Origin of the sequence: Halomonas sp. SCS19, from assembly GCF_040147015.1 — a bacterium.
Classification (GTDB): Bacteria; Pseudomonadota; Gammaproteobacteria; order Pseudomonadales; family Halomonadaceae; genus Halomonas; species Halomonas litopenaei.
Map to the genome: position 1 here is coordinate 344825 of NZ_JAMSHN010000001.1, position 115343 is coordinate 460167.

A 115343-nucleotide genomic window follows, 5' to 3' on the forward strand; every position below is an offset into this window, starting at 1 on the left:
AACAGCGGGAACAGCGACGGTGTACCCGCGGGTACATCACTGTTGAAGCCCGGCGCCACGATGTCCGGGTTCAACAGCGCCAGGGCGCCATAGAGGATGATCAGGCCGATGAACAGCTGCAGGCCGTTGATATAGTCGCGCGGCTGCAGCAGCATCCACACCGGTAGCAGCGAAGCGATGGCGGCGTAGCCGAACAGCAAGAGGATCCACACCGCCTGACCGGACAGCGCGCCGACCTCGGTGGGCATCTGGATCGGCACCGCCGGCCCGATGCCGATCAGGGCGTAGAGCGCCACCACACCGATCACCGATACCAGGCCAAGGCCGATGATCCGGCGATAGATCAACTGGCCGATGACCAGCGCCACCAGGATGGCGCCCCACACCGGGATAACCGCCGAGGGGAACTTCATCATCAGGCCGGCGATGACCACGGCAAAAACCGCGTTGACCATCAGTAGCAGCAGGAAGATCACGATCATGAAGATGCTGCGGGCGCGGGTGCCTACCACTTCTCCGGTGAGCGCGCCCACCGACTTGGCCTTGTTGCGCACACTGGCCCAGATCGCGCCGGCGTCATGCACCCCGGCGAAGAAGATAGTACCGAAGATGACCCACAAAAAGGCCGGTACCCAACCCCAGATGACCGCGATGGCCGGGCCGACGATGGGAGCCGCTCCGGCCACCGAGGTAAAGTGGTGGCCCCACAGCACATAGCGGTTGGTCGGCACGAAGTCGACGCCATCTTCGAACTCGTGGGCGGGGGTGACGAAATCCCTGGACAGCTTCAACACCTTATCGGCGATGAACTTCGAGTAGATGAAGTACCCGAGGGCCATGGCGGCCAACCCCAGGACCAACACGATGACTGCACTCATGAGCGACTCCCTTGCGGCAGGTTATTGGTAACGGCCTTGCGTCGAGGGTCCCTTCCTGAAAGCACAGCACCCGTAGCCACCAGGCTCTCCTCGACGTCCTACCCCCTGCTTAACAGCATTGTTTTTATTGGAAAAACAGCATCCTGGATATCCGCCAGAACGTGGACCGAGATCAACTATCGTTGCTGGATCTGGCCTGGGGTTCGCCCGGTCCAGGCCAGAAGAAGGGATTGTGGGCCACCTCCCAGAGGTGCCCGTCAGGGTCGGCAAAGTAGCCGGAGTAGCCGCCCCAGAAGGCCTTCTGCCCAGGCTTGAGCAGGTTCCCGCCCGCTCGTCTGGCCTGGATCAGCACCGCGTCCACTTCTTCGGGGTCCTCGGCCATGTAGGCCAGGGTCACGCCGCGAAAGCCCTCGCCACCGGCGTTGACCATCAGGTCATCGGCCAGATCGTGCCAGCCGTACAAGGCAAGCCAGGTACCCTGCAGCGAAAAGAAGGCGATCCAGGGGGCGCTGTCCTCCAGGCGTGGCCAGCCAAGCCCCTGTTGATAGAAGTCGATGGCCCGTTCGAGCGAGTGAACACCGAGGGTGATCATTCCGATACGCGGCTTGGGCGCGCGGGGTTCGACCTTTGCCATCTGGCCCTCCTGACGCTTTGGCGTACGACAGCTATTGCTGAGAGCCTAGACGGGAAAACTCTGATGCTGGAGATACAAAAAACCCGCCGTGTCGAAACGACACAGCGGGTATCAAGGTGGTTAAGCTTTTTCGTCGGCGGCGTAGGCGATCGTCAGGTGTCGCGATCCTGTGGGTCTGAGGCACGCGCGCACTGACCGGGGTCTAGTCTAGCCTGGCTAGAATTGACCTGGCCTCGCCTCGCACCCGCCGTCGACAATCGCAGGCACCTTTCAGACAAGCCTCGGGCTTTCTTCGGAAGGTCGGCGAGCACCGGCACTTTTCGCGCAAGCCTTCCGCTTTATCCTTGGCCTTCGACAACCAGCTTATAGTCCAGGGTCGGATTCAGCGGGCAGGAGTAGACGTATTCACCGGGTTCCAGGCTGACGGCGAAATCCCCGGTCTGACCGGTGCCGAGGCCACCGCCGGACACGCTGGGTAGCCGAGCGCGGTTGAGCAGGCCGTCGCCACGCAGCCAGAAACCCAGGTCATAGGGCACGCCCTCGTTCTTGACCCGGAACACATAGTCTCCGGCGGGCACTCGCAGCACCCTGGCCTCTGCCAGCCGCGCCTCACCGGTGTCGTCGTTGAAGGCCTCGCAGTCGGCCTTGCTCTGGGGGTGAATGCCGTGATCGGTGCCGTTCTCGCTTCCCAGGAACTGACAGCCGACCTGGGTCAACTCGATGACGGTTGCCTGACCGGAGGGCGTGTCGGCTGCCTGGGCTTGCTGTGAATGGGCCGGCGCGACCCAGCCCAGTGCCCCCACCAGGCCGAAGGCCAGGGCCCAGCTCGCCCACCCCACCGTCTGGCCTTTCTCTCCATCCGCTTGCATGTTCGCCACCCTCCTTTGCATGATGATGCCTGGTCTGGTCGTGGCGCCGACATTGCTGTGTTCACACCTGTATCTATCGCTACGTTCGAAGCAAGGTCGGGGCCTACCTGTCGTTGTCGCTATCGTTACGTCAGGCCTTACGACCGAGTGCAAGGACGGCAAAGCGTTGGCGTCGAACACGGAAGATCGGCCGCCATGGATGCCACAGCGACTATGCTGAGAAAATCCCGTCACGCTGCATCGCGACGTGAGTCCCGCCGTCCCCGACAAGGAGATTCAAGATGCTCGAGCAGATTCCCCACCCGGCCGAACACGTGGTCGCCATCCGCGCCGGCGGTACCGTGACCGCGCAGGAACTCCAGCAAGCCATCGACCTGATCGAAATGACCAAGAAGCGCTGCCCCAAGGTCAGCCTGGTGGCGGAACTCGACAACCTGCGCTGGATGACCCTGACCGCGCTGCTGCGTGACCTGGGCTATGGACTAACCCAGATCGGCGAGCTTGACCACTACCATCGCGCCGCGGTGATCACCGACAAGGAGTGGATCAAGCACATCGCCCATCTCGAGGACAAGCTGGTCAGGAAGATCGAGATCCGCACCTTCTCCCACAAGGAGCACAGCGCGGCCATGGAGTGGGTGGCCGAACTGCCCGAAGCAGCCACCGATGACGCCGATGAAGAGCCCGAGCAAAAGGGCTACCACGGGGCCTGACGCACATCAGGCGCGAGCGGCTCAGTCGGATGCCTTGTCGCCGGTCTCGACGCCTGCCCCGACACCCGTATCGGCGGCTGTCGTGGCACCCGCCGTGCCACCTTCCCTGCGGCGCAGCAGGTGGGGGCCGAGCTGGTCGATGGCGGTTACCCCGAGCAGCGCCATGTTGCGCTCGATCTCCTCGCTCATCAGACGAATGGCGTGGGCGACCCCTGCCCCTCCGGCGACGCTCGCCGCATAGTTGAAGGGCCGGCCGACGAACACGAAGTCGGCCCCCAGCGCCAGCGCCTTGAGCACCTGGCCGCCGCGGCGAAAGCCGCCATCGATCATCACCGGAACCTTGCCCTCCACCGCCTTCACCACCTCGGGCAGCATAGTCATAGGCGCCACCGTAGCGTCGAGCTGGCGGCCGCCGTGGTTGGACACGATAAGACCGTCGGCGCCCGCCTGGCAGGCCCGGCGTGCGTCGTCGGGATGCAGGATCCCCTTGACCACCAGCTGGCCGGGAAAGCGCGAGCGCACGTGCTCGAGGGTCGACCAGTCAAGGTGACGCCGGCCGGCGAAGTCGCGCGCGGCGTGCTTCGCCAGCACCGGCACCCCGCGCGTCGCCGCGTTGTTCTCGAAGTGGGGAACACCATGACGCAGCAGGGTGCGCAGGAAGGTACCGGTGAGCCAGCGCGGACGTGTCAGTCCATCCCAGGCCAGCCGCGCGCTCGGCTTCAAGGGGCTCGAAAAGCCCGAGCGACGATGGTTTTCCGGGTTGGGCGGCACCGGGTAGTCGACGGTGATGACCAGACGCTTGTAGCCGGCCTGGATGACCCGCTCAAGCAGGGCGTCGATGCCCTCCAGGGTGCCGGGCAGGTAGGCCTGGAACCAGTCCGCGCCGGTGGCCTCGGCGAGTTCTTCCATGGGTATCAACGAGGAGGCGCTGACGATCATCGGGATCTCGGCACGTTGGGCCTGTTCTGCCAGCACCATGTCGCCCCGGTAGGCGGTCAGCGCGCTGATACCCATGGGGGCGATACCGAAGGGCTGCGAGAACCGTTGCCCCAACAGCTCCACCTCGGTGGAAATCGACGACACATTGACCAGCGCCCTGGGCAGCCAGTGCACCTCGTTGAAGGCCTCGCGACCGGCCCTTGCCGTCTCGCCCTCCTCGGCCACGCTGGCGACATAGCCGAACAGGGGCCGCGGCAGGTGGCGACGCGCCGCCCGCTCGAAGTCGTCCAGGCTCAGGATGCGCTCGAGACGTCGCTTCATGATGCCCTCCCTGCTCGCCAGGACGCCTGGTTGACGGCGTTGACCGGGCCTTCGCCGACCAGCGCACCGATCAGGTTGTCCACCGCGCGCCGCGCCATGGCAGCACGGGTCTCGTGGGTGGCCGAACCGATATGCGGCAGCACCACTACATTGTCCATGCGCGCGAGCGGCGAGCCGGCGTCCAGCGGCTCCCGGGTAAAGACGTCGAGCCCGGCGGCGCGGATGGTGCCCTGTTCCAGCGCCTCGATCAGTGCCGTCTCGTCGACGACCTTGCCCCGAGCGATATTGATCAGCGCGGCGGAGGGCTTCATCCGGGCAAGGGCGTCGGCGTCGATCAGGCGATGGGTGTCATCGCTGTAGGGCACCGCCAGACAGACGATGTCGGCACGCGCGAGCAGCTCGTCCAGGGTGCAGTGTTCAGCGCCGAGGTGTTGCTCGAGCTCAGGCTTCGGTGCCCGCGCGGTGTGCAGCACCGACATGCCGAAGCCCAGCGCGCCGCGCCTGGCGATCGCCGCGCCGATACGCCCCGCGCCGACGATGCCCAGTGTCTTGCCGTGCACGTCGTGACCAAACTGGTCGGGCCCGACATGGGACGTCCAGCGTCCTTCCCGCACCATGCAGGACAGCTCCACCAACCGCCGCTGAGTCGCCATGATCAGGGCAAAGGCGGTATCTGCGGTGGTCTCGGTAAGCACGTCCGGGGTATTGCACAGCAGGATGCCCCGACGATTCATCGCCTCGAGCGGCAGCTGGTCGTAGCCTACCGAGATGGTCGACACCACCTCGAGATGGGGCGAGCGCTCGAGCATCGCCTCATCGAGTTCGAGCTTGCCGCCGATCAGACCGTGGGCGCTGGCCATCGCTGCCTCGAAGGCCTCGCGATTGCCCTCGTTCAGATCCTCGAAATAGTCCACCTGGCCCACCTCGTTCAAGGCCGCGAGTTCCTCCTCGCCCAGCCGCCTCAGGGCGACGATACGAGGCGCCTGCCCACGATCGCGGGCAGCGGGTGCTTTATCCATGTTGTTCCTCCTTGAGTCCCGGCATGGCGAAGTCTCGCTCTTCCAGCGCCGCGATCAGCTCCTGGCGGCGCCCTGACTCCAGTTCAATCAAGGGCGGGCGTAGCGTCGCCCAGGACGGCTGTCCCGAAAAGTGTGCGGTAGCCGCCTTCATCGCCGGTATCAGCGGATAGCGCTCGAACAGATCACGCATGGCGTTCAACCCTGCCTGGCGTTCATCGGCCTCGGCTGTCTGCCAGTCGGCGGCGAGCCCGGCGATGGCCGCCGGATTGACGTTGGCGGTGGCACTGATGCAGCCCGCTCCCCCGCCGCGCAGCGTATCCAGCAGAAAACGCTCGCTGCCGGCGTACACCGCAAAGCCGTCGGCGCCGAAGGCGTCGATCAGTGCCTGGGTGTTGGCGAAGTCGCCACCGCTGTCCTTGATCCCCGCGACCATCTCGGGGAAGGCCTCGCGCAGCCGTGCGATCAGCTCGATCGACAGCGGCACCTGGGCCACCGGCGGAATATGGTAGAGATACAGCCGCAGGCGCGCATCGCCTACCCGCTCGATGACCTCGGAATAGTAGCGATAGAGGCCCTCGTCGCTGACGCCCTTGTAGTAGAACGGCGGCAGCATCAGCACTCCGGCCGCGCCCATGTCTACCGCGTCGCGGGTCAGCGTGACCGTATCGTCGATGGCGCAGTGGCCGGTGCCCGGCATCAGCCGTGAGGGATCGATGCCCGCCTGCCCAAGCTGTGAGAGCAGCTCGCGCTTCTCGCCAAGGGTCAGCGAGTTGGCCTCGGAGTTGGTGCCGAACACCGCGAGTCCGACCCCGTGGGAGTCAAGCCAGCGGCAGTGGGCAACGAAGCGCTCGGTATCGACGGCGAGATCCGACGTGAAGGGGGTGATCACCGGCGACCAGGCGTCGCTGGCATGTGCCAGGTTGGTGGCTGTCATGATGCGATTTCCTTAAATGGAGTGGAGCGCTCGATCGAGGTCGGGCCCCGCCCGACCAGCGTCCGATGACGACGGGTCACGACCAGGGCTCGCTGGCGTAGCGCTCCAGCGCCTCGCTGTCGAAGTTGAAGCCAAGGCCCGGGGCGCTTGGCAGCAGCAGGTTGCCGTCGGAGAACTGAAGCTGGGTGTCGATCAGCCGGCGGAAGTTGAGGACCTGGTCATCGGCGAAGAACTCCACCATGCGCGCGTTGGGCGCCGAGGCCACCAGGTGCACGTGCAGGTCATGGAACCAGTGGGGATAGACCTCGACCCCGTAGCTCGCCGCCGTGGCGGTGATACGGCGAAACTCGGTGATGCCGCCGCACACGGCGGCGTCGGTCTGCAGGATCATCGCCGCCTCCTTGTCCAGCAGCTCCTTGAAGCGCCAGCGTCCGGCCTCGATCTCGCCGGTGGCGACCGGCACCGGGGTGCGCTCGGCCAGACGGCGGTGGTTGTCGATGTCGTCGGGGCTGAACGGCTCCTCGATCCAGAACGGCGAGTACGCTTCGGCCATGCGCATGAACGCGAGCGCCGAAGGCAGGTCGCGCCAGGCGTTGTTGGCATCCATCATCACCGCCACATGGGGGCCGACGGCTTCGCGCACCGCCGCCAGTCGCGCCTCCTCCCCGGCCAGGTCCTCGCGTCCCACCTTCAGCTTCACCGCCTTGAAGCCCTGCGCCACGTAGCCGGCCATTTCCTCGCCCAGCATCTCCGGCGTCTTGCCGTCGAGGTAGTAGCCGCCGCTGGCGTAGGCCGGGACGCTGTCGCTGTCACTCGCCCCCAGGTACTTGTACAGCGGCAGCCCCGCCGCCCGGGCGTTGCGATCCCACAGGGCGGTGTCGAGAATGCTGATGGCCCGCATCACCGAGCCGCAGCGACCATGCAGCAGAGACTCCTGATACATGGCCTGCCACAGGCCTTCGGTGGCGTGGGCGTCGGCCCCCAGCAGTACAGGCCTCAGCAGTTCGCGAACCGTTTGTGATACCAGCAGACCGGCATTGTTGCCGCCGTAGCAGAAGCCGATCCCGACCACGCCGTCGTCGCCTTCGACCTCCACCAGGGCGTAGTCGCGCTTGAACACCTGACGATTGGAGAAGCTGGTGGGATGGTCCAGCGGAACACTGATGGTGCGGGCACGGACGTCGCTGATACGCGTCATGGTGGGCTCCTTTCAAGACATTGTTGTGGTTGTCGCTAGCGTGGTTGCTGGCGTTGATGAAGCGCTGTCACCGCTATTCAGCCGGTGCGTGCCCCGCGCCGCAACGAGCTTCTCAGCCAGCGGAAGACCGGCGTGGCCTGGAGGATCGACAGCACCGCGATGCCGAGCAGCACCATGGCGATGGGGCTTTCGACGAAGATCATCGGGCTGTTCTGGCCGATCAGCATCGACTGCTGGAAGCTGGTTTCCATCACCGGCCCCAGGATTAGACCGATGACCATCGGCGCCGGTGAGATGCCGGCCTTGTTCATCCAGTAGCCGAACAGGCCGAAGCCGAGCATCAGCCCCACCTCGAACAGACTGTTGTTGATGGCGAAGGCGCCGATCACGCACAGGGTGATGATGGCGCAGGCGACGAAGCTGTCCGGCACCTTGGTCACCCCGACGCACAGCCGGGTGAACATCAGCCCCACCGCCAGCAGGCCGACATTGGCGAAGATCACCGCCCAGATCAGGGTGTAGGTGACATCTCCATAGTCGGTGAGCAGGTTGGGGCCTGGCAGGATGCCCTGGACCATCAGCGCCCCCAGCAGGATGGCGGTGGACGAACTGCCGGGGATACCGAGGGCGATGGTCGGAATCAGCGCGCCGCCGACCACCGCGTTGTTGGCGGCCTCGGGGGCGGCGACGCCGGCGATGTCGCCCTTGCCGAAGCGGCTCTTGTCCTTGGCAAAGCGTTTGGCCTCGTTGTAGGCAAACCAGCTTGCGGTGTCGCCGCCGGTGCCGGGGATCAGGCCGGTAACGATACCGATGCCGCCGGAGCGCAGGATGTTGGGCATCAGCGTGCGCAGCTCTTTCAGCCGCGGCACCAGCCGATCGGTGATCTTGCTGGCCACCTTGTCGCTGTCGTGGGCGTTTTCGATCAGGATCAACGCCTGGGGAATCGAGAACAGCCCGATCAGCGCCACCGTGAATTCGATGCCGGAAAACAGGTTGATGTTGCCGAAGGTCATGCGCGGTGTGCCGGTGATCAGGTCCATGCCCACGGTGCTGAGCAGCAGCCCCATGATGCCGGACAGCAATCCGCTGACGATGGAGCCCTGGGACAGCGAGCCGATGATGGTGATGCCCAGCACGGCGATGGCGAACAGCTCCACCGGGCCGAACTTCAACACCAGCACCCCCAGCAACGGTGCGGCGGTCAGCAGGGCGATACCGCTCATCAGGCCGCCAAAGAAGGAGGCGAACAGCGACACCCCCAGCGCCTTGCCCGCCTGCCCCTGCTGGGACAGCGGAAAGCCGTCGAGCACCGTGGCCGCCGCCGAGGGCGTGCCTGGGGTCCGCAGCAGGATGGCGGCGATGGAGCCGCCGTAGGAGGCGCCGACGTACAGCGAGGCCAGCATGCTGAGCCCCGTCGCCGGGTCCATGGTAAAGGTCAGCGGCAACAGCAACGCCAGCGCCATGGTGGCGGACAGCCCCGGCATGGCGCCGACGAACAGCCCCAGCAGGGTGCCGCCGAGGATCAGCGCAATATTGGTGAAGGTGAGCACGTTGCTCAGCCCCACCATCACAAGCGAGTCGTTCATAGGGTCAGGCTCCAGGTTCGCGCGGGTGCAATGACGACCTCAGCGAAGCCGATCGGTGTGGCGAAGCGCACGACAGGACTTAAAACAGCGGTGGCAACAGCGGCACGGGCAGGCCCAGAAAGCCGATGAACACCAGGCAGACCACGGTGATCAGACCGGCGATGCCGATCAGACTGAAGCGCAGCGACACATGGCGCACCAGCCACAGCGACAGGCCCATGAAGGCCGCCGTGGCGACCACATAACCGAGCCAGGAGATGCTGTAGATGTAGACGGCGGCGAACACGAACACCGCCATCGCCTTGAGCGGCCTGGCGGGCGGCGCGGGCGCGCTATCGCCTTCGGTGAGTTCGCCCTCGGCCAGCTGACTGCCCTCGAGGGTGGGCGCGGCGCTCGATGAGGCCTGGGCCCGCGCGCGGGAATGCGCGGTCAACTCCTGCACGATCATGGCGATGGCAAATAGCCCCACCACCACCGCGTAGATCAGCGGCATCCGCGCCGCGGCGTCGGGATAGCCCAGCGAGGTGACCCCGAACAGCGTGGCCACCCCCAGGGCGAAAAGACCAAACAGCAGGCGACTGAGTTTCATCAGTATGACTCCCTCGGTCGCTTGCCGACGGGCCTGGCCCGTCGGCAAGCGCACCGATCAACCGTTGATCTCGTCCTTCACGCTGGCCCAGATCTCCTCGAACTGGCCTTCCATGTCCTCGATCATCTGGCGATAGTCGTCGCCGGTCTGGATATCGAGGTTCATGGCCCGCTCCTCGGCGACCTTCTTGAACTCCTCGTTGGTCTTGAGTGCCTCGAAGGCGTCGATCAGCTGCTGGCGCGCCTCATCGGGGATGCCGGCCGGTGCGCTGTAGCCACGTGAGGAGCCGGCCACCACCTCGATGCCCTTCTCGCTCAGGGTCGGCACGTCGGGCAGCATCGACAGGCGCTCGCGGGCAAACACCGCCAGCGGCCTCAGGCTACCGGACTGAATGTGCCCGTAGACGTTGCCCAGGTTGTTGAAGCTGGCGTCGATCTGCCCGCCCATGGCGGCGGTGGCCGAAGGTCCGTCACCCTGGAACGGCACCTTCTGGAAGCTGATCCCGGAGGCCTGCTCGATCAGGATGGTGGAGAAGAAGTCATCACCGCCCACGCCGGAGTTGCCCACGGTGATGGTGCCCGGGTTCTCTTCGGCGGCGGCCAGGAACTCCTCCACCGTCTCGTAGGGGCTCTCCGCCGGGACCACGATGATGCCCGGGTCGGTCACCACATTGGCGATCGGGGTCAGCTCGTCCACCGAGTAGGTGATGGTGTCGTTCATGATGTAGTTGGTCATCAGCATCGGCGTATTGGTGATGCTGATGGTGGTGCCGTCGGCCTCGGTCTGCTTGGCCAGACGGGTCCAGGCGATGGCGCCGGTAGCCCCCGGCAGGTACTCGTTGACGAAGTCCACTCCCAGCGACTCGCGCAGGAACGGCTGGGTCAGCTGGGCCAGGGCGTCACTGCCCCCGCCGGCCTTGAATCCCTGCAGCACCTTGATCTCGTCGCCGGCGGAGTACTCCGCCATGGCGGCGCCGGGCAGAAGCAGGGTCGACAGAAGGATGGCGGCGTAAGCTCCACGATGTTTCATGGCTGCACCTCTTGTGCGGTTGTCGTTGTCTTTATCGTTGTCTTGCACTGGTACGTGCGACGGGCGCGGTCATCGCGCACCTGCTCAGGCGCTGTCTTCGAGCGCTGGGCCCTGTCTCAGGACGCTGGGGCGCTGTCTTGGGGCGCTGAGTCGGGGCGAAGGCGCCGGGCACGTCGTGACTGCCAGATTCAACGTAGACGGTCGCCAATAAAATTGTCAATAATCTTGTTAACCATCTTTTCTCGTCCTAACCTAGCTAGCGAACCACGACGCAACGCCCTCCTGCGAAGGGGCTGTTCGGCGCCAGCGATAAAGATACGAGGACCGATCGATGAGCCAGGACTCAGACAACAACCACAACAACGCCACCCGGGGCATGTCCAACCGCCTGACCAACTACGGTGACGCCGACTTTTCGCTGTTTCTGCGCAAGGCGTTCATCAAGGGCATGGGCTATACCGACGATGCGCTGTCGCGGCCGGTGATCGGCATCGCCAACACCTACAGCGGCTACAACGCCTGTCACGGCAACGTGCCGGGGCTGGTCGAGAGCGTGAAGCGAGGGGTGATGCTGGCCGGCGGGCTGCCGGTGGAGTTCCCCACCATCACCCTGCATGAGTCCTTCGCCCACCCCACCAGCATGTACCTGAGAAACCTGATGGCGCTGGACACCGAGGAGATGATCCGTGCCCAGCCGATGGATGCGGTGGTGGTGATCGGCGGCTGTGACAAGACGGTGCCGGCCCAGCTGATGGCGGCGGCCAGCGCCGATATACCCACCGTCCAGCTGGTCACCGGGCCCATGCTGTCGGGCTCCCATCGCGGCACCCGGGTCGGCGCCTGTACCGACTGCCGTCGCTACTGGGCGGCCTACCGCGGCCAGGACATCGACGACGCCGAGATCAGCGAGGTCAACGACAAGCTGGTGCCTACCGTGGGTACCTGTTCGGTGATGGGCACCGCCAGCACCATGGCCTGCCTGGCCGAGACCCTGGGCATCATGCTGCCCAACAGCGCCACCGCGCCGGCGGTCTACGCCGACCGCCAGCGCATCGCCGAGCAGTCCGGGACCGAGGCGGTACGGCTGGCCCGTGATGGGGTCACTCCCTCCCAGATCCTGACCCCCAAGGCCTTTGAAAATGCCCTGCGGGTGCTGCTGTCACTGGGAGGGTCGACCAACGGTCTGATCCACCTGACCGCCATCGCCGGTCGGCTGGGCATCGACATCGACCTGGACGCCTTCGATCGCATGAGCCGCGAGACGCCGGTGCTGGTCGACCTCAAGCCCTCCGGCGAGGGCTATATGGAGGATCTGCATCGCGCCGGCGGCCTGCCGACGCTGCTGCGAGAGCTGAAGCCCCTGCTGCACCTGGACACCATGACGATCAATGGTCGCACCCTGGGCGAGAACATCGACGCGGCGGTGCATCTGGTCGAGCAGCCGGTGGTGCGCCCACGCTCCCGCCCTGTCTACGCACAAGGCGGTATCGCCGTGCTGCGCGGCAACCTGGCCCCGGCCGGCGCCATCATCAAGCAGTCGGCGGCGTCTGCGGAGCTGATGCAGCATCGCGGACGGGCGGTGGTCTTTCATTCGCTGGAGGATCTGGCGACGCGCATCGACGATCCGGACCTGGACGTCAACGCCGACGACGTCCTGGTGCTGGCCAACATCGGCCCCAAGGGTGCTCCGGGCATGCCCGAGGCCGGATACATTCCGATCCCGAAGAAGCTCGCCACCCAGGGCGTCAAGGACATGGTGCGCATCTCGGACGGACGCATGAGCGGCACCGCCGCCGGCACCATTGTGCTGCACGTATCGCCGGAGGCCGCCGAAGGAGGGACGCTGGGGCTAGTGCGCGACGGCGACATCATCGAACTCGACGTCTCTGCCAACCGTATTTCGCTGGAGGTGGACGAGCAGACCCTGGAGAGCCGCCGCCAGCAGACCACGGCCCCGCCGCGTGAGCAGCCACCGATGCTGGGCTATCGTCGGCTGTTCATGGAGCAGATCCTGCAGGCCGACCAGGGCTGTGACTTCAAGGTGTGCCGCCCCGAGTCCCACTGTCGCGTGCCGACCCAGGAGTGAGGAAAGTCATTCGAGCCGATGAAGGCGGTGAGCGCTATTGATAGACTTGAGTCGGCGACGGGACCGTCTCGTCGCCGCTTCACCATCGTGATCGCAGAGGATGCGAGATGAGCCAGGTCAGCGTGCAGGACCCTTCCAACAGCACCCGTCGTCCCAGCGCCACCAGCGTGGCGGAGGACATCGTCGGCAGTGTCGAGGAGGACATAGTGCTGGGGCGTCTGCACCCCAGGGAGCGGCTGGTCGAGGAGGACCTGATCGAGCGCTTCGACTGCAAGCGCCACGTGGTGCGTCAGGCGCTGTTCCAGCTCGAGAGCATCGGCCTGGTCGAACGCATCAGGAACCGCGGCGCCTTCGTCAAGGCCTACACGCCCGAAGAGGTCGAGCAGCTCTACGCCATGCGCGAGATCCTCGAACTTGCCGGTGTCGACGCCCTGCCACTACCGGCGCCGGAGCAGTGGCTGAGCGAGCTCGAGGACATCCATCAGCGCTACAGCGCTGCCGTGGACGCCCATGATCTGCGACGGGTATTCCACCTCAATATCGCCTTTCACCGCACCCTGTTCGCGGCGACCGGCAATCCCTACCTCTACGAAACCATCAACGAGTTCGCCCAGAAGGCCCACGGCATTCGTTTTATCGCCATCGCCGACAGCCACAGCCTGTCCCGGGCGCGCCATGAGCATCAGGCGATGATCGAGGCGATCCGACAGCAGGACCGCCACGCGCTGCGCGAGCTATGCCGTCAGCACCTGCTGCCCTCCAAGAATCGCTACCTCGAGCTGCATCCTTCCAATCGCTAGGCGCTGACATCCGTCGCAGGCATCCCTTGAAGGCGCCCCTTGCAGGCGCCCCTGGCGACCTCCGGGAACTGACGCGCCATTCGCCTCTTCCAGCGCGTCCTCCAGCGCATCTTCCAGCAGCCGACAGGACGAGCCTTCAGCCTTGCTCGCAGGCGCCCTTGGCGACCTCCCAGGACTGACGGATATGATCTTCGAGAAGGTAGCGGGCATCGTGGATACGCCGGTCCAGCGCCAGCTCGACCAGCTCGCCGTGCTGGGCATCGAGGCGGTCACGAATCTCCGGGTTGCCCGGGGCCAGACGACGATAGCGATCGAACTGATCGTGCAACTGCTCGATGAAGCGCAACAGCCAGTGCGAACCACAGGGCGCCAACAGGGTGCGGTGAAAACGCTGGTGGGCCTGCTCCCACTGTTCGATCTCGCCCTGGGCCTTGTTGGCCCGCGACAGACGATGGCTGGCGGCCAGCAACTGCGACTCCCACTCGGCGTCACCCTCCTGGAAGGCCTGGGTCAGCGCCATGCACTCCAGCTGCATACGTAGCCGAGAGATATCCTCGAGTTCTTCCGCCGACAGCGGCGGCACCCGGAAGCCGCGCTGATTGTGCTGCTCCAGCAGGCCGTAGGCGGCCAACCGGTTGAGCGCCTCCCGCAGCGGGCTCAGCCCCACCTCGTAGCGCTCTTTCAGCGCGCTGATGGCGAGCTTCTCCCCCGCCGCAAAACGCCCACGGATCAGGTCCTGCTTCAGCGCACTGAATACCTGGCTCGCCGCCGTCTCGCCGCTCGCCGCCACCTCGGCTGGTTGGGAATTGATCATGACAACACTCGCAAATAACAGGCTTGCAGAGTACGTCGGCAATTGACGTTCGCCAAGCGCTGGGCCATAGTTTTTAGAAAAAATCGATATTAACAACAGTAGACGATATTTCTTACAACGATCGAGATATTTCTTCCACAAGGGTCGATATCTCTGACAAAACAGGCCCTGGCACAGAATGCCCTGACACAGAAAGCCCTGACACAGAAAGCCCTGACACAGAAAGCCCTGACCCAACAGGGCGGAGCCTGTCCCCTTCACCACAACAACAGCTTCGGAACACGCCCATGTCCCAAGACGCTTCCCCTTCGACAGCGCCCGCTGTCTCGCTGTCTGGCCCTCGCCATCTGATTCTGCTCATCGCCGCCATCGGCAGTCTGCTGGTCGGCATCATGGGCCTTGGCATTCCCACCGCGGTGGCGCTGATCGTCGCCGGCGCCATCGCCATGACGCTATGCCTTGCCTGGGGTATCGCCTGGTCCCGTCTGGAAAGTGATCTGCTCAAGGGCATCCAGGCCATGCTGGTACCCATCCTGATCCTGATGAGTGTCGGCATGATGGTGGGGGTATGGATGCTCTCCGGCACCATTCCTGCCATGGTCACCCTGGGCCTCGAGTCGCTGACGCCGGGGCTCTTTCTGGTCGTGGCCTGCCTGTCATGCTCGCTGATGTCGGTCATGGCCGGGACCTCCTGGGGCACCCTCAGCACCATCGGCGTGGCGCTGATGGGGGTCGCGCTGGGACTCGGCATCCCCCCGGCCTACGCCGCCGGTGCCATCGTCACCGGCACCTTCTTCGGCGACAAGCTGTCGCCGCTGTCGGATACCACGGTGATGGCCTCGGCGGTATGCGAGGTCAATATCATCACCCACATCCGTCATATGCTGTATTCGACCCTGCCGGCCTACCTGATCGCCCTGGCGGTCTACGCCTGGCTCGGCAGTGACGTCGCCACCTCCGGGGCGACGCTCGCCGGTGACGGCATGTCGACCCAGACCCAGGCGATCATCGACACCCTGGCCGCCACTTTCAGCGACAATCTGCTGACCCTGTTGCCGCCCCTGGTGGTGTTCGGCTGCATCCTGGCCAAGAAGCCGGTGCTGCCCGCCTTCATGCTCGGCATCGTCAGCGCGGCGCTGATCGCGGTGGTGCTCCAGGGCGCGAGCCTTTCCGAGATCGGTTCCGCCATGAACGCAGGCTTCGTCGCCGATACCGGGGTCGCCATGGTCGACAAGATGCTGTCCCGGGGTGGCCTGCAGGGCATGATGTCCACCGTGGCGGTGCTGATTGCCGCCGCCGTATTGGGGGCCCCGTTCAAGAGTGCCGGCACCCTGGACGCCGCCATCGCCTCCCTGGCCCGACGCCACGCAGGGCGCCGCCAGGTGCTTGGTGGCTCCATGGCGCTGCATAGCCTCGCCTTTCTGCTGACCGGCAGCTACTACGTGACCTTCTCGCTGCTTGGCCCGCTGCTGCGCCCGCTGGTCGCCAGCAGTGGCAGCCCGACCAGGAACCTGTCACGTATCCTCGAGGACACCGGCACAACCCTGTCGCCGCTGGTGCCCTGGGGCGTCACCGGCGCCTTCACCGCCGCCACCCTGGGGGTCGCCACCGCCGACTTCTTCATCTACGCCATCCTCTGCTACGGCGCCATCGCCTTCTCGTTGCTCTATGTGCTCACCGGCCTGACCCTGGGTCATGGCAGCGACGAGCGCCAGCCGGCCGGCTCCGCCTCCGGGGCCTGATATTCCGCCAGGGCCTGCGTCACCGCTGGATCGCGGCCACGATGAACATCACACCCGCCATCATACTCGGGGCCCGCCTTGCCGGGCCCCGAACCGTTGGATCGCTCTTCAGGGGATTGACGGCCTTTCGAGGGCGCGGCATAGTCGGGTCATAAAATCGATTTTTAACACCAATAACGATTGACCCGATCCAGCTTGGATCAGCGACCTCGAGTCAGCCACCTTGAAGAGAGACGCCATGTCTTCCCAGCGCGCGAACCCCAGCTCCCTGTCCACTCCCTACCCCGATGCCACGCCCTACCCGTCCCGGCGCAGCCCGACCTATTCTCGCGATGGCATGGTGGCGGCGTCCCAGCCCCAGGCCGCGCAGATCGGCCGCGATATGCTCGCCCGCGGCGGCAACGCGGTGGACGCCGCCATCGCCACCGCCGCCGCGCTGACGGTGGTCGAGCCCACCGGCTGCGGCATCGGCGGCGATGCCTTCGCGCTGGTGTGGATCGCCAACGACGATCAGGGCAACGGCGTGCTGCACGGGCTCAACGCCAGCGGCGTGGCGCCCCAGGCGCTGAACCGGGAAGCGCTGGTCGAGGCCGGCCACGACAAGGTCCCGCTCTACGGCTGGACCCCGGTGACGGTGCCCGGTACGCCATCCGCCTGGGCCGAACTGTCGCGCCGCTTCGGCAAGCTGGACTTCAAGACCCTGCTCGAACCCGCCATTCGCCTGGCCCGCGACGGTTTTCCGGTGTCACCGGTCATCGCCAGCCTGTGGCAGCGCGACACCGCGACCTTCCACAAGCATCTCGAAGGCGAAGCCACCCAGCCCTGGTTCGACACCTTTACCTTCGATGGCCGCGCTCCCGACGCCGGTGAGTGGTTTCGCAACGAAGACCAGGCCAGGACCCTGGAGGCCATCGCCGAGAGTCAGGCGGAGAGCTTCTACCGGGGCGAGCTGGCCGAGGCCATCGACGCCTTCTCGCGTCGCACCGGCGGCTATCTGCGCAAGGACGACCTGGCGGCCTACCAGCCCGAGTGGGTCACCCCGATCTCGGCCCGCTACCGCGACGTCGACGTCTGGGAAATCCCGCCCAATGGCCAGGGCCTGGTGGCGCTGATGGCGCTGCGCCTGCTCGATGGCTATCCGGCGTCCCACCGCGACGACCCGGAACTGCTGCATCGTCAGCTCGAGGCGATGAAGCTCGCCTACACCGACGGCAAGACCCATATCAGCGAGCCAGAGGCCATGACCTACACGGTCGAGGAGCTGTTGTCCGACGCCTACACCGAGGCCCGTCGCGAGCTGATCCAGGACGCGGCCATCGACCCGCAGCCGGGCAAGCCCAGGGCCGGTGGCACCGTCTATCTGGCCACCGCCGACGCGGACGGCAACATGGTGTCCTTCATCCAGAGCAACTATCACGGCTTCGGTTCCGGCATCGTGGTGCCGGGAACCGGCATCGCCTTGCAGAACCGCGGCCACGACTTCAGCCTCGACGAGAGCCACGACAATGTGCTCAAGCCCGGCAAGAAGACCTTCCACACCATCATCCCGGGCTTCTTGACCCGAAACGGCAAGGCGTTGGGGCCCTTTGGCGTGATGGGCGGCTTCATGCAGCCCCAGGGCCACGTCCAGGTGGTGATGAACCTGGTCGACTTCGGCCTCAACCCCCAGTCGGCGCTGGACGCACCGCGCTGGCAATGGATGGGCGGTCGTACCATCGGTATCGAGCACGGCTATCCGGCACCGCTGGTACGTGCCATGGCGGCACGTGGTCATCGCATGCAGGTGGATACCGACAACCGCAGCTACGGCCGTGGCCAGGTGATCCTGCGTGACCCCGATACCGGCATCTACTGCGGCGGCACCGAGCCCCGCACCGACGCCACCATCGCGGTGCTCTGACCCATGAGCGTACAAGCTTCGCTATTTGCGGCCTTCTTTCGCATCGGCATCTTCGGCTTCGGCGGCGGTCCGTCGATGATTCCGCTGGTCCACCAGGAGGTGGTCAAGCGCCACGCCTGGATGGACGACGACGCCTTCGCCGATGTACTGGCCATCGGCAATACCCTGCCGGGGCCCATCGCCACCAAGATGGCCGGCTACATCGGCTATCGGGTCGGCGGGGTGTTCGGCGCCATCAATGCAGTGGTGGCGGTGATCGTGCCGGTGATCTTCGCCATGATCGCGCTGCTCGGCCTCTACAGCCGCTACGGCGACCAACGCTGGGTGCAGGGCATGGGGCTGGGCGTGGTGCCGGTGGTGATGGTGATGATGGCCCAGCTGACCTTCGACTTCTTCCAGAAGTCCCGGGCCGGGCTCGGCGTGGTCGCCACCCTGATCATGGGAGTGGCCGCCGGTGGCCTGATCTATGGTCTTGGCGTACACCCTGGGCTGATCATCGGCGCCATTCTGATCGCCGCTCTGCTCAGGCCCGAGAAGCCCCGCAACGCCCCTGAAGGAGGTCGCTCCTGATGATCTACTGGCAGCTGTTTCTGGCCTTTTTCATCCCCAATATCGTCGGCTACGGCGGTGGGCCCGCGATCATTCCGCTGATCGAGAACGAGGTGGTCGGCACCTACGGCTGGATGACCCATCAGGGCTTCGCCGAGACGCTGGCGCTGGGCAATGCCCTGCCGAGCCCCATCGCCACCAAGATGGCCGGCTATATCGGCTACGAAGTGGCCGGCGCCGGCGGTGCCATGGTGGCAGTGCTGGCCACCGTCGGTCCCTCGCTGCTGTTGATGCTGGCGGCCCTGGGCACCCTCTATCGCTACCGCGACTCGATCAAGGTCAAGTCCATGAGCCAGTGGGTCCGTCCTGTCGTCATGGTGCTGATGGCCTACCTGACCGTCAGCTTCCTCAAGGAGGGCATGGCGACCTCGGGCCTGGTGCACACCCTGATCATCGCCGCTGTGGCGGCACTGCTGCTGCTCAAGACCCGCGTACACCCGGCCCTGGTGGTGTGCTTCGGGCTCGGCTACGGCGCCCTGCTGCTGGGCTGAGAGACGACACGACACCACCGATCCATCCACAACAACCACGCGTGACCTTCGATCCACCCATAACAATCAACCCGACCACCCAATCCAACAATCACTGACAAAAGCCCTCAACGCACAGGACAATCCCATGACCCTGCACCGTACCCCGTCAAAGACCGTTCTTTCCCGCCGCTCTTGCACCCGGACCGCGCTGGCCCTGGTGGCCTCTGCCTCCGCCCTGGCCGCCGCCAGTGTGGCCGTGGCCCAGGATGCCTACCCTGACAAGCCGGTGGAATTCATCGTGCCCTGGTCGCCGGGCGGCGGCAGCGACACCCTGATGCGCCTGGTCGCCAACCACGCCGAATCCCAGCTTGGTCAGCCGATCCCGGTGATCAACATGCCCGGGGTCAGCGGCACCACGGGCCTCAAGGAACTGTCCCGGCGTGACGCCGACGGCTACACCATCGGTCAGGTCCACGAAGGCCTGATGGTGGCCCATCACACCGGCCTGACTCCGCTCAACTACGATGACTTCGAACCGGTGGCCGGCGTCACCCAGTCGCCCCAGTACCTGACGGTTCCTGCCGGCGCGCCCTACACCACCTTCGAGGAGTTCGTCGAGTACGCCAAGGCCAATCCGGGTGAGGTCCGCTTCGGCGTGACCCTGGGCGGCGTGCCGCATATCCACGCCGCCATGATGGAAGAAGCCGAAGACCTGCAATTCCGCTACGTCGGCTTCGAGGGCACCGGCTCGCGCATCCGCGCCCTGGTCGGCGGCCACATCGACGCCGCCATCGGCGACATCTCCTCAAGCGGCGAGTTCGTCAAGAACGGTGACCTGCGATTCCTGGCGGTGGGCAGCGAGGAGCGCCAGCCCGAAGCGCCGGACGTACCGACCTTCACCGAGCTCGGCCATCCTGAGCTCAAGCTGAACATCATTCGCGGCATTCTGGCACCCAAGGGCACCCCGGAAGAACGCATCGACACCCTGGCCGAGGCCTTCGAGGCCATGAGCCAGGACGAGGCCTTCGCCCAGTCGGTACACAACGCCGGCGCCAGTGTGGTGTTCGAAGGCCCCGAGGCGTTCGCCGAGTACCTCGAGACCAGCAACGCCACCATCGAGCGTCTGTCAGGGAAGCTTGCACGATGAGCCAGAGCACCACCGACCGCTCCCCTTCCGGGGAGCGGCACGCCCCGGGCCGGGGTGGTCCCCTGGCCCATGTGCTGTTGAACATCGCCCTGGCGGCGCTGTTCACCGCGCTCTTTGTCAGGGCCCAGGCGCTGCCATCGTCGATGTGGGAACCACTGGGTTCGGGCAGCTTCCCGCGGCTGGTACTGGCGGCGCTGGTGGCATTGAACCTGGCCATCGCCTTCAAGGAGGCGCGTGCCTTCCTGCGCCAGAGCGCCGGTGAGCGCGGCCAGGTCGGCGCCTGGATCTGGCGTCACCGGCTGGCCTTCGCTGTGCTGGCGCTGTTTGCGGTGTACATCATCGCCCTGCCCTGGCTGGGTTTCAGCCTGGCCTCGCTGGCCTTCCTGCTGGCGGGTCAATGGCTTCTGGGCGCGCGCTCGCTCAAGGCCCTGGCCATCGCTGTGGTGGTCGCCCTGGTGTTCTCGCTTGGGGTCGACACCCTGTTCCGCGACGTCTTCGTCATCAGCCTGCCCCGCGGCCTGTTCGGCTGAGGCGGCAACGACTCCTCGAGGAAATTGCTCATGATGGATGCGCTGCTGTCCGGCATGGACCAACTGTTTACGCTCTCGACCATGATCGCCATGCTGCTGGGTGTCATCGCCGGCGTCATCGCCTCGGCGATTCCTGGCTTCACCATCACCATGGCCATCGTGCTGACCCTGCCGCTGACCTTCACCATGGACCCGCTGCAGGGCGTGGCCACCATGCTGGCGGTCTACGTCGGCGGTTATACCGGCGGCCTGATCTCCGCCGCGCTGCTCGGCATCCCCGGCACGCCGTCGTCGGTGGCGACCACCTTCGACGCCTTCCCGATGGCGCGCAAGGGCGAGCCTGGCCGCGCCCTGGCGCTGGGTATCTGGGCCTCCTTCTTCGGCGCGCTGGTCAGCGTGGTGGTGTTGATCATCGCCGCCCCACCGCTGGCGCTGATCGCCGTCAAGCTGGGCGCCTGGGAGTACTTCTCGCTGATCATCTTCGCCATGACGGTGGTCGCAAGCCTGGTCGGCAAGTCCATGCTCAAGGGCCTGATGACCGGCCTGCTGGGACTGTTCATTGCCACCGTCGGCTCCGACCCGATGATGGGAGTGGCACGTTTCACCTTCGACTCGGACCTGCTCGCCAACGGCTTCCCCTTCCTGGTGGTGCTGATCGGTATCTTCGCCGTCAGCCAGCTGCTGTCCGAGGTGGAAGACGCCGAGGGTGTCAAGCACGGCAAGGCGCTGATGCCCGACGACGTCAACTTCAACCCCATGGCGGCGCTGAAGGAAACGCTCAGCTATCCGGTCAACCTGGTGCGCTCTTCCCTGGTCGGGGTGTTCATCGGTGCGGTGCCCGGCGCCGGCGGCAGCATCGCCAACCTGCTGGCCTATGACCAGGCCAAGCGCGCCTCGAAGACCCCGGAGGCATTCGGCACCGGGACGCCGGAAGGGGTGATCGCCTCGGAGTCCGGCAACTCGGCCACCTCCGGTGGCGGCCTGATTCCGATGATCGCCCTCGGTATCCCCGGCAGCGCGGTGGACGCGGTGTTGATGGCCTCGCTGATGGTCCATGGCATCGGCGTCGGTCCGCGCCTGATCATGGATCACGGTGATCTGGTCTACGGCATGTTCATGGCGATGCTGGTGGCCGCGCTGATGGTGCTGGTGGTGTGTCTGTTCAGCATGCGCTGGTTTCTGCGCGTCACCGAGGTGCCCAAGTCGATCATCGTGCCGGTGGTCCTGGTGTGCTGCGTGATCGGTGCCTTCGCGCTGAACAACCGGGTCACCGACGTCTACCTGCTGCTCGGTGTCGGCGTCTTCGGCTATGTGCTCAGCAAGCTGGACTACCCGCTGGCACCGCTGGTACTGGGCGTGATTCTCGGCCCCATCGCCGAGACCAACCTGCGCCGCGCACTGATGTCCGACGAGAACTGGACGCTGTTCTTCACCCGTCCTATCTCGCTGGGCCTGCTGTTGCTGGCGGCACTGTCGGTCGTGCTGGCGGTACGCCACCACCGTCGCACCAAGCGCCTGCAGGCGGCCTGACGGCCTGGGTGCAACTCACCCGACAGCCCCTCGACGGGGCCCTGCTGGCCCCGTCGACGGTCACCATAACGATAACCCCTCCCCCTTCTTCCCTGACGACAAGGTTCCCCATGCGCTCTTTCTCCCAGCGTCTGCTGTCCCCCCTGGCCATCGCCTGCGCGACGATGCTGACGATGCCCGCCGCCTTCGCCGACGAGGCTCGCCAGGTGCGTATCGCCGTCGATGTGCCTTATCCACCGTTCGAATACCGCGATGCCAACGGCGAACTCGCGGGCTTCGAGATCGATCTGGGCAACGAGTTGTGCAAACGCGCCGAACTGGACTGCGAGTGGATCGTCCAGGGCTGGGACGGCATCATCCCCGGCCTGCTGGCACGCAAGTACGACGCCATCCTGTCGTCGATGCGCATCACCGAAGCGCGTGAACGCCAGGTTCGCTTCAGCGAGCCCTACGCCATGTCGCCCAAGGTCTGGGTGGCCCGTCGCGGCGAGGCCGTCGACCCAGAAGACCTGGCAAGCCTCGAGGGCATGACCGTCGGCGTCCAGCGCGGTACCACCCAGGACACCTACATCACCGGGCGCTATCGCGACACCCTCGATATCCGTCGCTACGCCACCGCCGACGAGGTCGCCCTCGACATGGAAAGCGGTCGCCTGGACCTGGCCTTCATCAACTACCCGGTGGCCATCGAGGCGCTGGATATCAAGGCCGAGGATGGCGACTTCACCCAGGTCGGCGAGCGTATCAATTCGCCGGAGTCGATCTTCGGGCGCGGCAACGCCATCGCCGTGCGCCCCCGCGACGAAGCCCTGGCCGAGACCTTCAACCAGGCTCTAAACGAGGTCTACGCCGACGGCACCTTCCAGCGCCTGATGGAGCAGTACTTCGACTACGACCTGCGCCCCGCCAGCCGCCTGTAACCGGCATGGCAATCACAAGGGCCCGCCTGAGCATGGCGGGCCCTTGTCGTTTCCTTCGTGGTTTCCCTTGTAGCTTCCCTCGATGCTTCCCTTGATGCTTTCCACGTTGTTCTGACCGGCGTCGGCTCAGCTTTCCGCCTCACCCCGCTTTTCGCCGTCGCTTTTATTACCGCTTTCGTTGCTGTTTTCCGGGCCGCTGTCAGGGCCGGCCTCGCCTCCGTCGACACTAGCACCGCCGCCGTTGTCGTCACTCGCTTTGCGGGCATAGCGTGCCAGCAACCACCTGACGCCTCTCTCCCACGCCCAGGTGGGTAAAAGCCAGTGCAGGAAGATCAATATCCTGGCGTCCCGAGGCCGCGCGTAGCGTCGACGTGGGCGACTGGCGGTCAGGGCATGGACCACCGCCTCGGCGATCATCTCGGGGGTGCCGGCCCGGGAGTGATCGGCAAGGATGGCGGCCATGCCGCGCTTGATCCGCGCATAGGGCGCCTCGGGAGGGTCCTCGCACAAGGGCTTGCGGGCAATCGCCGCCCATTCGCTGCGAATCACCCCGGGCTGGATCAGGCTGACGGACAGGCCAAAGGGGCGCGTCTCGACCCTCAGGGCATCACTCAGCGCTTCCAACGCGTACTTGGTGGCGTGGTACCAGCCACCCACCGGAAACCAGATACGGCCGGCCATGGAGCCAATATTGACGATGCGACCGCGCCGTCGACGTCGCATGCCGGGCAAGACCTCCCGAGTCAACGCCATCAGCCCGAACACGTTGACCTCGAACTGACGCCTGGCCTCCTCGATCGGGACTTCCTCCAGCACGCCATAGCTGCCGTAGCCTGCGTTGTTGACCAACCCATCGAGCTCGACGCCGTCGCGCTCGATACGTGTCAGCACCGCGGCAATGCTGTCGGCGTCGGTGATATCCAGCGACAGCACCCGGGCGCCCTTGTCAGCCAGGTGGCTCATGCGCTCGACCCGCCGAGCGCCTGCGTAGACGATAAACCCCTGCTCGAGCAGCGCGGTGACGATCGCCTCGCCGATCCCTGACGACGCCCCTGTCACCAGCACGCACCTTTCAGTCCCTTGATGGTTCAACGGCCAAGCTCCCTATTTCATGGATTCGGTTACCACGCTAGCGCGTTTGAATTCGAAGATGGCACTCACCTTTCGAGGTAGGTGCTCGATCTTGTGCTCTTTTAGCCCCGACCATGGTGAAGAGGCACAGGCCTCGGAGAGAAGGCACAGACTCGAGCTTTCATCACGTTATGCTCAAACATGCTTGGACAATCCAGGGGGGCTTCTTATCGGGTAACGCTGATCTAGAGTATGAAGTGCCTTTGAAGCGACTGGCCTCGGCCCTCGGCCGGCCACCGTCTCCCATGTCAGCACCGCCGTTGACACTCGTGCCTGCGCCACCGCCATCACGACCGTGCTCATCGGCGCCAGCGCTATCGATAACCGTCCCAGGAGCCGCCATGCCCATCCGCACGATCAACGCCCTTGCCCTGTCGCTCGCCCTTGCCATCACACCGCTTGCCGTCACACCACTTGCGGCCTTTGCCGACGAGATGCCCGGCCGCCAGTTTGCTGATGTAGGAGACTTTCGCGTCGCCTATCGCGAATGGGGCGAGCCTGGTGACCCGGCGGTCATGCTGATCCATGGCATTCCGCTCAACAGCGTGCTGTTCTCCCGGGTGGGCCCGCTGCTGGCGGAACAGGGCTATCACGTCTTCGCGCCCGGCCAACTCGGGCTCAGCTACACCGACGGCCCCATGGATGCCGACCACTCGCTCAAGGGCCAGGCCGAAATCATGACCGACTTCGCCAATCAGGTGATGCCCGGCCCCTACATCCTGTTCGGCCACGACCTGGGAGGCGGCATCGCCCAGATCATGGTGACCGATCCCGAGCTCAAGGAGCAGAACCAGGTCCGCAAGATCGTGATCGGCAACTCCGCCGTGCTCGACATGTGGCCGGTCCCTGAGGCCAACGCCGCCATCGCCAAGGCCAAGTCCGCCGAGGCCAGCCAGATCTTCAGTGCCGACAACGTCCGCGAGATCGTCAAGAACTTCGCCTCGGCAGGTCTCATGCAGCCGGAGGAGACCCTGACCGACGAGATCCTCGAGGACCTCTACGGCAACTATGCCGAGAACGAGTCGACCCGCAACCATTTCATCGAGTACCTCAAGGCCATGGATAACCGCCTCACCCTTGAGGCCTCACCTCAGATGGTGATGTGGAACAAGCCTGCGATGCTGCTGTGGGGCGTGCATGACCCCTTCCAGCCGCCCTACGTCTCCGGCGTGGCGCTGGCCCGCATCATGCCCCACGCCACCTGGGAGTACCTGGACGCCAGCCACTTCTATCCGCTGGAGCGCCCCCAGGAGGTGGTCGACGCCTTCGTTGCGTGGGACCAGCAGTAGGAGGTTCCGCCCTTGTCAGCGCTGCTCGCCGGGAGACCCGACCTAGGGTCCTGAACGGCGGCGGCGTTCACCATGCCGATCACGCGCCCGCTTGATGCGGGCGCGTGCTGTTTCGCCAGCCGCTTTAATTCCCCTGGCGGTAAGCGAGCCCTCGCTCTCTCGTGGCGGGCGCCAACCTGAGGCATAGTGGACGCTCGATAGATTTCTTTCGCATCCATCATTTGCCCCTGGTCGACTTGCCTGTACTGGCTACCCGGGGCCCTGCAACGGAGGTCAGACATGGCTCGCATCCACGACGACAATGCCCAGGCAATCGGCAACACCCCGCTGGTGCGGCTGAACCGGGTCAATGAAGGCGCCACGATCTGGGCCAAGATCGAGGGGCGCAATCCGGCATACAGCGTCAAGTGCCGGATCGGTGCGGCGATGATCTGGGATGCCGAGGAACGCGGCGTGCTCAAGCCGGGCATGACCATCATCGAGCCCACCAGCGGCAATACCGGTATCGCCCTGGCCTTCGTCGCCGCCGCCAAGGGCTACCCGCTGACCCTGACCATGCCGGCCTCCATGAGCCTGGAGCGGCGCAAGGTACTGAAGGCCCTGGGCGCCGAACTGGTGCTGACCGAACCGGCCAAGGGCATGCCCGGCGCCATCGCCAAGGCCGAAGAGATGGCCAAGTCCGATCCGTCGACCTACTTCCTGCCCCAGCAGTTCTCCAACCCGGCCAACCCGCGCATCCACGAGACCACCACCGGCCCCGAGATCTGGAACGATACCGACGGCGAGGTCGATGTCTTCGTAGCCGGCGTCGGCACCGGGGGCACCCTGACCGGGGTCTCGCGCTACATCAAGAAGACCCAGGGCAAGGCGATCACCACCGTGGCGGTGGAGCCCACCGACTCCCCCATCCTGACCCAGGCCAGGGAAGGCAAGGAACTCAAGCCCGCTCCCCACAAGATCCAAGGCATCGGTGCCGGCTTCGTGCCGGACAATCTGGACATGGATCTGGTCGATCGCGTCGAGACGGTCACCAACGAGGACGCCATGGCCATGGCCCATCGACTGATGCGTGAGGAAGGCATCCTCTGCGGCATTTCCTGCGGGGCAGCGGTCGAGGCTGCGGTGCGTGTCAGCAAGCTACCCGAGTTCGCCGGCAAGAATATCGTGGTGGTACTGCCAGACAGCGCTGAGCGCTATTTGAGCTCGGCGCTGTTCGCCGACCTGTTCACCGAGCAGGAACTCAACCAGTAACGTCGCCCAGACGGTCAACAGGCGAGCCGGCCCGTGCCGGCTCGCCTGTCATTTCGATCCCGCCTTTCATCGCTGCCGCTGGAGAGGCGAGTCGCGCAGCCTCCCGCGGCATCTCAGGTATTGAGCACCACGCCGCCATTGAGGTGCAGCGTCTGACCACTCATGTAAGACGACTCCTCGCTGGCCAGATAGACATAGGCGGGCCCCATCTCGCTGGGTTGGCCTGCCCGATTCATCGGCACCTGACCACCGAACTCGGCGACCTTTTGTTCGTCGAAGCTCGCCGGGATCAACGGCGTCCATACCGGCCCCGGGGCCACTGCGTTGACGCGAATCTCGCGATCCATCAGGGTCGCCGCCAGCGAACGTACCAGTGCCTGCACCGCCCCCTTGGTCGCGGTGTAGTCGAGCAGGGTGTCATTGCCCTTGAAGGCATTGATCGAGGAGGTAGCGATGATGGTATCGCCGGCGTCGAGGTGGGGCACCGCCGCCTTGGACAGATAGAAGTGGCTGTAGACATTGGTGCGGAAGGTCCGCTCCAGCTGCGCATCATCCACCTCGGTAATATCGGACCAGTCATACTGTTCGGCGGCGTTGTTGACCAGGATATTGAGCCGTCCAAAGCGCTCGATGGTGCTGGCCACGGCCTGACGACAGAAGTCGGCATCACCGACGTCCCCCTTGAGCACCAGGCACTCACCGCCTTCCTTCTCGACCATCTGGCGGGTGGTCTCGGCATCCTGATCTTCTTCCAGATGCACGATGGCGCAGTGCGCGCCCTCACGGGCATAGTGCACCGCCACGGAGCGACCGATACCGCTGTCGCCGCCGCTGATCAGCGCCACCTTGCCGTCCAGCTTGCCGCTGCCACGGTAGCTGTCACGGATCACCTCCGGCTCGGGCTGCATGGCCGACTCGCTGCCGGGCTGACGATGCTGTTGCTGAGGGGGTTGCTGTGTAGACATGGATCCACTCCTTCGGCTCATCGACATGGCGAACGTCATGGCCCCCGCCACCACGGGCATCCCTGGGGGCCGGCGGTACGCAACAGGCGTCTGCGGCAGAAGCCCTTTTCTGCACGTGACGTGAAGGTTGTGTACCACTTTTGTACAGAGTGGGACAGTCAGCGACTGACTTCAAGGGCCAAGCAACGACTCTCTACTTTGCACCGTCAAGCATCTCGACCTCTCGCCGCCTTCATGTCGCTCACACTGGTCCATAGGCGCTGCGTGCCGACGTGCCCCCTATCCCCATGGCTTGAAAAGGAACACCCATGCCCCATCGCACTCCTCCCAGCGTCAGTCGCCAACGCAACAAGGTGGTCAGTGCCGAGGAGTCGGTACAGCTGATCCGTGACGGCGACAGCCTTGCCACCGGCGGCTTCGTCGGGGTGGCCTTTCCCGAGGCACTGGCGGTAGCGCTGGAGCAACGCTTCGTGGAGTCCGGCCATCCTCGTGACCTGACGCTGATCTACGCCGCCGGCCAGGGCGACGGCAAGGGCCGTGGCGTCGATCACTTCGGTCACCCGGGACTGCTCAAGCGCGTCATCGGAGGCCACTGGGGGCTGGTACCGCGCTTGCAGAAGCTGGCCATCGACAACCAGATCGAGGCCTACAACCTGCCACAGGGCGTGATCTCCCATCTATTTCGCGACACCGCCGCCGGCAAGCCGGGCACCCTGACCAAGGTGGGGCTCGATACCTTTGTCGACCCATGCCAGGGGGGCGGCAAGATCAACGAGCGCACCACCGAAGATCGCGTGCGGCTGATGCCCATCGATGGCGAGGAGTACCTGTTCTACCAGGCTCAGCCGATTCAGGTCGCGCTACTGCGCGGGACCACCGCCGACGCCGACGGCAATGTGACGATGGAGCGTGAGGCGCTGTTTCTGGAGATGCAGGCCATTGCCATGGCGGTGCACAACTCCGGAGGCATCGTCATCGTCCAGGTCGAGAGTCTGGCCGAACGAGGCACCCTCAAGGCCAAGGACGTGAAGATCCCCGGCGTGCTGGTCGACGCCGTGGTGCTGGCACAGCCCGAGCATCACTGGCAGACCTTCGCCACCCAGTTCAGTCGTGCCTTCGCCGGCGAACTGAAGGCGCCGATGAATGACATCGCCAGCCTCTCGCTGACCGAGCGCAAGGTCATCGCTCGCCGCGCCGCCTTCGAGCTTCGGCCCAACAGCATCGTCAATCTGGGCATCGGCATGCCCGAGGGCATCGCCAACGTGGCCAATGAGGAAGGGCTGCTGGAGTACCTGACGCTGACCGCCGAGCCCGGCGTCATCGGCGGTCTGCCGGCGGGCGGGCTCGACTTCGGCGCCGCCATCAATACCCAGGCGATCATCGACCAGCCCAGCCAGTTCGACTTCTACGATGGCGGCGGCCTGGACATCGCCTTTCTCGGTCTCGCCCAGGTCGACCAGGAGGGCAGCGTCAACGTCAGCCGTTTCGGCCCCAGGCTTGCCGGCGCTGGCGGCTTTATCAACATCAGCCAGAACGCCAAACGGCTAGTGTTCGTCGGCACCTTCACCGCCGGTGCCCAACTGTCCATCGAGTCGGGAAGACTAAAGATCGACGCCGACGGCAGCCAGCGCAAGTTTGTCGAGCGCGTCGAGCACCGCACCTTCAGCGGTCCCCTGGCGGCGAAGCGCGGCCAGCCGGTGCTCTACGTCACCGAGCGCTGCGTGTTCGAACTGCGCGCGCAAGGGCTGACGCTGATCGAGATCGCCCCGGGGGTGGAACTGGAGCGCGACATCCTGGCGCTGATGGACTTTCGGCCCCACATCGACGCGCCCCTTGCCACCATGGATCCCCGCCTGTTCGACAGCGCCTCCATGGACCTGCTCGAGACCCTGCTGGAGCGCCCGATCGCCGAGCGCTTGAGCGTCGATCTCGACACTTACCAGTTCTTCATCAATTTCGAGGGACTGGCGGTCAACGACGATGACACCATCGCCACCATCGAGAGGGAGGTCGAACGCCTGCTTGAGCCCCTGGGCCGTCCTGTCTATGCCATCGTCAACTACGACAACTTCACCATCGCGCCGCACCTTGTCGAGCGCTACACCGAAATGATCTGCGGATTGTCCGAGCGCTTCTACGAGCGCGTCACTCGCTACACCACCAGTGCCTTCCTGCGCCTCAAGCTCGGCGACGCGCTGGAGCGCCGTGCCGATGCACCGCACATCTACGAAAACCGCAAGGACGCCCTGAGCCACCTGCTCGACGAGCAGCAAGACAGCTGACCATTCTGCGGCTCAACTGCCTGTGCATCTGCTTGCGAAGAGGCGCCACGACTACCCCCGAGCCAGCGATTCACGCTAGCCATGCGGCAACGGGGGACCGTGTCCCCCGTTGCCACCTGCCGGGCAAGTCGGCGAATCAGATGTCCACGTCGATACCATCCTGGATCTTGAGCACGGCGTTGCCGTTTCCATCGTAGACGTTGTAGGTGATGCCATCTTCCTGCACCTGATTGCCGGTGGCGGACCATTCATCGGCTCTCAAGGAGACCCTGTCTCCGGCGTCACCACGCACAAACAGCTCATCACCACTGGTCATGTCGAGCACATCCTGTGCACTCAAGGTAACGTCATGGTCCTGGCCCTCCCCCATCAGGTCCAGTGTCTCGATATTGCGCACCTTGCCGGGATCGATGTCCTCGCCAAAGCGCAACTCGACCACATCGTCACCACCGAGACCATTGATCGCCTTGCCGCTGTAGAGCAGCGTATCGTCACCGGTCGTCGGCTCCACTGCGCGGATATCGAGGTCCACCTGGCCTTCATAAGGCGGGTCGAGGGTATCCTGACCGTCCACGGTGGCCAGGCTGAAGTCCAGGGTGACATTGCCATCGGTCGCCTTCTGCACCAGCGTCAGCGCATTCAGTTGGTCGATTGAGATGTCATCGATCACATAGGTATCGGTTCCGGCGTCGTAGGTCCAGTCCAGAAGATTGTCGCCACTGAAGAAGCTGGCGTGCTCCCCCAGCCCCTTGAGGGTCAACGTCACCTGTTCGGAACCGTCTCGATCCAGCACCGAGGCGTTGAGGTTGAGCGGAATTCTGTCGCCCTCATCGCCGAAGCTCAGCAACGGATCGGCCTCGATCGGATCGGCCACGGCGTCCACCAACACCGAGAACGCCTCGTCACCGATGTAACGTTCGCCATCACGGCCGGCGATGGCTGTCACCGAGAGGCTATCGGCGCCACTGAGGTCTCCGCTCCAGTCACGTGGAGGGATCAGGCCGACGTAGGCAGGCAAACTCCCGTCAGGCTTGAGAATCGACCAGCTGCCCTTACCCATATTCTCCGCCAGGGTCGCGGAAGCCGCGTCGGCTCCGGTCATCACCAGCCAGCCGTTAGGCAGGCCATCGATCAGCACCGCTTCCAGGGTCTGGGAGGGGTCGAGCAAATCAACCTCGAGACCGCTGACATCGATCAGGCTGTCCTCCTCTCCCCGGATGTCGTTGACCGACACTTCAGGCGGCGGCGGCGGTACCTCGACGCTGGCCTGGTCCTGATCGGCTTCCCGATTGGTCGCGTCGGTTTCCTGGGTGGAGCCTTCGGCGACAAGCGAGACGTCTCCCCAGACCCCCACCGCCGGACGGTAGGTCAGATTGACCGTGTCTCCGACTGCGACGCCGTCGATGACGTAGCGACCATCTGATCCTGGCGTCAGCGCCTGGCCGTTGTAGAACAGGGTACCGCCTGGCGCGGCACCACCATCGGCATCGGTTGCTCCACTCTCGTCGAGGGTCAGAACCAGTTGACCGTCCACCAGCGTAACGTCCGGGCTGTCGGCAGGGCTGGTGACGCCGACCTCGAAGTCAACATCACGACCATTGTCGGCCAGCTCGCCCGATACGCTGACCTCGGGGGTATCCGTCACCGGAGTAACCGGGGGGTCCACGGTGACAGAATGTGAGTTTTCCTTGCCACTGGATGAGCGGGTGGTCAGGGTGGCGTCGAAGGTGAAATCTTCGCCATTGTCATTCCAGTTGGCCGGTGGCGTCACGCTGATCGACGCCATCAGGTCATCCAATGCGGCCTGACCACCGCCGTCGGTACTGGCGTACCACACCGATTGGCCGTTGACCGTGGTCTCCTCCATGCCCGTAACCACGGTCCCCGGCGGCAGATTGCTGAGGGTGATGGAGCTGGCACCGTCGTTCCCGGCGATCTGGGCATCGATCAGCTGCGACAGCGGAGACGCCGAGTCCTCGGTCATGGCAGCACTGGAGTCGTTGTCCCAGCGCTCGATATCGGAGGCATCCTCCCCGTCGTTGTCATCGCCACTGCCGCTCAGCGTCCAGCTTGCGCTGGCGCTCTGCTCCAGGGTGTTGCCCCCGGCGTCCTGGGTCACCGCGGTGATAGTGATGGAGTGGTTGTTGATATCGTTCAGTTGCCCCCCTTCCCCCAGGACAAAGACGAAAGAGTGCTGCTGCGGAATGGGGCCGTCGAAACTCTGGGGCGGGTCCAACTCGATTCGCCACTGGCGGCCGCCGCTGTCACCGGCCACCACGCCGATATATTCGGCCCCTTCCACACTGACGCCCTCCGGCACACCATCGATCAGGAAATAGCGGAGCGACTCACTGCCGTCCTCGTCGGGCTGGTTGCCTGCGTCGGCGTCGGCGGACTGATCGACCGCGACATTGACCTGAACGCGATCACCGGTCCCGGCATTGACGTCATTGCCGGTGATGCTGACACCACCGCCCGAGAGGTTGACGATGCTGGTGATATCGATGGTCGGCGTGTCGGTGACGGCATCGATGACTACCTGATGAATGGCATCCCTGGGTGCCGACGTCACGTCATCCACCTGACCTTCGTAGCCGGCGTTCGGTGTGTCGGTCACCTGGTAGCGCAGCGCCAGTTCGGCGCTACCCGCACCGAAGTTGGCATCTCCCTTGGCGTAGAGACGCTCCCAGGCGCCATTGGTCAGCTTGTACTCGCCGCCCTCCAGAGTGACATCCGGGTCTGTGGCCGCCGCCTGGGCGAGCGTGGTGCTCGTGGAATTGCCGACGTAGATGGTAAATGGCGCCTGGAGCACATCAGCGGCGTCGATCCACACCGTCTCGAGCATCTCGTTGGTGTCGCCATTCTGTGTTACCAGACTGAAATCGAGCTTGCCCAGGGTATCCTCGACAAGACGCGAATCGGTCTCGATCACCCCTTCAGGACTCGGCGTCACTTCGAACGAGACCTGATGCTGGTCCCCATCGCGTGAATCGCCATCATCTTCGGTCACCACCGGGGTGACACTGAAGTCGACACGACCGCTGAAGTTGTCAGGGGTGGTGATGCGCACGTCGGCAAGCTCTCTGGTGACCCAGACCCGCTCGTCGCCCTCGGCATCCTCAGGACTGATGAGCACCGCTCCGGCCACGGCGAAGCCTTCGTCCAACCCGCTGATGCGGTAGGCCAGTGATTCAGAGTCATCACGATCACCACTTTGCACCGTGACAAGATCGCTCAATCGTACCTCGGTCACGCCATCGTCCAGCGCCTGCTCCACGTAGGACTCGACGCTGGTGGTCACCTCGGGAGCGTCTGCGACTCCCTTGACCTTGACCAGGATATCGCGTGCTTCACCGGTGAACTCGCTGGTGACGCCACCGAAGGTGTCCACGCTGACAGGTGTTGCCTTGATGGAAAAATCTTCGTTGCTGTCCGGTGGAGGTGTAATGGTGAGAGGCACACTGGCATCGAAGTTGTCGATGATATAGTTGCCATTGCCGTCATCGGCCACCTGCTGACCATTGTAGTGAAGCACCGCCCCATCCGGCAGATCGGACAGGGTCATGCGATAGACCTCGTTGGGATCATCGCTCTGGGGCCGAAGTTCAAGCGCCACCGCCGTGTCTTCATCGGTCTGGGCCACCGGCTCGTAGCCCAGGGACACACGATCCGCTACTGGTTCCTGGACGCGGATGCCGGTCAACAGCGCCTCGCCGGACACCGCAGTGTCCACGTTGCCCTCTCCATCGGTATCCACCGTCTTCGCTTGCACGCGGATCTGGAAGGTGCCCTTGCGATTGGTCGGCGGGCGAAACTCCACGCTGGAAAGATGCTGGACCGGAATTTCTACCGGGGTCCCGTCGTAGGACTTTTCTACCCACTGACCAGCCTCATCGAGATAGCGGAAGCTGGCACCGATCATGTCTCCGGCCTGACCATCCAGCTGCTCTGGCGTCAGTCGGGCGAAGGTCTTCTCCGAACCATCGCTGTCCTGATTCGACCAATCGTCCTTCAAGTCGAAATCATCATTGGTCAGCTTGAACCACTCGTCCTCGGCGACACCGTCGCTGGCGCCATAGGTATGCCCACCGGTCATGGTGAGATCGGCCTTGCCATCGCCATCGCTGTCGCTGACGCCGCTGGCGGCAATGACCTCCGCCTTGGGCGCGACCTTGGGCGAGTAGGTCACCTCCTTGACCTCCTCATCGCTGACAGTAGCGCCATCGATGGTGGCCGTATCGGTGACCCCGACCTTGAGCGTGAGGCTTGGGTCATCGCTCTCGTGGGCCGGCCCGGTCAGGCTGTAGTTCTTGAAGGCACCGCTATCCACGTCACTCTTGGGTACGCTGAACCCGTCGCTGCCGTTGCCGGTGTGCACCAGGTTGCCGTCGGCGTTGCGGATCTCCCAGCCATCGGGTACCACGGCGATCTCGATCGAGGTGATCGTCTCGCTGGTCGCACCACCACCGTCGTCATCCCCGACCTTGAGCGAGGCGAGAAACTTGAAGGCCTCATCTTCAGTACCGCGCGCGCTGACGGAAGGCTTATCCACCACTGGAGTCACATCGATGTCCAGAGTGACTTTGTCTTCCTTCCAGGCGCCGGTCGGCGAGGGACCATCGGCGTCGCCATCCCGCGCTCTCAAGGTTACCGAGACTCCCTTGATTTCACCGCTGAAGTCATCCGGCGGCGTAATGGTGATCTCGGGGAAGTCGGTAGTCGAAGCACTCAGCCCACCGGCGGGTACCCGCACCTGGCCACTGGCGCCAACGACTCGCGTCAGGTTGTCGTTGACGGTAACCACGGTGCCCTCGGGCAATCCCTCGAGCAGCAGTTCACGATACTCGCTGCCGTCCAGATCCTCGAAAGACGCCTTCAGCGTCTCGCTCAGGTTGAAGGCGACGTCTTCCGCGGTCTTGAAGACCTTGTGATCGGTGTCGTCAGCGAAGGTCAAAGTCACGTCATCGGTGACCGCCTGGACCGTTACCGGGACACGAATCGCCGAGGTGGCTCCCGGGATGCCGCTCAGACGCTCGCCGTCGGCGTCGACCTCATAGCTCGAGACCTTGATCGATAACGAGAAATTGCTGCCGTCCTGTGCCTTCGGCGCTACCTTCAGCCCCTCGAATTCCGCACGGGTCATCACCAGGTCAACGTCACCGTCGCCCAGGGTCGAAAGATGGGAGCCATCGGACAGCTTGATGGTCAGCGTGCTCTTGCCCTTGGTGTCAATAACGCTACCGTCGGCCTTCAGCAGCTTGGCTCCAGAGGGAAGCCCGGACACGGTAATGGCCCCCAGCAGTTCGGGGTTGTCCCCTGCTGCCCCCATGTTCTGATCGGTGGTGTCGGTAGGCGATGGTGCGGCAAGACCAAGCGCCACCGATACATCTTCGTCGGTCGCCGCCGATGATGACGGAAGATCCGGCTTGTCTGCCACGGGGGTGACGGTCACGTCGACGTCGACCGAATAGGTGGTGCCGCCCTCTGTGTAGGTATAGGTAAAGGCATCGGCGCCACTGTAGTTGCCGTCGGGCTTGTAGGTCAGTCTGCCGTCGGCACCGATGGTGACACTGCCATACTCCGGCGCGTCGCTGATCGCCAGGGTATCTTCGGTAGCGTTGGCGGGGGTGGAGAAGGTTTTCTTGCCATCTTCTTTCAAGGTGATGCTCTGAGACTCCTGCGCCGGGTCATCGACCACGGTCACCTGGAAGTCGTCTTCATCGATATCGCCGTCGCTGTCGATCACCTCGAACGGTAGCGTCAGCACGATATTGCCGTTGCTATCGACCACCGAGGTCACGTGATCCAGCGGGCCCTCCAGGGTGAAGCGGTAGCTGGCATCGTTGCTACCGGCATCGAGCACGCTGATGGTAAATACCGTTTCGCCGTCTGCACGGGCGGTCAAGGTGTGCCCATCACTGGAAAGCGAATAGCCGATCGCCTGATTCTCGGAGGTCAGCCCAAGCTGATTCAGGGTCGCCACGGTATCAGCGGTGAACCGGGTATCGATGCTGTCCTGACCTTTGTTGACATCAAGATCACCGCTCACCGAGCGTTTGCTGGTGTTCGGCTCGGAGCCAGATGCCAGATACTGTTCGTCGAGGCGTCCATCGGTCGGATCACCGATGCTCGGTTCGGTGTCTTGGACCAACACCGGCTGCTGCGCGGTGTTCGACCGAGAGCCGTCTGCATCAATCAGCACATAGCTGAAATCGTCGCGCAGCGTATCGCCGCTGTCATTACCCTGCGGGCGAGGATGGGCGGCGCTGGCGACAGGCGTATAGCTCCAGTTTCCATCACTTGCAACGGTCAGGCTGCCGTAGCGAGTCTCCACAGTAACACTGCCGCCGTCGGAAATGCTGCGGGCGGTCGTGGCACCGCTGCGATCGATAAAGGTGATGCTCTCGACCCGGGCCCCATCGGCGCCCAGGGTGTCGTTGACCAACAGGTTGGTGCCGCTTGTACGCGCGTCGCCCTCGGTGGTGGTCTGCAGAGAGTCGCTGGTGGCAGAGGGACCGTCGTCGCGGATCAGGATATCCAGATTATCTTGACGGCTGTCACCGGAGTCATCGGTCACCTTGACCGCTAGCGAATCCACCACCGAACCACTGGCGTGATTTGCTGGTTTCGTCAACGTATAGGTGTAGGACAGTTCATCGGCAACCGCGTCGTACCCTGTGATCGACAAGGTTCCGTAGGCCATGTCGATAGAGATCGGCTGGCTGGCGCTCGCTGCCTGAAGCTCTGCCAGGGACTTGCTGATGGAACCGAATGCAACACTGGCCACCTCGTCGACTCCGCCCGAGCCCACGGCGATGGCTCCCGACACCACATCGCTATCGTCAGCCAGCGAGCCTGATTCGAGGCCGGCTTCGCTGACGCTGGCGTCTCCTGCCACAGTGGGACCGTTGTCATCGGGGATCGTCAGTTCGGGGACATCGCTATGGACGATGACCGTCTTGTCGCCCCCGGCAACCAGCTTCTCGTAGTTACCCCCCGTCAAGGTATCGATGCCAATGGTCCAGGAAGCGGTATCATCGGCGCTTTCGCCTGGCCCCAGATTCTGGTCCTGATCGGGAGCACGCAACGTCACCTGGGCACTGGTGGCGCCCTCGGCGATGACCACTTTGGTGCCATCGTCGAGCGTAATCGTCAGAGGGCCGCCTTGGGGTGGTTCCTCGACGGTCAGTGTGACGCTGACCGCCTGTCCTTCATCCGCATCGTCAGGCGCACTCAGGGAGACCACCACTTCATCGATGGTGTCATTCACCTGAGTGCTGACCGTGGCGGAGTCGACCTCGAGCTTCTCCAGCATGCCAATACCGCTGGCCGGCTGGCCATCAGGCTCCACTTCCTTCGCCTCACGGATCGAGTTGACCACCTGGCCGGGATCGACGTAGACATCGTCTGATGGCGCGGCCACCGTGACCGAGGCGCTGGTCTGACCCGCCGGTACAGTCAGCGACTCGCCGTTGGCCAAGGTCACAGCGATCGCCTTGTCGGCGCTACGGGGCTGGCCCTGAGGATCCTGCAACTCCACCGTGTAGGTGATCGCGCCACCTTCCTTCACCTCAGGAGTGGCCTTGAGCACCAGTCGAGTAATGTCGTTGTCGTCCACCATCAGGGTAGTGACGCCATCGCCAAGATCGACCTGGTCGTAGCCGGTGGGCGTGGCCGACTCGATGGAGAAACCCCGGCTCGTCTCCCCCTGATTCACATGCTCATCGGGTCGGCTCGCCACCTGAATACTGGCACTGCGCTCGCCCTCGACAATGGTGATGGTATTTCCGTCTTCGAGCGTCACCACCACATCGCGATCGGCCACATTGTCCATGGTCGCGGTTACGGTAATGAACTCACCCTCGACGACCGTGCTGCTGGCGCTCAATTCGATGCTCAGCGCTACCGGCTTGCGATCCAAGGCGTCGTCGGAGTTGCCCGCCGGATCGGTGACCCGAGCATTTGCCTGAACGTGGGTCTGACCGGCCACCACCGGCACTTCGACGTCGAGCCCATCGCTCAGGTCCTGGGCGGTGACGCTACGCTCGAGCAGCACGTTGCCTTGACCATCGGTCACTCTCAGGGTGTCGCCCACTTCGGTGCCGGCACCCAGGTTCACCCGCGCGGTAACACTGTCGTCGTTGCCGATCTCGCTCTGCTGGTAGGCACCATCATCACCGGCCCCGATCAGTGAGATCGTCACGCTCGGCGGCTGGTCGTCGATGGGCTTGGTGTCGTCGTCGCTGTCGCTGTTGCCGGCGGGATCGGTGACGGTGGCGGTGACGCTCACGCTTTCGTCACCCGTGGCGACAGGCACCTCGACGTCGAGCCCATCGCTCAAGTCCTGGGCGGTGACGCTACGCTCGAGCAGCACATTGCCTTGACTATCGGTCACCCTCAGGGTGTCGCCCACTTCGGTGCCCGCGCCCAGGGTCACCCTGGCAGTAACACTACCGTCGTCGCCGATCTCGGCCAGGTTATAGACACCATCGCTTCCGGCGCCGGACAGATTGACCTCCACCGTCGGCGGCTGGTCGTCGATCGGCTTGGTATCGTCGTCGCTGTCGCTGTTGCCGGCAGGATCGGTGACGGTGGCAGTGACGCTCACGCTTTCATCACCCGTGGCGACAGGCACCTCGACGTCGAGCCCATCGCTCAAGTCCTGGGCGGTGACGCTGCGCTCGAGCAGCACATTGCCTTGACCATCGGTCACCCTCAGGGTGTCGCCCACTTCGGTGCCCGCGCCCAGGGTCACCCTGGCAGTAACACTGTCGTCGTCGCCGATCTCGGCCAGGTTATAGACACCATCGTCACCGGCGCCGGACAGATTGACCTCCACCGTCGGCGGCTGGTCGTCGATCGGCTTGGTGTCGTCGTCGCTGTCGCTGTTGCCGGCAGGATCGGTGACGGTGGCGGTGACGCTCACGCTTTCGTCGCCCTTGGTGACCGGCACCTCGACGTCGAGCCCATCGCTCAAGTCCCGGGCGGTGAGGCTGCGCTCGAGCAGCACGTTACCTTGACCATCGGTCACCCTCAGGGTGTCGCCTACTTCGGTGCCCGAACCCAGGGTCACCCTGGCAGTGACACTGCCGTCGTCGCCGATCTCGGCCAGGTTGTAGACGCCATCATCACCGGCGCCGGCCAGATTGACCTCCACCGTCGGCGGCTGGTCGTCGATCGGTTTGGTGTCGTCGTCGCTGTCGCTGTTGCCATCGGCGTCGGTCACGGTCGCCTGGACACTGACACTGTCATCGCCGGGCGCAACAGGCACTTCCAGATCGACGCCTTCCGTTAGATCAGTCACCGTGACCGGGCGATCCAGCAGTACACTGCCATCGGCGGCAACCACCACCAGGCGATCACCGACCTCCGTATCGTCACCAAGAATCACTCTGGCGGTGACGCTGCCATCATCGCCGATTTCCGCCAGAGAAAAGATGCCGTCGGCTCCCGCGCCCAACAGTTCGACGCTCACGCTGAGCGCATCATCCAGCAAGGCACCATCATCATCGTCGATGGGGTCACCGTCACGCACTTCAATGCCCACCTCATCCGCCAGTGGGAAATTGAATGCTAGCGGATCCACGTTTTCGACGATGCGCAAAAGGCGTACGAAACCGTGTCCTTCATTACCGCTCCCTCCAGCCGATGAGCTACTACCCGCCTGGGGAGGATTCTCCTCGAGTTCAGCCAGCAGCTCATTCAGGGTTTCGTCACCGATCTCCTCTCCCGTACGACTGAAATCCCCTTCACCGAGGGGCGTGTCATCATCGGGCCCGCGGTAAAAATCGCCCGAATCGGATGGCGAAGGGCTCTCACTCAGCAGTCGAGAAACGAGCACGCCATCCGTCGTCATCAGGTTCAGTCTAAGGGCTGGGTCTCCTTCGAGTACCAAGGTGGCGGCTTGGGGAGCCGAAACAACAGCATCGGTAGATAGGCTTTCGCCTACTCTCAGCAGACGCAGTTGACCGGAGTCATCACGAATCCAGACCTCCCCTTCCATGTCGAGAATTCTAACCCGTGAATTCATAGCACCAAGCCCCTGTCGTAGATCGATTATCATTGTCACTGGCCAGTCACCCAGGCTCCTGGACCGAACCCTCGGAAGGAATGCAAACCGACGTATCGCAACCGGTGAACAAGGAGGGAGACCACATTGATCAGTGCCTTAACACCGGTAAGATGCATCCAAGAAACCTTGCCCGAGTTATAGCACTTTGGAACATTTTGTTACATTTTTAGCTAAAAAACGTCTCAAGAATGCACGAAACTGCATATTAGGTAACACTCACGCCTCTGCGTGACACCATGCTTCTCGATTCCAGAAACCACTATATAAAACACCTTATATTATTATTCTAGATATTAAGGTATTATAATTATAACTATTAAAGTACGTTTCTCATCATTCTTTTTTACTAATCTTTTCAGGCGGGCCGACTTGGCCAGGCTGCACCCACCTCTGCCTTGTGGCATAGAGCGCTGGATATTCGGCGAAGCTACGGAGGTAGCACCGTTGAAGGCATTCGCTGGGTGGAGCGCTGGAAACCTGGTCCGCCGGGGCGCCACTCCGACACGCCCGGTCCTAGGCGCTGTCCGAAAAGTCGACGAGCGAAGGTTAGACAAGGCAAAAATCGGTGAGACAGCGCAGTTTACGGGGTGTAAATGAGCATGTTGATCCGATTTTTAACACCGTATTACCGAGCGCAGGCACTTTTCAGACAAGCCCTAGAGTCCTGTCACGCGACAAAGGGCGCCGGAGTTTCCTCCGGCGCCCTTTATGCAAGCGGCTTGGAAAGCGTCTGCCTTCAGCCGGCTTCCCGATCCTGCATGTCCTGCAGGTACTCTTCGGCGAGGTTGGCCTTGGTGGCATCGTCAAAGGCGCGTCCGGCGAGCTGGAACACCTCCTGCTCTTCCTCGTCGAGGTGATGAGTGACCAGATGCTGCAGCTTCTTGGCGCTGGCAAGCCAGCCCGGTGAACTGTAGTCGGTCGTCTCGAGCGCCTCGATCAGCTCATCGATCTCGTGGTGCTCGGCCACGCTGTGCCGCGCCTTCTCCTGGGTCATGTCATGCTCCATCATCGGCATGTACAGGGCCCGCTCTTCTGCGCCAGCGTGGTTCTCGAGCTCCTTCTTGACGCGTTTGAACAGCTCATCACGCCCGTTACTGTCGCCTTCGGTCTCCACCAGCAGTTCCAGCAGGCGGCGCTGCTTGTCGTGGCTCTCACGCAGGGCTTCAAAGATGGTCACGGATCTCTTCCTCCTTGTCGAAGCGAAGCCAGGATCGCGCCGTCGACGGCGTCTGTTCCATGGCGATGTCACGGCTCTTCCATATACCAAACTTGTACAAGGATGGTTATATTGTTCAAGATCCGCAACCCGAAGCCTACGATCGCCTAAGTCTACCGAGTCTTTTGCCCAATTCTGCTCCACTCCTGCTGGGCTTTACTCCCAGGCCAGACGGCTACGGGAAGAAAGCTTGCTCAGGGAACCCGCGGGAGCGCTTTGCGAACGCTTGAGGACGCTAGCCGGTCGGGCTCGTCCAGGAGACGCCAGGTAGCGACCGCCAGCATTGGGACAGACGTCATTTTCGGGCGGACCCAATTGGCAAATTCTTGTTCGGTACGTGCCAAATCGGGCGGCTTCGGGAACACCTCGAGTCGCACCGACAGGTTGTCGATTAGCATCCGACAGAGGCTACGTCGACTGACTACAAACTCGGCCGTCGGCCGCCCTGAGTCGGCAATTCCGGCTACAGTGTGTGGGCACCAAGGAGCCGGGGGTGGACGATGGTAGCTTGCCCAGTCACTCGGAAGCTGCGTTACTGTACATGGACACGCAATAGCGGGAGGACACCCTGCCTTGAGAGCCAGCATTCGACTTGCCGTCATGGCCTCATGCATCGTGCTTTCCGCCCGAGCCGCCGACTCCCCTCCTCTGACGTCAGGACAGACCCTCTACCAGCAGGGAACCCACGGCGAGTCGCCTCATACCTCCTGTGCAAGCTGCCACGGTGTCGATGGCCTGGGGATCGATGGCACTGCGCCTGCTGTCCATTGGACGGCATTGACCAGCGAAGACCACCAGCCTGGCTATGATCGAACGAGTCTGCTGAAGGCACTGAGTCAGGGCATCGCTCCCGATCAACGCCGACTGTCTGCGCAGATGCCACGTTATGCACTGGACGACGACGTTCTGGACTCGCTGATCGACCACCTGCAACAGCTCTCGGCGGCGACGGACACCGGCATCGAACCCACACGAGTGCTGGTGGGCATCTCCGGAAATTCGGACCTGGATATCGGCTTCAGCGCGGCCATTGCTGCCTTCAATAGCCAGGGCGGCGCTTTTGGTCGACGTATCGAGGTGACGACGCGGCCTGACGTGTTGACGACCCTGACCGAGATCGACGACCGGCTGGAAGAGCGCTTGCAGACGGCCTGCCTGGTGGCCGCCGTCAGGGAAGTGCGCAATACCAGCGCACAGCGCGTGGGCCTGCTCGGCCGCCATGGCGATGAAATTCGCTTTCGGCTGATGACCATGAGTCTTCCGCTCTCGGCGGCAGCCGATGTGACCCTGGTCGCCAGCGACAATATTGTCGACGAACTGGAAAATGGTGAACTGCTGGACACCCCCAGAACCCTGGTCGGTTGTCTGGATCATCTCGGCGAACACGCCGCTGCCCTGGCAGAAGCCGGCCATGAGGTTATCCTCGCCATACCGCACCAGGACGCCCTGAGCTGGGCCGCCCTCCACGATCAGGGGCCCGAAGCCCTGCGCGGCTACGCCCTTGGCGCCCTGCTCGGAGAAGCCCTGGCTGCAGCGGGGGCCGATCTGACACCGGAGCGATTGAACAAGGCACTCGAGAGCATTGCTCTGACGGCCCAGACCGTCTATCTGGAACCTCGCTTCACCCCAAGGTATCTGCTCAGCCCGCCGTGATCAGACGCGCCGTCAGATACATGCCCAGGGCAAAGACGATATGGCCCACCACGTTGTTCATGCGGGCGAGGCTCGGGTTGGGAGCGCCCGAGCAGGCAACCCCCACTCCCATGCCAGGCTGCAGGATGAACCAGCCCGCGCCTACCGTCACCAGGCCTACGATCAAGGCCGGGCCAAAGGTCGGTGCCAACGCCCAGCCATCTCCCCACACCAACAACAGCGCCAGGGCAAAGCTCACGCCCACGACGTAGTGCATGATCCAGCCGATGGCGAGCTCACCGCCGATCGCAGGCGAGGAAGCGATCCCCTGGCGATGGACCAGTCTCCCCTTGGGCAAGCCCGAAAACCAGCGGCCGACCAGATGCCAGGGTGGCAGTGGTTGCCCTATCGACTTGTTCAACAGCCAATTCCACAGATCCAGCAGCGCCGTCCCGCCGACACCGATCACCAGGGCAAGACCAAGCGTATCGAACATCCCTTTCTCCTGACACTGGACTCCATCAATCGCCCTGGAGCCGAAGGCATAAGCGCCCATCACACGATCGGCGTCACCACCGACGCGCGCAGGCCAAGCTGAAAAATACAGGCAAGACGATCGCCGTGCCGAGATAGCATCGACCTGCCCCGCCTTCTTCATGCTGCTTCAAGCAATCCTAAGCGCCTGATCGAGATCCTCGAGCAGGTCTTCCACGTCCTCGAGCCCTATCGACAATCTCAACATGCTGTCCGAAATACCTCTGCGCTGGCGTTCCTCGTCGCTCAAGTCCACGTGGGTGGTCGTGCGGGGCTGAGTCACCAGACTTTCGGCGCCACCCAGGCTTGGTGCCAGGGCAAACCAGCGAAGCGATTCCGCGATCTTCTCCGTCAACGAAAGGTCCGCCTCCAGCTCGAGCGTCAGCATGCCCCCGAACCCACGCATCTGCCGCCTGGCCACCTCGTGCCCGGGGTGACTCGTCAGACCAGGATAGTGGACACGACGTACTGCCGCATGCGATTGCAGCGCTTCGGCGATCGTCTGCGCCGAACGGTTGTGCTGCGCCACTCGAACCGACAGGGTCTTGAGGCTTCGCGACAACAATGACGCTGTCTGCGGCGATGGTGCACTGCCCAGGGACTGACGCCACCAATCGATAGGCTCCAGCAACGCCCGAGTGCCCATCACCGCCCCTGCGGTGAGATCACTGTGCCCTCCCAGATATTTGGTGGCACTGTGCACCACCAGATCGGCGCCGAGTGGCAGCGGCAGCTGGTTGACCGGCGTGGCAAAGGTATTGTCCACCACCACCAGTGCGCCATGGGCGTGCGCCTGCCTAGCCAGCTTTTCGATATCGGTGATGGCAAGGGTCGGGTTGCTCGGTGTCTCCACGAAGACCAGACCGACGCCCTCGCATAGCCTCCGCTCGAGAGCGTCGCCTTCATCGCCCAACACCAGGTCGACGGGATAACCGAGGCTTGGCAACCCCTTCGCCATCAGCCCCAGAGTGCCACCGTAGATCTCACCGTAGCCCACCACCCCTTTCTTGCCGTGGGCCAGCAGCAAGGCGCTGATGGCCCCCATCCCTGCACTGAAACTCAGGGCGGCCTCGGCCCCCTCCAGTCCTGCCAGCACATCCTCGAGGGCGTACAGCGTCGGATTCATGCCATAGCGCGAATAGAATCCTCCACGCTTCTTCCCTTCTCCGACCTCTCGCAGTGAGGCCGTATCATCGAAGGCGAAGGTCGTGGTGTCGTAGATCGGCATATGGGGACTGCCGAAGGGATCACGTTGTTGCTGGCCATGGATGGTGCGCGTCGCCAGTCCGTAGCGGTCGAGACGGGGCATGCTGCCTCCTTTGTGAGCTTGCAAGCCAATCACCGTCTGACCAACCTAGCGTGAAAGCAGACACTTCACCAGAGACGCATGCCCAAGCACCCGCGCTCGCTAACGACGTCGATATCGAAGTCGCTAACGAAAGGGCAAGGCCCGCGGAAGCATCACTGGATGATATTCACCGGACCCTATCGGCAAGCGCCCGCCGCAGGGATATTCATGGACTCCGCTCTCGGAGGCCGTTCTCAGCTGCCGTCACCGCGCTTAAAAGGCGTTCAGCGGGATCTTGAGGTAGCGACGGCCGTTGGACTCTGCCTTGGGCAAACGTCCTCCCAGAATATTCACCTGGAGTGATGGCAGCATCAGCGCAGGCATCGGCAAGTCCTGGTCGCGTCCATTGCGCATGGCGATGTAGCCGGCCTCGTGCTGACCCTGGAGATGGATGTTGTCACGGCGCTGCTCAGCCACCGTGCTCTCCCACCGGGGCTCTCGGCCTCCAGGGCGATAGTCGTGCCCGGTAAATATGCGGGTATCTTCCGGCAAGGCAAGCAGATCCTGTATCGACTGCCACAAGGCCTGAGCGTCGCCACCGGGAAAGTCTGCCCGGGCCGTGCCGAAGTCAGGCTGAAACAGGGTGTCGTGGACGAAGGCAGCATCACTGACGCGGTAGGTCACCGACGCCAGGGTATGCCCGGGAGAGAACATCACTTCGACCTCGAGACTACCGATGGAGAAGCGATCCCCCTCGGCCCACAGCCTGTCCCACTGGCTACCGTCGCAGGCGAGCTCCGGCCAATGATAGATATCCTTCCACAGCGCCTGTACCTCGGTGATCTTCTGCCCAATCGCCGTCGGCGCCCCCGTCTGCTGCTTGAGATACTGCGCCGCCGACAGATGATCGGCATGGGGATGGGTATCCAGCACCCACTCGACTTCGAGGCCGTGCTCCTTCACGTAGCCAAGCAGTTCATCCGCGCTGGCGGTGGACGTCGCACCGGAGGCCGCATCGAAATCAAGCACCGGATCGATGATGGCACACCGTCTGGTATCGGGGTCCGTGACCACGTACTGGACGCTCGATGTCGCGGTATCGAAGAATCCCGTCACCTGTGGCCGCCCCTCGGAATGACGAATTCGTTGCATCTGGCACCTCCTTCGCTCTGTGTACGATGAATATGCCATTTCGATCTTTCTTTAGCACCTTTGTTCCATCCAGAGCAGCATTCCGCATAGGAAGCAGAAACGAAAGAAGCCCAACTCCTCTCGGAATTGGGCTTCTTCTAAAGAAAATCCTGACGATGACGCTTAGACAGCAAGGTCGCTCGCATGGGGGTGAGTCACCCCAGCGCTCTTTACAAGGGCTGCAGCGAAGCTGCAAGGGGGGACGAACGACGCGAGCTTGCCCTTGAGAAGAGCCAGGCCGGACCGCGCCGAGGGGGTTATCGGCGCGGCCCCACATATAAAGAGAGGGGCTGAACTTGTAGAGAGACCATGCATGCGCTCTTTACAAAAAGAAGGCCCGACTATCTCTCGATAACCGAGCTTCTTCTGAATAAATGCCTGATGGACGGTCCCGCCTTCTGCTCTACAGCGCCCGTCCGTCCTGGCCGCCGCTCTTCCCTGAAGACTGCCGGATGACGCCACCAAGATAACAATGTTTCTCGCATGGGGGTGAGTCACCCCAGGGTTTTGCGGCAACGCCGCAAGGGGTGACGAACGACGCGAGCTTGCGAGCGGCCGGACCGCACGCAGTGCGGCCCCACATATAAAGAGAGGGGTCTTCCCCATGCATGCGAAAAAGCCCAACTCCTCTCGGAATTGGGCTTCTTCTGAATAAATGCCTGACGATGACCTACTCTCGCATGGGGAGACCCCACACTACCATCGGCGCTGAGCGGTTTCACTTCTGAGTTCGGCAAGGGATCAGGTGGTTCCCACTCGCTATGGTCGTCAGGCGGAAAAAGGCAATGTATATCATGCTGACGATACGTTTCATCGTATCCGTCAATTAATTCGAGACATCATCGACCAAAACCCTTTGGGTGTTATATGGTCAAGCCTCACGGACCATTAGTACCGGTTAGCTCAACGCCTTGCAGCGCTTCCACACCCGGCCTATCAACCAGCTGGTCTTGCTGGGTCCTTTAGGAGGCTCAAGGCCTCAGGGAGATCTCATCTTGAAGGGGGCTTCCCGCTTAGATGCTTTCAGCGGTTATCCCGTCCGTACATAGCTACCCGGCAATGCCACTGGCGTGACAACCGGAACACCAGAGGTACGTCCACTCCGGTCCTCTCGTACTAGGAGCAGCGCTTCTCAAATCTCCAACGCCCACGGCAGATAGGGACCGAACTGTCTCACGACGTTCTAAACCCAGCTCGCGTACCACTTTAAATGGCGAACAGCCATACCCTTGGGACCGACTTCAGCCCCAGGATGTGATGAGCCGACATCGAGGTGCCAAACACCGCCGTCGATGTGAACTCTTGGGCGGTATCAGCCTGTTATCCCCGGAGTACCTTTTATCCGTTGAGCGATGGCCCTTCCATACAGAACCACCGGATCACTAGAACCTACTTTCGTATCTGCTCGACGTGTCTGTCTCGCAGTTAAGCACCCTTATGCTCTTGCACTCACTGCACGATTTCCAACCGTGCTGAGGGTACCTTCGTGCTCCTCCGTTACTCTTTGGGAGGAGACCGCCCCAGTCAAACTACCCACCACACACGGTCCTCGAACCGGATTACGGTCCTGAGTTAGAACGCCAATGATGCCAGGCTGGTATTTCAAGGTTGGCTCCACCCCATCTGGCGACAGGGTTTCAAAGCCTCCCAGCTATCCTACACAAGCAACATCAGCGTCCAGTGTGAAGCTGTAGTAAAGGTTCACGGGGTCTTTCCGTCTAGCCGCGGGTACACAGCATCTTCACTGCGATTTCAATTTCACTGAGTCTCGGGTGGAGACAGCGTGGCCATCATTACGCCATTCGTGCAGGTCGGAACTTACCCGACAAGGAATTTCGCTACCTTAGGACCGTTATAGTTACGGCCGCCGTTTACCGGGGCTTCGATCAGGAGCTTCGCGTGAGCTAACACCATCACTTAACCTTCCGGCACCGGGCAGGCGTCACACCCTATACGTCCGCTTGCGCGTTTGCAGAGTGCTGTGTTTTTAATAAACAGTTGCAGCCACCTGGTATCTTCGACCGCGTCAGGCTCCGGTCGCGAGGACCTTCACCCTAATGCGGCGTGCCTTCTCCCGAAGTTACGGCACCATTTTGCCTAGTTCCTTCACCCGAGTTCTCTCAAGCGCCTTGGTATTCTCTACCTGACCACCTGTGTCGGTTTGGGGTACGGTCTCACAGTATCTGAAGCTTAGAGGCTTTTCCTGGAAGCGTGGCATCGATGACTTCCTGACCGTAGTCAGTTCGTCTCGCCTCTCGGCCTTGAGGATCCGGATTTACCTGAATCCTCAGCCTACCGGCTTTCACCAGGACAACCAACGCCTGGCTCACCTAGCCTTCTTCGTCCCCCCATCGCAATACTGTGAGGTACGGGAATATTGACCCGTTTCCCATCGACTACGCCTTTCGGCCTCGCCTTAGGGGCCGACTCACTCTGCTCCGATTAGCGTCGAACAGAAACCCTTGGTCTTCCGGCGGGGGAGTTTTTCACTCCCCTTGTCGTTACTCATGTCAGCATTCGCACTCGTGATACCTCCAGCATGCTTCTCAACACACCTTCATCGGCTTACACGACGCTCCTCTACCGCTCGCCATTCGGCGAACCCGTAGCTTCGGTACCTGGTTTGAGCCCCGTTACATCTTCCGCGCAGGCCGACTCGACTAGTGAGCTATTACGCTTTCTTTAAAGGATGGCTGCTTCTAAGCCAACCTCCTAGCTGTCTAAGCCTTCCCACATCGTTTCCCACTTAACCAGGATTTCGGGACCTTAGCTGACGGTCTGGGTTGTTTCCCTTTTCACAACGGACGTTAGCACCCGCTGTGTGTCTCCCACGCTTGCACTCACCGGTATTCGGAGTTTGCCTCGGGTTGGTAAGTCGGGATGACCCCCTAGCCGAAACAGTGCTCTACCCCCGGCGGTGATACGTGAGGCGCTACCTAAATAGCTTTCGAGGAGAACCAGCTATCTCCGGGCTTGATTAGCCTTTCACTCCGATCCACAAGTCATCCAAATCTTTTTCAACAGATCCTGGTTCGGTCCTCCAGTTGATGTTACTCAACCTTCAACCTGCTCATGGATAGATCGCCCGGTTTCGGGTCTATTTCCAGCGACTGGTCGCCCAGTTAAGACTCGATTTCTCTACGCCTCCCCTATACGGTTAAGCTCGCCACTGAAAATAAGTCGCTGACCCATTATACAAAAGGTACGCGGTCACCAAACAAGTTGGCTCCCACTGCTTGTACGCATACGGTTTCAGGATCTATTTCACTCCCCTCTCCGGGGTTCTTTTCGCCTTTCCCTCACGGTACTGGTTCACTATCGGTCAGTCAGGAGTATTTAGCCTTGGAGGATGGTCCCCCCGTCTTCAGTCAAGGTTTCACGTGCCTCGACCTACTCGATTTCACAACACTCAGGTTTCGGTTACGGGGCTATCACCCACTATGGCCAGACTTCCCAGTCTGTTCACCTACCAGTTGTGTTGCTTAAGGGCTGGTCCCCGTTCGCTCGCCGCTACTAGGGGAATCTCGGTTGATTTCTTTTCCTCGGGGTACTTAGATGTTTCAGTTCCCCCGGTTCGCCTCTCATGTCTATATATTCAACATGAGATACCCAAGTTACCTTGGGTGGGTTTCCCCATTCAGAGATGTCCGGGTCGCAGGTCGTTTGCCACCTCGCCGAACCTTATCGCAGGCTTCCACGTCTTTCATCGCCTCTGACTGCCTAGGCATCCACCGTATGCGCTTCATCGCTTGACCATATAACCCCAAAGGGTCTGTCAATCGATGATGTCACGACAATTGCCGGATACGCTTGAAACGTATCTTACTTTGTCAGCATGATATACATTGTTAAAGAGCATTAGAGCACAAAACTCTAAGCTGGCGGCTTGTGGCTTGCTAATGAAGCACAAACGTCCAACTTAAAGTTCCGTTAACCGCTCTATCGATCAGGTAATTCATTGTGAGCACTTACCGACAGTCAGATGACGTGTCGTTTAAGGAGGTGATCCAGCCGCAGGTTCCCCTACGGCTACCTTGTTACGACTTCACCCCAGTCATGAACCACACCGTGGTGATCGCCCTCCGAAGTTAGGCTAACCACTTCTGGTGCAGTCCACTCCCATGGTGTGACGGGCGGTGTGTACAAGGCCCGGGAACGTATTCACCGTGACATTCTGATTCACGATTACTAGCGATTCCGACTTCACGGAGTCGAGTTGCAGACTCCGATCCGGACTGAGACCGGCTTTATGGGATTAGCTCCACCTCGCGGATTCGCAACCCATTGTACCGGCCATTGTAGCACGTGTGTAGCCCTACCCGTAAGGGCCATGATGACTTGACGTCGTCCCCACCTTCCTCCGGTTTGTCACCGGCAGTCTCCCTAGAGTTCCCGACCGAATCGCTGGCAAATAGGGACAAGGGTTGCGCTCGTTACGGGACTTAACCCAACATTTCACAACACGAGCTGACGACAGCCATGCAGCACCTGTCTGAGAGTTCCCGAAGGCACCAATCCATCTCTGGAAAGTTCTCTCGATGTCAAGGGTAGGTAAGGTTCTTCGCGTTGCATCGAATTAAACCACATGCTCCACCGCTTGTGCGGGCCCCCGTCAATTCATTTGAGTTTTAACCTTGCGGCCGTACTCCCCAGGCGGTCGACTTATCGCGTTAACTGCGCCACAAAGCTCTCAAGGAGCCCAACGGCTAGTCGACATCGTTTACGGCGTGGACTACCAGGGTATCTAATCCTGTTTGCTACCCACGCTTTCGCACCTCAGCGTCAGTGTCAGTCCAGAAGGCCGCCTTCGCCACTGGTATTCCTCCCGATCTCTACGCATTTCACCGCTACACCGGGAATTCTACCTTCCTCTCCTGCACTCTAGCCTGACAGTTCCGGATGCCGTTCCCAGGTTGAGCCCGGGGCTTTCACAACCGGCTTATCAAGCCGCCTACGCGCGCTTTACGCCCAGTAATTCCGATTAACGCTCGCACCCTCCGTATTACCGCGGCTGCTGGCACGGAGTTAGCCGGTGCTTCTTCTGTGAGTGATGTCCTCCCTCGAGGGTATTAACCTCAAGGCTTTCTTCCTCACTGAAAGTGCTTTACAACCCGAAGGCCTTCTTCACACACGCGGCATGGCTGGATCAGGCTTTCGCCCATTGTCCAATATTCCCCACTGCTGCCTCCCGTAGGAGTTCGGGCCGTGTCTCAGTCCCGATGTGGCTGATCATCCTCTCAGACCAGCTACGGATCGCAGCCTTGGTGAGCCGTTACCTCACCAACTAGCTAATCCGACATAGGCTCATCCGATAGCGCAAGGTCCGAAGATCCCCTGCTTTCCCCCGTAGGGCGTATGCGGTATTAGCCTGGGTTTCCCCAGGTTATCCCCCACTACCGGGCAGATTCCTATGCATTACTCACCCGTCCGCCGCTCGACGCCTCCTAGCAAGCTAGGATCGTTTCCGCTCGACTTGCATGTGTTAGGCCTGCCGCCAGCGTTCAATCTGAGCCATGATCAAACTCTTCAGTTTAAAGTCTGATAGTCCGTTAAGCGGACCAAACTTGGCTCAAGGTTCAAACGTCTCGTTTGACGAGTCGCTTGCCTTGATATTTCAGTGACAGTGTCACTGACTCATCGGCAAGCGCCCACATGAATTACCTGATCAATTTTTAAAGAGCTTTTCGCTTTGCAGCGCCTGTTGGCGCAGCGCCCTGCGAGGAAGGCGTATTCTACAGAATCGAAGCGTTTCGTCAAGGCTTTCTTTTTTCGCCGTGCAAGCGATGCCTGCAGGACTCAAGAGCCTGCAGGACTCAAGAGAAAGCGAAGCGAGCCTGACGCGCATTCTGCGATGCCGTCCTGGCGACTCCGATCGAGTGGCGAGCATTTTACCGATTTCTCGTTGCCCGTCAAGTGGGGAATTTCTCGAAGACTTGAAAAAGCCTTTTCAAAACAATCACTTTTACCACCCTTTACCGCCTGTGACGTTTACTCGTCGCCGGCAGCGGATGCGTACTCTACGGATTGGGACCGGCCTTGGCAAGCACTTCGTGTAAAAAAATTTCACGCCACCGTCATCTGCATGACATCCCCGACAAGGCAACGAGGAAGGCGCCAAGAAACTGCAGCAAACCGCCGGGGCTTTCTCTGCTTACCCGGCTCGTCATGGAGCATCCACTGACGTATCGAATCGGCCTAGGCGTCGCCACCTTCCGCGATGCCGCCGAGCTCACAGGCGATCCCTGCCGGAATCTGCTCATCTGGGTTGGCAAGCCGCATGCCCAAGGCGAAGGTCCCGCTCGAAGCGTCGATCACCGGGTCCACATGGATGACCTCCGCTGAATAGCGTTGCCCCACCGGGCTCGATAGCGTTACCTCGATGACATCTCCTGCAGCGATTCTTCCGTAAGCGGCCAGCGGCAAAGCGGCCTCGATGCGTAGCGGATCTAGCTGAACCAGTTCAAGCACCGGCGTGGCGTCAACGAATTCACCCTCCTCCGCCAGGCGTTCGCTCACCCACCCATCGAAGGGAGCACGCGTCGTGAGCTGTTGCAGACGTGCATTGGCGAGATTGACCTGCAGGCGGGCCAGGCGAAGCTCGGTATCGATCTCGTCACGTTCGCTCTCGCTGAGCATATTGCGCTCGATCATTCGCTGGTTTCGCTGCATGCGTCGTGACGCATAGGCGGCGCGAGAACGCTCCAGTTCGACACTGGCGGATTCGACATCCCGCATCAGCGAAAACAGCGGATCGCCATCCGCCACCCGCACGCCCGCTTGTACGTCGATTCGCTCGATGACGCCCGGCACCTGGCTCGACAGAGCAGCCTGGCGACCTGGCTCCACCAGGCAGCTTATTTCACCAAATCCCGGTTCTTGCAGATCCGTGTCCTGCGCCATTGCCGGCGCGGCGATGCATCCCAGGGCGACGATCAGTGATCTCGCTGCTTTCATGCGCACTTCCTTTCCATGACGGAGACAAGGGTTAAACAACGATCGGCTATCAGCGCAGACCATGGCCATACAGATCTGCCAGTGGGAAAAACCATAGAGCGAATTAAAGAAATGAACGCGCCTCTTTCCGCGCCATGCCACCTTCGCGCCATGCCACTTCCGCGCCACGCTACTCCCCTCTTCCGCTGAAACCCAGTTGGTCATCTTCACGCCAGTCGGCTTCGAGCAAACGTGCCCGCTCCCGGGCGTGGCGACGCTCCCTGGTCTGCTGCGCGCGGCGCAGTCGTGTGGCAAGCCTTCCAAGACGGCGTTGCCAGCCATCCAGTTCAGTCAGCAATTCATCCTCTTCGGACAGCACCCACTCGACGCTGCCCGGATCGCCCTGGCGAGCGCAGCGCCCCATGATCTGACGATCTATCCGCGCAGCGTCGTGATGGCCCGCCAGGATCACGTGCAGGCCGCCCGCACCACGAGTCACCGGATCAAGCGGAATATCGGTCCCGCGTCCTGCCATGCTGGTGGCAAGGGTGACCGCCCCTGGCGCCCCGGCTGCGGCGACGACCGCCGCTTCGTCGGCGTCCTGGCGAGCGCTCAGTATTCGGTGTGCAATGTCGTTGGCCTTGAGTCTCGCCGAAAGCGCTTCGGCATCAGCGAGGCTGACGGTGGTCACCAGCACAGCACGCCCTTGCGCGACGAGAGAAGGAAGACGTTGGCAGATCCATTCCCACTTGGCCGCCTTCGTGTCGCAACGCATCACCTTGCCGAGACGCCGCCGGCCAGGCCGATGAGGGGGCACCGTCACCACCCTCTGACGGTAGGTAGTCCAGAGTTCGCGCCGCACCTCCCTGGCCGTACCGGTCATACCCGACAGGTGGCGATAGCGGCGAAAGAAACGCTGGTAGGTCAGACGCGCCAGGGTAATGTTGGGATCGCTGGGCTCGCACCCTTCGCGGCGCTCGATCATCTGCTGCAGCCCCTTTTCCCAGCGCCGATCCTCCATCACCCGGCCGGTGTGCTCGTCAATGATCAGCACCTTGCCATCCCGTACCAGGTAGTGGACGTCACGTTGAAAGTGGTGCTGCGCCAGCAGAGCCTGCTGGATCAACCACTGCTGACGGGAACGTCCCTGCCAGTGTCCGGCCATCGACTGGCGGGACAGTCGTTCGACCTGCGATTCCAGATAACGCTTGCCGCTGTCGGTCAACAACAGCTGCCCCTGTTCCCGCACGAAGTGCTCGTCCTCGACAAAGCGCTTCGCCATGGCGATGGCCTCATCGACAAGCGCAATATCCAGTGCACCCTCGCCGGCGGGGCCAGACAGGATCAAGGGAGTCCGCGCCTCGTCCATCAGCACGCTGTCGGCCTCGTCGACGATGGCGAAGTGCAGCCCTCTGAGCAGCAGCCTGTGGCTGGTGAGACGCCCCTGCAGTCGTGCAGCGTGGGCGCTCAAGGGGTGACGCCTGGTGCCCAGCTCCTGGGTGTCCCGCAGGTAGTCGAATACCAGTTCCTTGTTGGTGCAGTAGACCACATCCGCCGAGTAGGCCCTGCGCCTTTCGGCGGGCGTCATGCCGTGGACCACCGAGGCCACCGAGAGACCCAGGCGGGCGTAGACGGGGCCCATCTTGTCGGCGTCCCTTGACGCCAGGTAGTCGTTGACCGTGATGATGTGCACCGGGATGCCGGCCAGGGCGGCGGTAGCAGCCGGCAGAGTGGCCGTCAGGGTCTTGCCCTCGCCGGTCTGCATTTCCGCTACCTGCCCCTTCAGCAGGACCATGCCCCCCAACAGCTGCACGTCGTGGTGTGCCATGCCCAGTTCACGTCGTGCCACTTCCCTGACCAGGGCGAAAGCACGTGGCCATAGCCACCCAACCACGCCGCGACGGCGCAACGCCTGGCGCAGAAGGCCAGCCTGCGCATCGAGCGCGGTGTCGTCGAGTCGTGACAGCTGCCGCGCATGCCAGTGAAGGACGGGAAGACGGCAACGCAAGACCCATCGTCTGACCGAGGAGGGCCCGCCGAGGCTTGCCCTCAACCCATGCCAGGCCCGTTCCAGTGCACCAGGTGCTGACACCGGGCGCTCGGCGCGGCTGATGACGTCTGCGGGAACTCGTGTCAGCATCGACTCAGCGCTCGAACAGGCGCAGGAAGGAACGCCGGACCTGCCGCCACACGCGGAATCCAATCGGCTCCGGTGTGTGCTCGATACGCACCTGGACACCTTGACCCAGGCGCACCCTTGCAGCGCTCTCGATCAGGCTTGTGGCGCTGAAGTCCGCCAGATGATGCCGACGAAAGGCCCTCAGCGGCTCGCCTTCCCCCGACGCCGCCGTGGGGTCCAGGGCAACATCGCCTCCGCCCTTCTGGGTGAGACTCAGGCTCGGCACCTCATGACTGGCGCCAGGGGACAACCGCAGCAGGTGCGAGGCGACGGCCTTCGCATCACCGCCGGTACGCACGCTGACGCTGCGCCGGTCGTCGCGCACGAGTTCCGCCTGGTGGGTCGGCACCAGCGTCCGCACTCGCAGGTCACCGGATTTGACCAGCACCCCGAGGGCCTGGCCGCGGCGAACATGGCTACCCAGGAGGGGCGCCCCTTCGGGCATCATCCAGCGTCCATCGTGGGGGCTCGTCAGCAATGTCGCCGCCGCTCTGCGCCTGGCATCGACCAGCTGACCATCGACCAGGCGTTGAGTCTCCGCCAGCACCGACAGCGCCTGCGGGTCCCGAATGTCGGCCTGCTGCTGCTGCTGGATTTCCCGTGCCCTGGCCTCGAGCAGCCTCACCTCGGCGTCGAGTTCCGGTGCCGCGATACGGGCAATCGGGTCGCCGGTGCGAAGTGGCTGCCCTTGTATCGCCATCAGTTCGACCAGCTCACCGCTGACACCGGACCGCAGGCGCGCGGGCTCGGCAGAATCGATCACCCCCTTTAGGGTGGTGGCGTGAGGCGCGGGCACCAGCAGCAGGCCCGCCAGCAGCAACGCCAGGCCGCCGAGCAACCAGCTCCAGGCGCGAGTGCGAGAACCTTCGAGTTGGCTATCCACAGACATGGCCTTCAACAGCTTGAACAGGGGCAACAGCAGCGTCATGGTCACCGACCACAGCGCCAGCAGGATACCGATGAACAGGTACTGGGTGGCGACGAAGGTGGCGATGACCACCATGATGATCAGTCGGTAGACGAAGGACAGCACCGCATAGGCCACCAGCCACCAGGCCTCCTTGAGCGAACCGGCCTGACCGCTGACATCGCGACGTCCCAGCAGGTAGCGCTTGACCACGTAGGTGAGCTGCTGGTTGGCGCGGGAAAACAGATTCGGAATTTCCAGGTAGTCGGCCAGCACGTAGTAGGCGTCGAAGCGCAGCAGCGGGTTGCCGTTGAACATCAGGGTCGAGACACCGCCGATCAACATGACGTTGAAGGCCAGCGAGCGAACAACGCCAGGCTCGGCCATGGCCCACACCAGCATGGCCGCCGCCGCCAGCCAGAGTTCGACCAGCACCCCGGCGGCCCCGACCAGCATACGCTTGCCCTTGTCCGGGCAGGCCGCAGCGGCGCTGGCGTCGACGTAGGGTACCGGGAAAAAGACCAGCAGCATCACCCCGATCTCGTGGACCTCGCCGCCCGCGTCGCGGGTGGCCCAGGCGTGCCCCAGTTCGTGCAGGGTCTTGATCAACGGGTAGACCAGTGCCATCAGCAATAGATTGTCGACCCCCAGCACCCGATCGGCCAGGTTGTCGCTCAGCTGCGTCCAGTGGATGCCTGCGACCACCAGCGCCAGCACCACGGTCGCCAGCCACAGCACCGCGCCCAGCGGGCCCAGCAGCGGCCTTACCAGCGGGTAGCTCGCGGCGACGAAGCGCTCCGGATCCAGCAGCGGGATGCGGATGCCCAGCGGCGACTTGATCAGCTGCAGCCACTTGCTGCGACGCTGCCGCGTCTGACGCCGTGACAGTTCCTCGATATTGATGTCTTCGTGCCCCGAAAGCAGATTGGCACGATGCAAGCGACCGATCAGGGTGACCAGTTCCTGCTGTGTCGGCATGGCTTCGCCCAACGACCGGCTGACCTGATGCCAGATGTCGTCGAGGGTGCGTCGTCCATCGAGTCGCCCGATGATCTGATAGGACTCCGGCGTAAAACGATGCACCTGTCCAGTCAGCGAATCGTGCAGCACGTACCACGGCTCGCCGCGATACTCGTGGCGTGACAAACGCGCATGCCGGCGCAGGCGCAGGCGTAGATCGGCGACTCGGTGCCAGTGCTGGCTGAACAGTGCAGTGGTCATGATTCACCCCCACCAGCGCCACAGCGTCAGCTTGAGCCAGTCTCGCAGCCCGCGGGTCCAGATCTCGATCAGCGGACCTTCGCCGACCTCGACCCGCGCAATACCCGACAACCCTGGGCGCAGCAAGCGTTCCACCTGCCGGGGGTCAACCTCGCCGGCGTTCATCTCCAGGCGAGCCTCGACGATAAAGCGGGTCTGACCTTCACCGCTGGTGCTCCGGGGTGTGATCCGCTCGACCACCAGCGGCCAACGCTTGCCGGTCATCGAGGCGAGCACCATCGAGCCATGCTGGGTCGGCGCCAGATCATCGATACGGCCCTCGGGCACGGCCAGGTCCAGGCGAAACCCGTCCAGCGGAGAGACGCGAAACAGCTCCTCGCCCTGCTCGGTCACCGCGCCCAGTCGCTGAGTCAGGTCGCCACTGACCACCACCCCATCGAAGGGCGCGACCAGGGTGGCCCGATTGAGCCTGGACTCGACCAGCGCAACCCGTGCCTCGGCCTGCTCTCGCTGAGCCGCCAGCACGTTGAGCCCGGCGCGATCACCACGCGCGCGGGACTCCTGCTCCTGGCGTGACAGCTTGGCGATTTCGCTCTGCCATTGCAGCCGTTCCAGCAGCAGCTCCCGGGTTTCCATGCTCGCCAGCACCTGCCCGCGCTCGACACGATCACCGGCTCGCACGCTGGTTGCCTCGAGATACCCCCGGAACGGCGCCGAGATCACCCGCTGCACACGACTTTCGACGGTCACCTCCGCCGCCACCTCTTCCACCGTGGTGATCAGGGTGGAGGCGACCAGCAGAGCCACCAGCGCCAGCACCGCCAGCTTGAGCCCGAGATGTCCCGGTCCAAGCAGGCGCTCCAGTTGCTCGCCAGCCGATGCCAGCGCCTTGACCACCAGCGGCCGGTCGTTGCGCCTTTTCTCCTCCAGCGCACGGGTGCATAGCGCCAGCAGACTCTCCAGCGCCTCGATCTCGTCGAGGGTAAAGGGTCGATCGCGTTCCAGGGTCACGGCGCCACGCGCCACCCCATCGTCGAGGCAGGGTACGCTGACCACCGAAGGAACACCGCCGAGGGCGACCAGCTCCTGATGGGCCAGCTGGACACCGCCATCGTGCCGCCCTGCCGCACCTTCCACGGGAGGACAGGCCACGCTGGCCAACTGGTCGAGCGCCTCATCCATCGCCGCCGCCGTGGCCTTCACTCGATTCATCTTGCGATTGAACTGGGCGCTGTGGGAAATCTGCAACACGCGACAACTGGCACCACGGCGCCAGCCGAGGCTTACGCGTTCGGCACCGAACTGCTCGGCCAGACGGGTCACCAGCTGTGCCGAGGCTGCGGCGAAGGTAGCCTCCGACAGCACGCCGGCCAGCAGGGACAGGCGGTCCCCGAGTACCGCCTGGTGTCGCAGCATGTCTTCTTGCCGCTCACTCATCAGGTCCCGTTCCAGCGCAGCGACACCTTCCTCGAGTCGCTGCATCAGTGGCACCAGGGACTGACGTGCCCGCGCCACACCGTCGTCGGAGGTGTCGCGCAGGCCAGGCGGAATCGCCAGGCTCAGCGCTACCGCGCCTGCCACCTCGCCATCCATGCTCACCGGATAGCCGATGCCCAGGTGCGCCTCATCCAGTTGGCTGACCATGCCACTGGCAACCTCGGCGACCTCACTTGCCAGCGCCAGCAGTGCCTCGCCGGCGCCCTCGCCCTCGCTGAAGCCCGGCCACAGCGCCACTGGCTCGATGCCGGATGGCCCACGCCACGCCACCAATCCCTCGACCAGCCGCACCTCATCGACAGCGCCGCTGCGCTCACAGTGCCGGGCCAGCCAGTGCTGCATCCGTTCACGCATGGACGCTTCAACGTCGCCCCTTGCCTCGTCTAGCAGCATACCGCTCCCGCTGGCCCGTTCAGGCCCCTCATCAAGGTGTCAATCAAGACGTCTCCTCATCGTCATCCTTGCGCAGCCGACGCCATTGCTCGGCGGCCTGTTCACGTCGAAGCGTCTTGAGTCTATCGGTGTGGTCGGTGGACGACGTCATGGCTCGGGCGACACCCCAGCCAGCGCCGGCCAGCGCCGCTGCCAGGCCACCCAGTGCCGAACTGCCCATGGCACCTTGCTGTTCGGCAGGAACGGACGCATCTGCCTCGCTCGACACCTTGGGCGATACCTCGGTCGACGCCGGTGAGCCTGCCGCCTGTGGCGACTGGTCCAGGGTTGCGTCATCGACCGACGGTACCGCCTCGAGCGACTCACTACCCTCCGCAGCGTCTGGCGCCGTTGGCACGCTGCCGGCAGCCGGGGGAGCGGCGAACAGCGGCAAGCCGCTGATGATGCCACCGCGACTGTCATGGTGGGCCGCCCAACCAGCGACAACACCACGTAGATCCTCGAGTCCCTGACTCGGAGCCACCGCTGCCGGGCGGTTGTTCGAGACCATCGCCTCGCCCAGGGCGAACGCGGTGCGATCCATCCAGCTCCAGGCGGCCAGGCGGCCGCCTGGCTCCTGCTCACGGTAGAGGTTCTGCTGCGCACCGCGCACCAGATCCAGCTTGCCCTGAGCCAGGGTCACGATGGAGGTGACACGCTCGACCTCCGGCACACTCGTCGAACCGGCAGAGGCCACACTCAACCGTACTCGGCCATATTCGCCGATCAGGATGTCGAAGCCGTAGTCACCACCGAAGCCGTCGAAGCCGGCGCCGCCCATCGCCACATCGTGGCCCAGTCCGGTCAGGATGACGTCGTCGCTACCTTCGAAGTTGTCGATGGTCTCGATGGTGATCAGCCCTGGCACGCGAGTCACCCGAGCGAAATCGCCCATCAGAATATCGTTACCGGCACCGCCCTCGAGCGTGTCCTGGCCGCCGCCACCCAGCAGCACATCGCGATCGATGCCGCCAATCAGGTGATTGTCGCTGCGCAGGGCAATATTGCCGGTTTCCGCCAGGCGGTAACGGCCGGTGGTATCACTGAGAATGCGGCCGTCATCGGCGATGGCCACGGTCTCGCCGCCGGCGTTGACAAGGGTATCGGCGCCGACACCGCCAATCGCCTGATCCCGGCCCACTCCCAGCAGGATGACGTCATCCCCACCGGTGCCCTGGCGCCGATCGAGGCTCTTCACCTCCTGGCGAACACCATCTTGTGCGGTGATCGACCCATTGTCCCCAATGACCACGTTGTCGCCGCCAAGGGCACTGATGCGTTCACCACCAAACCCGCCGATGATCCAGTCATCACCTTTGCCGGTAGTGATGGTATCTATCCCGCCGATGGCGAAATGAAGGGACGCAAAGGACGTCACCACGCCATTGGCGTCGAACAGTACCTCGGCGTGATCACCCGCTACCTTGTCAGCACCAGCGGCGGAGGTGATGACATCGTCGCCTTCGGCGCCGATCACCAGGTTGCCGCCGCTGCCGACACTGACGCTATCCGCCGCGCCGTGACCGTGCGCCAACGAACGCGCGCTCACCAGATGTCCCGCTGCGTTCCACTCCAGGCGACCGAGGTCGGCAAGCACCGTGCTGGTCTGATCACCCGTGGTGATGGCATCGCTGCCCGCACCACCGACGATCTCATTGCGACCGGCATTGACGCCGATGCGATCCTGTCCCGCCACCGCCGATGCGGTACTGGTCATCGTCCTCAACACCGAGGTGTCGTCCCACTGGAGTCGCCCATTGTCACCGATCAACTGGTGACGACTGGTGGCCGAGGCGGCGGTGATCGAAATCCGATCATCGCCAGCGCCGCCGATGGCCGTGACCGAACCGGCATTCACCTCGAGGGTGTCGTCGCCGCCGATGGCAGTCGCACTGGAGGCGGCGCTCAACAACACTCCGCTGGCACTCTGGCGCAGAGAACCGTTATCGCCAAACAGCAGGTGACGGGCGTCGACCGATGCTGCGCTGATCTCGATGGTGTCCGCACCGGCACCGCCCACAGCGGTGACCGAACCCGACTCGACAGCCACACGATCGGCGCCGCCGACGTTGGGCGTCAGACTATCGCCGTTGACCAGAACGCCGACGTCGCTCCAGCTCAGGGTGCCGCGATCCGCCAGCACCACATGGCGCGCCCCGTCGCCAGCCTTGACGATCTCGATCAGGTCACTGCCCACCCCACCGATGACCACGGAGTGGCCACCGCTCAAGCGAATGCTGTCGTCCCCGCCGCGGGTATTCAGCATAGCCGCCGTCTCGCTGGCGGCAGTATCGGACGCCAGGCGGGAGGTCGCAATGACCAGGACACCCGCAGGGTTCCACTCAAGCAGACCATGGTCACCGATCGCCACGCTGGCACTGCGCTCAGGCGAGGCGACAGTCACGCTGTCATTGCCACCGGTGCTGAGGCTGTCACTGCCTTCTCCGCCAATCAGGACGTTGCGACCATCACCACCGTCAAGACGATCCGCTGCCCCATTGGCGCTTGGCAGCGTGACCAGTTCACGCACCTGGGTGCCCACCACGTCCAGCCGGACGTAGTCGCCCACCAGCAGGTCATCACCGCTGCGACCGCCGCTGGTCAAGCTGCCACCGTAAAGCACGTCAGACCCGCCCCCCCCCAGCAGCAAGTCATTGCCCTCGCCGCCGAACAGTCGGTCGCCTCCGTCGTGGATACTGTCCTTGAGCACCAGCGTGGCACCACTGGACAGATCGTTCACCACCTTTAAGGTAACCTTGGCGTTGTCACCGATCAGCCAGTCGGAAGCGCCGCCTCCGCTCAGGACGTCGTTGCCACTGCCACCGATCAACAGGTTGTCGCCACCGCTGACGCTCAAGCTGTCATCGCCGCCCGACGCCATGTCGACGCCTTCCACCGCGAGCACCCGCTGACTATCGAGCAGTCGCAGGCCCGCCTCTCCGGGGCGAGCCTCCAGCTGGATCACGCCGTGGTCCCCCAGCAGGATGTCGTTGCCTCCCCCAGTACTCAGCACGTCATCACCGGCTGTGAGGCTATCTCCGGTCGGATGGGCAATCGCTGCGGCGCTGGCATGCACCGTCATCACCGTATCGGCCAGACTGAGGCGTCGGGAAACATCCACGTCGATGCCACCATCACCGTACAGATGGTTGTTACCGCCCTTTTCATCACTCAGACGGTCATCGCCGGATCCACCAAACAGCTGGTCATCACCGAGGCCGCCAATCAGCGTATCCGCGCCGGCACCACCCACCAGCACCACGCCACCGATGGCCTGACTGGCGTCCAGCAGGTTATCACCGGCCTCCAGGAACGGCTGAGCCAGCAGCGTCGGCCGGCCGCCGACGGCGCTGTAGCGCTCGCCACTGCGAGAGGTATCGCCGAACACCACCAGCGGCATCTGCCACTGATAGCCACCGCTCACCCGGATGTGGTCATCACCGCCGCCACCGTGGACCACACTGAGCGGCATTTCACGAATCACACGGCCACTGCTGGCACTCACCACTCCGTCGAGCACCAGCGCCCCGGCGCTGGTGATGTCGCGAATCAACAGACGCTGTTCGCCGACCAGTACGCTGTCACCAGCACGGAAGCCATCGGCGTACCAGCTGCCGGCACTACGATTCAGCTGGGAAACACCCGCCACCGTCTGTGCCTGCCAGTCGCCGTCGAAGGCCACCGGATCGGCATCGATGGCAAGCTGATCATTGCCTGCGCCCAGCAGCGCCTCGAAGACCTCGACACCGTGGAAATGAACCCCTCGCTCGGTATCGATGGTACCGCCCACACCGTTGTCCTGGGACAGCATGCCTTCACCCATGCCGAGCCCGCCGATCCGCTCGGCACCGATGACACCGGACAGGTCGGCCACGCTGGCATCCACGTGCAGCACCAGGCTGTCGCTATCCTCATGCGCGGTGCCGGAGGTCTCGGCGGCCAGCGCGCTGACACCTTCAGAAGGCAGCATCAGCGGCACAGACGGCACCGGCGTATCGGCGACAGTGCCCCCTTCGACGATCAGCGGTCCCTGAATGTCGGACAGACGCCGTTCGGTGACAAACTGCATGCCCGCCTCGACCGGAGCCCGATATCGGGTCTCCGCCACCACCTCGACGGCCACCTTGTCGGCCCAGTTGCTGGCGTCGAACACCACCGCAGGTGTGGTGACGGAGGTCAGCGTCAGGCTGTCACCGACCCAGCTTCCCAGGGTATCGTCGGACATCAGGTGCAGCCTTCCCTGGGCATCGATGTGGTTGATCCGCAGACGCCCGGCAATGCTCGATCCCGAGCCATCTTCCAGGCTCAGGTAGCGCCCGGTCTGGGCCCCCAGCGATGCCCAGTCGCCACCTTCCAGGACCAGAATCGCCCCGGCTCCCTGCGCGGCCAGCACCGTCACGCTACGCTCACCGTCGAACAGGGTATCCAGCACGATGCGCCCACCCAGGGGGAACTCGGTCTGGCCATCGCTATTGAGATGGACCCTGACCTCAGCGCTCGGCGCCTTGGTCAGCCTCAGCGTGTAGCTGTCGCTGCCGCCCAGGGTCGAGACTCGGGTACCGCCATCCGACTGCTCCACCACCAGCCCAGCGCTGTCATCGTCGTGGACGCTGACGTCGACCTTGCTCGTGGCGCGCTCGGCAAACGAGCTGGCCTGCCCCAGATTGCTGGAGATATCGAAGCCCAGCTGGGCGTCGATCCGGTCTTCGATGTCGGTGTTGCCGAGCGCCTCCAGCACCAGCGTCTGGGGCTTGTCCCAGTTGGAGGCATCGAAGCTCAGGGTGGCGCCGTGCTTTGCCACCAGACGACCGCCGAAGGCCGACAGATCCACGCTGACCGTGATCACCTCACCGGACTGGGGCGCCACCGACAGGCGCACTTCGAGGCTGCCGGACTGAGCCGACGCACCCTCGCCTTCGATCACCTGGAGTCGATCCTGGGCCGTGGACACCACCACATCTCCGCGCGTCGCATCGAATACCGTGATCTCGGTATCGGCGATGGGCTGATCCAGCAGCGAGGCCAACGCCTGGGGCAACGGAGACGACGAGGGCGTCTCGACCTGGGCCAGATAGCTGATCGCCATCTGTCGAGTCCCTTCGGCCAGACCATCGGTCGGCGCCTTGACGAAGATCTGCTGGCGCGGTGACCAGCTACCCCCGGTGAACACGAAGTCCACGGTGATCGCCTGGGTAAACTCGCCCAGAGCGTCGAGTGACAGAAGCAGCGTCTCGGCCGACGCCGCGCCCGCCGCGTGACGGTCCTGAGTCGACGCCATGCTGGCAGACAGTGTCAGCGTCACCCTGGTGCCCTCGGCGATACCGGAGATCGGCAGGTTCGTCGACAGCCAGTAAGCGGCAGCGTCGCCGCCTTCCACCACCCGCGTCGCCCCACCGGGCTGCTCGACCAGGATGGCACCGTGCTCGGGGCTAGCCACCTGCACCGTCAGCGCCTCGGCCAGAAGATTTGCGTAGGCCTCGTCAGCGGACACCGTGCCATGGCCCACCAGACTGCTGGCACCCCTGGCGTCAATCGCCTTCACCTCGCCGCTGACGTCCCCCGCCACCTGGATCTGGTCACTGCCGAGACCACCGATGACCTCAGTCAGTACGCTTTCGCGGGTGCTCAGCACCTGAATCCGATCGTCTCCCGCTCCGGCCTCGACGCGCACACGCTCGAGATCGTCATGGGACAGATTGAGCCCAGCGCCAAACACGGCACCCGCGGTGATCACGAAGTTGTCCTCGGCGCTGCTGCCGAAGGCACTCAGACTGTCGTAGCCGTCTTCGCCATCAAGTGCCAGAGGCGCCTGGGTGGCGTAGACCTGATACTGATCGTTGCCCTGGCCCCCCAGCACGCTCATTGCCTGGCCGTTGCCTCGACTGACAAAGCCGTCGCCAGCCCGGGTCACCGCGATCTCGTCGCCCACGACGACGCCCGAGGCGTAGACGCCAGCGCTGGCCGTGCCTACAGGGTTCGGATGCTCGCCGTACTGCTGGCCAATCTCGAAGCGATCGTCGCCGCGACCTCCGTCCAGCGTCATCACGGTCGATGAGCCATCGACCACGAAGCGGTCGGCGCCATCGTGGCCATTGATGGTCACCCGGGCATTGATGCTGGCCCCCACATCGATACGCTCCACGGCGCTGCCAGCCTCGGCCAGACGCGCAACGAAGTTGTCGCGGACCAGGAACAGATCGCCCGTGGTAGACGCCGTCGTCCGGGCCCGGACCATACTGCCGTCATAGTTGTCGTAGCCACGACCTTCGATGAACAGGGAGTCCGCTCCGGCATTGCTGGCACCGCTGTCGAGAACGCGAATGCGGTAGTCGCCCTGATCCGCTTGGCGCGTGACAATCCGGTGCTCGTCGCTGCCGGAACCACCATCCAGGGTCAACAGCGCCTGGCGATCATTGAGCTCCACCACGGTCAGACGATCCTTGCCGCCGTCGCCGGCCACCAGCATAGCGCCCACCAGGGTATCGGCATGGATCAACATGTCGTCGTTGCCGCTGCCACCCCGGAAGCCCATGTTGTTGGTCACCGCGATATCGCCGTGCACATGCAGAATATCGTTGTCGTCTCCCAGATCGACGGCGATTGACCCTGCGCGATGCCGGCCATCGAAGAGCAGACGATCGTCTCCCGCCCGGGTCACCACCGTCAGGCTGTCGGCAAACTGCCATTGGCCCAGGAAGGACACCAGATCGTCGCCATCCCCGCTGTCTACCGACAAGGTGTCGGCCCGGTGATCGCCATTGAAGGTAACAGTATCGGTACCGGCACCGGAAGTGACCTTGGCCGCGGTGGTGACGGTCAGGTCTTCGGTCACGCCCAGGGTATTGGCGCCCTCGCCCATGGCGAGGGAGAGCGAGCCGGCCTGGATGCTGGCGTCGAAGGTGATGCGGTCATCGCCCTCTCTGGTCGTCACATCAAAGGCGTTGGTCACGCCCAGTGAGTTGTTGACGGACAGCACGTTATTCCCGGCGCCTAGCGCCAGACTCAGCGAGCCCGCCTGATGGGTGCCGTTGAAGGTGACGGTGTCCACACCCGATCCGGCGGTGACACTGGCCGCTGCGGTGACCGTCAAGTCTTCTGTCACGTCCAGGGCGTTGGCACCCTCGCCCATGGCGAGGGAGAGCGAGCCGGCCTGGATACTGGCGTCGAAGGTGATGCGGTCATCGCCTTCTTCGGTCGTCACATCGAAGGCGTTGGTGACCGTCAGGTTGTCTTTTACGGACAGCACGTTATCGCCGGCGCCCAGCGACAGACTCAGCGCGCCGGCCTGATGGGTGCCGTTGAAGGTGACGGTGTCGACGCCGGAGCCGGCGGTGACACTGCCCAGGCCGGTGACGGTCAGGTCTTGGGTCACGTCCAGGGTGTTGGCGCCCTCGCCCATGGCGATGGAGAGCGAGCCGGCCTGGATGCTGGCGTCGAAGGTGATGCGGTCATCGCCCTCTTTGTTCGTGACATCGAAGGCGTTGGTCACGCCAAGTGAGTTGTTGACAGTCAGGAAGTTATCGCCGGCGCCCAGCGACAGACTCAGCGCGCCGGCCTGGTGGGTGCCGTTGAAGGTGACGGTGTCGACGCCGGAGCCGGCGGTGACACTGGCCGCTGCGGTGACGGTAAGGTCTTGGGTCACGTCCAGGGTGTTGGCACCCTCGCCCATGGCGAGGGAGAGCGAGCCGGCCTGGATGCTGGCGTCGAAGGTGAAGCGGTCATCGCCCTCTTCGGTCGTGACATCAAAGGCGTTGGTTACCGTCAGGCTGTCTTTGACGCTCAGCACGTTATCGCCGGCTCCCAGCGACAGACTCAGCGAGCCCGCCTGATGGGTGCCGTTAAAGGTAACGGTGTCGACGCCGGTGCCAGCGATGACACTGGCCGCTGCGGTGACGGTGAGGTCCTCGGTCACGCCCAGGGTGTTGGCACCCTCGCCCATGGCGAGGGAGAGCGAGCCGGCCTGGATGCTGGCGTCAAAGGTGATGCGGTCATCGCCACCCGTGGTTTCGACATCGAAGGCGTTGGTCACGCCAAGTGAGTTGTTGACGCTCAGCACGTTATCGCCGGCGCCCAGCGACAGGTTCAGCGAGTCCGCCTGATGGCTGCCGTTGAAGGTGACGGTGTCGACACCGGAGCCGGCGGTGACACTGGCCAGACCATCGACGGTCAGGTCTTGGGTCACGTCCAGGGTGTTGGCGCCCTCGCCCATGGCGAGGGAGAGCGAGCCGGCCTGGATGCTGGCGTCGAAGGTGAAGCGGTCATCGCCTTCTTCGGTCGTCACACCAAAGGCGTTGGTCACCGTCAGGCTGTCTTTGACGCTCAGCACGTTATCGCCGGCGCCCAGCGCCAGGCTCAGCGCACCCGCCTGATGGGTGCCGTTAAAGGTAACGGTGTCGACGCCGGAGCCAGCGGTGACTTCAGCCAGACCATCGACGGTCAGGTCTTGGGTCACGTCCAGGGTGTTGGCGCCCTCGCCCATGGCGAGGGAGAGCGAGCCGGCCTGGATGCTGGCGTCGAAGGTGAAGCGGTCATCGCCTTCTTCGGTCGTCACACCAAAGGCGTTGGTCACCGTCAGGCTGTCTTTGAGGCTCAGGACGTTATCGCCGGCGCCCAGCGACAGACTCAGCGAGCCTGCCTGATGGGTGCCGTTGAAGGTGACGCTGTCCACACCAGCGCCAGCGGTGACACTGCCCAGGCCGGTGACGGTGAGGTCCTCGGTCACGTCCAGGGTGTTGGCGCCCTCGCCCATGACGATGGCGAGCGAGCCGGCCTGGATACTGGCGTCGAAGGTGATGCGGTCGTCGCCACCCGTGGTCTCGACATCGAAGGCGTTGGTCACGCCCAGTGAGTTGTTAACGCTCAGCACGTTATCGCCGGCGCCCAGCGCCAGGCTCAGCGAGCCCGCCTGGTGGGTGCCGTTGAAGGTGACGGTGTCCACACCAGAGCCGGCGGTGACACTGGCCGCTGCGGTAACGGTAAGGTCTCGAGTCACGTTCAGGGTGTTGGCGCCGTCGCCCATGGCGATGGAGAGCGAGCCGGCCTGGATGCTGGCGTCGAAGGTGATGCGGTCATCGCCCTCTTCGGTCGTGACATCAAAGGCGTCGGTCACGCCCAGTGAGTTGTTGACGCTCAGGACGTTATCGCCGGCGCCCAGCGACAGACTCAGCGCGCCGGCCTGATGGGTGCCGTTGAAGGTAACGGTGTCGACGCCTGCGTTGCCGTCGATTCTCAGGCTCACCGCCTTGACGTCGCCCTCGACAATGACGTGATTGTCACCATCGCCGCCGGCAATATTGAGTTGCTGGGTGATGTCTAGGCTACCCTGCTGGGTCAGCGCATCATTGCCGGCGCCCAGCGCCACGCTCATGCTGTCGGCTTTCAGGCTTGCACCCGCCGCGATCAGTACCGTCTGACGCTTGTCACCCCCTTCCAGAGTGATATCACCGGCAACCGTCCAGTCGCCACGCAGTTCGACCTTGGCCTCCGGCGTATCACGGAAGGTGGGCTGGTCTTCATCTGGCGTGTCGACCTTCATCACCACATGGCGCGCGGCCTTCACGATGATGTCGTTGGCCTTGAATAGCAGATCGTCGCCCGCGGTCATCAGGATGTCGCGACCGGCATCCAGCGTCACCCCTGCCTCGATGTGCAGGTAGTCTTCGTTGTCATTGGCGTCAGAGGTGTTTTCCCTGGCCGTCAGCACGATATCGCCATCAGCCGAAACGATATCCTCGGTCACCGTGATCGGACTGTTGGCGGTTATCTCGATATCGCCGGTGGCCGTCAGTCCCAGACCATGGATGGTCAGATGTCCGGTGTTGTTGAGGTAGACCTTGCCGTCGCGGGACTGGCCTTCCAGGGTACCGATACGGGAGGTCAGCACCTTGCTCTTGGTGCCCACGTCCTTGACCGCGATCAGACGTACCCCGGCGGTCAACAGGTTGAACGTCTCGTTGGCACCCAGGGCGCTGTAGATGGCGCCCTGCGAGAACACGAACGCCAGTGCATCGGTGGAGCCCGCCGGCCCCGCCTGCACGGTTCCCAGCCGCAGATCACCCTTCACCTCGCGCACGAACACGGAATCGGCGCTATCGATATCGACGCGCCCCGCGGTGTCATCGGTGACCAGCGCCAGCAGGCGATCGGCGGCGCCGACTCCGCCGAAGCCGGTCTCGAGCTGCAGCGTTTTCGCCTCGATGTCGCCGCGGAATTCATCGGTATGGGTCGCGAGGATGGAGTTGAGCGCGCTGAGTTCGACCCGCTCTCCCCCCTTGATATGGCCGACCCTGAGATTGCCATCCACCGCCGCCAGGTAGACGTCTTCGCCGGCATCGACGGTGACGACACCATCGCCGCGCGTGGCCAGCTCGATGGCGTTGGTCGCCTGGCCCACGCTGTCGCCGGCGATCAGGGTGATATTGTTGGCCAGCACCTTGAGCAGGTCGTGGTTCAGCCCGTCGATGATGCTGCCCGCGGCCTTCAGCCACAGATCGCCGCGCTCGGTGAACAGGGTCGAGATCGCCAGATCCCCCTCGATCTCGTGCAGCGAGATATCGCCCTGAGCGCGTGCGGTCAGGGTAGCGGCATCGGTCAGGGCCAGCTTGAGCGGTGCACTGGCGCCGGAACCGATCTGCCCGCTGGCCGCTTCCAGCACCAGATCCGAGGTGCGTATGACCAGGTCGGCACCGGAGGACGTGGCCGCCAGGATCGATCCGGACACCTTGACCCTGGCGTCCTGTCCGGCCACCAGCTTGGCTAGGCGAATATCGGTCTCCGACACCACGTAGGCCGAGTTGGCGGCGGTGATAAAGGTATCGCCTGCGTTTTCGATGGCGAAGTCATCGATCAGGTTGATCGAGATGTAGCGAATCAACTGCTCACCGCTACTGACCTGGGTCTGGGGGTCCAGCAACACCGTTGCCAGCTCCACCTGGGCGCCAAGCTCGCCGACCACCTCCAGCGCGGTGGACAGCTCCAGCGTGCCGCCGCTTATCGCGGTCACGGTGTAGTAGCGTCCATTCTCGGTCACATTGAGCGACTTGCCGGCAAGATCGACGGCCTCGCCCACCTTGAACACGCTGGTATCCCAACTCTGCCCGTCGGTGCGCACCAGCTTGACCGTGGTCACACCCTGGTCGCGCTGGATATCAAGGAAGTCCACCACGGCGCTATGTGGCGCCTGCTTGAGGTAGGTGACATCGGCCCGTTCGGCGGCGGACAGCAGTACCCGCTGCTCGTCGGAGAGCCCGGTCAGCCCACCTGACATGTCGAGCAGCTCGCGTCCGCGGGCCACACCGACACTGTCGCCGGCGATCAGGGTGATATCGCCCCCGGCAATCACGTTGGGTTCCTGAATCTCGGTGCGAGTATCGGTGGTTTCCTGCAACAGGCCCGCGCCGATCAGCGACAGCAGCTCCTGCTCGGTCCACACCTTGATGCTGCCGCGCACCTGCTCCTTCTCTGCCGCGCTAAGGGTGACCTTGAAGCTTGCGTCCTGGTACTCGGTCGCACTGCCGTAGACGTCATGCAGCTCGTGGTAGATATCGGTGCGATCGGACTCGATGCCCGTGAGGCGAGCCTCGATCTGGGCGTCGTCGAGACCCTGGTCGGCGAAACGCTGACGATAGGCGTCACGCTCCGCCTGGGACAGCCTGATCACCTGATCGCTGGCGTAGAACGCCACACGACGGTAGGTCAAGGTGTTGCCCTGGGCCACGCCAGCCCCGGAGGCCAGGATCAACCCTTCTGCGCTGAGGTCGGTCAGACTGTCGATGGTGAAGTAGCTGCCATCGGCCCGATAGAAACGATGCTCGACGCGGGCATCACCGGCGACGATGTCCGGCGCGCTGAGGCGCAGCTCGTCACGTACTTCCAGGGTGCCGCCGCTACCATCGCTGATCTGACGCACAAGACCGAGCAGGATGGCCCCGCTGTCGACGCTGAGCACACTGTAGCTGGTGCCATCGGCCAAGCCGCCGATCCAGTCATCGGAGGTTGCCTGGCGGTAGTTCCAGTAGGTGTTGTACTCCTGGGTCTTGCGGGTTGCCAGGTCGTCCTCGGCGTCCTGAATCTTCTGCTCGGCGGCGCTGCCGACCAGATTGAGCTGTGACCAGACGCCGTCACGCAATTGCTCCACCGTACGCTCATCGACCGTGGCGGCGTCATTGCGGTCGAGCAGATCCCCCGCGGCACGCACCCAGACATCGCCCAGGCGGCTTTCGACCCGTTCGATCCCCAGGTCCCCGCTGAGCTGATCGATGGCAATATCGCCACCGGCCAGGGCATTGAGGCGGCCATCGGCGTGCTGGGCCAGGGTCAGGGGTGCGGCCAAGGAGCCGATCGCATCGCCGGCCGCCAGACTCAGGTTGTTGCCCTTGACGTGGACACCGCCAAGGGCACTGCCCGCCTTGAGCGAGCCCTCGGCAGACAGGCTGACGTCGCCCCAACCGCTGTGGGCGCGTAGCACGATCAGGTCAGCGTTTTCGTGCGCCAGATTCAGCGGACCACGCTCGGTCACGGCGTCCACCGTCATGGTCATCGCCGCAGCGCCGCCAGCGCCCTCGATGGACAGGAGCTTCAACGCCGAACCGTCACCGATACCGTCCGCTGCGCGCAATACCACGCTGGCGCCGGAGACCCGCACATCACGGGTCGGGTCATTGTAGTGAAGAATCTGGCCATCGCTGTCGATGCGTGTCTCGCCGTTATAGTTGGCCAGATCCCCGAGCACCACCACGTCGCCCACCGAATCGATATTGATCGAACCCGTAGCCTGGCCGAAGAAGCTGATATCCACCGACTTGTTGGCGGCCACCGAGTGGGTGTGCAGGATCTGACTCGACTGTTCCTGGACGAACTTGGCGTAGTGGGTCTTCTTGCCATACCAGGTGCTGGTCGACCACTTGTCGACGAGCTGCGGATCGGTCCACTCGCTGGCGTTGACCTCGCTCTTGTTGTACTGATAACCGGTCTCGCTGCTGGTATAGAAGTAGGACAGCGAATCCTGCAGGCGCCCAGGCGATATCTCGGATTCGCCCCAGTTCAGGGTATCCGGGTCGGCGGCAAAGGCGTCGATTCCCGCCCAGGCGCTGGAGGCGGTCTGAGCATAACGCCGCTTGGAGCTGTCCTGGACCACGCTGAAGCCGTAGCGCACATCACTGTCCGGCGTATAGGTGTAGGTCTTGCCAGGATCGGCGAAGTCGTAGCGATACTCGGTCACCAGGGGATTGGTACTGGAGCCCTTGTACTTGTCGGCGATCCGTAGATAGCCCTCGCCATGACGGCTGACGTCGAGATCCCCCACCGCCAGGGTGTAGGAAGTGTTGTTGGTGATATTGATCGCACCATAGCCCCCCAGCACCTCAAGCTTGCCGTTGCCGGTATTGGCGATGTGACCGGTGATATCCAGCTTGCCGCCGCTGATGGCAAGGCCGGTGACCTCGATCTGGCGAGTATGGCCATTGAAGATCACCAGGGCGTCGCCGGAGGACGCCGACAGCGTCAGGCTACCGCTGGAGCCGCTGCGGATGTGGTCGGCGATACGCTGGGCATCGGCGGCGCCGATGGTCAGGTCGTAGCCGTCGACGCCGGCACGAATATAGCCGTTCAAGTTGACATATTCGGCATCGATGACGATGCTGCGCGCCTCCACTTGTGGGCTCGCGCTCGCGCTGTTGGCGATCGCGGACAGCGCATCGGCGTCCAGCGCCCCTGCGCCATCGTCGCCATCGGCTCGCACCGCCGCGGCATCCGCGTTACCCCCGGGGTTGAACTGTGACAGCCCCTTGATCGTCAGCTCGCCCGGCGAGCTCAACAGGATGCTTTCAGCGCGCATCTCGTTTTCCACCGAGATGGATCCCTTGGCGTAGCCGATCAGCTCGCCGGAAATATTGCGGGTCAGCCCACCGAACACCAGGCTCGAGGGCGGAGCGGTGTCGAAGGAGCGACGATCGTAGAGCGACTCCGCGTCGCTGTAGCCAAGCGCCCCCATCAGCACGTCGCGGATCTTCTTCTGGTTGGCGTCGTTTTCATCGAAGGCAACACCGTAGCTGTTGACCACGGTGATGCGCGGCTGGCCATTCTGGGCGCCAGGGTCCCCCTCCACCGACAAGCCGGCGCTCTCGCTCGCGTTGATGGCGTCGATCTCGGCGCTGGAAGCCACCTGGGTCAGGTTCAGGTAAAGCCCCCCGGTAACCTGGGGAATCTCGATATCGCCCAGTACCATACGCGAGGGCGCCTTGTTGAGGATGGTGATGCTGGCGTCGGTGGGCGCCTCGACATCGCCGCCGCCGCTCAAGTCGTCGGCGTAGACGTAGACCGCCCCCGCCTGGGCCCAGACGTCATCCAGGGTGATGGTCAATTCGTCCACCCGACTGACGATCAGCTGGCCATTGACCTTCTCGCCATAGCCTTCATCGACCAGGGCCTGCTCGAGGCGCGCGATCTCGCCCTGGTAGAAGTCGACCAGCCGGGTATTGCCGGAGTTGCGATAGACGTTGTATGCCTCGCGAATGCGTTGAAGCTCGTCGACCAGTCCGCTCTGACCCGGAGTGACGCTCACCGCGAAACCAATATCGTCGTGGCCGGATTCAGCCACGATATAGTTGCCACTATTGGCCACCTTGGCCGCTAACTGGTCCTCGAGGGCTGCCATTTCGGCTTCTTTCTGGGTGCGCTCGGCAGGGGTCAGGCTGGTGCTGTTGAGCGCTTCTGCGAGGGCATTGATGCGCGAATTGAGATCCGCGATGTCTTGCTGTTCCTGCGTTACATCGATCACCCCGAGCACCAGCGTCTTGTGGCGCCCAAGGCCGGTTTCCACCCGGCCGTCGATGATCACGTCGGCGTCGGCGTCGGTCTCGACATCGCCGTCCACCAGTTGAGCGCCGCCGCTGCCGAGGGCTGCGTCGATGGCACTGCCCACCGCCGACAGCCAGTTGACGCCCTTGGCCCGCGCCTCCATGTCGCTGAAGCCAAAGCGCTCGGTAAACAGCAGGATATCCCGCGCACCGATGACCTCGGCCCCGCTTGCCACCTCGATGCGGTTGGTCTGGTCCATCTTGGCCAGGGCGTTGAGGTCATCGATCGGAATGATGCTGCCGGCAAAGCTGTCGAGCACCGCGCTGACCGCGTAGCGATCACGCTCGCCCTGGGCACTGCCACCGGCCACGATATCGATATTGCCAAGCGCGGACACCTTGGCACCACCGCGCACGGTGACCCTGTTGTCCGGAGTCACCACCACCTTGGCGCTGCCCACCCCGACGGTGGCCGCGCCATAGGTATCCATCAGCAGGGTCGCCGCCAGGTCGCCGCCGCCACGGGCCGACATCAGCAGTTCGCCCTGGCTGACCAGCTCGGCGTTGCTCTTGATCTCGACGCTGGCGGCCAGATTGGTGGTCAGGATGTCCACCGTGATACCGGCGCCGGAGGCCAGGCCGCCGGCGGTCAGGTTGACCTTCTCCTTGAACACCACCTGGTTCTTCGCCGCCAGGCGAAGATCACCGTCACTGGTGTGCAGGTAGGCATCTTCGCCGACCACCACTCGGGTATTCAGATCGAGACGGGCGACGCTGGAGGCGCCGGCGCCGGCCACCGCACCACCGGCCACCCCACGGATATTGCCATCGTCGGTGCCTGCCAGACGCTGCTTGTCCAGCCGGGTATCGCTGAATACGTCGATCGCCGCAGCCTTGACCAGCGCCTTGTCACCGACCTCGGCCAGGGTATTGGCGGTAATCCAGTAGCGCGACTCGGCGCCGCTTCCGGCGAACACGCCCCCGGAGACACTCATGATGCGGGCGTCGACGTCGAAGCTCTGATCGGCGTGCACGGTCAGCAGGCCGCTGTTGCCGGCAGCCTTCACCAGCAGCAGTTCGGCGGCGCCGATCAGCGCTTCGGTGGTGGCATGCTGGGTGACGTGGGTGGCGGCGCCGGCGCCGGCGGCCACACCGCCACTGCCGGCCAGGGCGTCGAGGGTCGCTTCCAGCTGCCCGTTCGCACGGACGCTGGCGTCTCCGGCGAGGATGCCATTGCCGCTGCCGATGCGTGCGCGACTGACGGTCCGCTGTTCGACGGTAACCTTGGCAGCCCCCGCCGCCACCAGGCCGCCGACGATGCTGCTGGACTTGCCAGAGAGGCGCGAGATCAGGTCGCTGGTGACGTCCAGCCGCCCGGCGATGGCAAGATTGGTGCTCTCGCGCAGGCTGCTGCCGCTGCCGTCCTCCAGGGAGGTGTCGGCGATCTCTGCCACCACCTCAGTGCTGTCCTTGAGCGTCACCAGGGTCGCATCGACGCCCAACAGCGCCCCCCCGGCGGAACCCAGGGCCTCACCGCTCAGGCTGTTGCCATTCGCCAGGGTATTCAGGGACGCGGCAACGTCCATGGACCCGGCGGTGATGCGGATATCATGGGCCGCGCTGGAGTCAGGCGTGCCGACCCGCGCCAGCACCTTGGCCTTGAGCTCTCCTTCGACCACCGAGACGCCGATGCCGACGCCCGCCGCCACCGATACCCCCAGAGTCTTGATCTGTACCGCAGGCGTCAGGCTGGCGTTGATGCTCAGGGCGTCAGACAACGAGATCCGCGCGCCGTCACCGATCCACGCCTGCACCTCCTGGGACAGGGTCACCAGGGCCACGTTGGCGCTGCCGCCGGCCATCCCGGCGGCCACCGCCACCACCTCCAGCGCGACCCGATCGATACTCGTGGCCGAGACGTTCAGCGAACCGACGCTCTGGTTCTCGCCCACCCTGGTATGCTCGCCGACCCAGGCCCTCGTCGCACCGCTGATCTCGACGGTGCCCACCGACACGCCTGCGGCCACCAGGCCGATGGCCCCACCTGCAGCCCTCAGTGAATAGTCGCGATCGGCGCTGGCCATAATATCGACGCGATCCGCCGCCTTGATCAGGGTGCCGCCAGCGGCGCTCGTGGCGCCTTCCAGCGAGGCAAGCTGCTGGGTGCGATCCAGCAGGATGGCCACCTGGCCACCCACCGCGATGCTGGGTGCCGCCGAACCGCCATAGGCGCTGATCGACACGTCACCGTCGTAGTCGCTCGCCACCTCGATGGTGTCCGCCGCATCCAGGGTCGAGCCGCGGCCCACCTGGGCGGTCACCGCCCCGTTGAGCTCGACCACCCCCACCGACAGGCCGACACTGGCAACACCGCTGACCGCACCGGAGCCGGTCAGGGTCTGCACCTTGAGGGCTTCGCTGGCCTTGACGCTGACGTCCCCGCCGGCGGTAATCACCACGCCACGTCCCAGGGTCGCGGCGGTGTCACCTACCTTCAGAGGCGACTTGACGTCGAACAGCTTGTCACCCGAGAGACCACCGGTCAGGGTGCTCAGGGCGCTGTTGGTCGAGGTGCGGTTGGCCTTGTTGTGGTTTCCGGCATCGTCGGGACGATCGAAGTCACCGTCGAACGCCGCCTGCTCGTCGCTGTCCAGCGGCGTATCGGTGCCGGAATCAGAGTCTTCGGCCTCGGCCTTCATGGCGAACTCGCCGCTCTGGAAGCCGGCGAAGGTATCGCTCACCAGGTCTTGCAGGTCCTCGACCCGCTCGAAGCTCTCCTCACTCAGCCCCTTGCCCAGACTGATCACCGAGATGGCGCCACTGAGGCTCAAAGAGCCGGAGCCAGCAAAGGCGATCACCGTGGAGTTGAGGGTACGCGACAGCCTGGCCTCGGCGGTCACATCGCCCCCCGCGATGATCTGCGCACCATCCGCCACACTGACACGGGTCTGCTCGCGCAGCACCATGACGTCCACCGAAGCACCGAAGCCCGCCGCGCCGACGGCGGCAGCGCCGACCCCCTGCAGATAGCCGGCCAGGCCACTGCGCTCATTGACCAGGGTGGTGGTGGATGCCTCGAGCAGCACGTCATTGCCGGCGTTCAGTTCGCTATCGCCGGACACCAGCACCTGCGTCACCGAATCCGCCGTCATCACCGATACCGCGCCGGCCACACCGACCGCACCGCCACCGGCGGTGGCTACGGTGATGCCCAGATCCAGGCGCTGGCTTGCCGACACCGCGATATCATTGCTGGCAGTCACTATTGCCTTGTCCAGCGACACTCGTGCCTCGGGGTTGAGCAACCCCAGCGCCAGCGAGGCGCCAAAGCCGACGGAGCCACCGGCCACCGCACCGACGATAAAGCGGCCGTCCACGTCGTTGTCGGCACGTACCGCCACGTTGGTGCCGGCGACCTCCACGTCCTTGAGATAGGCCAGGGTCTCAAGCGACAGATCGACCACGCTGGCCGATCCCGCACCGGCGACGCCGTTGAGGCCCACCGCCGCCCCCATCACCGTGGACAGGAAGCTCACGTCGGCGCGGGCCTCCACCGCCACGTCGCCGCCAGCCTTGACCATCAGGCCGTCGCTTTCAGCCGAGTGGTCGAAGCCGTCACCGCTGATGAAGGCCTCGGTCTTGTGCTGGAAAAGGGTGACATCGACACCAGCGGCGCCGGAGCTGCCCCCACTGACCGCCGCCGCGCCACCGCCACTGTCGGCGTCGCCACGATGCAGGGCCCGTACCACCACGTCGGCGGTGCTGTCGATGCGCGCCTTGTCGATGTAGGCGCGGGTCGCGCCGGTGACACCATCCACCACCACATTGGCCGCCAGGGCATTGCCGGCGGCGCCCGCCGCGGTCACCGCCACGCTGGTGAAGGACACCTCGCTGGTGGCCAGCACCACCACACCCTTGTGGCTGTCTGTCGTCCAGCCATTGTTCCAGTCATCGCGCACCGATACGGCCGCACCGCCGGCGCCGGCGCTGACGCGCGCACCACCACCGATCCAGGCTTCAGAGGTGCTGCCCAGCAGGTCGACCCCGACACCGCCGCCCAGCGCCACCGCACCCACGCTGACGGTGCCCAGGGTAATAGTGCTGACGTCCTTGCTGTCGCTGACCACGCTGACGTTGCCGGCGGCATCGACGCTGCCGCCGTCGATGCGCGCGACGCTGGTGTTGTTGATCAACGAGCTGCCGGCGTTGCCGGCACCTGCGCCGAAGGTGCCGTAGCTGACACCGGCTATCACGATCAGGTTGGTGGAGCGCGAGCGGGCATCAATGGCGATATCGCCGCCGCTCGAGTCGAGCGTGGCGCCCTGGCTACCGGCCAGGATGCTGTTATCGATGTCCAGGTAGGCCACCGAAAGACCGGCCGCACCACCCTTGACCGCCACGTTGACCTGGGCACTGGCCGCCGAGATCGCGCTGGTGTCGCTGGCGCTTACCGCGATGCCGCCGGCGCCACTCACCTCGGTGGCGCTGTCGCGAATATCGGCGACCACGTCCTTGCGGGTGAAATTGAGCGAGGTGGTACCGCTGAGTGCGGCGAAACCGGCCACGGCACCACCCAGGGAGTAGGCGCTGATGCTCGAGGATGAGACCGCTGAAAGGCTGACCTTGCCGTCGCTGGACGCCACGCTGGCGCCGCCCTTGATCAGCGCGTGGATACGGTTGGCGCTGTCGCTGGTGGGGTCGTCCGGATCACCGCCGATATAGTTGTAGGCCAGGTAACCGGCCAGGGCGAAGGCCCCGGCACCGGACCCCGCCACGGTAAAGGCATTGAGGCCGAGATCATCGCTGGCCGACAGGGCAATGTCTCCCGTCGCCGAGACCGTGGCCTGGTCGATCACCGCCGTGACGCTGCCGCGCAGCCAGTTGAGCGACAGCGCCCCGGCCACCGCCACCTTGCCGGCACCGGCACCGGCCAAGGCAAAGCTCCAGACCTGGTCACCCTGCCCGGGCGTCGCCGGGCGATTCTCGTCTGAGTCTTCTGGCGGTATCAGGCTGTCATCGACCTTGACCGAAGGCACATCGGTGATCCGAATCAGCTCGGCCTTGACGTCGACGCGCCCACCCGCCGTTACCTCGGTGCTCGCCCCGAGGATGCTCGCGCTCAGCGCCGACGCCATGTCGTTGGTCGCCGAGGCGCCGGCAAGACCGACGGAGCCGGCACCAGCCGCCGCGCCGGCCACGTTGATCATGATCGGCGCCACCGAGGCATGCACGCTGACGTCACCGGCGCTGGCCCTGACCACGGCACCATTGCCAATCGATGCCAGCACATCGTTCTGCATGAAGTTGATGCCGATGGAGCCGGCCAGGGCCACCGCCCCGGCGCCCGCACCGCCGGCGGTAATATTGAGCATGCTGGCTTCGGAACGGGCGTCCACCAGCACGTCGCCACTGGTGGCGGTCACACTGGAGGCATCGATCAAGGCGGCGATCTGGCCCACGCTGTAGCCGTGGTCGCTGCGCTCGCCCTGGAGGATGAAGGCGTCTTCGCTGGCGTCTACGTTCTGGTCGCTGGAGTTGTCGACGGTGCGCGAGGGATCGCTGGGGTCGCCTCCCAGATAGTTGAAGGCGATCGCCGCGCCCCCCGCCGCATTGCCGGCACCGGCGGCGCCGAAGGAGAAGTTGACCAGGCCCTTCTTGTCCTGGGCCAGCACGCTGACACTATCAGCGGCGGTGATACTGGCGCCCCCCGAGACTTCGGCCAGCACGCTGGAGCGCAGCCAGTTGAGCCCCACCGCAGCGGAGCCGGCCACGCTGCCGGCGCCCGCACCGGCGATGGTCAGGTTGATCACCCCGGCGGTCCAGTCCATGTTGGACATGTCCCGGGCGGCAATATCCGATGATCCCGTGCTCGGATTGGTCTCGGTGCCCTGGGTCGCCGGGTCCACCTCAAGTCCCAGTGCCGACAATTCCAGCGCGGCGCGACCGCTGCGCTCGGCCAGGCCCGCCCAGACGGCTACGTCACCACCGGCGATCAAGGTGGCCCCCGTCACCCGGGCCACAATGGCGTTGTCGACCTGAACGGTGCCGCTGCTGACCCCACCGGCCACGGTGCCGGCGCCCGCGGCGCCGATGGCCACGACTACCACCTGGGCACTGTCGGTGGCCTGGATGCGAATATCACCGGTACTGCTTTCGACGCGCCCACCGTCGATCAGCGCCTCCACCTTGCCCTTGATCAGGTTGACGCTGACGGCACCGGCGAGGCCCACCTTGCCGGCCCCGGCACCGCCAAGAGCGACCGACACCACCAGGCTGCTGGCCTCGGCGTCCACCACCACATCGCCGCCGGCCGAAACGCTGGCGTTCTGGATCAGCGCCTGGCTGTCGTTGTCGATCAGGTTGACCGAGACGCTGCCGGCCAGGGCCACCTTGCCGGCACCGGCTCCTGCGCCGCTGATCGCCACAAGCTCAGCGCGATCGCGGGTGGCCACCAGCACCTGGCCGACCGTCGAGACGTTGGCGTTGCTGATTGAGCTGCGCAGGGTATTGGCGATCTGGTTGACCGAGACGCTGCCTGACCCGGCGAACTTGGTGCTGGCGCCGACCCCCAGGGTCAGCGATCGCACCAGACCGGTGTTGGCCGCTACCACCGACACCGCGCCGGCGTTGGCGATGGCACCGCCACTGATCAGGGCCAGCGTTTCATTGGACAGACTGTTGACCGACACCCCGGCACCAAAGCCGGCGGTGCCACCGACACCGACGGCGCCGGCCAGCGTCCAGACGCTGCTGTTGTCCTCGGCGTTGATCTCCACTTTCGGCGCCGGCGCAAGGGCGTCACTGCCCTTGTCCAGAAAACTGTCGACCACACGCGCCTGGGTGGCATTGTCGATCAGGTTGACCGCGGCGGTCCCCGCAAGGCCAACCCCCTTGGGCCCGGTACCGATGCCGGCCGAACCGGCCAGGCTAATGATCAGGGTATCGCTGAGCGCCTGAACCGAGAGTCTGCCGATCACCAGCGACTCGCTGGCACTGCCCAGTGCTTCAACGTGGGCGTCGACGTCGTGGCTGATATCGGCGAAGGCCGCCGCCCCGCCGACGCCGGCCTTGCCGGCGCCAGCCACCGCGCCGGCGATCAGTACCGCGTTGGCGGCGTCACGCGCCACCACGCTGACGTCCCCGAGATCACCGGACTGGATGTTCAAAAGCCCCGCATCGACGGTGCGCGCGGAGGTCAGCACACTGGCCGCCCCAGCCACACCAAAGCCCTTGGCGCCCGAAGCGACGGCGACACCGGCGGCAGCGACCACCGTCCAGCCCTCACGCGCCGCGCTGAGTGCCAGACCGCCCGTATCAAAGGAGGTGACGCGATCGATCCGCGCCCGGGTGATGCCGCTGTCGAAGGCCAGGGCGGCGGCCCCGGCCACCGCCACCTGGGTGCCACTGCTGCCCAGCGACAGCGCCGCGCCACCGGCCAGCATGCCAAGATGACTGCTGTCCTTGGCGGCCACCGACGTCTTGCCGGTGATCTTCAGCGTCTCGATCCCCTGGATCAGGGCTTCGGTACGATAGTCGGCGATATTCACCACCACCGAACCCGAGACACCGAGGCCGAAGCTACCCTTCTGGTCACCGCCGGACGAGGTGGAAGACGTGCCGCCGCTGCCGCCGGAAGACGCCTTGGCGGCACCGCCGAGCTTGCCACTCAACTCCTTGAGCACGCTGTCATAGTTGCTCTGGTTGTTGGGCCACTTGTTGGGGTCGTCCTTGGTGGCGCTGCCCCCAGCCGAACCACCACCAGCGCCCGAGCCGCTGGCGTCACCGGCCGAATCCAGCCCGCTGGTACCGCTGCTGCCCGCCTTGGCTCCGGCCAGGGCGAGGTTGGCTACCACCCCGCCGTTATTGGCCTCGACCAGCAGATCACCTCCTACGGTGATGTTGCCGTTGGCGCTGGCTGGCGTGGTCACACCACCGATCACCGCTCGGGTGTCGCGCTCCATCACCGAGACCACCGCCGACACACCGACGCCAGCGCTTTTGCCGGAAGCGACGCTGCCGCCGATACCAAAGGCGTAGGTGTCGTCGTTGGCGCCGACCCTGAGCGCCGGCCCACTGGCCCCGTCCACCGAGACGGCACCAATGTTCAGCGATACCCCGTCCTGAATCTGCGCCAGGGTGGTGTTGTCGACGATATTGGCCACTGAGGTGGCGTTGAAGGCGACCTTGTCGGCCTTGCCACCGGACACCGCCGCCCCGATCAGCAGGGTGTCGCTGTCGGCGCGCACGTCCAGACTGCTGGCGACCAGCGCCACACCGGTCTCGATGACCGCACGAGTATCCGCGCCGAGCAGATGCACGCCGATGGAAGCACCGATGGCGCTGCCGTCGGACTGGATGCCGGCGAACCCGGACTTGATGGTATCGATATCGCTCTTGAAGGCGTCACGCCAGGCCTCGGCGCTGGCCTCGTCGGCGCCGGCAAAGGTCGGCAGGCTGAGATTGCCGACCAGCGACAGCAGGTGGTTGTCGCTGCGAGCGATGACCTCGACCTGCTGCTCGTCGCTGGGTGTGACGCTGGCCACATCGGTGGCGCCCCCCAGATTGATCCGGGCACCCTCGCGGATGCGGGCCTCGCTATCCTGATTGACCAGGAAGACGTTGGCGGCACCGGCGATGGCGAGCTTGCCCCCCTCGGCGGTGGCCACGGTCCAGCTGTCGAAGCTGCCGCTGATCCCCAGATTGCCGGTAGTAAAGGCGTTGAGCGCCTCGACGAATTCCTCGATACGGGTCTGCAACGGCGAGCTCAGGGCAGTCCAGCGGCTGTCGTCGCTGAAGTCTTCACTGGCGAGATCCACACCGCTGACGTCGGCCCCCTCGAACTGATAGATCAAGCCGGCCTCGCCCCCGCGCTGGTGGTCATCGGCCACCAGCACCTTGTCGCCGTTGGCCAGGTCTGCCGTACCTTCCGCGCTTGCATGGTCGTAGGTGCCATCGAGTTCACCCAGGGCCTTGCCCGCCACATACAGGTGACGCCCCCACAGGCTATCCATATCGACGCTGTTGAGGCTCTCGGCGGTGACGCTGATGGCATCGCCGGCGTCCAGGTCCACCAGGCCCTCGACCACCGCATCGGCGTGGTTGTTCTGCAGCGCAAAGACGAAGCCGCCGGCGACACCGACATCGGCTACCTGGCTGTCTTCCTTCTGATCCTTGGCGCTGTCGGTGCCCTGGACCTCGGACTCCGCCGCGGCGTCTCGCAGCTTGCCGATCAGGGTGTTGCCCAGCACCTTGTCGGTGAAGCTCTCTTCCTTTTCCTTCTTGTTGGGGTCGACGCCGGTAGCCGAACCCTCTGCACTGACCGCCGGGCGGTGGGCGCTGGTGGCGCTGACACTGACCGCGCCGGCCACCTCGATGTCGCTGCGCTGGGAGGCGATGGCGCCCAGTCGCGTCACGTTGGTGCCAAGGCGGGCCTCGGCACGATTGATGTCCACCGAGACCGCCAGGGCGGCGGCCACGTCCAGGGCGTTCTTCTGCTGGCCCTGGGATTCCTTGAAGTGCTCGCCGATGGAGGCAGGCCCGCGGTCGGCGATGCCTTCCTTGATCTTGTCACCGATGACGCCGCTGAGCGCCTCCTGAAAGTTGCCGATCACCGATGTCGGCGACAGGTCCTCGGCGCTGGCCGTGGCCCCGTCGACAAGGCTATCGGGGCCACCACCGGGGGCGGTACCGGCGCTGGCGCTGGTACCGCCATGGCCTTCGCCCTGGGAGGTCTCGGCGCTCAGCGTCAGATCGCCGCCCACACTGACGTCACCGGCCAGTTGCGCCTCGGTGTTGCTGGTCTCGACGTTGATCGCCAGGGCGATGCCGACCTTGCCCTTGTCAGGGGCGGAACTGGCGGAGGTTTCGTTTTCCTCCACGCTGGTCGCCGCGACCACCAGATCATTGCCTGCACTCAGGCTGGCGTCTTCCCACACCATCACCCGGGAATCGCTGACCAGCACGCTGACCGCTACCGCGCCGGCCACGCCCTTGAGGCCATCCGGTTCAGCAGAGACGCTCTGGGCGGTGCTGACACTGCTGCTCAGGTTGATGTCATTGGCGGCGCTCAGGGTACCGTGGACGTGCACACTTGAGCGGGTGATCAGGGTGCTGACCGACACACCCAGGCCCCAGGCCTTGCTGGCGCCCACCTCGGTACTGATGTCGAGCTCGGAGGCGACGGTGATGTCCCCGCTAGTGGCGGTGATGACCGCGTCAGAGCCGATATCGATGGCGACCTCGGCCACCATCACCGAGACACTGCCAAACAGCGACAGCCCCTGAAGGAAGTCCAGCGCCGTATCGATGCCCTGGTCGAGGAAGGCCACGCCGGTGCGCAGGTTGAACCAGTCGCGATCGGGATCCACCAGACGCGCATCGATGGTTACGTCCCCGCCCTTGAGCGTGGCCTTGTCGATATCCACCGACAGGTCGAACAGGCCCACGTCGACCAGGCCATTGGCAGGCGCCAGCAGGGGTTGAAACAACTGCGCGCCAAGGTGCAACTCGCCGCTACCGGCATCGATCACACTATCGCCACCGATCGTCAGCTCACGCGCCAGGATCGACAGATCGTGTCCCTGCGTCGGATCACTCATGCTCAGATCGACGTTGTCCAGGGTCAAGGCCCCGTCGGCACGCAGCTCGACACTGCTGGAGAACGTTCTGGTCACGTTGGACAGGGAGGCGTCGCCATCCCAGTAGCCCACCAGGCTGGCGCCCTCTCTGACGGTCACGTCGTCGAGCCGGGCGAGGCTCCCCGCCGCCAGTTCCACCTCGACCTGATCGCCAGGCTTGGCGTTCACGATGGTGTCGGTCGCCGCCTCGGCGATATCGATGGCCAAAGCGCCGGTAAAGGCAGTGGCCGTCAGGGTCTTGTCGGCGCCTCCGGTCAGGCTCAGGCGCGCCGCCTCGATCCCGGACAGCGTGGTTGTGGCCGAACCAACGACCAGACCGGTATCGGTCAGCGTCATGGAGTCGCCCGCCGCCGCCAGCAGGCTGTCGGTGCCGGCGCCGCCGGCGACACTGGCGGCGCCGGACACGACGACGATACGGTCATCGCCACGGCTACCGATCAGGGCATCGCTGCCGCCGGCACTGGCGTCCAGCACCACGCCGGTCCCGCTCAAGGCGGTGCTCTGCCATTTGTCGGCACTGACGCCCATGCCGAGTGCATCGGTCAGGATCTTCGCGGTGGCGTCGGCGCTGACGGCGAAGCTCGCGCTTCCCGTGGTGGTGTCGGTGACCACAAGGCGCCCGCTGGCACCATCGAAGCTCGCGGTCAGACCTTCGACGTTGTCCAGCAGCACCAGCAGGTCGCCTAGGGTGCGGGCGTCGGCCACATTGAGCACCCGCGTCTCGCCATTCTGCAGGGTGAAGCTCAGGTACGCGCCGGAGTTCTCGAGTTCGCTACCGGTGACGTAACGCGCCAGATAGGACTCGTACTCCGCCTGGCTGGCGAAGTCTTCTGCACCGGGAATCGCATCGCCCAGCGCCGAGAGGAAGGTCTCGATCTTGGCGTTGGAGGCGCCGCCAGCGGCCATCAGCGCAGTGACCCGGGTCTGTTCGCCGACCCCGTGCCAGCCACTGGCATCGAGGGTGTTGGCGCCGGCGTTGCCGACCAGCGTCAGCGCCTCGATATCGCGATAGCTCGAAGCGGTCCCGCCGTCGATGCTGAAGCTGTCCCCACTTACGTTGATGGCGTTCTGGCCATCGGCCAGGACGATTTCCAGACGATCCTGGCCGACGCCGCCGCGGATCTCGTTCTGCCCAGACCCGGCACGAATGACGTTATCCCCGGCTACCGCCACGAACTGGGTCGTGGCCTCGCCACCGATCATCAGGTCGTTGCCGCTGCCCCCCTGGAGATAGACACTGCCGCCAAAGCCGCTGGCGTCGAGCACGGTGTCGCCAAACTCGGCACGCAGCATGCCGTGCTCGATGCCGACCAGGCTCTCACGCCCCGCTTCCCGAGCGCGCACCTGGGTCGAGGTCACCGTGGCGCTGGCCCCGGAAGCTCCCAACGCCAGACCACTGCCGACCAACGCCTTGGCGAAGGCACCGTCGTCGGCCACGGCCATGAAGTCGCCGATAAAGCTGACGCGCCAGCGTACCTGCTGCTCACCAGCGGATTCGAACAGCTCGCGGGCCACCTGCAGGTTGCCTTCGCCCACCGCAGACAGTGCCTCGAGCGCCTGCTGTACCGCCAGGGCGTCGGCGTCCCAGGCCAGCGCGTCTGTCTGCTCGCCGGCGAAGTGGAAGACCACCGTCTCACCGGCGCTGCGCGACCACACCAGCTCGCGCTCCTCGGCGACGTCACCGCGCACCAGGGTGGCGCTGCCGCTGCCGCCGAACAGACGTAAGCTGTGGGAAGTACTGCCCAGCACCGAGTCGCTGCCGCTGCCACCATCGAGGCTGTTGCTGCCGCGATTGCCGAACAGCACGTCGTCACCGACACCCCCGACCAGGATGTCGTTGCCACTGCCGCCCAGGAGTACCGCGTCGCCGGCGCCGGCCTTGAGGGTGTTGTCACCGGCGACGCCTTCCAGCTGAACCGAACCGCTGAACGCAGAGGCGTCCAGCACATTGGCAGAAGCACCGCCCACCAGGGTGGCGAGTTCGACGTCGCCCAATACCCAGTTGGTCCAGCCGGTCACGCTCAGCGCGGTATCGGTCAGGGTCATGTCGGCGTCGGCGCTGGCCTCGATGCGGTCGTTGCCGCCACCGGCCTGGACACTGCCGCCCCCGGCGCTGAGCACGAATCGGTCGTCCTGCGCGCTGCCGACAAGTTGGCTATTGCTGGCGCCATCCAGGCTCTGGAAGGTCACGCCGGAAAGCGAGTAGCCGCTGGCATTCAGCGTCTGGCCGGTCCCCGCGGCGGACAGCACCAGTTCCACGGGCTGGCGCTGGAAGCTCAGGCTGCCGTCGCCGGTGGTGATCGTGGCGGTGGCGCCAGCGCTGGTCAGGGAGATGTCCCCGGATGCGCGCTGCACCACATAGGTCAGCTCGGCCTCCTCGGGGGTGAACTCACTGCCCAGCTCGCTCTGTTCGAAGCGATCGCTGCCGCTCACCGACACCAGGGTACTGCGACCGGCGCCGGCTTTCAGGGTATCGTCGCCGCCGCCCCCGACGATCAGGTTGTTGCCATTACCCCCGTCGAGGATAGTGTCGACCTGCGAGGTGACATCACCGATCAGGCGGTCGTCGCCGCCGGTACCGATAACGTGATTGAAGCCGTCGATACCGACGAAGCCGGTGGCCTTGCCGGTCCCCAGATCGACCTCTACCGAGGTGGAGAAGTCGCTGAAGTCGAGGATCTGGCCGGCCCGACCGTCGAGTCGGTCGATGCCGTTGAACGCGATATTGCCAAGCCCCAGACTGCCCTCGTCGTAAAGCGACCAACGCGCCCCGTCCTGGCTGCTCGAGAGCCGGTGCTGGGCGGCATCGTCCGTGGCTGACAGCACGCCGTCGTCGCCCTGGCGATAGGAGGCGGCGTTCACCGTCTCGATGCCCGTGAAACTGAGCCAGCTATCGTTGCGCGCCGCCGTGGTGGTGCTCGACCAGTCCACGCTGCCCGCCCCATCGGCGCTCACCTGCCACTCGGTGTTGCCCTGGATGCCCTCGATGCGATCATCGCCCTCGCCCCCCGCGAAGGTGATGGTCAGCCCCTGGCTATGCTCGAGTGCCAGAACGTCGTCGCCGTCGCCGCCCTGGAAGCTCACCAGCAACCCATCCGCCTTGCCCAGCAGGCTCTGGTCCACGCGCAGGATGTCCTGGGCGTCGCTGCCCTGGATGACCACGCCGCCACTGGCCTTGGCCTCATCGAGACCGCGTGAGGCCACCACCTGACTGACGCCTTGCTCGTCGAGTTCGACCACCTGCAGCACCTGCTGCTGGTTCTCCTCGACCACCCGCAACGTCATCTCGGCACCACCGGCCACGCTGGCGGTCAGCGGGTCCGCCGACATCAGCATGCGTGGCTCGAGTCCCTCGAACACGAACCGGGACGGCTCTGCCTGGGCACGACGAGCACGCCTGGGCTGGCGGAGAAGACGAGCGATCAATTCGGACAGAGGCTTGCGCTGGTGGCGACTCATGGGGGGACTCCGGTGGCGAAAAACGTCAAGAGGCGCATCGCGGCGACGATACGCCCCCTGATCTCGGTCGATCAGTGAACGGGAGTGTCCTGTTCGGCGTCGGACGCGACCGCCTCCTCGGCGGGGTCGCCCTTGGCCAGAGCACCCAGCCGCGAACCACCCTGCGCCTGACGGCTCAGTCGATTGAGATTGCGCAGCGACTGCAGGTGGACGTAGAGCAGCTCCAGTTCGTCACTGTCCAGCAGCGCCTTGAGGCTGTCCTCAGGCAGCGCCTTGAGCTTCTGACGGTTGACCGCCTGGAAGCCGGTCAGGGTGCGCTGACCACCTTCCGGCAAGCGAATCTGGGCCTCGACCGACTCGAGCAGGTCGAGCTCGACCAGACGGGCGCAGAAGGCGTGGGTGCGCTGGAAGTGCGCCTGATAGTCCTGAAGGAAGTCCAGCACCTTGCCCAGGTACTGGGTCTGCTCACCGTCGGCGTCGAAGAAGCGCTCGCCGCGACCGTCACGATTGAGCCCTTCGTAGTCATCATCGATGCACAGGGTGAAGGTCTTGTCGTTGTCGGCGGAGGCAAACACGAAGGGATAGCGGCGGAAGAAGGCCGGCACGTACTCACCGCGCCACTGGCCTTCACGGTCCACCAGCAGATTCTGGTCCTGCTCGAGTCCCAGCACGGCGACCGGCAGCACCCCGTCGTCGGCCTGGGTGAAGACGATCGGCAGGTCGGTGGCGGCGGTCGGAAATTCGGCCGCCATCAGCGGCACCGAGTTCACCCCGCTGGCAAAGCCGAAGTCCTTGCCGACCTTGAGCGACAGCTCGCCATGCTTGTCGCGGGTGATCGGCTGAACGTTGCGATAGATAAGAAGTTGAGTCGCCATGAAAGAGTCCTCTAGTACTTGAGTGTCGTCCCTGGGCCTGGACGTCAGCGTCGTTGCGCGGCCAGCGCGCCGGTGGAAGTCGGGGAGACCAGAGTCACCCCGTGGTAGAAGGTCACGAAGGGTTCGCCTTTCGCATCGAACCCCAGAGAAAGGTTGCTCAGCGGCTTGTCGCCGTGGGCGGCAATCCACTCGATCGCCTGTGCGCGCGACGTACAGCGCCACTCGCGAGCCAGCGACAACAAAAGGCCCGCCAGTTCGCCCAGACGTATCTCGGCCGGATGTAGATGCAGATTGAGGGAATCGCGGCCGGTATCGCGACCCTGGCGCCGTTCCTCGATCCTCACGGTCAACGGTGGCCAGGGCTTTCGTGCCAGCGCGTGGCTGACCTCGAGCTGTTCGATCACGTCGCCGACGAGCGGGGGCATCGCCGCAAGCGTGCTCGCCATTGCATGGCGCACCGCCTCGGCGCTCTCGAGCAGGACATAGTCGGAGACACTGGCGTCGACGCCAGGGCGCCACTTCCACGCCTGGTACAGCGGGAAGCGACGCCCCGGCAGGGCCTTGTCCGGCAGCGGCGCTTCCCAGTACACCTTGGTGGTCGCGGCCTCCAGCCCGAGATGCAGATAGTGCGCCATCGTCTGCGTCGACAGTCCGGCGACAAAGGCCCTCCGGTCGCCAGGCGCCAGCGCCAGCGACTCCAGCAACCCCTCGAGGCGCACCGCAAGATCGTCGGCGTCAACGCCCTCGAGCGGCACACTGTAGAGCCTGCGCTGAGGAGCCCAGCGGGCGGGAGCGCACTTGACCGAGCGCTCGGCACTGTAGGGACGCGCGAGGCTATCGAGCCAGGACTCGATCAACGCCTGACGCTCGGCGAAGGGCCGGGGTTCAGTGCTGGAAGGCAAGGAGGTCCATCCGGTCATTCATATGGGCGTCGATCTCCGCCAGGTCTTCGCCATTGATGACGCCGGCGGCATGCTTCAGCCGCAGCACGCTGATCAGGTAGTCGTAGCGCGCACTGGCAAGTTCGCTGCGGGCGAAGAACAGATCGCGCTCGGCGTCGAGCAGTTCGAGCACCGGCATGACTCCGGATTCATAGGCCACCTGGCGGTATTCGACGATGCGCTGGTTGGCGGTCAAGGACTCGCTGAGAGCCCTGACCCGGGACATGGCGGTGACGATACCCTCGAAGGCCGCACGTATCTCGCGGTCGAGTTCACGCCGCACCTGTTCGAGTCGAGCCTGCCCTGCCTCGATCAGACGGGTCCCTTCGCGCACCTCCGACGACACTCGCCCACCGCTGTAGACCGGCACATCGAGGCCGACCCGAATGGTCTGGGTCTCGACCTCGCTGCCGCCGCCGAACAATGAGCCCTCGGTCTCGTCGTTGTCGTAGTCGAGACTCAGATCGAGGGTCGGATAGTGCCCACCGCGACTCACCTTGACCTGCTGATTGGCCACTTCCACCGCCAGCCGTGCGGCTGACAGACGAGGATTGCGCTGCATCGCCAGCTCGATCCAGGCCTCGACTGACGACGGTTCCGGGCTTGCCAGGGTCAGGTCCTCATCGACCAGGCTAAGCTCCACCGGACGCACGCCGCTGACCTCGGCCAGGGCATTGAGGGCATCGCGCAGACGGTTGGCCACGTCCAGCTCGCGCGCCTCGACCTGCAGAAAACGCGCCTGGGCGTCGAGCAGATCGATCTCGCGAATCAAACCGTCCTCGAAACGCGCCCTGACCTGCTCGAGATTGGTCTGGACCTGCTTCTTTTCGGCCTGCAGGAAACTCAGGTTTTCCGACAGGGCGAGTACCGCAAAGTAGCGTTCGGCCACCCGCAGGTAGAGATCCTGGCGCGAGACCTCGAGCTCGGACGCGGCCTGCTGGATCTCCAGCTTGGCCTGGCCAAAGGCTGCCCAGCGGGAATAGTCATAGATCGACTGCTCGAGCGAGACACCGTAGACGGTGGTCGGGTAGGACGTGCTGCCGCTGCCGTAGACCTCGTTGTCGGTACTGACGATGTCCTGGGAGATCTCGCTGCGCTCGACATTGACATTGATCTGCGGCAGCAGCGCTGAGCGCGCCTGATAGTAACGCTCATCGGTGGCCTGCTTACCATAAAAGTCGGCCTGAAACTGAGGATCGCTGTCCACCGCGAGCTCGTGAAGTTCCAGCAGACTTTCTGCCAGCACGGACGGAGCAAGCAGGCACGCCCACCCGCCCAACGCCAGGCCGAACGCAAGCTTGTTGAGATGCATGATGATTTTTCCCCTGCGCACCGGTGGGACAAACACCGGCATTACGCAACTGCTTTGTAATATTTTATTAACAACGGATGTACGATATTACCCACATCTTTTGTAGGAACACAGCTCCTATCTACTCTTTTGCAGGCAACATGATCAACGCAGTATCGACGCAGTAGGAAACTACATCGCAAAAGATGAGAAAGTTCATACCCGCCATCGCATTCCGCCACCGAAGGGAATCGGGTAACACATTGAAACCTGAAAAGTTCAGGAACTACGCCTAGGCAGGAGGCACTCTTCGGGGCCGAGGGTGTGGTGAAAATCCCGTTACGGGAAGTTGATGCCAGGGCCTGCCAGCCGCTGCAACCTCGACCAAGACGCCTGAGATCACTCAGCCAACCAAAGCAGACCTTTCGGCCTGATCCGTCAGCACGAGCAAAGCCCTACGTCAGCGATGACAACGCTGCACCTGGCGATACCTGGGCACTATTCATCCAGGCTGGCAATGCGGTTGCGACCACTACGCTTGGCGCTGTACAGGCGCCGGTCGGCGCGCTCGAACAGCGGTGCAAACCCCTCCCCCTTGCGATACTGGCTGACGCCGATGCTGATGGTGATGCGAATCGCCTGTCCATCCGACAGGGTGATTTCCCCCCCTGCCACCGCGCGACGCACCCGCTCGGCCGCCTTGATCGCCTCGGGCAAGGCGGTGCGCCGCATGACCACCACGAATTCCTCGCCGCCGGTGCGCGCCACCAGATCGCCATCACGCAGGCAGTTGGCTACTGTTTGCGCCAGCCAGGTGAGCACCTGGTCACCGGCCGCGTGACCGAAACCATCATTGACCTGCTTGAAGAAGTCGATATCGACCGCGGCCAGCGAGAACACCATCCCGCCACTGTCGCATTCCTCGATCAGGCGGGTGACGTGGCGATCCAGCTGGCTTCGATTGGGGAGTCCGGTCAAGGCATCGGTCATCGCCTGGTCTTCCAGCTGATCACGTTCGAGGCGAATACGCTCGACCTCCATCTCGTTGGAAATGACACGTTCGACGGCCCCGACCAGTAGCCGGACCAACTCGATGTCGACCTCACTGAAGGCGTGCCGGCGCACCGACGGACTGGAGAAGTTCAGGGTTCCCCAGACCTTGCCCTGGATCCGCAGCGGTGCACCGATATAGGTCTCCAGCTGAAAGTTCTCGTAGCAGGGGTGGCCCTTGACTCGCTCGTCCTGCCCGGCGCGGTGGGAATGGAAGACGTCATCGGCGTCGAGGGTCAGCCGACAGTAGGTGTCACCCAGTGCAAAGCTGTCGCCGGCCCCTACTGGCGCATTATCCGAGGCCGCCCAGCGCACCGTGTAACGCTCCCCCTCGACCTGACTGACCAGCGCGATATCCAGCCTCAGATAGCTCAAGGCGTCACGCAGCAGCATGTCGACGATCTCTGATACTCCGATATCGGTGCGATTTACCCCGGTATGGACATCCCGTAACAACTGGATCATCGAGCGATACTCGGAGACGTCCTGGATGATGGCGTAGAAGCCCATCACCTCATCTTCCACCAGGTCCGGCAGATAGTGGACCTTGAAGTAGATCTGGCGACCATCCTGGAGCACCAGGGAATCCTCGTAGCTGACCTCCTGCCCCGCCAGTGCCAGATCGAAACGTGGCCGGATCTTGGCGTAGGAGTCTGCATCGAGCACCGAAGACACCGGCTGCCCCATCAGCGCCTCGGCAGGCAGGCCGATGAAGTCGAGGTAGGCACGATTGTTGAAACGGAAGCAGAAGTCGCGGTCGACGTAGGCCACCATCACCGGCAGGTGGTCGGCCATCCGCGCGATGACACCGCGGCTTGCCTTCTGCCGAGCCGACAGTCGCAGCACCAGCCCACCATCGGCCAGGCGACAGCAGCTACCATCACCCAGTTCCAGCGGCATCGAAGGCTTGGCAGCGTGAGCGGCACCCCGGGAGACCCAGGCTTCAGCTACTGCCGCGGCCTCGCCAGGCAGCTCTGCCAGCCCCCGCCCGATCCAGACCTCTCCGGGCTCGCCCAGCACGCGCACGGCATCACCGACCACGTCGTGCACCTGCAACTCCGGCGTCAGGCGTACCAGCACCGTTCCGGACGACACCAATGCCTCTTCCACCCAGGCAAAACGCTCCATGAGGACATCTCCTTGCGTAAGCCCTGCCCTGGACCGGCAGCAGGTCAATACCCTGGCGGCTCGCGTGCCGTCTTCTCTAGCCTATAAAAAGATGCTTATAGATGCCGGATTATTTCGCTTGCCCGCTTCCACGTTATGCTGGCGTCGCCGACACCGCCGCGGGAGCTGCCCATGAACCACCAGGACCTTGTCGCCATCGAACACGCCCTGACGCTGGCCAATCGCGGGGATACCAGCTGGCTGTGCACGCGCCTGGGCACCCCTGCTCCCGCCTTCCCCCACCTGAGCGTCACCAGCGATGCCGATGGCCCCGGGTACGCCGGACAGCCCATCTTGCTGACCCAGGCCCGGGACGGCGGCGCCTGTCTGGTCAATATCGACAACAACGCCAACGATGGCACCCCCTGCCTGGTCGAGCGCCTGTCACCGAGCAGCGAGACCCTGGTGCACCTGGAGGTCATCCATGCAACGCTCGCCGGCCAGCCATCGCTGATTCGCCGCGTCAGCCTGGGCAGTACGTCCATGAACCTGCAGCGACCCACGCCAACCAATCCGCTGGTCCAGATCGGCGACGACGTCGTCGAGGTGCTGATCCAGCCGGCCTTGCGTCTGGTGCTGACCGGCCACTCCCCGGTCAATGCCGACCTGGCGCGCCAGGGACAACGGCTCGGCTTCGAAGTCATCCTGTGCGCCCCGGACTACCCCGACACGCATCACTCGACAACGCCCCTGCCGGCAGGCGTCGAGTTCCAGCGCGCGCCCGCAGCTCCCTTCCTGCGCGGCGGCGGCGGGCACCGACGCACCCTGGTGATGGACGCCACCGACGCCTCGACCATTGCGCGAGCGAGCCGCGAGGCCTGCTGTCATGGCTATCTGGCGATGACTGACATCGATCCAAGCCGAGCGGCGAACTGGCTTTACGATGGCTGGCACAGCCTGCGCACCTCGCCCACCGTCTGACGCCCCGTCGCTGCGGCCAAAGCGCCAATTGACAGCCATCGGAGGCGGTCCTACGCTGTGCGCATTCCTGGGGGAGCCTGACGGCTGAGATTCCGCATCACGCGGTAACCCTTTGAACCTGATCCGGGTCATGCCGGCGAAGGGAAGGATGGTTGCGTTATCTCCTCTTTCTTCCTGTCCGCCGCTCGTCCCGCCTGTCCACCGGTCCCTGCGGACAACGACAAGAAAGAGGTCTTCTTTCGATGATGCTCGATCCCACCTGGACGGCGCTGTGGCTTCTGCTGTGCGCCGCCATCTTTGCCATCCCCGGCCTGATCTATGCCCGACGTCGTCAGGGCGGCCTGGATGACTACATCTCGGCTCGCAACAGCCAGAACACCCGCGCCACGGTGTTGACCCTGGTGGCCACCACCCTGGGCACCTGGATCCTGTTCGGCCCCGCCCAGGCGGCCACCTGGGGCGGCATCGGCGCGGTACTGGGCTATGCGCTGGGTTCCATGGTCCCGCGCCTGGTGATGATCCCGCTGGGACGACGCATGCGTGAGCTGATCCCCGAAGGCCACGGCCTTACCGAGTTCGTGATCCATCGCTACGGGCGCACCATGTACGCCTTCACCCTGACGATCATGCTGTTCTATCTGTTCATTTCGCTGGCGGCAGGCCTCACCGCAATCGCCCATATGGTCACCCTGCTGGCGCCGATCCCGCTGTGGCTGACCGCCTGCGTAGTGATGATCGCGACCCTGCTCTACACCTTCTACGGCGGCCTGCGCACCACCATCTTCACCGACAAGGTACAGATGCTGGTGATCCTGCCGTTGCTGGCGCTGCTGCTGGTGTTCGGCTGGCAGGCCGCCGGCGGCGTCGCGCCGACGCTCGAGGGTCTGCAGGAACGTGCGCCCCAGTTGCTGGATGTCACCGATGCCGGTGGCCTGCGTGCCGGCCTGACGTTCTTTATCGCGGTGATGCTGACCGGCCTGTTCTACCAGGGCACCTGGCAGCGCATCTACGCCGCCCGGGACAGCAAGGTGCTGCGGCGGGGCTTCTGGATCGCAGGGCTGTTCAACTTTCCGGTGATCGTGCTGATGGGCCTGTTCGGCCTGGCCTTCGTCGGCCTCGGGCTCGAGGGAGACGGTTCGGTGGCGCTGTTCAGCGTGCTGCTGTCCGAGGTGCCGCTGTGGTTCGCCCTGGCCTTGATTCCGCTGGGTCTGGCCCTGGTGATGAGCAGTGCCGACACCACCGTCAACGCCACCTCCAGCATCATCGCCGTCGACATGCACCGGCTGCTGCCCCAGGCCAGCGAAGCCACCCTGATGCGCCTGGCACGCTGGCTGATCGTCGCCGCAGCGGTGCCGGTGACCTGGGTGGCGGCCCAGGGCTACAGCGTGCTCTATCTGTTCCTGCTGGCGGACCTGCTGTGCTCGGCGGCGGCCTTCCCGGTGTTCTTCGGTCTGTTCAATCGCCGCTACGACGGGCGCAACGCGGTCCTCAGCACCGCTGCAGGTCTGGTCGCCGGGCTGGCGATGTTCCCGTCCCCCAGCGGCGGTACCGCCACCCTGCTGGAATCCTTCCTGCTGGCGGCCTTCGTGCCGGTGCTGGTCTCGCTGGTGCTGATGAAGCTGCTGCCATCCCGCCAGGACTATGACTTCACCCGCATGGGCAGTCTGGTGCGGCGTTTCCAGAGCTGACACCGCCACGCTGACAGCCTGGCAAGGCGTGATAAAAAACAGCGGGACGTGCTGACGCGTCCCGCTGTTGTCGTTTCAAGGCCTGGCGATCAGGGGCCCTGGCAGTTCCGGCTCATCAGCGCCCGGGCCGCACCAGCCCCAGGTGATCGCGCAGGGTGCGGCCCTGGTACTCGCGTCGAAACAGCCCGCGGCGCTGCAGTTCCGGTACCACTTGTTCGACCACGTCCTCGATGCTGTCCGGCAGCGACGGCGGCATCAGGTTGAAGCCGTCCGCCCCGCCCTGCTCGACCCAGCGCTGCATCTCGTCGGCGATACGCTCCGGGGTGCCGACCATGGTGCAGTGGCCGCCACCGGCGGCGAGCCGTCCCAGCAACTGGCGCAGCGTCGGTCGTTCGCTCTCGATGATCCGCAGAATCGTGGCGTAGCGCCCCTTGGGCCCGCTGAAGGCCTCCAGTGGCGGCAGCTCGGGTACTGGGGCATCCAATTCCCAGTCGCTCACGTCCTGACCGATGAACTGACTCAACTGGCGCCGGGAGCTGTCCACCGGCAACAGTTCGTCGAGCTCCCGCTGCTTGCGTCTGGCCTCCTCTTCGGTGGAGCCGACGTAGGTGACGAGCCCCGGCATGATCGCGACCTTCGGTCTGCCAGCGGCCTTTACCCGGGCCTGAAGGTCGCTGTAGTAGGCCTGGGCCGAGGGCAGATCGTAGGCCACCGCGTAGATGGCCTCGGCGCAGCGCGCGGCCAGGTCACGGCCCTGATCCGAGGCGCCTGCCTGGAACAGCACCGGGTGGCCCTGGGGCGGACGCGGCACCGTCAGCGGGCCATCCACCAGAAAGTGCTCGCCGTGATGGTGAACGGGTCTGACCCGGCTGGCGTCGACGTAATCGCCCTGGCGATCCCTCACCAGGGCGTCGTCACACCAGGAGTCCCACAGCGCCAGCACGGTATTGGCGAATTCCTCCGCCCGGGCATAGCGCTCGGCGTGGCTCGGCATGGCCTCGAGCCCATGATTGCGCGCCTCGCTGTCGAACATCGAGGTCACCAGGTTCCAGCCCAGGCGTCCGCCGGAGATATGGTCCAGCGAGGCCAGCATGCGCGCAGCGTGAAACGGCGTATAGAAGGTGCTGGAGACGGTCGAGATCAGCCCGATGTGTTCGGTGGCCCGCGCCATGGCCGCCAGCATGGTCAGGGGCTCCAGGGTCCACAGCGGACCGTCGGCGACGTTGCCCGCGGCGTGACCATCGGCGAAGAACACCGCATCGAAGCGACCCCGCTCGGCGAGCCGCGCCAGTTCCTCGTAGTAGCGGATATCGGCCAGGCGCTCGACGCTGGAACGGGGATGACGCCAGGCCGCCTTGTGGTGGCCACAGCCCATGATGAACAGATTGAGGTGCATGCTGGCCATCAGTCCTTCACCAGTCCGCCGTCGACCACCAGGTTCTGGCCGGTGACCGCTCGCGACCAGGGCGAGGCGAACAGTAGCGCAGCGTCGGCAAACTCTTGCGGCGTGGTCACCCGTCGCAGCGGTGTGCTGGCGGCGATCAGGTCGAACACCGCCTCCGGCGTGGCGCGGGAGGCATCGGTGGTGCGCAACAGGCCCCCGGAGATCATGTTCACGGTGATGCTGTCCGGGCCCAGATCGTGGGCCAGGGTGCGCGTCAGCGACAGCAGCGCCGCCTTGGCGGCGGTGTAGTCGTGGTAGGGCACAACCGGGTTCTGGAACAGGTTGGTACCGATATTGACGATGCGACCAAAGCCGGCCTCACGCATGCCGGCAAGCGCCGCCTGCACCGTGTTCAGCGCCCCCCGGGCGACGCCCTGAAGCTGATGATCGAGGTGCTCCCAGGTCAGCTCGTCGGGACCGGGACGGGCGTCGCCGTTGAAAGCGAAGTCCGGCAGCGCATTGTTGATCAAGGTGGTGACCGGCACGCCGAAGTGCTCGCGGGCACGCGCGAACATGGCATCGACGGCGCTGCGATCACAGACGTCGGCGGCCACCGCCAGGGCTTGCTCGGGATAGTCGGCTACCAGCGCGTTGGCGCCCTCTTCGCTGCGTCGATAGTTGACCACCACCCGCGCGCCCTCCTCGAGGAAACTGCGCGCCAGGCTGACCCCGAGGCCACGTCCGGCGCCGGTGACGACGACCAGCTGGCGGGAAATGGGAAGCGCGGGCGGGCTTGCGGAGGTAGCGGGTGAGGCGTCGGAAAGGGTCATCTGGCGGGTCCTTGGTCGAGGCGAGGAACGCACGCCGACCCCTGGACTGACGACTGCGCTGACATCCCTTCGCCGGTATGAACTGGATCAGGTTCGACGGGTGTTTCTCAGCCCCGCTATCGTGCGGGACACCCCGTGCCATGCGCCTTCGACCTTAGCCCATCGGCGCAGGGCGGACAAGCCGCGCAGCACCTGGAACATCACCGCAGCCAGGGCATGCAGATGGGCGCTTCAGACCCGACGGTCAGCCCGGTGCCTGGACGGCTTGCATCAAGTCACTTCCTTCCTCTCCCGCCCGATTGACCCTGGTCGAGACCGGCCATGCCTCGAAGACGCCAGCGGGTAGATGCCGCACCGTCTGGCGCATGACGTCGCGATCACTCAGCTCAGGATCGAGCCAGGGTTCAAGGCTGGCGTCGTCCAGCGCCAGCGGCATCCGGGCGTGCACCTCACTCGCGCAGCCCCGGGCGGGTTCGGTGAGGATGGCAAGGCCCGGCCTGCCGTCGGCCCTTTCACTGAAGATCGCCGCCAGCCACAGCGGCGCGCGATCTTCACGACACAAGAAATAAGGCTGCTTGCCGGCCTCGCCCGGCAGCCACTCGTACCAGCCATCCGCCGGCACCAGGCAGCGATGGCGGGCAAAGGCCCCACGGAAATAGCGCGAGGTGGCGACCTTCTCCACGGTGGCGTTGATCGGCTCCGGCGCCCCGGCCTGGGCCCAGTGGGGTCGATAGCCCCACCACATCGAGGTAAAGGAAGGTACAACCTCCCCGTCCATGGCGAGTGACGTGATCCAGGTGCCCGGCGCGACATTGTAGCGAGGTGGCGGCTCCTGCTCGGGCAGGCGCGGCGCCACCGGCAAGCGCATCAGCGCCGCAAGCTGAGCAAAAGGTGTGTAACAGGCGAAACGGCCGCACATGGATACCTCCTTTACCGGACCCTGCAGGATCAGCCTAGCACCATCTCTTGCGTCCACTCAGGCCACCTGTGCGCGCTACAGGTTAGTCATCTGCGAACGTTAAGTTTTCGCTAAGCTAGGCAGCCTAGCCTTGCCATCAACTCCTCTTTCAAGGACGCGATGACATGGCCCCGGCAATCGCAGCATCGGCCTCGAAGACGACAGCCCACACGGCTGCTCCCGAGCCGGACATGCCCTCGGGACTATGCTGGGCGTCCCCGGAGCGGCTGGGCGAGGCAAACGCCTTCATCTCCGACGTCTATCGTCTCCATCACAATGCCTCCATCAGCAACCCCTACCAGCGCTTGCTGACACTGCGAGACCACCATGGCGCGCTCATCGCTACCACGGGGCTCAGGCGTGCCGATGAAGGCCCTCTCATGGTGGAACACTACCTCGAGGCACCTGTCGAGATGGTGCTCGCCACTCGTGGCCTCTGCGACCTTGCGCCGCCGCGCCACCAGGTCATGGAGGTCGGCGCCCTGGCCAGCGCATCGCCAGGCGCCGGCCGACGGCTGATGCTGTCGCTGGTGGTGGTGCTCGAGCGACTAGGCATCGACTGGCTGGTGGTGACGGCATCCAGGGACGTGCGCAACGGCCTCGCCCGGCTCGGCATCGAGATGGACACGATCGGTCGCGCCCATCGCCACTGCCTGGACAACCCTGTGGACTGGGGACGGTATTACGAGCGGGACCCCAGGGTCGTGGTGATTCGCCCCCTCGAGGTGGCCAACAGCATGCGCGCCACTCCGCTCGGCGCTTTGCTTCTCGCCGGCGCAGCACAGCTTGCCCCGGAGGCGGCAGATCCCGTACCGGCGCTACCCCATGTCCACGCCTGCTCCGCGGCCGGGGACATGCCCCATGGATAGGCTACACCAGCGCCTGCGCCAAAGGGCGAGGCTGTCGCCGGATGTGGAGAGCCTGATCGGGCAATCCCCGGATGGCGCCGACATCCGCCTTACCGCCCGGCAACTTGAGGCAGCCATCGAAGCTGTCGCTCGCCAACTCGAGCAGGCAGACCTGGCTCACCTGGGCCTGCTGGGTCACAACTCTCCCGCCTGGCTGATTGCTCAACTGGCCGCCTGGCGGGCTGGCCTGCCAATCACCCCGATTCCTGCGTTTTTCAGCGAACAACAGATCAACCATCTGCTCGACACCACCGGGCTGGACGGTCTTCTGCTCGCGCATGACAGCCGACTCGACACTTGGCTGCCCTCCGACTGCGCCAACGACTTCATGCGCCTGCCACTCGACGCTCCGGCCGGCCTGTCCATCGCCTTGTTCCGACGCCCCTCGACGCCCGCACCACTACCGGACGGAACGCGACTGATCACCTTTACCTCCGGCACCACCGGCACCCCCAAAGGGGTCTGCCTGTCCGGGCCTCATCTCGAGTCGGTCATTGAAGGGCTGGAACAGCGCCTTGCAGGTGTTCCCCTCCATCGTCACGGCGTGGTGCTGCCCATGGCGGTGCTGCTCGAACATCTGGCCGGCGCACTCTTCGCGCTCTGGCGAGGAGCCACGATCGTTATCGATACGCCCAATCTGACCGGGCTACATGGCAGCGGTACGCTAGACCCCGACCAGTGGCAACGCTGGCTGGCCAAGCGCCGACCCGACAGCCTGATTCTGGTGCCGGCGCTGCTCAAGGCGCTAACTCACCTGGCCTCACATCATTCTGCGGCAAACGGTTGGCAACAGGTGTTGTCGCTAGTCGCCGTAGGCGGTGGCCAGGTGCCCCGCCGCCTGCTCGAACAGGCAACCCAGCTGGGACTCCCTGTCGCCCAGGGCTACGGCATGTCCGAGATGGGCTCGGTGGTCTGTCTGAGCCGCCCGGACGAGCCCCAGGATGGCCGTGTCGGGTGCCCCCTCAAGGGATTGCGCCTAAGCACCGATGAGCAGGGGCAACTGCTGGTCCACGGTCGTTGCATGCTCGGCTACCTAGGGTCCGATCATCACCTTCCATCAACCGAGATGCCCTGGCCCAGCGGAGATCTCGGTCACCGCCTGGCGGACGGTCATTGGCGCCTGGACGGGCGTCAGCGCAACGTCATCATCCTGTCGAACGGACGCAATCTCTGTCCCGAGTGGCTCGAGGCGGAGCTCGAGCTCATCGACGGTATCGATCGTGCCTTCGTCTTCGGCGAAGGCTTGCCGGGGGTGCTGGCGCTCCTTACCCCTTCAGCCGCTATCCAGCCCCCCCGCCTGGAAGCCCACATTGCCGCGCTCAATCAGCGCCTGCCCGACTACGCCAGAGTCTGCGGCTGGCAGTCGTTGATGCGGCAACTGCCAGGGGTCGCTGCACCGCTTTCGATTGCCAGCAACGAACTGACCGCCAACGGACGCCTGCGCCGGGCCAGCATTCAGCTCCGCCGTCGCTGCGACATCGAGCGGCTTGTCGCCAGAACCTTCCCTGGCCATGAGCAGGTGTCAGCAGCGCTTTCCTCCGCCGCCGACGGCCTCCCTTCATACCCACAGGAACCCCCACCCCCATGAACACGCTGACCGATACCCCGATCGTCACCTCGCCACCTGTCGACAACGACAAGCCCGATGGCTTCTACCGCCACCTGCTCGCTGCCACCGAAGACGAACGCCAAGCCTTGATGGGAGGGGAACTGATCGGGCGCGCCCAGGGTGGCAAGATCACGCTGCCCGAATATCGCGCCTTTCTCGCCCAGGCCTATCACCATGTGCGTCACACCGTCTCACTGATGATGGCCTGCGGCGCCGAGTTGTCCGCTCCGAACTTCGTGCTGCGCGAAAACCTGCGCATGGCCATCGCCGAGTACATCGACGAGGAAAAGGGCCACGAACATTGGATACTCGATGACCTGGAGTCCACCGGCGTCGATCGGCACCACGCGCGTTCACGCCCACCGCTGTTCGAGACGGAATGGATGGTGTCCTACGCCTACGACAGCATCAGACGGCGCCATCCGCTGGCCATGTTCGGCATGGTGCTGGTGCTCGAGGGTACCAGCACCTCGGCGGCCAGCGCCGCCGGCAGGGCCATCCGCGATAGCCTGGGCCTGACCGATGACGCCTTCCACTACCTGTTTTCCCACGGCGAACTGGACATCTCCCATATGGCCTTCTTCGCCGAACTGATGGACACCATCACCGACACCGAGGAGCAGGCCCAGATCATCCATTCGGCCCGTGCCTTCTATCGCCTCTATGGCGCGGTCCATGACGCCGCCCTGCGAGACGCCGACCACTGGACGGACGAAGCGCTGGAGGCAAACTCATGCCATCACTGAGCGAGCGCAGGATTCTGGTGACCGGCGCCACTGGCGGCATCGGCTCGGCGCTGGTAAAGCGGCTTGACGCCGAAGGCGCCAGCTTGTGGCTGGCAGGGCGTGATAAGGGCAAGCTCAGCGCCCTGGCGGGCGAGCTTGGCAAGGCTGCCTCGAGACACACCCTCGTCGCTGGCGTCGATCTGACCACCGCGATGGGCCGCCAGCGGCTACTCGACCAGCTAAGTCAGACAGTTCCCGAGCAACGACCTTCGACGCTGGTCCACCTGGCCGGCATCAATCACCTGGGCTGGTTTCGCGAAGCCTCGCCAGACGACGTCACCCGGGTGCTCGATACCAATCTGACCTCGACCCTGCTGCTGACCCAGGCCCTGCTGCCCTTGTTTCTCGGACAACCCAGCGCCAACCTGCTGTTCGTTGGCTCGCTGCTGGGGCATATCGGCCACCCGGGCTATGTCGCCTACTGCGCCAGCAAGGCCGGCCTCAAGGGCTTCGCCGAAGCGCTGTCGCGGGAACTGGAAGACACCTCGGTCCGGGTGCAGTACCTGGCCCCCCGCGCCACCCGGACCGCCATGAACGGCCCCGACGCCGAAGCCATGAACGAGGCCCTTGGCAACACCGTGGACAGCCCCGAGCGCGTGGCCGATGCCATCATCACGCAGCTGAAAAGTGGCCAACGTCGCGCCGCTCTCGGCGGCAAGGAGCGCCTGTTCGCCCTGATCAACGCCATCGCCCCCACCCTCGTCGATCGCGCTATCGCCCGGTCCCGAGCCGATATATCCCGCCACCTGGATCCCCCTGCACAGGTTGTCCAGGACTAACCAGCCGATGACCGTATCGCCTTGACCCTTGTGCTGCACAAGGGTTTTAGTCTGTGGTGAAGATGCTCGAACTTGCACAGTAGTGACGGAAGCCTCAGGGGCCACCACCCTGGCCTGTCTGGGCTTTTCTCAACCACCACAGGGAGAGGAAATGAGCACGAACACAGCAAGCCCGGCGCAGCGGGCCTCATCCAGCACTGCCCGCCTCTATCGCATGAAGACCGCGGAGCACCTCTGCCCCTTCGGCCTCAAGACCCTGTCGCTGCTCAAGCGCAAGGGCTACCAGGTCGACGACCACACCCTGACGTCACGTGAAGCCATCGACCGCTTCAAGCAGGAAGCCGACGTGGACACCACACCCCAGGTGTACATCGGCGACGAGCGCATCGGCGGCTACGAGCAGCTGCGCCGCTACCTCGGCATGAGCGTGCCCGGCGACAAGGAAGTCAGCTACCGTCCTGTCATCGCCATCTTCGCCACGGCCCTGCTGATCGGCCTGGCGGTGGGCTGGGTGTCCGGCCAGTCGCTGGTCTCAGTGCGCACCATCGAGTTCGCCGTCGCCTCGGCCATGGTTCTGCTGGGCCTGCAGAAACTGCAGGACGTGGAAAGCTTCAGCACCATGTTTCTCAACTACGACCTGTTGGCCCAACGCGATGTACGCTACGGCTACATCTACCCCTACGCCGAAACACTGGCCGGGATACTGATGCTGGCAGGCAGCCTGATCTGGCTCGCCGCGCCTGTGGCCCTGTTCATCGGTACCGTGGGGGCCATTTCGGTGTTCAAGGCGGTCTACATCGACAAGCGCGAACTCAAGTGCGCCTGCGTCGGCGGCAACAGCAACGTTCCCCTAGGCTTCGTTTCCCTGAGCGAGAACCTGATCATGCTGCTGATGGGCCTGTGGATGCCGGCCAAGGCACTGTTAATGTAAGACACGCTTGCCCTGACGGCTCCAGACGTGCAGCAAAAACCCGCCAGGCATTGCCTGGCGGGGTTTCCTTGAGTGGCAGCCATGTCCGCAGAGGGATCAAAACCAGACGCGTAGCCCGGCAACCACTGCGGTGTCCTCCACTTGCCCTCCTTCATCACGCGCCATATCGGCAGTATCGCCATAAAGTTTCTGCCAATAGGCGCCGATATAGGGCGCGAACTTGCGATGTAGCTCATAGCGAAGGCGCAGGCCGGTGCGCAAGGAATTGAATCCCTCCCCTACACCGAACTCCTCGGCATCATCGAACGCCACTTCCATTTCCAGGCGAGGCTGCAGATAAAGCCGCTGGGTCAGTCGCAGATCATATTCCTGCTCCAGGCTCAAGGAGGTATCACCATCGTCACTGACACGAAGATCCAGCTCGGTTTCCAACCGGTAGGGCGCCAGCCCCTGCAGACTGATCACGCCGAAATAGCGCTCGGGATGGTCATCGCTGCCAAGCCCGCCCTGGTAGCCAAGCCCTCCCTGTAGCTCCCAGAAGTCGGCAATCAGTCGGCTATACAGCAGATCCAGTGATTCAAATTCCGCATCTTCGCCATCCCCTTGGGTATTGTCCCCTTCCCCCTTCAGGTAGACGCGATGAACGTCGCCTCCGTACCAGGCCTGAAAATCCCAGGTTACTGCCTCGCTGTCTTCAGACGGCCAGACGTATTCCAGACGGTCGACCAGCACCGAGCCACGCAGATGTTCCTGCATGGGCGACGGCCAGTGATCTGGCGCGTCGTAGCCATCCTCAGCCAGCGCCAGCGACGACAACCCCAGGCCCGATAGCGTTGCCAGGCAAATACGGCCCACACGAATTTCCATGCGTCATCTCTCCTCAGGCAACCTTGACGACGCGGAACATGCCGGCGTCCATGTGATAAAGAAGGTGGCAGTGGAACGCCCAGCTGCCCTCGGCATCCGCCGTGATCAGTGCAGAAAGGCGCTCGCCAGGCTTGACGTTCAGGGTGTGCTTGCGCGGAATCAGCTCGCCGGCACCATTCTCCAGCTCCATCCACATGCCGTGCAGGTGGATCGGGTGCTCCATCATGGTGCGATTGACCAGGATGAGGCGCAGACGCTCGCCCTTGTCGAAGTGGATCGGCCCCGAGACCTCACTGAATTTCTTGCCGTCGAAGGACCACATGTAGCGTTCCATGTTACCGGTCAGATGAAGCTCGAGTTCGCGACCAGGAGGACGACGGTCAGGCCATGGCGCGATGGCCTTCAAGTCCTGATACACCAGCACACGACGCTCGCGGGCATCCAGGCCGATTCCAGGCTGATCGAGGCGGGAGCCAGGCTGCGCCACGCCTACCGGCAGCATGGCTGTACCAGTGGCGCTCTCCGTACTGTCCATCGGGCGGTGATCCATTCCCGCCATGCTCGAGTGGTCCATACCGGTCATCGAGCCATGATCCATGCCGCCCATGTTCGAGTGATCCATACCGGCCATCGAGCCATGATCCATGCCCGTCATGCTCGAGTGATCCATGCCCGCCATGCTCGAGTGATCCATGCCCGCCATGCTCGAGTGGTCCATACCGGCCATCGAGCCGTGATCCATGCCGTCATGGGCTCCCATGGCCTCCATTCCTCGATCGGCGATACGTCGGCGTTCCGGCACCGGCGCCACCATCCCCATACGCGGCGCCAGGGTCCCCCTGGCAAAGCCGCTTCGGTCCATGGACTCGGCAAAGATGGTGTAGGCCACATCGTCTTTCGGCGTCACCAGAACGTCATAGGTTTCCGCCACCCCGATGCGGAACTCCTTGACGGGCACGGGCCGGACCGGCTGGCCGTCGGCCGCCACCACCGTCATTTCGAGCCCCGGAATCCGCACGTCGAAGTAGCTCATGGCGGAGCCATTGATGACACGTAGCCGCTGCGTCTCGCCGGGGCGAAACAGGGCAGTCCAATTGTCATCGGGTGAATGACCGTTGAGCAGATAGGTGTAGGTGGCGCCGGTAACATCGGCGATATCACGGGAGCTCATGCGCATCCGGCCCCACATGGCACGCGCTTCCCAGGTGGAGGCGAGCCCCTGACGATCCACATCGGCGATGAAGTCTCCCAGGGTGCGCTCCTGGAAGTTGTAGTACCCCTCCCCGGTCTTCAGGTTGTGGAAGATGGTCGAGGGGTCCTCGAAACTCCAGTCGGTCAGCAGCAGCACGTGCTCGCGGTCATAGCGAAAGGGTTCGCGCTGTTCGGCGTCGATGACCAGGGGGCCCACATGGCCAATCTGCTCCTGCAGTCCTGAGTGGCTGTGGTACCAGTAGGTGCCGCTTTGACGGAGGGGAAAGCGATAGGTAAAGGTTTCGCCCGGCATGATGCCGGCAAAGCTCACGCCGGGGACGCCATCCATCTCAGGCGGCAGGAGAATGCCGTGCCAGTGAATCGAGGTGGGCTCGTCCAGCAGGTTGGTCACCCGCAGCGTCACGTCCTGCCCTTCCTTGAGCCGGATCAGGGGGCCAGGGCTGGTGCCGTTGAGGGTAATCGGCCGTGCAGACTGGCCAGCGATGGGCACGCTCTGGCGACGAATGGCCAGCGAGATATCCGGACCGCTTTCCACCCCCTTGGGGTAACTCGAGGTCTGCCCCCAGGGGTTGGCCCAGGCAGGCGCCAGACCGAGGGCGGCGGTGCCGATTCCCAGGGCTGCGCTTCCCTTGATGAATCCTCGTCGTGATAGCCGATGTGGCGGCAGAAGTGTCGTCGACATGGGTGCTGTCTTCCTGTGCGATGAACTTCTGCCATCTTCCATCGCCAAGCTGAAAGCCAGCTGAATCCTTAGGCGCTGTCCGAAAAGTCGACGAGCGAAGGTTAGACAAGGCAAAAATCGGTGAGAAAGCGCAGTTTACGGGGTGTAAATGAGCATTTTGACCGGGCTGGCGCACCAGACGATTTTTAACGCCGTATTACCGAGCGCAGGCACTTTTCAGACAAGCCCTAACGCACGGCCTCTCTCTCGGAGGTTGACGCCAGCGCCAACGGCAAGCGGATGGTCACCTCGAGTCCACCACTGGGCGCCGCCTGAAAGCCGACCTCTCCCCGGTACTGCTCGACCAGTTCAAGCAGAATCGACAGGCCAATGCCGTTGCCTGGCCGCCCTTCATCCAGCCTCTGCCCTCGCCGGCCCAACAATGGCAGCAACTCCGCCGCCACTCCGGGGCCATCATCCTGGATCTTCAGCTCTAGACATCGCCCCAACGTCATCGCGAGCCACACCGACTGGTTGGCCCACTTGCCCGCGTTGTCGAGCACGATGCCGATCATTTCCAGGAAGTCCTGTCGCTCCATCTCGATGCAGGCATCCTCGGCGTCCCCGAGGGCCATGACGAAGCGCTTGTCGGGGTACAGGCTTCGAAACATGTCAAAAAGCTGGTCGAGTTCCCGCTTTACCCGGGTGTGCTGGCCGCCACCGGGGCCCGCCAGACGCGCCTGACGCAGATGGGACTCCATCAGCTCCTGCATCAGCGTCAACCGCTCCAGCAGACGCTCACGGCGGGATTGATCAAGCTCACGCTTGCTGCGCAGCGCCTGCATCACCGCGGTCAGAGGGGTCTTGAGCGCATGGGACAGGTCTGCAACGGCGTTACGCGAACGCACCAATCGGCGCTCCTGGCTGTCCATCAGACGGTTGAGTTGCGAGACCAGAGGGCGGAACTCCTGCGGCACCTTCATTCTGAGGCGCTGTCGCTGACCACTTCGCAGCTCGGCCAGCTGGCGCTGCAACAGATCCAGTGGTCGCAGGGCGGCATTGACCGCCAAACCGTTAAGCAGCGAAAGAGCCAGCAGCACCAGACCTGCGATGGCGCCAATCCACCAGTGCAGTGCCGCAAGGCCTTCCTCGACGCTGTCGAAGGATTCACCGATGAGCAGCACCCCAGGCCTACCGTCCACCGTAAAGGTTCGCCTCAACACCAGCAGGTGACGCCCCTCCAGGTGCACATCCAGCAGCGACCTGTCAGGCCCATCCAGATGGGGCGTCAGCGCCGACAACCAGGTCGGATGGGAGGTGGTGACGATCTCGCCGCGCTTGAGCACGTACAGGTGATGAAAGACCTCGGCCGACAGGCTCGAGGGCAAGGTGGGGGCCGGTACCGGGTCTGCGGCTTGACGCAGTTGCGCCAGGCGATACTCCGCCTCCTGCCGCAGTCGATCACCCAGAAAGTCCCGCGCGGTCTCGCGCAGCAGCAGGCCATGCATGAACCAGGTCAACCCCATGACCAGCAGGGACACCGCCCCGAGGCTGACCAGCAGGCGCAGACGGAGACTATTGCGTCTAATGCGAAACAAGCACGTACCCCTGGCCTCGGCGGGTCTGGATGACATGCTTGCCCAGCAGACGCCTCAGGCGCGCGATATAGACCTCCACCAGATTGGGCGCCGGGGCATCCTGCTCCAGGGCGTAGAGCTGATCGAGCAGCTTCGTCTTGGAGTGCACCCGGTCAGGGTGGTGCATCAGGTAGCGCAGCAGGCAGAACTCGGTGGCGGTAAGCGTCTGCCATGGGCCTCCCGCGCAACTGACCTGGCGCTGCTCCTCGTCAAGGCGGATGCCATTGACGATCAGCCGCGCCGTCAATTCGGTACGCCGCCGCAGCAGCGCCTGTACCCGCGCCAGCAGTTCCTGTTCGTGAAAGGGCTTGGTGAGGTAGTCATCAGCCCCCCGACGAAGGCCGTCCACCTTGTCCTGCCAGGCATCGCGAGCCGTCAGGACCAGCACCGGAAGGCCTAGGCCGTGTTCACGCTGGAACTCGAGCCAGTCGAGCCCCGAACCATCGGGCAGGCCGATATCCAGGATCATCAGTGCATACTCTTCGCTGTGCAACAGCGCCTTTGCCACGCTCAGTCGCTCGGCAACGTCGACGCGATAGCCATGATCATCCAGCGTATCCTTCAGACTCTCGCAGAGCAGGTCATCGTCCTCGACCAGCAACAGCTTCATCACCATCATCTCCCTGCCAGCGGGCCCCGGCATGCCACGCCTCACTCGAGCCGGACGGGGTGGCCCCGTCCCAGGCTTGCCGCCTATTCTCCCACACTCAGGGTGCCATGCATGCCCGCTTCAAAATGTCCGGGTACATTGCAGGCGAAGGTCAGCGATGCCCCCTGCTCCGGCGCCTGCCAGACAAGCGTCCTGGTCTCTCCCGGCGCCAGAGTCACCGCCGGCATGTCCATGGCGCCTTGCATCTGACTCATGTCGTGGCCGTCACCGTGCATGCCATGCCCTCCCCCCGAGGCCATCTCACGCATCATCTTGCGGTGTTCGTTCTGAGCCTCGGCGGAGCCGATCACGAACTCGTGCTCGAGCTGACCGCTGTTGGTGACCTCGAAGGCCACCACCTCCCCGGGGGCAACGCTCAAGCTTTCCGGGTCGAACCAGATATCGCCGGCCTCGACGGCGATGGTGCGATCCGCCTGATCGGGGTCCATGGCCTCCGATTGAGCGTGGCCGGGACCTGCCAATGCCTGGGTCGACAATAGGCCAAGAGCGACCACCATCAGTGTGCTGCGCATGACGTCATCCTTCCGTTTTGGGTGTCTCCCTCTGTTTGTAGCGCAAGAACCTGAATCCATACTGAATCGGCGATAGATGGCCACGCTGTTCACTGCGCCTACGAATGCTTCCACTGTTCCAGCAGCAGATCGATAAACAGCTGGGCGGTGCCCGAGATACTGTGCACGTTGCTGCGTACCAGGCCGATGGTGCGCTGGATGCGTGGCTCCGGCAGCTCCCGCGAACACAGGATCTCGTGATCCGGGCCCGGCATGGTCATGCGCGGCAGAATCGCCACCCCCAGGCCCGACTCCACCAGCCCCAGCGAGGTGGACAGATGCTGTACTTCGTAGAAGCTGTTGAGGTGGATGCCCTCGGCGGACAGCGCATTGTCCAGCAGGGTGCGATTGCCGCTGTCGCGACTGACGGTGATCAGCCGCACCTGCTCGAGGTCTGACCACTCGATTTGCTCCCTGGCCGCCAGAGGGTGATCGGAGCGCAGCGCCAAGACGAAGGGGTCTCTCATCAACTGGGTGAAAGACACCTCAGGCCGCTGGGCGCTGAACATGTTGATGCCGAAGTCGGCCTCGCCGCTGATGACCTTCTCGAGACCCTCGTTGGCGCTGACATCCAGAATACGAATACGGATGCCCGGCCAGGCCTCGCTGAACCCCCTGATCACGCTTGGCAGAAAGTAGAAGGCAGCGGTCGGCAGGCAGGCGATGGTCACGGTGCCGGTCTGGTGGGTGGCCAGCTCGCGGATACCGAGGATCGAGGACTCGTACTCTTCGATCATCCGTCGCGCCCGAGGCAGAAAGTCGGCGCCTATCGGCGTCAGCCGCGTACGCCGGGTGGTGCGCTCGAGCAGGCCCACCTCCAGCAACTCTTCGAGCTTCTGGATTCGCCGTGACAGCGCAGGCTGCGACAGGTGCAGGCGCTGAGCCGCCTCATGGAAGGAGCCCAGCTCCGCGACCTGGATGAAGGCCTGCAGATCGAGAAATTCAAGACGGTGCTGCATCGGGTCACTCTTGCATGAAGGCTTTTGGACTAATAACCATAGCGCATTAATCCTCATTTCGCATTGATAGACGCCAAACTTTGCATTTGAAGCATCAATAGACGCCTGACAAGCTGATACCACGACCTCCAACAACGGCGTGGCATCACGATGATGAACAGCATCCCCTGCATGATCATGCGCGGCGGCACCTCCCGCGGGCCCTTCCTGCGCATGAGCGACCTCCCCGACGACGAGCCCGCCAGGGCGGAAATCCTGATCAGCCTGATGGGCTCCGGCCACGCCCTGCAGATCGACGGGATCGGCGGCGGCGACCCGCTGACCAGCAAGGTGGCCATCGTCGAGCGCTCCAGCCACCCGGACGCCGACGTGGACTACCTGTTCGCCCAGGTGGACGTGCTCAACCGCCGTGTCGACTTCAACCCCAACTGCGGCAACATGCTGTCTGCCGTCGGCCCCTACGCCATCGAGTCCGGCCTGGTGGAGCCGCAACCGGACTACACCCTGGTGCGGGTACGCAACCTCAACACCCAGCGACTGATCGAGTGCCACGTACCCACCGACGCCGGCCAGGTCCGCTACGACGGCGACACTCGCATCAGCGGTGTCCCCGGCAGTTCCGCCGCCATTCAACTGAGCTTTCTCGACATCGTCGGAACCAAGACGTCGGGACTGCTCCCGACCGGCCAGGCCGCCGACACCATCGACGGTGTCACCGTATCCTGCCTGGATGCGGCCACCCCGATCATCATGATCGACGCGCGAGAGCTTGGACTGAGTGGCCGCGAGACGCCGCTCGAGCTGGACGCCGACAGCGACCTGCTCAAGCGTCTGGAGAGGATCCGTCGTCATGCAGGAGAGCTGATGGGGCTTGGTGACGTCAGCGACAGCGTGCTACCGAAGCCAGTGCTGGCCTCGCCCGCCGAGGATGCCGAGCGCACCCTGTGCACCCGCTACTTTGTCCCCCATCGCTGTCACAAGGCGATCGCTGTCACCGGTGCCATCGCTGTGGCGAGCGCCGTCAGCGTCCCTGGCACCGTCGCCAATCGCATCGCCATCGATGCAGGGCAACTCAAGGCCGGTGACCTCAAGGCGGCCGTCAGCCTGGAGCACCCGTCGGGCTTCATCGACCTCCAGGTAGAGCACCGCGACGGCGACCCCGGCGATATCGCCCGAGCCTCATTGATCCGCACCGCCAGAAAGATCATGAGCGGCACCCTGTTCTACGCCCTGCCCGACCCTACTCTGCCCGGCACGTCTTCCAGCCGCCCCGGCCCGGACTGATCTGCACCGACAAGGACGCTGCCGGCTGCGCCGAGCGCCGCCGCGCCCGACAACCACAACCGCCATAACAATCACCACCTCCCCAACCGACATAACAATCGTCACAACGACCGTCAGGAGACACGCCATGAAGACCCGTAAACCTTCCTCGTTCACCGCATCACGCCTCGCCTTGTCCCGCGTTACCAGGGCCGCGGCACTCGGCATCGCCATCGCAGGCGCCAGCCTCGCCGGCAATGCCCAGGCCGCAGAGGTCGAGGTACCCGCCAATATCAAGTGGACCGTGCCGTTCGGCGTCGGCGGCGGCACCGATGTGTGGGCGCGCTTCTTTTCGCCCTGGCTCAGCGACTATATCCCCGGCGAGCCGACCATCATGATCGACAACGTCCCGGGAGGCGGCTCGATCAATGGCGCCAACCTGTTCGCCATGCGCGCCAAGGCCGACGGTTCAAACTGGCTCGGCACCTCGGCCTCCACCCAGTACCCGGCGATGCTGGATGATCGCCGCGTACGCTATGACTACAGCGAATGGACGCCGATCCTGGCAACCCCCACCGGCGGGGTGGTCTATGGCCAGCCGAGCCTTGGCGACACCGCCGACGCGGCGATCGATGCCCTGCTCAGCCAGCCGGTCAAGCTGGCCGCCCAGAATCCCACCGGTCTCGAGCTGCCCGTGCTGATCGCCCTCGACCTGCTAGGCGCCGACGTCCAGGCGGTGTTCGGTATGCGTAGCCGCGGCGAGGGACGACTGGCCTTCGAACGCGGCGAAGCGGACATCGATTTCCAGACCAGCTCGGCCTACCTGAGCAACGTCACCCCGCTGGTCGAGTCCGGCAAGGCAGTGCCGCTGTTCTCGCTGGGCCTGCTCGACGACGACGGCAAGATTGTTCGCGACCCGGCCTTCCCCGACCTGCCGACCTTCAACGAGGTCTACCAGGCGCGTCACGGCGAGGCGCCCTCCGGGCCTGCCTATGAGGCATTTCGCAAGTTCTTTGCCTCTGGCTTCGCCCTGCAGAAGCTGATCATGGTGCCCAGGGACACCCCTCAGGAGCTGGTCGACGCCTACCGTGACGCTGCCCGCGAGTTCGTCGCCACCGATGAGTTCAAGCAGGACGCAGAAGCCCAGCTCGGCCCCTATACCCCGGTCATCGGTGACGTCATCCAGCGCCACCTGGAAGACGCCATGTCGATCGATGAGGCGACCCGTGAGTGGCTGGCCAAGTGGCTCGAGGAGAAGCACAACGCCAGGATCTGACACCGTTCGGGAAGCGCCGGCCACGACGGCCGGCGCCTCCTGGCTCAACGACTTCAACAAGACGCCCTCGGGCGTCACCAACAACTCGAGAGCCACACGCCATGCTTGATATCCTTCTTTCCAGCCTGGGACAGCTGTTTACCCTGTCCCATCTGCTGTTCATGACGCTGGGGGTGCTGGTCGGCCTGGTCGTCGGCATCATTCCAGGCCTCGGCGGCATCGCCGGCATGTCACTGCTGCTGCCCTTTCTCTACGGCATGGAGCCCACGGTCGCACTCGGCATGCTGATGGGCCTGGTGGCGGTCATCCCCACCGGCGACACCTTCGCCTCCGTGCTGCTGGGCATTCCCGGCTCCAGCGCGTCACAGGCCACCGTCATCGACGGTTTCTCCCTGGCCAAGAAAGGCCAGGCCGCACGGGCCCTGTCCAGCGCCTTTCTGGCATCGATGATCGGCGGCCTGATCGGTGCCGTGGTACTGACCGGCTTTATCCTGATCGCCAGGCCGCTGGTGCTGTCGTTCTCGTCATCGGAACTGTTCATGCTGACCCTGCTCGGGCTTTCCATGGTGGCAGTGCTGTCGGGTGCGGACCTGTTCAAGGGTCTGGCCGCCTGTGGCCTGGGTCTGCTGGTGGGCGGTATCGGCATGGCACCGGCCACCGGAGAATTTCGCCTGAACCTCGACATCGACTACCTGTTCGATGGCCTGCCGCTGGTGGTCGTCGGCCTCGGCATCTTCGCCCTGCCGGAGATCATCGATCTGCTGGTCAAGCGAGGCGCCATCGCCGAAAAGCCCTGCCGTCTCGGCGAAGGCTGGCGTCGCGGTATCCAGGACGTCGGCGAGCAGCGCGGGCTGGTCGCACGCTGCGCCGCCATCGGCAGCCTGGTCGGCACCATTCCGGGGCTCGCTGGCTCGGTGGTGGACTGGCTGACCTACGGCCATGCGGTGCAATCGGCCAAGGACAGCTCCGAGTTCGGCAAGGGGGATATTCGCGGCGTCATCGCCCCGGAGTCGGCCAACAACGCCTGCGCCTGTGGCGCGATGGTGCCGACCTTGCTGTTCGGGGTGCCCGGCTCGGGCACTGCGGCGGTGTTCCTCGGCGGCCTGCTGCTGCTCGGCCTGCAGCCCGGGGTGGGCATGATCGAGACCCATCTGGACCTGACCTACACCATCATCTGGTCGCTGGCCCTCGCCAATATCCTCGGCGCCGCGCTATGCCTGATCCTGGCCCGTCCCGTGGCCAACCTGACCCGGGTGCCCTTTGCCACCCTGGCGCCACTGATCACGGTGCTGATCATGTTCGCCGCCTTCCAGGCCACCCGCGCCACCGGCGATCTGCTCGCACTGGGTGCCATCGGCGTGCTGGGCGTGCTGTTCAAGCAGGCCAACTGGTCACGTCCGGCCTTCCTGATCGGTTTTGTGCTGGCACCGGGCGCCGAGGCCTACTTCTACCAGGCGGTCCAGTTCCAGGGCACCGACGCCTTCCTGCGCCCCGGCGTGCTGATCATCGGCGCCATGATTCTTGCCGCCATGTTCATTCCGGTGATCGGCAAGCAGATCAAGAAGCGGCGTCAGCCGATGTCGGTGGGCGCCGCGGCCACCGAGTCTAAGCCCGACGCTGAATCCCATCGTCTGGGGATCATCGATATCGTGCTGCTGGGAGCCCTGCTGGCGCTGGCGGCCAGCGCCTGGGTCAACGTCTCGGAGTTATCACTGATCGGCGGCATCATGCCACGGCTCGCGATTGCCATCATGGCCCTCGCCTGCCTGGCCGAGATCGTCCGCAGCGTGGTACGTCGCCCCCGCTGGGAGCGTCAGACCTTCGCCCGAGAAGCCATCTGGCTGGTCGGCTTCTTTGCCCTCGTCGCCGCCATGCTGACGCTGGGCTTCATCACCACAGCCACACTATTCACCCTGGTGTTCCTGCTGGCCATCGCCAAGCTCAAGCCCTGGGTCGCGG

At 64.2% G+C, this 115343-nt stretch carries 61 protein-coding genes, 3 rRNA genes and 2 riboswitches (2 of these 66 running past the window's edge); of the genes, 25 read left to right on the forward strand and 39 right to left on the reverse strand.

Translation table 11 applies throughout. The annotated features are described in order from the left end of the window. The 3 genes from NFH97_RS01485 to NFH97_RS01495 form a co-directional block, all read right to left on the reverse strand. Positions 1–878, reverse strand: the 5' portion of a protein-coding gene (locus NFH97_RS01485; protein WP_349624266.1) for a carbon starvation CstA family protein. 796 nt of this gene lie to the left of the window's left edge; only the first 878 of its 1674 coding nucleotides appear in the window; it begins with the start codon at positions 876–878; its stop codon lies off the left edge, out of view. A gap of 172 nt (positions 879–1050) precedes the next feature. After that, positions 1051–1512, reverse strand: a complete 462-nt coding sequence (locus NFH97_RS01490; protein WP_349624267.1) for a VOC family protein — start codon at positions 1510–1512, stop codon at positions 1051–1053. A gap of 338 nt (positions 1513–1850) precedes the next feature. After that, the gene (locus NFH97_RS01495; RefSeq protein WP_349624269.1) at positions 1851–2381 is read right to left on the reverse strand and encodes a hypothetical protein; all 531 of its coding nucleotides are present in this window, start codon (positions 2379–2381) and stop codon (positions 1851–1853) included. A gap of 281 nt (positions 2382–2662) precedes the next feature. Here NFH97_RS01495 and NFH97_RS01500 point away from each other — a divergent pair, with 281 nt between their 5' ends. Continuing rightward, positions 2663–3094: a SpoIIAA family protein gene (locus NFH97_RS01500; protein WP_045993324.1), complete on the forward strand. Its 432-nt coding sequence runs from the start codon at positions 2663–2665 to the stop codon at positions 3092–3094. Positions 3095–3115: 21 nt separating this feature from the next. On the opposite strand, the gene NFH97_RS01505 is transcribed toward NFH97_RS01500, so the two are convergent. The 7 genes from NFH97_RS01505 to NFH97_RS01535 all read right to left on the reverse strand — a co-directional run bounded on the left by NFH97_RS01505 (position 3116) and on the right by NFH97_RS01535 (position 10709). Continuing rightward, positions 3116–4354: an alpha-hydroxy acid oxidase gene (locus NFH97_RS01505; protein ID WP_045993325.1), complete on the reverse strand. Its 1239-nt coding sequence runs from the start codon at positions 4352–4354 to the stop codon at positions 3116–3118. Continuing rightward, entirely contained in the window at positions 4351–5373 is a 1023-nt protein-coding gene (locus tag NFH97_RS01510) for a 2-hydroxyacid dehydrogenase (protein WP_349624270.1), read from the reverse strand. Before NFH97_RS01510 ends, NFH97_RS01505 begins: the two co-directional genes overlap by 4 nt. After that, entirely contained in the window at positions 5366–6307 is a 942-nt protein-coding gene (locus tag NFH97_RS01515) for a dihydrodipicolinate synthase family protein (RefSeq protein WP_349624271.1), read from the reverse strand. The genes NFH97_RS01510 and NFH97_RS01515 overlap by 8 nt, the downstream gene beginning before the upstream one ends. A gap of 76 nt (positions 6308–6383) precedes the next feature. Beyond that, positions 6384–7505 carry a mandelate racemase/muconate lactonizing enzyme family protein gene (locus NFH97_RS01520; protein ID WP_349624272.1) on the reverse strand — a complete coding sequence of 374 codons (1122 nt, stop codon included), beginning with the start codon at positions 7503–7505 and terminating at the stop codon, positions 6384–6386. 77 nt (positions 7506–7582) lie between these two features. Then, positions 7583–9091, reverse strand: a complete 1509-nt coding sequence (locus NFH97_RS01525) for a tripartite tricarboxylate transporter permease (RefSeq protein ID WP_045993329.1) — start codon at positions 9089–9091, stop codon at positions 7583–7585. Between the two features lie 79 nt (positions 9092–9170). Beyond that, the gene (locus tag NFH97_RS01530) at positions 9171–9680 is read right to left on the reverse strand and encodes a tripartite tricarboxylate transporter TctB family protein (protein ID WP_045993330.1); all 510 of its coding nucleotides are present in this window, start codon (positions 9678–9680) and stop codon (positions 9171–9173) included. Between the two features lie 57 nt (positions 9681–9737). Further along, positions 9738–10709 (reverse strand): tripartite tricarboxylate transporter substrate binding protein, encoded by a 972-nt coding sequence (locus NFH97_RS01535; protein ID WP_045993331.1) that lies wholly within the window; start codon positions 10707–10709, stop codon positions 9738–9740. 331 nt (positions 10710–11040) lie between these two features. On the opposite strand from NFH97_RS01535, the gene NFH97_RS01540 reads away from it, so the two are divergent. Both NFH97_RS01540 and NFH97_RS01545 read left to right on the forward strand, forming a co-directional pair. Further along, a complete protein-coding gene (locus NFH97_RS01540; RefSeq protein ID WP_045993332.1) occupies positions 11041–12795 on the forward strand; it encodes an IlvD/Edd family dehydratase in 1755 nt (584 codons plus the stop codon). Positions 12796–12902: 107 nt separating this feature from the next. Further along, the gene (locus NFH97_RS01545) at positions 12903–13595 is read left to right on the forward strand and encodes a GntR family transcriptional regulator (RefSeq protein ID WP_124804286.1); all 693 of its coding nucleotides are present in this window, start codon (positions 12903–12905) and stop codon (positions 13593–13595) included. A 136-nt stretch (positions 13596–13731) separates the two neighbouring features. Here NFH97_RS01545 and NFH97_RS01550 read toward each other — a convergent pair whose 3' ends face one another. Beyond that, on the reverse strand, positions 13732–14409 hold the full coding sequence (locus tag NFH97_RS01550) for a GntR family transcriptional regulator (protein WP_045993333.1): 678 nt from the start codon (positions 14407–14409) through the stop codon (positions 13732–13734). A gap of 287 nt (positions 14410–14696) precedes the next feature. On the opposite strand from NFH97_RS01550, the gene NFH97_RS01555 reads away from it, so the two are divergent. The 8 genes from NFH97_RS01555 (at position 14697) to NFH97_RS01590 (ending at position 23260) form a co-directional block, all read left to right on the forward strand. Beyond that, positions 14697–16151 (forward strand): Na+/H+ antiporter NhaC family protein, encoded by a 1455-nt coding sequence (locus NFH97_RS01555; protein ID WP_349624273.1) that lies wholly within the window; start codon positions 14697–14699, stop codon positions 16149–16151. 238 nt (positions 16152–16389) lie between these two features. Then, positions 16390–18051: a gamma-glutamyltransferase family protein gene (locus tag NFH97_RS01560; protein ID WP_349624274.1), complete on the forward strand. Its 1662-nt coding sequence runs from the start codon at positions 16390–16392 to the stop codon at positions 18049–18051. Positions 18052–18054: 3 nt separating this feature from the next. After that, complete coding sequence (locus NFH97_RS01565) at positions 18055–18621, forward strand: chromate transporter (protein ID WP_222516907.1); 567 nt, start codon at positions 18055–18057, stop codon at positions 18619–18621. Further along, positions 18621–19151, forward strand: coding sequence for a chromate transporter (locus NFH97_RS01570; protein WP_045993337.1), 531 nt, complete (start codon positions 18621–18623; stop codon positions 19149–19151). Before NFH97_RS01565 ends, NFH97_RS01570 begins: the two co-directional genes overlap by 1 nt. A gap of 127 nt (positions 19152–19278) precedes the next feature. Continuing rightward, positions 19279–20280: a Bug family tripartite tricarboxylate transporter substrate binding protein gene (locus NFH97_RS01575; protein WP_348827848.1), complete on the forward strand. Its 1002-nt coding sequence runs from the start codon at positions 19279–19281 to the stop codon at positions 20278–20280. Continuing rightward, on the forward strand, positions 20277–20810 hold the full coding sequence (locus NFH97_RS01580; protein WP_052704387.1) for a tripartite tricarboxylate transporter TctB family protein: 534 nt from the start codon (positions 20277–20279) through the stop codon (positions 20808–20810). The genes NFH97_RS01575 and NFH97_RS01580 overlap by 4 nt, the downstream gene beginning before the upstream one ends. A gap of 30 nt (positions 20811–20840) precedes the next feature. Continuing rightward, positions 20841–22340 (forward strand): tripartite tricarboxylate transporter permease, encoded by a 1500-nt coding sequence (locus NFH97_RS01585; protein WP_348827847.1) that lies wholly within the window; start codon positions 20841–20843, stop codon positions 22338–22340. Between the two features lie 110 nt (positions 22341–22450). Next, positions 22451–23260: a transporter substrate-binding domain-containing protein gene (locus tag NFH97_RS01590; protein ID WP_124804274.1), complete on the forward strand. Its 810-nt coding sequence runs from the start codon at positions 22451–22453 to the stop codon at positions 23258–23260. Positions 23261–23386: 126 nt separating this feature from the next. On the opposite strand, the gene NFH97_RS01595 is transcribed toward NFH97_RS01590, so the two are convergent. Further along, entirely contained in the window at positions 23387–24325 is a 939-nt protein-coding gene (locus tag NFH97_RS01595; RefSeq protein ID WP_349624275.1) for an oxidoreductase, read from the reverse strand. A 407-nt stretch (positions 24326–24732) separates the two neighbouring features. Between NFH97_RS01595 and NFH97_RS01600 the strand changes: the two genes are divergently transcribed. Next, positions 24733–25680: an alpha/beta fold hydrolase gene (locus tag NFH97_RS01600; RefSeq protein WP_222516904.1), complete on the forward strand. Its 948-nt coding sequence runs from the start codon at positions 24733–24735 to the stop codon at positions 25678–25680. Between the two features lie 279 nt (positions 25681–25959). After that, entirely contained in the window at positions 25960–26931 is a 972-nt protein-coding gene (gene cysK / locus NFH97_RS01605) for a cysteine synthase A (RefSeq protein ID WP_045993341.1), read from the forward strand. Positions 26932–27044: 113 nt separating this feature from the next. Here the strand turns inward: cysK and NFH97_RS01610 are convergent, their stop codons facing one another. Beyond that, positions 27045–27896 (reverse strand): SDR family oxidoreductase, encoded by an 852-nt coding sequence (locus NFH97_RS01610; protein WP_045993342.1) that lies wholly within the window; start codon positions 27894–27896, stop codon positions 27045–27047. 308 nt (positions 27897–28204) lie between these two features. Here NFH97_RS01610 and NFH97_RS01615 point away from each other — a divergent pair, with 308 nt between their 5' ends. Then, a complete protein-coding gene (locus tag NFH97_RS01615) occupies positions 28205–30178 on the forward strand; it encodes an acyl CoA:acetate/3-ketoacid CoA transferase (protein ID WP_349624276.1) in 1974 nt (657 codons plus the stop codon). 136 nt (positions 30179–30314) lie between these two features. Here NFH97_RS01615 and NFH97_RS01620 read toward each other — a convergent pair whose 3' ends face one another. Beyond that, entirely contained in the window at positions 30315–40019 is a 9705-nt protein-coding gene (locus NFH97_RS01620) for an immunoglobulin-like domain-containing protein (RefSeq protein WP_349624277.1), read from the reverse strand. 967 nt (positions 40020–40986) lie between these two features. Beyond that, the gene (locus tag NFH97_RS01625; RefSeq protein ID WP_222516900.1) at positions 40987–41427 is read right to left on the reverse strand and encodes a hemerythrin domain-containing protein; all 441 of its coding nucleotides are present in this window, start codon (positions 41425–41427) and stop codon (positions 40987–40989) included. Between the two features lie 639 nt (positions 41428–42066). Between NFH97_RS01625 and NFH97_RS01630 the strand changes: the two genes are divergently transcribed. After that, positions 42067–43119 (forward strand): c-type cytochrome, encoded by a 1053-nt coding sequence (locus NFH97_RS01630; protein WP_349624278.1) that lies wholly within the window; start codon positions 42067–42069, stop codon positions 43117–43119. Here the strand turns inward: NFH97_RS01630 and NFH97_RS01635 are convergent. From NFH97_RS01635 to NFH97_RS01705, 15 genes are all read right to left on the reverse strand, one after another. Then, the gene (locus tag NFH97_RS01635; protein ID WP_108447578.1) at positions 43106–43594 is read right to left on the reverse strand and encodes a DUF2938 family protein; all 489 of its coding nucleotides are present in this window, start codon (positions 43592–43594) and stop codon (positions 43106–43108) included. The genes NFH97_RS01630 and NFH97_RS01635 overlap by 14 nt on opposite strands. A gap of 168 nt (positions 43595–43762) precedes the next feature. Further along, entirely contained in the window at positions 43763–44941 is a 1179-nt protein-coding gene (locus NFH97_RS01640; protein ID WP_349624279.1) for a trans-sulfuration enzyme family protein, read from the reverse strand. A 252-nt stretch (positions 44942–45193) separates the two neighbouring features. Next, positions 45194–46072, reverse strand: coding sequence for an MBL fold metallo-hydrolase (locus NFH97_RS01645; RefSeq protein WP_349624280.1), 879 nt, complete (start codon positions 46070–46072; stop codon positions 45194–45196). Positions 46073–46768: 696 nt separating this feature from the next. Then, positions 46769–46884 (reverse strand): 5S ribosomal RNA (rrf, locus tag NFH97_RS01650). Between the two features lie 94 nt (positions 46885–46978). Then, positions 46979–49866, reverse strand: a 23S ribosomal RNA gene (locus tag NFH97_RS01655). A 240-nt stretch (positions 49867–50106) separates the two neighbouring features. Continuing rightward, positions 50107–51644 (reverse strand): 16S ribosomal RNA (locus NFH97_RS01660). Together the 16S, 23S and 5S rRNA genes form the textbook arrangement of a ribosomal RNA operon. 662 nt (positions 51645–52306) lie before the next feature. Further along, complete coding sequence (locus NFH97_RS01665; RefSeq protein WP_349624281.1) at positions 52307–53269, reverse strand: efflux RND transporter periplasmic adaptor subunit; 963 nt, start codon at positions 53267–53269, stop codon at positions 52307–52309. After that, positions 53235–55184, reverse strand: a complete 1950-nt coding sequence (locus NFH97_RS01670; RefSeq protein ID WP_349624282.1) for a preprotein translocase subunit SecA — start codon at positions 55182–55184, stop codon at positions 53235–53237. Before NFH97_RS01670 ends, NFH97_RS01665 begins: the two co-directional genes overlap by 35 nt. A gap of 4 nt (positions 55185–55188) precedes the next feature. Next, positions 55189–57351 (reverse strand): peptidase M50, encoded by a 2163-nt coding sequence (locus NFH97_RS01675; RefSeq protein WP_349624283.1) that lies wholly within the window; start codon positions 57349–57351, stop codon positions 55189–55191. Between the two features lie 3 nt (positions 57352–57354). Further along, positions 57355–59241, reverse strand: coding sequence for an efflux RND transporter periplasmic adaptor subunit (locus tag NFH97_RS01680; RefSeq protein WP_222515316.1), 1887 nt, complete (start codon positions 59239–59241; stop codon positions 57355–57357). Between the two features lie 43 nt (positions 59242–59284). Then, a complete protein-coding gene (locus NFH97_RS01685; protein ID WP_349624284.1) occupies positions 59285–88171 on the reverse strand; it encodes an LEPR-XLL domain-containing protein in 28887 nt (9628 codons plus the stop codon). A gap of 71 nt (positions 88172–88242) precedes the next feature. Next, entirely contained in the window at positions 88243–89046 is an 804-nt protein-coding gene (locus NFH97_RS01690; protein ID WP_222515318.1) for a SapC family protein, read from the reverse strand. A 44-nt stretch (positions 89047–89090) separates the two neighbouring features. Continuing rightward, on the reverse strand, positions 89091–89948 hold the full coding sequence (locus NFH97_RS01695) for a hypothetical protein (protein WP_222515319.1): 858 nt from the start codon (positions 89946–89948) through the stop codon (positions 89091–89093). Further along, on the reverse strand, positions 89932–91299 hold the full coding sequence (locus NFH97_RS01700; protein WP_222515320.1) for a TolC family outer membrane protein: 1368 nt from the start codon (positions 91297–91299) through the stop codon (positions 89932–89934). The genes NFH97_RS01695 and NFH97_RS01700 overlap by 17 nt, the downstream gene beginning before the upstream one ends. Before the next feature lie 477 nt (positions 91300–91776). Continuing rightward, positions 91777–93456 (reverse strand): sensor domain-containing diguanylate cyclase, encoded by a 1680-nt coding sequence (locus NFH97_RS01705; protein ID WP_349624285.1) that lies wholly within the window; start codon positions 93454–93456, stop codon positions 91777–91779. A gap of 171 nt (positions 93457–93627) precedes the next feature. On the opposite strand from NFH97_RS01705, the gene NFH97_RS01710 reads away from it, so the two are divergent. Then, the gene (locus NFH97_RS01710) at positions 93628–94416 is read left to right on the forward strand and encodes a hypothetical protein (RefSeq protein ID WP_349624286.1); all 789 of its coding nucleotides are present in this window, start codon (positions 93628–93630) and stop codon (positions 94414–94416) included. A 59-nt stretch (positions 94417–94475) separates the two neighbouring features. Next, positions 94476–94578: riboswitch (TPP riboswitch) on the forward strand. Positions 94579–94658: 80 nt separating this feature from the next. Further along, the gene (locus NFH97_RS01715) at positions 94659–96104 is read left to right on the forward strand and encodes a sodium:solute symporter family protein (RefSeq protein ID WP_108449909.1); all 1446 of its coding nucleotides are present in this window, start codon (positions 94659–94661) and stop codon (positions 96102–96104) included. Positions 96105–96219: 115 nt separating this feature from the next. Here NFH97_RS01715 and NFH97_RS01720 read toward each other — a convergent pair whose 3' ends face one another. From NFH97_RS01720 to NFH97_RS01730, 3 genes are all read right to left on the reverse strand, one after another. Further along, positions 96220–97509 carry an LLM class flavin-dependent oxidoreductase gene (locus NFH97_RS01720; RefSeq protein WP_349624287.1) on the reverse strand — a complete coding sequence of 430 codons (1290 nt, stop codon included), beginning with the start codon at positions 97507–97509 and terminating at the stop codon, positions 96220–96222. Beyond that, positions 97509–98318: a 3-oxoacyl-ACP reductase gene (locus tag NFH97_RS01725; RefSeq protein ID WP_349624288.1), complete on the reverse strand. Its 810-nt coding sequence runs from the start codon at positions 98316–98318 to the stop codon at positions 97509–97511. The genes NFH97_RS01720 and NFH97_RS01725 overlap by 1 nt, the downstream gene beginning before the upstream one ends. A 47-nt stretch (positions 98319–98365) precedes the next feature. Then, positions 98366–98464, reverse strand: a riboswitch (TPP riboswitch). Between the two features lie 98 nt (positions 98465–98562). Continuing rightward, positions 98563–99237, reverse strand: coding sequence for an SOS response-associated peptidase (locus tag NFH97_RS01730; RefSeq protein ID WP_349624289.1), 675 nt, complete (start codon positions 99235–99237; stop codon positions 98563–98565). Positions 99238–99401: 164 nt separating this feature from the next. On the opposite strand from NFH97_RS01730, the gene NFH97_RS01735 reads away from it, so the two are divergent. The 5 genes from NFH97_RS01735 to NFH97_RS01755 all read left to right on the forward strand — a co-directional run bounded on the left by NFH97_RS01735 (position 99402) and on the right by NFH97_RS01755 (position 104288). Further along, on the forward strand, positions 99402–100145 hold the full coding sequence (locus NFH97_RS01735) for a thermostable hemolysin (RefSeq protein WP_349624290.1): 744 nt from the start codon (positions 99402–99404) through the stop codon (positions 100143–100145). Then, positions 100138–101772, forward strand: a complete 1635-nt coding sequence (locus NFH97_RS01740) for an AMP-binding protein (protein ID WP_349624292.1) — start codon at positions 100138–100140, stop codon at positions 101770–101772. Before NFH97_RS01735 ends, NFH97_RS01740 begins: the two co-directional genes overlap by 8 nt. Further along, positions 101769–102539: an iron-containing redox enzyme family protein gene (locus NFH97_RS01745; protein ID WP_222515328.1), complete on the forward strand. Its 771-nt coding sequence runs from the start codon at positions 101769–101771 to the stop codon at positions 102537–102539. The genes NFH97_RS01740 and NFH97_RS01745 overlap by 4 nt, the downstream gene beginning before the upstream one ends. Further along, on the forward strand, positions 102527–103357 hold the full coding sequence (locus tag NFH97_RS01750; RefSeq protein WP_222515329.1) for an SDR family oxidoreductase: 831 nt from the start codon (positions 102527–102529) through the stop codon (positions 103355–103357). Before NFH97_RS01745 ends, NFH97_RS01750 begins: the two co-directional genes overlap by 13 nt. A 151-nt stretch (positions 103358–103508) precedes the next feature. Further along, positions 103509–104288, forward strand: coding sequence for a glutaredoxin family protein (locus NFH97_RS01755; protein WP_222515330.1), 780 nt, complete (start codon positions 103509–103511; stop codon positions 104286–104288). 96 nt (positions 104289–104384) lie between these two features. On the opposite strand, the gene NFH97_RS01760 is transcribed toward NFH97_RS01755, so the two are convergent. From NFH97_RS01760 to NFH97_RS01785, 6 genes are all read right to left on the reverse strand, one after another. Continuing rightward, positions 104385–105155: a copper resistance protein B gene (locus NFH97_RS01760; RefSeq protein WP_253028747.1), complete on the reverse strand. Its 771-nt coding sequence runs from the start codon at positions 105153–105155 to the stop codon at positions 104385–104387. Positions 105156–105168: 13 nt separating this feature from the next. Further along, positions 105169–107049: a copper resistance system multicopper oxidase gene (locus NFH97_RS01765; protein WP_349624293.1), complete on the reverse strand. Its 1881-nt coding sequence runs from the start codon at positions 107047–107049 to the stop codon at positions 105169–105171. A gap of 227 nt (positions 107050–107276) precedes the next feature. Continuing rightward, positions 107277–108626: an ATP-binding protein gene (locus NFH97_RS01770; RefSeq protein WP_349624294.1), complete on the reverse strand. Its 1350-nt coding sequence runs from the start codon at positions 108624–108626 to the stop codon at positions 107277–107279. Beyond that, positions 108613–109275, reverse strand: a complete 663-nt coding sequence (locus NFH97_RS01775; protein ID WP_349624295.1) for a response regulator transcription factor — start codon at positions 109273–109275, stop codon at positions 108613–108615. The genes NFH97_RS01770 and NFH97_RS01775 overlap by 14 nt, the downstream gene beginning before the upstream one ends. Before the next feature lie 83 nt (positions 109276–109358). Next, positions 109359–109847, reverse strand: a complete 489-nt coding sequence (locus NFH97_RS01780; RefSeq protein WP_349624296.1) for a cupredoxin domain-containing protein — start codon at positions 109845–109847, stop codon at positions 109359–109361. Between the two features lie 98 nt (positions 109848–109945). Next, on the reverse strand, positions 109946–110845 hold the full coding sequence (locus NFH97_RS01785; protein WP_045994126.1) for a LysR family transcriptional regulator: 900 nt from the start codon (positions 110843–110845) through the stop codon (positions 109946–109948). Between the two features lie 150 nt (positions 110846–110995). Between NFH97_RS01785 and NFH97_RS01790 the strand changes: the two genes are divergently transcribed. The 3 genes from NFH97_RS01790 to NFH97_RS01800 form a co-directional block, all read left to right on the forward strand. Then, positions 110996–112129 (forward strand): 4-oxalomesaconate tautomerase, encoded by a 1134-nt coding sequence (locus NFH97_RS01790; RefSeq protein ID WP_108131724.1) that lies wholly within the window; start codon positions 110996–110998, stop codon positions 112127–112129. A gap of 127 nt (positions 112130–112256) precedes the next feature. Beyond that, on the forward strand, positions 112257–113384 hold the full coding sequence (locus NFH97_RS01795) for a Bug family tripartite tricarboxylate transporter substrate binding protein (protein WP_349624297.1): 1128 nt from the start codon (positions 112257–112259) through the stop codon (positions 113382–113384). Positions 113385–113485: 101 nt separating this feature from the next. Next, on the forward strand, positions 113486–115343 hold the 5' portion of the coding sequence (locus NFH97_RS01800) for a tripartite tricarboxylate transporter permease (protein WP_213228310.1). The gene runs 101 nt beyond the window's last position; the window shows 1858 of its 1959 coding nt (coding positions 1–1858); its start codon is at positions 113486–113488; its stop codon lies beyond the right edge, outside the window.

Bases quoted from the DNA above. Each gene is read 5' to 3' on its own strand.
- NFH97_RS01490 (WP_349624267.1), bottom strand. From the start codon at position 1,512: ATGGCAAAGGTCGAACCCCGCGCGCCCAAGCCGCGTATCGGAATGATC.
- NFH97_RS01495 (WP_349624269.1), bottom strand. From the start codon at position 2,381: ATGCAAGCGGATGGAGAGAAAGGCCAGACGGTGGGGTGGGCGAGCTGG.
- NFH97_RS01500 (WP_045993324.1), top strand. From the start codon at position 2,663: ATGCTCGAGCAGATTCCCCACCCGGCCGAACACGTGGTCGCCATCCGC.
- NFH97_RS01505 (WP_045993325.1), bottom strand. From the start codon at position 4,354: ATGAAGCGACGTCTCGAGCGCATCCTGAGCCTGGACGACTTCGAGCGG.
- NFH97_RS01510 (WP_349624270.1), bottom strand. From the start codon at position 5,373: ATGGATAAAGCACCCGCTGCCCGCGATCGTGGGCAGGCGCCTCGTATC.
- NFH97_RS01515 (WP_349624271.1), bottom strand. From the start codon at position 6,307: ATGACAGCCACCAACCTGGCACATGCCAGCGACGCCTGGTCGCCGGTG.
- NFH97_RS01520 (WP_349624272.1), bottom strand. From the start codon at position 7,505: ATGACGCGTATCAGCGACGTCCGTGCCCGCACCATCAGTGTTCCGCTG.
- NFH97_RS01525 (WP_045993329.1), bottom strand. From the start codon at position 9,091: ATGAACGACTCGCTTGTGATGGTGGGGCTGAGCAACGTGCTCACCTTC.
- NFH97_RS01530 (WP_045993330.1), bottom strand. From the start codon at position 9,680: ATGAAACTCAGTCGCCTGCTGTTTGGTCTTTTCGCCCTGGGGGTGGCC.
- NFH97_RS01535 (WP_045993331.1), bottom strand. From the start codon at position 10,709: ATGAAACATCGTGGAGCTTACGCCGCCATCCTTCTGTCGACCCTGCTT.
- NFH97_RS01540 (WP_045993332.1), top strand. From the start codon at position 11,041: ATGAGCCAGGACTCAGACAACAACCACAACAACGCCACCCGGGGCATG.
- NFH97_RS01545 (WP_124804286.1), top strand. From the start codon at position 12,903: ATGAGCCAGGTCAGCGTGCAGGACCCTTCCAACAGCACCCGTCGTCCC.
- NFH97_RS01550 (WP_045993333.1), bottom strand. From the start codon at position 14,409: ATGATCAATTCCCAACCAGCCGAGGTGGCGGCGAGCGGCGAGACGGCG.
- NFH97_RS01555 (WP_349624273.1), top strand. From the start codon at position 14,697: ATGTCCCAAGACGCTTCCCCTTCGACAGCGCCCGCTGTCTCGCTGTCT.
- NFH97_RS01560 (WP_349624274.1), top strand. From the start codon at position 16,390: ATGTCTTCCCAGCGCGCGAACCCCAGCTCCCTGTCCACTCCCTACCCC.
- NFH97_RS01565 (WP_222516907.1), top strand. From the start codon at position 18,055: ATGAGCGTACAAGCTTCGCTATTTGCGGCCTTCTTTCGCATCGGCATC.
- NFH97_RS01570 (WP_045993337.1), top strand. From the start codon at position 18,621: ATGATCTACTGGCAGCTGTTTCTGGCCTTTTTCATCCCCAATATCGTC.
- NFH97_RS01575 (WP_348827848.1), top strand. From the start codon at position 19,279: ATGACCCTGCACCGTACCCCGTCAAAGACCGTTCTTTCCCGCCGCTCT.
- NFH97_RS01580 (WP_052704387.1), top strand. From the start codon at position 20,277: ATGAGCCAGAGCACCACCGACCGCTCCCCTTCCGGGGAGCGGCACGCC.
- NFH97_RS01585 (WP_348827847.1), top strand. From the start codon at position 20,841: ATGATGGATGCGCTGCTGTCCGGCATGGACCAACTGTTTACGCTCTCG.
- NFH97_RS01590 (WP_124804274.1), top strand. From the start codon at position 22,451: ATGCGCTCTTTCTCCCAGCGTCTGCTGTCCCCCCTGGCCATCGCCTGC.
- NFH97_RS01600 (WP_222516904.1), top strand. From the start codon at position 24,733: ATGCCCATCCGCACGATCAACGCCCTTGCCCTGTCGCTCGCCCTTGCC.
- cysK (WP_045993341.1), top strand. From the start codon at position 25,960: ATGGCTCGCATCCACGACGACAATGCCCAGGCAATCGGCAACACCCCG.
- NFH97_RS01610 (WP_045993342.1), bottom strand. From the start codon at position 27,896: ATGTCTACACAGCAACCCCCTCAGCAACAGCATCGTCAGCCCGGCAGC.
- NFH97_RS01615 (WP_349624276.1), top strand. From the start codon at position 28,205: ATGCCCCATCGCACTCCTCCCAGCGTCAGTCGCCAACGCAACAAGGTG.
- NFH97_RS01630 (WP_349624278.1), top strand. From the start codon at position 42,067: ATGGCCTCATGCATCGTGCTTTCCGCCCGAGCCGCCGACTCCCCTCCT.
- NFH97_RS01635 (WP_108447578.1), bottom strand. From the start codon at position 43,594: ATGTTCGATACGCTTGGTCTTGCCCTGGTGATCGGTGTCGGCGGGACG.
- NFH97_RS01640 (WP_349624279.1), bottom strand. From the start codon at position 44,941: ATGCCCCGTCTCGACCGCTACGGACTGGCGACGCGCACCATCCATGGC.
- NFH97_RS01645 (WP_349624280.1), bottom strand. From the start codon at position 46,072: ATGCAACGAATTCGTCATTCCGAGGGGCGGCCACAGGTGACGGGATTC.
- NFH97_RS01665 (WP_349624281.1), bottom strand. From the start codon at position 53,269: ATGACCAACTGGGTTTCAGCGGAAGAGGGGAGTAGCGTGGCGCGGAAG.
- NFH97_RS01670 (WP_349624282.1), bottom strand. From the start codon at position 55,184: ATGCTGACACGAGTTCCCGCAGACGTCATCAGCCGCGCCGAGCGCCCG.
- NFH97_RS01675 (WP_349624283.1), bottom strand. From the start codon at position 57,351: ATGACCACTGCACTGTTCAGCCAGCACTGGCACCGAGTCGCCGATCTA.
- NFH97_RS01680 (WP_222515316.1), bottom strand. From the start codon at position 59,241: ATGCTGCTAGACGAGGCAAGGGGCGACGTTGAAGCGTCCATGCGTGAA.
- NFH97_RS01685 (WP_349624284.1), bottom strand. From the start codon at position 88,171: ATGAGTCGCCACCAGCGCAAGCCTCTGTCCGAATTGATCGCTCGTCTT.
- NFH97_RS01690 (WP_222515318.1), bottom strand. From the start codon at position 89,046: ATGGCGACTCAACTTCTTATCTATCGCAACGTTCAGCCGATCACCCGC.
- NFH97_RS01700 (WP_222515320.1), bottom strand. From the start codon at position 91,299: ATGCATCTCAACAAGCTTGCGTTCGGCCTGGCGTTGGGCGGGTGGGCG.
- NFH97_RS01705 (WP_349624285.1), bottom strand. From the start codon at position 93,456: ATGGAGCGTTTTGCCTGGGTGGAAGAGGCATTGGTGTCGTCCGGAACG.
- NFH97_RS01710 (WP_349624286.1), top strand. From the start codon at position 93,628: ATGAACCACCAGGACCTTGTCGCCATCGAACACGCCCTGACGCTGGCC.
- NFH97_RS01715 (WP_108449909.1), top strand. From the start codon at position 94,659: ATGATGCTCGATCCCACCTGGACGGCGCTGTGGCTTCTGCTGTGCGCC.
- NFH97_RS01720 (WP_349624287.1), bottom strand. From the start codon at position 97,509: ATGGCCAGCATGCACCTCAATCTGTTCATCATGGGCTGTGGCCACCAC.
- NFH97_RS01725 (WP_349624288.1), bottom strand. From the start codon at position 98,318: ATGACCCTTTCCGACGCCTCACCCGCTACCTCCGCAAGCCCGCCCGCG.
- NFH97_RS01730 (WP_349624289.1), bottom strand. From the start codon at position 99,237: ATGTGCGGCCGTTTCGCCTGTTACACACCTTTTGCTCAGCTTGCGGCG.
- NFH97_RS01735 (WP_349624290.1), top strand. From the start codon at position 99,402: ATGGCCCCGGCAATCGCAGCATCGGCCTCGAAGACGACAGCCCACACG.
- NFH97_RS01740 (WP_349624292.1), top strand. From the start codon at position 100,138: ATGGATAGGCTACACCAGCGCCTGCGCCAAAGGGCGAGGCTGTCGCCG.
- NFH97_RS01745 (WP_222515328.1), top strand. From the start codon at position 101,769: ATGAACACGCTGACCGATACCCCGATCGTCACCTCGCCACCTGTCGAC.
- NFH97_RS01750 (WP_222515329.1), top strand. From the start codon at position 102,527: ATGCCATCACTGAGCGAGCGCAGGATTCTGGTGACCGGCGCCACTGGC.
- NFH97_RS01755 (WP_222515330.1), top strand. From the start codon at position 103,509: ATGAGCACGAACACAGCAAGCCCGGCGCAGCGGGCCTCATCCAGCACT.
- NFH97_RS01760 (WP_253028747.1), bottom strand. From the start codon at position 105,155: ATGGAAATTCGTGTGGGCCGTATTTGCCTGGCAACGCTATCGGGCCTG.
- NFH97_RS01765 (WP_349624293.1), bottom strand. From the start codon at position 107,049: ATGTCGACGACACTTCTGCCGCCACATCGGCTATCACGACGAGGATTC.
- NFH97_RS01775 (WP_349624295.1), bottom strand. From the start codon at position 109,275: ATGAAGCTGTTGCTGGTCGAGGACGATGACCTGCTCTGCGAGAGTCTG.
- NFH97_RS01780 (WP_349624296.1), bottom strand. From the start codon at position 109,847: ATGCGCAGCACACTGATGGTGGTCGCTCTTGGCCTATTGTCGACCCAG.
- NFH97_RS01785 (WP_045994126.1), bottom strand. From the start codon at position 110,845: ATGCAGCACCGTCTTGAATTTCTCGATCTGCAGGCCTTCATCCAGGTC.
- NFH97_RS01790 (WP_108131724.1), top strand. From the start codon at position 110,996: ATGATGAACAGCATCCCCTGCATGATCATGCGCGGCGGCACCTCCCGC.
- NFH97_RS01795 (WP_349624297.1), top strand. From the start codon at position 112,257: ATGAAGACCCGTAAACCTTCCTCGTTCACCGCATCACGCCTCGCCTTG.